Annotated in this window: 109 protein-coding genes, 1 tRNA gene and 1 pseudogene (2 of these 111 only partly in view); 73 read left to right on the top strand and 38 right to left on the bottom strand. The window is 63.7% G+C overall.

The features are described 5' to 3' along the window. The 4 genes from C7441_RS07975 to C7441_RS07960 form a co-directional block, all read left to right on the top strand. A protein-coding gene (locus C7441_RS07975; RefSeq protein WP_170125043.1) for a glycosyltransferase family 2 protein crosses the window boundary here: on the top strand, positions 1-748 show its 3' portion. The gene continues 242 nt to the left of window position 1, outside the view; the window shows 748 of its 990 coding nt (coding positions 243-990); its start codon lies off the left edge, out of view; the stop codon is at positions 746-748. Then, positions 741-1967, top strand: a complete 1227-nt coding sequence (locus C7441_RS07970) for an ATP-grasp domain-containing protein (RefSeq protein ID WP_109612385.1) — start codon at positions 741-743, stop codon at positions 1965-1967. The genes C7441_RS07975 and C7441_RS07970 overlap by 8 nt, the downstream gene beginning before the upstream one ends. 205 nt (positions 1968-2172) lie before the next feature. Beyond that, positions 2173-2445 carry an usg protein gene (locus C7441_RS07965; RefSeq protein WP_019172824.1) on the top strand — a complete coding sequence of 91 codons (273 nt, stop codon included), beginning with the start codon at positions 2173-2175 and terminating at the stop codon, positions 2443-2445. A 303-nt stretch (positions 2446-2748) separates the two neighbouring features. Then, positions 2749-3816, top strand: a complete 1068-nt coding sequence (locus C7441_RS07960) for a branched-chain amino acid ABC transporter substrate-binding protein (protein WP_051131396.1) — start codon at positions 2749-2751, stop codon at positions 3814-3816. A 150-nt stretch (positions 3817-3966) separates the two neighbouring features. Here the strand turns inward: C7441_RS07960 and C7441_RS07955 are convergent, their stop codons facing one another. Further along, the gene (locus C7441_RS07955; RefSeq protein WP_019172822.1) at positions 3967-4629 is read right to left on the bottom strand and encodes a YggS family pyridoxal phosphate-dependent enzyme; all 663 of its coding nucleotides are present in this window, start codon (positions 4627-4629) and stop codon (positions 3967-3969) included. A 143-nt stretch (positions 4630-4772) separates the two neighbouring features. Between C7441_RS07955 and leuS the strand changes: the two genes are divergently transcribed. Genes leuS through C7441_RS07940 form a run of 3 tightly spaced genes read left to right on the top strand, consistent with a single transcriptional unit; the run spans position 4773 to position 9105 of the window. Next, positions 4773-7394: a leucine--tRNA ligase gene (gene leuS, locus C7441_RS07950; protein WP_109612384.1), complete on the top strand. Its 2622-nt coding sequence runs from the start codon at positions 4773-4775 to the stop codon at positions 7392-7394. After that, positions 7381-7953 (top strand): LPS assembly lipoprotein LptE, encoded by a 573-nt coding sequence (locus C7441_RS07945; RefSeq protein ID WP_109612383.1) that lies wholly within the window; start codon positions 7381-7383, stop codon positions 7951-7953. Before leuS ends, C7441_RS07945 begins: the two co-directional genes overlap by 14 nt. 30 nt (positions 7954-7983) lie before the next feature. Next, complete coding sequence (locus C7441_RS07940) at positions 7984-9105, top strand: AAA family ATPase (protein WP_109612382.1); 1122 nt, start codon at positions 7984-7986, stop codon at positions 9103-9105. A 27-nt stretch (positions 9106-9132) separates the two neighbouring features. On the opposite strand, the gene fsa is transcribed toward C7441_RS07940, so the two are convergent. After that, entirely contained in the window at positions 9133-9786 is a 654-nt protein-coding gene (gene fsa / locus C7441_RS07935; protein ID WP_109612381.1) for a fructose-6-phosphate aldolase, read from the bottom strand. A 91-nt stretch (positions 9787-9877) separates the two neighbouring features. On the opposite strand from fsa, the gene C7441_RS07930 reads away from it, so the two are divergent. The 7 genes from C7441_RS07930 to C7441_RS07900 all read left to right on the top strand — a co-directional run bounded on the left by C7441_RS07930 (position 9878) and on the right by C7441_RS07900 (position 17916). Continuing rightward, positions 9878-12082 carry a primosomal protein N' gene (locus tag C7441_RS07930; protein ID WP_109612380.1) on the top strand — a complete coding sequence of 735 codons (2205 nt, stop codon included), beginning with the start codon at positions 9878-9880 and terminating at the stop codon, positions 12080-12082. Between the two features lie 85 nt (positions 12083-12167). Next, the gene (locus C7441_RS07925; RefSeq protein WP_109612379.1) at positions 12168-12563 is read left to right on the top strand and encodes an AGROH133_08824 family phage infection protein; all 396 of its coding nucleotides are present in this window, start codon (positions 12168-12170) and stop codon (positions 12561-12563) included. 239 nt (positions 12564-12802) lie between these two features. Next, positions 12803-13363, top strand: coding sequence for a F0F1 ATP synthase subunit delta (locus C7441_RS07920; RefSeq protein WP_109612378.1), 561 nt, complete (start codon positions 12803-12805; stop codon positions 13361-13363). After that, positions 13363-14892 carry a F0F1 ATP synthase subunit alpha gene (gene atpA / locus C7441_RS07915; RefSeq protein ID WP_019172814.1) on the top strand — a complete coding sequence of 510 codons (1530 nt, stop codon included), beginning with the start codon at positions 13363-13365 and terminating at the stop codon, positions 14890-14892. The genes C7441_RS07920 and atpA overlap by 1 nt, the downstream gene beginning before the upstream one ends. Before the next feature lie 16 nt (positions 14893-14908). After that, positions 14909-15790 carry a F0F1 ATP synthase subunit gamma gene (locus tag C7441_RS07910; protein ID WP_109612377.1) on the top strand — a complete coding sequence of 294 codons (882 nt, stop codon included), beginning with the start codon at positions 14909-14911 and terminating at the stop codon, positions 15788-15790. Between the two features lie 69 nt (positions 15791-15859). Then, on the top strand, positions 15860-17404 hold the full coding sequence (gene atpD, locus C7441_RS07905; RefSeq protein WP_109612376.1) for a F0F1 ATP synthase subunit beta: 1545 nt from the start codon (positions 15860-15862) through the stop codon (positions 17402-17404). Positions 17405-17508: 104 nt separating this feature from the next. Next, positions 17509-17916: a F0F1 ATP synthase subunit epsilon gene (locus C7441_RS07900; protein WP_019172408.1), complete on the top strand. Its 408-nt coding sequence runs from the start codon at positions 17509-17511 to the stop codon at positions 17914-17916. 289 nt (positions 17917-18205) lie between these two features. Here the strand turns inward: C7441_RS07900 and C7441_RS07895 are convergent, their stop codons facing one another. Together C7441_RS07895 and C7441_RS07890 are read right to left on the bottom strand one after the other, a co-directional pair. Further along, complete coding sequence (locus tag C7441_RS07895) at positions 18206-18451, bottom strand: hypothetical protein (RefSeq protein WP_019172407.1); 246 nt, start codon at positions 18449-18451, stop codon at positions 18206-18208. A 93-nt stretch (positions 18452-18544) separates the two neighbouring features. Continuing rightward, positions 18545-18634, bottom strand: a tRNA-Ser gene (locus tag C7441_RS07890). A gap of 244 nt (positions 18635-18878) precedes the next feature. On the opposite strand from C7441_RS07890, the gene rplU reads away from it, so the two are divergent. The 16 genes from rplU to C7441_RS07810 all read left to right on the top strand — a co-directional run bounded on the left by rplU (position 18879) and on the right by C7441_RS07810 (position 34406). After that, positions 18879-19313 carry a 50S ribosomal protein L21 gene (gene rplU / locus C7441_RS07885; protein ID WP_109612375.1) on the top strand — a complete coding sequence of 145 codons (435 nt, stop codon included), beginning with the start codon at positions 18879-18881 and terminating at the stop codon, positions 19311-19313. 25 nt (positions 19314-19338) lie between these two features. Then, a complete protein-coding gene (gene rpmA / locus C7441_RS07880; RefSeq protein ID WP_019172405.1) occupies positions 19339-19608 on the top strand; it encodes a 50S ribosomal protein L27 in 270 nt (89 codons plus the stop codon). 120 nt (positions 19609-19728) lie between these two features. Then, the gene (locus C7441_RS07875) at positions 19729-20319 is read left to right on the top strand and encodes a GNAT family N-acetyltransferase (RefSeq protein WP_019172404.1); all 591 of its coding nucleotides are present in this window, start codon (positions 19729-19731) and stop codon (positions 20317-20319) included. A gap of 286 nt (positions 20320-20605) precedes the next feature. Then, on the top strand, positions 20606-21640 hold the full coding sequence (obgE, locus tag C7441_RS07870) for a GTPase ObgE (protein ID WP_109612374.1): 1035 nt from the start codon (positions 20606-20608) through the stop codon (positions 21638-21640). A 90-nt stretch (positions 21641-21730) separates the two neighbouring features. Next, a complete protein-coding gene (gene proB / locus C7441_RS07865) occupies positions 21731-22867 on the top strand; it encodes a glutamate 5-kinase (protein ID WP_109612461.1) in 1137 nt (378 codons plus the stop codon). A 3-nt stretch (positions 22868-22870) separates the two neighbouring features. Next, positions 22871-24157: a glutamate-5-semialdehyde dehydrogenase gene (locus C7441_RS07860; protein ID WP_109612373.1), complete on the top strand. Its 1287-nt coding sequence runs from the start codon at positions 22871-22873 to the stop codon at positions 24155-24157. Between the two features lie 196 nt (positions 24158-24353). Next, positions 24354-24944 carry a nicotinate-nucleotide adenylyltransferase gene (locus tag C7441_RS07855; protein WP_109612460.1) on the top strand — a complete coding sequence of 197 codons (591 nt, stop codon included), beginning with the start codon at positions 24354-24356 and terminating at the stop codon, positions 24942-24944. Positions 24945-25157: 213 nt separating this feature from the next. Continuing rightward, positions 25158-25535 carry a ribosome silencing factor gene (gene rsfS, locus C7441_RS07850; RefSeq protein ID WP_019172399.1) on the top strand — a complete coding sequence of 126 codons (378 nt, stop codon included), beginning with the start codon at positions 25158-25160 and terminating at the stop codon, positions 25533-25535. Positions 25536-25665: 130 nt separating this feature from the next. Further along, on the top strand, positions 25666-26148 hold the full coding sequence (gene rlmH, locus C7441_RS07845; protein ID WP_109612372.1) for a 23S rRNA (pseudouridine(1915)-N(3))-methyltransferase RlmH: 483 nt from the start codon (positions 25666-25668) through the stop codon (positions 26146-26148). Between the two features lie 133 nt (positions 26149-26281). After that, positions 26282-27625, top strand: a complete 1344-nt coding sequence (locus C7441_RS07840; protein ID WP_109612371.1) for a murein hydrolase activator EnvC family protein — start codon at positions 26282-26284, stop codon at positions 27623-27625. Continuing rightward, a complete protein-coding gene (locus C7441_RS07835) occupies positions 27615-28946 on the top strand; it encodes a S41 family peptidase (protein WP_109612370.1) in 1332 nt (443 codons plus the stop codon). The genes C7441_RS07840 and C7441_RS07835 overlap by 11 nt, the downstream gene beginning before the upstream one ends. A 124-nt stretch (positions 28947-29070) precedes the next feature. Next, the gene (locus C7441_RS07830) at positions 29071-30246 is read left to right on the top strand and encodes a divergent polysaccharide deacetylase family protein (RefSeq protein ID WP_109612369.1); all 1176 of its coding nucleotides are present in this window, start codon (positions 29071-29073) and stop codon (positions 30244-30246) included. A gap of 8 nt (positions 30247-30254) precedes the next feature. Beyond that, the gene (locus C7441_RS07825; RefSeq protein ID WP_019172394.1) at positions 30255-30770 is read left to right on the top strand and encodes an RNA pyrophosphohydrolase; all 516 of its coding nucleotides are present in this window, start codon (positions 30255-30257) and stop codon (positions 30768-30770) included. Next, positions 30730-31716 carry an alpha/beta hydrolase gene (locus C7441_RS07820; protein WP_109612368.1) on the top strand — a complete coding sequence of 329 codons (987 nt, stop codon included), beginning with the start codon at positions 30730-30732 and terminating at the stop codon, positions 31714-31716. Before C7441_RS07825 ends, C7441_RS07820 begins: the two co-directional genes overlap by 41 nt. 257 nt (positions 31717-31973) lie before the next feature. Then, positions 31974-33107, top strand: a complete 1134-nt coding sequence (gene alr / locus C7441_RS07815; protein ID WP_146201437.1) for an alanine racemase — start codon at positions 31974-31976, stop codon at positions 33105-33107. Between the two features lie 45 nt (positions 33108-33152). Beyond that, positions 33153-34406 (top strand): D-amino acid dehydrogenase, encoded by a 1254-nt coding sequence (locus tag C7441_RS07810; protein ID WP_109612367.1) that lies wholly within the window; start codon positions 33153-33155, stop codon positions 34404-34406. A 70-nt stretch (positions 34407-34476) separates the two neighbouring features. On the opposite strand, the gene C7441_RS07805 is transcribed toward C7441_RS07810, so the two are convergent. Beyond that, positions 34477-35358 carry a LysR family transcriptional regulator gene (locus C7441_RS07805; protein ID WP_109612366.1) on the bottom strand — a complete coding sequence of 294 codons (882 nt, stop codon included), beginning with the start codon at positions 35356-35358 and terminating at the stop codon, positions 34477-34479. Between the two features lie 207 nt (positions 35359-35565). On the opposite strand from C7441_RS07805, the gene C7441_RS07800 reads away from it, so the two are divergent. Next, positions 35566-37062: a CoA-acylating methylmalonate-semialdehyde dehydrogenase gene (locus C7441_RS07800; protein ID WP_109612365.1), complete on the top strand. Its 1497-nt coding sequence runs from the start codon at positions 35566-35568 to the stop codon at positions 37060-37062. Between the two features lie 585 nt (positions 37063-37647). Here C7441_RS07800 and C7441_RS07795 read toward each other — a convergent pair. After that, positions 37648-38313, bottom strand: coding sequence for a GntR family transcriptional regulator (locus C7441_RS07795; RefSeq protein ID WP_019172387.1), 666 nt, complete (start codon positions 38311-38313; stop codon positions 37648-37650). A gap of 105 nt (positions 38314-38418) precedes the next feature. Between C7441_RS07795 and C7441_RS07790 the strand changes: the two genes are divergently transcribed. The 11 genes and pseudogenes from C7441_RS07790 (at position 38419) to C7441_RS07740 (ending at position 53264) form a co-directional block, all read left to right on the top strand. Continuing rightward, a complete protein-coding gene (locus C7441_RS07790) occupies positions 38419-39312 on the top strand; it encodes a dihydrodipicolinate synthase family protein (RefSeq protein ID WP_109612364.1) in 894 nt (297 codons plus the stop codon). 117 nt (positions 39313-39429) lie between these two features. Continuing rightward, a complete protein-coding gene (locus C7441_RS07785; protein WP_109612363.1) occupies positions 39430-40677 on the top strand; it encodes an NAD(P)/FAD-dependent oxidoreductase in 1248 nt (415 codons plus the stop codon). Between the two features lie 14 nt (positions 40678-40691). Continuing rightward, positions 40692-41693 (top strand): 4-hydroxyproline epimerase, encoded by a 1002-nt coding sequence (locus C7441_RS07780; RefSeq protein ID WP_109612362.1) that lies wholly within the window; start codon positions 40692-40694, stop codon positions 41691-41693. 326 nt (positions 41694-42019) lie between these two features. Further along, on the top strand, positions 42020-42922 hold the full coding sequence (locus C7441_RS07775) for a branched-chain amino acid ABC transporter permease (RefSeq protein ID WP_019172382.1): 903 nt from the start codon (positions 42020-42022) through the stop codon (positions 42920-42922). 4 nt (positions 42923-42926) lie between these two features. Beyond that, on the top strand, positions 42927-44321 hold the full coding sequence (gene livM, locus C7441_RS07770) for a high-affinity branched-chain amino acid ABC transporter permease LivM (protein WP_170125040.1): 1395 nt from the start codon (positions 42927-42929) through the stop codon (positions 44319-44321). After that, on the top strand, positions 44321-45787 hold the full coding sequence (locus tag C7441_RS07765; RefSeq protein ID WP_109612361.1) for an ATP-binding cassette domain-containing protein: 1467 nt from the start codon (positions 44321-44323) through the stop codon (positions 45785-45787). The genes livM and C7441_RS07765 overlap by 1 nt, the downstream gene beginning before the upstream one ends. Before the next feature lie 2 nt (positions 45788-45789). After that, entirely contained in the window at positions 45790-46515 is a 726-nt protein-coding gene (locus tag C7441_RS07760; RefSeq protein WP_210205615.1) for an ABC transporter ATP-binding protein, read from the top strand. 85 nt (positions 46516-46600) lie between these two features. Continuing rightward, the gene (locus C7441_RS07755) at positions 46601-46948 is read left to right on the top strand and encodes a DUF6867 family protein (protein WP_109612359.1); all 348 of its coding nucleotides are present in this window, start codon (positions 46601-46603) and stop codon (positions 46946-46948) included. A 138-nt stretch (positions 46949-47086) separates the two neighbouring features. Next, positions 47087-48205 carry a branched-chain amino acid ABC transporter substrate-binding protein gene (locus C7441_RS07750; protein WP_109612358.1) on the top strand — a complete coding sequence of 373 codons (1119 nt, stop codon included), beginning with the start codon at positions 47087-47089 and terminating at the stop codon, positions 48203-48205. A gap of 184 nt (positions 48206-48389) precedes the next feature. Beyond that, positions 48390-51848: pseudogene (pyc, locus tag C7441_RS07745) on the top strand (pyruvate carboxylase). 234 nt (positions 51849-52082) lie between these two features. Beyond that, complete coding sequence (locus C7441_RS07740) at positions 52083-53264, top strand: MFS transporter (protein ID WP_109612357.1); 1182 nt, start codon at positions 52083-52085, stop codon at positions 53262-53264. Here the strand turns inward: C7441_RS07740 and C7441_RS07735 are convergent. Continuing rightward, entirely contained in the window at positions 53249-54136 is an 888-nt protein-coding gene (locus C7441_RS07735; protein WP_109612356.1) for a LysR family transcriptional regulator, read from the bottom strand. The genes C7441_RS07740 and C7441_RS07735 overlap by 16 nt on opposite strands. Positions 54137-54233: 97 nt before the next feature. On the opposite strand from C7441_RS07735, the gene C7441_RS07730 reads away from it, so the two are divergent. Beyond that, the gene (locus tag C7441_RS07730) at positions 54234-55190 is read left to right on the top strand and encodes an NAD-dependent epimerase/dehydratase family protein (protein WP_109612455.1); all 957 of its coding nucleotides are present in this window, start codon (positions 54234-54236) and stop codon (positions 55188-55190) included. Positions 55191-55255: 65 nt separating this feature from the next. Here C7441_RS07730 and C7441_RS07725 read toward each other — a convergent pair whose 3' ends face one another. The 3 genes from C7441_RS07725 to C7441_RS07715 all read right to left on the bottom strand — a co-directional run bounded on the left by C7441_RS07725 (position 55256) and on the right by C7441_RS07715 (position 59873). Then, positions 55256-55414 carry a DUF3309 family protein gene (locus tag C7441_RS07725; RefSeq protein ID WP_109612456.1) on the bottom strand — a complete coding sequence of 53 codons (159 nt, stop codon included), beginning with the start codon at positions 55412-55414 and terminating at the stop codon, positions 55256-55258. 127 nt (positions 55415-55541) lie between these two features. Further along, the gene (locus tag C7441_RS07720; RefSeq protein WP_109612355.1) at positions 55542-58697 is read right to left on the bottom strand and encodes an efflux RND transporter permease subunit; all 3156 of its coding nucleotides are present in this window, start codon (positions 58695-58697) and stop codon (positions 55542-55544) included. A gap of 60 nt (positions 58698-58757) precedes the next feature. Further along, positions 58758-59873: an efflux RND transporter periplasmic adaptor subunit gene (locus C7441_RS07715; RefSeq protein WP_109612454.1), complete on the bottom strand. Its 1116-nt coding sequence runs from the start codon at positions 59871-59873 to the stop codon at positions 58758-58760. Between the two features lie 505 nt (positions 59874-60378). Here C7441_RS07715 and C7441_RS07710 point away from each other — a divergent pair. After that, entirely contained in the window at positions 60379-61212 is an 834-nt protein-coding gene (locus C7441_RS07710) for an AAA family ATPase (protein ID WP_109612453.1), read from the top strand. Positions 61213-61274: 62 nt separating this feature from the next. Here C7441_RS07710 and C7441_RS07705 read toward each other — a convergent pair whose 3' ends face one another. Then, complete coding sequence (locus C7441_RS07705) at positions 61275-61685, bottom strand: SRPBCC family protein (protein ID WP_109612354.1); 411 nt, start codon at positions 61683-61685, stop codon at positions 61275-61277. Further along, on the bottom strand, positions 61682-62014 hold the full coding sequence (locus C7441_RS07700) for an ArsR/SmtB family transcription factor (RefSeq protein ID WP_019172369.1): 333 nt from the start codon (positions 62012-62014) through the stop codon (positions 61682-61684). The genes C7441_RS07705 and C7441_RS07700 overlap by 4 nt, the downstream gene beginning before the upstream one ends. A gap of 184 nt (positions 62015-62198) precedes the next feature. Between C7441_RS07700 and C7441_RS07695 the strand changes: the two genes are divergently transcribed. Continuing rightward, on the top strand, positions 62199-62645 hold the full coding sequence (locus C7441_RS07695) for a GNAT family N-acetyltransferase (protein ID WP_109612353.1): 447 nt from the start codon (positions 62199-62201) through the stop codon (positions 62643-62645). 60 nt (positions 62646-62705) lie between these two features. Here the strand turns inward: C7441_RS07695 and C7441_RS07690 are convergent, their stop codons facing one another. Beyond that, positions 62706-63728 (bottom strand): glycoside hydrolase family 25 protein, encoded by a 1023-nt coding sequence (locus C7441_RS07690; protein ID WP_109612352.1) that lies wholly within the window; start codon positions 63726-63728, stop codon positions 62706-62708. 178 nt (positions 63729-63906) lie between these two features. On the opposite strand from C7441_RS07690, the gene C7441_RS07685 reads away from it, so the two are divergent. The 3 genes from C7441_RS07685 (at position 63907) to C7441_RS07675 (ending at position 66095) form a co-directional block, all read left to right on the top strand. Next, a complete protein-coding gene (locus C7441_RS07685; protein ID WP_109612351.1) occupies positions 63907-65097 on the top strand; it encodes a vWA domain-containing protein in 1191 nt (396 codons plus the stop codon). An 84-nt stretch (positions 65098-65181) separates the two neighbouring features. Beyond that, the gene (gene msrB / locus C7441_RS07680; protein ID WP_019172366.1) at positions 65182-65583 is read left to right on the top strand and encodes a peptide-methionine (R)-S-oxide reductase MsrB; all 402 of its coding nucleotides are present in this window, start codon (positions 65182-65184) and stop codon (positions 65581-65583) included. Positions 65584-65729: 146 nt separating this feature from the next. Then, positions 65730-66095 (top strand): DUF488 domain-containing protein, encoded by a 366-nt coding sequence (locus tag C7441_RS07675; protein ID WP_109612452.1) that lies wholly within the window; start codon positions 65730-65732, stop codon positions 66093-66095. 89 nt (positions 66096-66184) lie between these two features. Here the strand turns inward: C7441_RS07675 and C7441_RS07670 are convergent, their stop codons facing one another. The 3 genes from C7441_RS07670 to C7441_RS07660 all read right to left on the bottom strand — a co-directional run bounded on the left by C7441_RS07670 (position 66185) and on the right by C7441_RS07660 (position 67757). After that, positions 66185-66445, bottom strand: coding sequence for a DUF2312 domain-containing protein (locus tag C7441_RS07670; protein WP_019172364.1), 261 nt, complete (start codon positions 66443-66445; stop codon positions 66185-66187). A 194-nt stretch (positions 66446-66639) separates the two neighbouring features. Further along, complete coding sequence (locus C7441_RS07665; RefSeq protein ID WP_026060435.1) at positions 66640-66948, bottom strand: DUF1244 domain-containing protein; 309 nt, start codon at positions 66946-66948, stop codon at positions 66640-66642. An 11-nt stretch (positions 66949-66959) separates the two neighbouring features. Beyond that, on the bottom strand, positions 66960-67757 hold the full coding sequence (locus C7441_RS07660; RefSeq protein ID WP_019172362.1) for an N-formylglutamate amidohydrolase: 798 nt from the start codon (positions 67755-67757) through the stop codon (positions 66960-66962). Positions 67758-68001: 244 nt separating this feature from the next. Between C7441_RS07660 and C7441_RS07655 the strand changes: the two genes are divergently transcribed. Then, complete coding sequence (locus C7441_RS07655; protein ID WP_019172361.1) at positions 68002-68487, top strand: DUF1036 domain-containing protein; 486 nt, start codon at positions 68002-68004, stop codon at positions 68485-68487. Next, positions 68484-69920 (top strand): pyruvate kinase, encoded by a 1437-nt coding sequence (pyk, locus tag C7441_RS07650; RefSeq protein ID WP_109612350.1) that lies wholly within the window; start codon positions 68484-68486, stop codon positions 69918-69920. Before C7441_RS07655 ends, pyk begins: the two co-directional genes overlap by 4 nt. Before the next feature lie 97 nt (positions 69921-70017). On the opposite strand, the gene C7441_RS07645 is transcribed toward pyk, so the two are convergent. Together C7441_RS07645 and ykgO are read right to left on the bottom strand one after the other, a co-directional pair. After that, positions 70018-70662 carry a tetratricopeptide repeat protein gene (locus C7441_RS07645; RefSeq protein ID WP_026060433.1) on the bottom strand — a complete coding sequence of 215 codons (645 nt, stop codon included), beginning with the start codon at positions 70660-70662 and terminating at the stop codon, positions 70018-70020. 94 nt (positions 70663-70756) lie between these two features. Next, positions 70757-70882 (bottom strand): type B 50S ribosomal protein L36, encoded by a 126-nt coding sequence (gene ykgO, locus C7441_RS07640; RefSeq protein ID WP_019172358.1) that lies wholly within the window; start codon positions 70880-70882, stop codon positions 70757-70759. A gap of 198 nt (positions 70883-71080) precedes the next feature. Here ykgO and C7441_RS07635 point away from each other — a divergent pair, with 198 nt between their 5' ends. After that, positions 71081-71497, top strand: a complete 417-nt coding sequence (locus C7441_RS07635; RefSeq protein WP_109612349.1) for a lysozyme inhibitor LprI family protein — start codon at positions 71081-71083, stop codon at positions 71495-71497. A gap of 22 nt (positions 71498-71519) precedes the next feature. Here the strand turns inward: C7441_RS07635 and C7441_RS07630 are convergent, their stop codons facing one another. From C7441_RS07630 to C7441_RS07620, 3 genes are all read right to left on the bottom strand, one after another. Beyond that, complete coding sequence (locus tag C7441_RS07630) at positions 71520-72596, bottom strand: 5-(carboxyamino)imidazole ribonucleotide synthase (RefSeq protein WP_109612348.1); 1077 nt, start codon at positions 72594-72596, stop codon at positions 71520-71522. Continuing rightward, a complete protein-coding gene (gene purE / locus C7441_RS07625; protein ID WP_210205613.1) occupies positions 72593-73123 on the bottom strand; it encodes a 5-(carboxyamino)imidazole ribonucleotide mutase in 531 nt (176 codons plus the stop codon). The genes C7441_RS07630 and purE overlap by 4 nt, the downstream gene beginning before the upstream one ends. A 102-nt stretch (positions 73124-73225) precedes the next feature. After that, positions 73226-73537, bottom strand: a complete 312-nt coding sequence (locus tag C7441_RS07620) for a hypothetical protein (RefSeq protein ID WP_244916082.1) — start codon at positions 73535-73537, stop codon at positions 73226-73228. Positions 73538-73703: 166 nt separating this feature from the next. Here C7441_RS07620 and C7441_RS07615 point away from each other — a divergent pair, with 166 nt between their 5' ends. After that, positions 73704-74084, top strand: a complete 381-nt coding sequence (locus C7441_RS07615) for a hypothetical protein (RefSeq protein WP_109612346.1) — start codon at positions 73704-73706, stop codon at positions 74082-74084. Positions 74085-74655: 571 nt separating this feature from the next. Here C7441_RS07615 and C7441_RS24005 read toward each other — a convergent pair. The 9 genes from C7441_RS24005 to C7441_RS07570 form a co-directional block, all read right to left on the bottom strand. Then, the gene (locus tag C7441_RS24005; RefSeq protein WP_157173701.1) at positions 74656-74799 is read right to left on the bottom strand and encodes a hypothetical protein; all 144 of its coding nucleotides are present in this window, start codon (positions 74797-74799) and stop codon (positions 74656-74658) included. Between the two features lie 324 nt (positions 74800-75123). Further along, the gene (locus C7441_RS07605; protein ID WP_109612450.1) at positions 75124-76635 is read right to left on the bottom strand and encodes a helicase HerA domain-containing protein; all 1512 of its coding nucleotides are present in this window, start codon (positions 76633-76635) and stop codon (positions 75124-75126) included. 181 nt (positions 76636-76816) lie between these two features. After that, a complete protein-coding gene (locus tag C7441_RS07600; protein ID WP_109612449.1) occupies positions 76817-77566 on the bottom strand; it encodes an ABC transporter ATP-binding protein in 750 nt (249 codons plus the stop codon). Next, complete coding sequence (locus C7441_RS07595) at positions 77563-78396, bottom strand: ABC transporter ATP-binding protein (RefSeq protein ID WP_109612345.1); 834 nt, start codon at positions 78394-78396, stop codon at positions 77563-77565. Before C7441_RS07595 ends, C7441_RS07600 begins: the two co-directional genes overlap by 4 nt. Beyond that, a complete protein-coding gene (gene nikC / locus C7441_RS07590; RefSeq protein ID WP_109612344.1) occupies positions 78393-79310 on the bottom strand; it encodes a nickel transporter permease in 918 nt (305 codons plus the stop codon). The genes C7441_RS07595 and nikC overlap by 4 nt, the downstream gene beginning before the upstream one ends. Next, positions 79307-80353: an ABC transporter permease gene (locus tag C7441_RS07585; protein WP_109612448.1), complete on the bottom strand. Its 1047-nt coding sequence runs from the start codon at positions 80351-80353 to the stop codon at positions 79307-79309. Before C7441_RS07585 ends, nikC begins: the two co-directional genes overlap by 4 nt. Positions 80354-80392: 39 nt before the next feature. Continuing rightward, the gene (locus C7441_RS07580) at positions 80393-82042 is read right to left on the bottom strand and encodes an ABC transporter substrate-binding protein (RefSeq protein ID WP_170125039.1); all 1650 of its coding nucleotides are present in this window, start codon (positions 82040-82042) and stop codon (positions 80393-80395) included. Positions 82043-82190: 148 nt separating this feature from the next. After that, a complete protein-coding gene (locus tag C7441_RS07575; RefSeq protein WP_109612343.1) occupies positions 82191-83252 on the bottom strand; it encodes a dipeptidase in 1062 nt (353 codons plus the stop codon). 201 nt (positions 83253-83453) lie between these two features. Further along, a complete protein-coding gene (locus tag C7441_RS07570) occupies positions 83454-84266 on the bottom strand; it encodes a phytanoyl-CoA dioxygenase family protein (RefSeq protein ID WP_109612342.1) in 813 nt (270 codons plus the stop codon). A gap of 90 nt (positions 84267-84356) precedes the next feature. Here C7441_RS07570 and C7441_RS07565 point away from each other — a divergent pair, with 90 nt between their 5' ends. Continuing rightward, positions 84357-85283, top strand: coding sequence for a LysR family transcriptional regulator (locus C7441_RS07565; protein ID WP_109612341.1), 927 nt, complete (start codon positions 84357-84359; stop codon positions 85281-85283). A 7-nt stretch (positions 85284-85290) separates the two neighbouring features. Here the strand turns inward: C7441_RS07565 and C7441_RS07560 are convergent, their stop codons facing one another. Continuing rightward, a complete protein-coding gene (locus C7441_RS07560; RefSeq protein WP_019172343.1) occupies positions 85291-85539 on the bottom strand; it encodes a hypothetical protein in 249 nt (82 codons plus the stop codon). Positions 85540-85713: 174 nt separating this feature from the next. On the opposite strand from C7441_RS07560, the gene C7441_RS07555 reads away from it, so the two are divergent. The 7 genes from C7441_RS07555 (at position 85714) to phoB (ending at position 95425) form a co-directional block, all read left to right on the top strand. Continuing rightward, entirely contained in the window at positions 85714-88971 is a 3258-nt protein-coding gene (locus tag C7441_RS07555) for a PAS domain-containing hybrid sensor histidine kinase/response regulator (protein ID WP_109612340.1), read from the top strand. 283 nt (positions 88972-89254) lie between these two features. Then, the gene (locus C7441_RS07550; RefSeq protein WP_109612339.1) at positions 89255-90292 is read left to right on the top strand and encodes a PstS family phosphate ABC transporter substrate-binding protein; all 1038 of its coding nucleotides are present in this window, start codon (positions 89255-89257) and stop codon (positions 90290-90292) included. A gap of 66 nt (positions 90293-90358) precedes the next feature. After that, positions 90359-91825, top strand: a complete 1467-nt coding sequence (gene pstC / locus C7441_RS07545) for a phosphate ABC transporter permease subunit PstC (RefSeq protein ID WP_109612338.1) — start codon at positions 90359-90361, stop codon at positions 91823-91825. Then, entirely contained in the window at positions 91822-93138 is a 1317-nt protein-coding gene (gene pstA / locus C7441_RS07540) for a phosphate ABC transporter permease PstA (protein ID WP_019172339.1), read from the top strand. The genes pstC and pstA overlap by 4 nt, the downstream gene beginning before the upstream one ends. A gap of 16 nt (positions 93139-93154) precedes the next feature. Next, positions 93155-93979: a phosphate ABC transporter ATP-binding protein PstB gene (gene pstB, locus C7441_RS07535; RefSeq protein WP_109612337.1), complete on the top strand. Its 825-nt coding sequence runs from the start codon at positions 93155-93157 to the stop codon at positions 93977-93979. A gap of 35 nt (positions 93980-94014) precedes the next feature. Beyond that, complete coding sequence (gene phoU / locus C7441_RS07530) at positions 94015-94722, top strand: phosphate signaling complex protein PhoU (protein WP_019172337.1); 708 nt, start codon at positions 94015-94017, stop codon at positions 94720-94722. A 13-nt stretch (positions 94723-94735) separates the two neighbouring features. Then, complete coding sequence (gene phoB, locus C7441_RS07525) at positions 94736-95425, top strand: phosphate regulon transcriptional regulator PhoB (RefSeq protein ID WP_019172336.1); 690 nt, start codon at positions 94736-94738, stop codon at positions 95423-95425. Here phoB and C7441_RS07520 read toward each other — a convergent pair. Beyond that, positions 95404-96681: an ROK family protein gene (locus C7441_RS07520; RefSeq protein ID WP_109612336.1), complete on the bottom strand. Its 1278-nt coding sequence runs from the start codon at positions 96679-96681 to the stop codon at positions 95404-95406. The two genes, phoB and C7441_RS07520, sit on opposite strands and share 22 nt — an antisense overlap. A gap of 229 nt (positions 96682-96910) precedes the next feature. On the opposite strand from C7441_RS07520, the gene xylF reads away from it, so the two are divergent. From xylF to C7441_RS07500, 4 genes are all read left to right on the top strand, one after another. Then, on the top strand, positions 96911-97954 hold the full coding sequence (gene xylF / locus C7441_RS07515; RefSeq protein ID WP_109612335.1) for a D-xylose ABC transporter substrate-binding protein: 1044 nt from the start codon (positions 96911-96913) through the stop codon (positions 97952-97954). 213 nt (positions 97955-98167) lie between these two features. Beyond that, entirely contained in the window at positions 98168-99511 is a 1344-nt protein-coding gene (locus C7441_RS07510; RefSeq protein ID WP_109612446.1) for a sugar ABC transporter permease, read from the top strand. A gap of 11 nt (positions 99512-99522) precedes the next feature. Beyond that, positions 99523-100308, top strand: a complete 786-nt coding sequence (locus C7441_RS07505; RefSeq protein ID WP_109612334.1) for an ATP-binding cassette domain-containing protein — start codon at positions 99523-99525, stop codon at positions 100306-100308. 158 nt (positions 100309-100466) lie between these two features. Continuing rightward, the gene (locus tag C7441_RS07500; RefSeq protein ID WP_109612333.1) at positions 100467-102119 is read left to right on the top strand and encodes a CHASE domain-containing protein; all 1653 of its coding nucleotides are present in this window, start codon (positions 100467-100469) and stop codon (positions 102117-102119) included. Positions 102120-102135: 16 nt separating this feature from the next. Here the strand turns inward: C7441_RS07500 and C7441_RS07495 are convergent, their stop codons facing one another. The 4 genes from C7441_RS07495 to C7441_RS07480 form a co-directional block, all read right to left on the bottom strand. After that, positions 102136-102456 (bottom strand): hypothetical protein, encoded by a 321-nt coding sequence (locus tag C7441_RS07495; RefSeq protein WP_019172330.1) that lies wholly within the window; start codon positions 102454-102456, stop codon positions 102136-102138. 59 nt (positions 102457-102515) lie between these two features. After that, a complete protein-coding gene (locus C7441_RS07490; RefSeq protein WP_109612332.1) occupies positions 102516-103550 on the bottom strand; it encodes a sensor histidine kinase in 1035 nt (344 codons plus the stop codon). Positions 103551-103724: 174 nt separating this feature from the next. Then, a complete protein-coding gene (locus C7441_RS07485) occupies positions 103725-103889 on the bottom strand; it encodes a DUF1328 domain-containing protein (RefSeq protein ID WP_020693894.1) in 165 nt (54 codons plus the stop codon). A 127-nt stretch (positions 103890-104016) separates the two neighbouring features. Beyond that, positions 104017-104811, bottom strand: a complete 795-nt coding sequence (locus tag C7441_RS07480; protein WP_026060426.1) for a response regulator — start codon at positions 104809-104811, stop codon at positions 104017-104019. A gap of 214 nt (positions 104812-105025) precedes the next feature. Between C7441_RS07480 and C7441_RS07475 the strand changes: the two genes are divergently transcribed. Continuing rightward, entirely contained in the window at positions 105026-105223 is a 198-nt protein-coding gene (locus C7441_RS07475) for a NepR family anti-sigma factor (RefSeq protein WP_019172327.1), read from the top strand. Positions 105224-105228: 5 nt separating this feature from the next. Next, positions 105229-105777: an RNA polymerase sigma factor gene (locus tag C7441_RS07470; RefSeq protein WP_026060425.1), complete on the top strand. Its 549-nt coding sequence runs from the start codon at positions 105229-105231 to the stop codon at positions 105775-105777. On the opposite strand, the gene C7441_RS07465 is transcribed toward C7441_RS07470, so the two are convergent. Continuing rightward, positions 105763-106152, bottom strand: a complete 390-nt coding sequence (locus C7441_RS07465) for a response regulator (protein WP_342353265.1) — start codon at positions 106150-106152, stop codon at positions 105763-105765. The genes C7441_RS07470 and C7441_RS07465 overlap by 15 nt on opposite strands. Positions 106153-106294: 142 nt before the next feature. Here C7441_RS07465 and C7441_RS07460 point away from each other — a divergent pair, with 142 nt between their 5' ends. The 3 genes from C7441_RS07460 to C7441_RS07450 all read left to right on the top strand — a co-directional run bounded on the left by C7441_RS07460 (position 106295) and on the right by C7441_RS07450 (position 107957). Further along, a complete protein-coding gene (locus C7441_RS07460) occupies positions 106295-107050 on the top strand; it encodes a Crp/Fnr family transcriptional regulator (RefSeq protein WP_109612330.1) in 756 nt (251 codons plus the stop codon). A gap of 96 nt (positions 107051-107146) precedes the next feature. Beyond that, positions 107147-107488 (top strand): ElaB/YgaM/YqjD family protein, encoded by a 342-nt coding sequence (locus tag C7441_RS07455; RefSeq protein ID WP_109612329.1) that lies wholly within the window; start codon positions 107147-107149, stop codon positions 107486-107488. A gap of 19 nt (positions 107489-107507) precedes the next feature. Continuing rightward, a complete protein-coding gene (locus tag C7441_RS07450; protein ID WP_109612445.1) occupies positions 107508-107957 on the top strand; it encodes a hypothetical protein in 450 nt (149 codons plus the stop codon). A 46-nt stretch (positions 107958-108003) separates the two neighbouring features. Here C7441_RS07450 and C7441_RS07445 read toward each other — a convergent pair whose 3' ends face one another. Further along, a complete protein-coding gene (locus C7441_RS07445; RefSeq protein ID WP_026060423.1) occupies positions 108004-109536 on the bottom strand; it encodes a sensor histidine kinase in 1533 nt (510 codons plus the stop codon). A gap of 142 nt (positions 109537-109678) precedes the next feature. Between C7441_RS07445 and C7441_RS24000 the strand changes: the two genes are divergently transcribed. The 4 genes from C7441_RS24000 to C7441_RS07430 form a co-directional block, all read left to right on the top strand. Then, the gene (locus C7441_RS24000) at positions 109679-109855 is read left to right on the top strand and encodes a hypothetical protein (RefSeq protein WP_019172320.1); all 177 of its coding nucleotides are present in this window, start codon (positions 109679-109681) and stop codon (positions 109853-109855) included. A gap of 469 nt (positions 109856-110324) precedes the next feature. Further along, complete coding sequence (locus C7441_RS07440; protein ID WP_109612327.1) at positions 110325-111263, top strand: PRC-barrel domain-containing protein; 939 nt, start codon at positions 110325-110327, stop codon at positions 111261-111263. A gap of 253 nt (positions 111264-111516) precedes the next feature. Further along, complete coding sequence (locus C7441_RS07435; RefSeq protein WP_109612326.1) at positions 111517-112449, top strand: VOC family protein; 933 nt, start codon at positions 111517-111519, stop codon at positions 112447-112449. A 57-nt stretch (positions 112450-112506) separates the two neighbouring features. Next, positions 112507-113134, top strand: the 5' portion of a protein-coding gene (locus C7441_RS07430) for an alpha/beta hydrolase (protein ID WP_109612325.1). The gene runs 5 nt beyond the window's last position; the window shows 628 of its 633 coding nt (coding positions 1-628); its start codon is at positions 112507-112509; the stop codon falls past the right edge of the window.

Below are 113134 nucleotides of genomic sequence, written 5' to 3'. Positions count from 1 at the left end.
CGCGCAGGTCAAGATCGTTCGCCTGCTGAAGAACGCAGGCCAACACAACGCCATTTTGTGCGGGCTCGGTTTCGCGACGGGCGATGTGATCGTCACCATGGACGACGACCTGCAGCATCCGCCCGAAGAGCTTCCCAAGCTGCTGCGAAAGCTCGACGAGGGCTATGATCTGGTCATCGGAGCCTATGACGAGAAGCGGCATGCCGGCTATCGCAATCGTGGAGGAGAGCTGGTCGACGCAATCATCCGGCGCATATACCGCCTGCCCGCGACCACGAAGCTGACCAGCTTCCGCGCCATGACGAAGAGCCTCGTCGAGGTGGCCAGGAAATCGCAGAACCCGTATCCCTACGTGACGTGCATCCTGCTCGATCAGGCCTCGCGCGTCGCCAATGTCGAGGTGCGGCATGCCGAGCGCGAGCATGGCTCATCGAGCTATTCGCTGATGCGCAGCGTGGTTCTGGCGACGAACCTGCTGTTCAGCTATTCCTCGCTGCCGCTTTATCTTACCGCCGGTTTCTGCCTGCTGGCATCGGTGCTCGCGTTGATGATGATGACCTGGGTGTTCATCACCATTTTCCTTCATGGCGTCAGCGTTCCCGGCTGGGCCAGCGCGGTGACTGCCCTGACATTGTTCTCCACCTTCATGCTGGCCAGCATGTTCGTGATGGGCGTTTATATCGCGCGGATTCATCATCAATTGTCTGGCCGGCGGGTGCCTTTCACGGTCGATCGCTATCATGAGTGATCGGTCCCCCGAGGCGGGACGCTGCCCCCGGCTCCTCGTGCTGGGCGCCGGCTCCTATCAGATTCCGGCTTTGCAGGCCGCCCGAAACCTCGGCATGCATGTCATTGCGCTGGATCGCAATGACAAGGTTCCAGGGGCAGCACTTGCCGACGCGTTTCATTCCATCGACACGACCGACCGTGAGGCGGTGGCGCGACTTGCCCTGGCGGAGAATGTCGACGGCGTCATCGCGCCGTGCACCGATGTCGCCGTGCCGACGCAGGCTTATGTGGCCGGTGTGATCGGCTCTCCTGGCCCCGGCGTGGAAGCCGCGGAGACGCTGACCGACAAGGCGCGCTTCCGCGCCTATCAGGCCCGGCGGGGCCTGCCGCATCCGCGCGCGGTCGAAGCGGACCCGGATTGCTTCGATGCCGCTTCCCTGACGGAGCACGCCTACGTGCTCAAGCCGGCCCGTTCGTCCGGGAGCAAGGGCATCTTTGTGGTTGCACCAGACGAAATCGGGGAGCGTCTGCCGCAGACCCTTGCCTACAGCCCGGATCGCCGTTTTGTGGTGGAAACGTTCATCGCCGGCGCGCAGGGAACCGTCGAGGGGCTCTGGATCGGTGGCGAGATCGCACTTGCGGTCGTGACCGACAGGCTGACAGCACCCGCGCCTTTGGTCGCGACGCTGGGGCATCTGTGGCCGGGCCGTTTCGATGAGGACTTCCGGCGGCGCCTTTTGGATGCGATCGCCGACATTCTCGCCGATCTCGGGGTGCCCGATTCGCCCTTCGACTGCGATTTCGTCGCCAGCCCCGATGGTCCGGTCATTCTGGAACTGACGCCGCGCCTGGGCGGCAATTCACTGAGCAAGCTGGTGCGTGCCGCAACCGGTACAGACCTGCCCGCGCAGGCCGTGCGGCTTGCCTTGCCCCGCAGCTTGCGTCCGCAAATCCTGCCCCCGGAGACGCCGATGGGGCCGGCTGCCGGCGTGATCGTGCTGGGGAGCCCGGCAACTGGACGGCTGGCTTTCGATGAGGTCGGCGAAGCCTCGCTCAAGGCAGAGCCGTGGCTTGCCGGGATTGCCTGGGACATGCCTGCCGGTGCTGCCGTGCGTCGCTTCGCGAACGGACAGGACCGTGTGGGAGAGGCACTGTTCCTGGCGCCCGACCGGACCGTGCTTGACGCGCGGCACGCGGAGATTTTGCAACGACTGAAGGTGAGTGCCAGGTCCTGTTGAGGCCGGCCCGTGCCGGCCACAGGCCGCCACCATGCGCGCAGCCCGCACCGGAAAATCTGGCACTCAGTCATCCGGATTGCTGACAAGCTCTTGTTTTCGTGAATGAAACGCTGCCCGCGTGCGGTGATTTGTTCATGTCCGGTTAAGCATCCGCGCGCATGATTCACTATATCAAGGTGAGGACGACAGAAAGCGGGTGAAGGCCATGCGCGACGTTTCCGAACTGGACCTGATGCTGAAAGGGTATGGGCTGACCACGGCGCAGTTTCTCTACCATATGCCCGACCATCCGCATCTTTTGCAGAGTTTCATCTGGCAGGACTACGATCTGGCGCCGGAATTTCCCGAATTGTTCGGGTTTATCCGGTTCTGGGAGACGAAACTCGACGGTCCGCTGCACTCCGTGCGCTACACGCATCGGCGGCTGGTCGCCCCCAATGAGTGGCGCAACGTGAACGGCGAGTTCATCCTGCATTGAGTGACGCTTCAGGTCGGTCTGCCGGTGGCTTCAATGCGCTGGCGGCCACTTGATGGGATGTCGTCCCGGCGTGTTCGCACCGCATTTTCCTTGATGCGGCCACGGACACAATTCATGCTATATTTGCCGCCAAGCCTGTCGGATCGGGAAGTCTGGCCGATTGCCAAAATGACGCCGAATAGGTATGCGCGGTTAGACTTTCGCCCGAACCCGAAGGTTCACTTGGGGTTTCCAGAGGTTCGCTTGAGGAGGAATGACGTGAATACTAAGAAACTGCTTGCCGGCGTTGCATTTGCTGCGTCCATGTTCGTGGCCGCTTCCGCCGCGCGCGCCGACATCGTGATCGGCCTCGTGGCTCCGCTCACCGGCCCGGTCGCCGCCTATGGCGATCAGGTCAAGAACGGCGCGGAAGCCGCCGTCGATACGATCAACAAGAATGGCGGCATTCTCGGCGAGAAGATCGTGCTGAAGCTTGCCGACGATGCCGGCGATCCCAAGCAGGGCGTCTCGGCCGCCAACAATCTCGTCGGTGATGGCGTTCATTATGTCGTCGGCCCGGTGACGTCGGGCGTGGCCATGGCGGCCTCGGACGTCTTCGCCGAGAACGGCGTGCTGATGGTGACCCCGACGGCGACCGCGCCCGACATCACCAATCGCGGCCTGACCAACGTCATGCGCACCTGCGGCCGTGACGACCAGCAGGCCGAAGTCGCCGCCAAATATGTCCTCGACCATCTGAAGGACAAGAAGGTCGCGATCATCCATGACAAGGGCACCTACGGCATGGGTCTGGCCGACTCGTTCAAGGCTGCGCTCAATGCGGGTGGCGTCAACGAGGTGATGTATGAAGGCCTGACCGCCGGCGAGAAGGACTATTCCGCCATTGTCGGCCGTCTGAAGAAGGACGGCGCCGAGGTCATCTATTTCGGCGGCTATCACCCCGAGGGCGGCCTGCTTGCCCGTCAGCTCGCTGACGCTGGCGTGAAGGCGCAGATCATCGGCGGCGAAGGCCTCTCCAACACCGAATACTGGGCCATCGGCAACCAGGCGGCTGCCGGCACGCTCTTCACCAACGCCACCGACGCGCTGAAGAACCCGGATTCGGCCGAGGCCGTGAAGGTGCTGAACGAGAAGGGCATTCCGCCGGAAGCCTTCACGCTTAACGCCTATGCCGCCGTCGAGGTGCTGAAGGCCGGCATCGAGAAGGCCGGCAAGGCCGACGACACCGCTGCTGTCGCAGCGGCGATCAAGTCGGGCGAGCCGATCCAGACGGCCATCGGCAAGCTGACCTATGCCGAGAACGGCGACCTGTCCTCGCCGAGCTTCTCGCTGTTCAAGTGGGAAGACGGCAAGATTGTCGCTGCAGAGTAATCAGGCAAGACCGGAGCGGTTCCTCGGAACCGCTCTGTCTGTCTGCTCTACGTATTTCCGGACGCACTCTTGCCGGAAATGCTCTGGTGGAAATGCGAAGGCCGGGCGAAACCCCGGCCTTTGTCGTTTCGGAAAGGGATGGCTGCGCTTTCAGCGGCTGCCGAAGATCGCCGAGCCGACGCGCACGCTGGTCGCGCCGAATGCGATCGCCGTCTCGTAGTCGCCCGACATGCCCATGGACAGCTTTTCAACACCCGCTTCCCGCGCCAGCTTTTCCAGAAGCGCAAAGTGCGGGCCGGGGTTTTCGTCAAACGGCGGAATGCACATCAGGCCTTCGATGGTAAGGCCGTGCACCTCGCGGCAGCGCGTGACGAAGGCAACTGCGTCGCGTGGCTCGATGCCGGCCTTCTGCGGTTCGGAGCCGGTGTTGACCTGCACATAGAGTTTCGGCGCGCGGCCCTGTTTGGCAATCTCCCTGGCCAGTTCGGTGGCGATTTTCTGGCGGTCTACCGTTTCAATGACGTCGAACAGCGCCACCGCTTCCCTGGCCTTGTTGGATTGCAGCGGGCCGATGAGATGCAGTTCGGTGTCCGGGTATTCGGCCCTGAGCGCCGGCCATTTGGCCTGCGCCTCCTGCACCCGGTTTTCGCCGAACACGCGCTGGCCGGCTTCGAGCACTGGACGGATGGCATCGGCCTCGAAGGTTTTCGACACGGCTACAAGCGTTGCGGCGCCCTCCGGGCGCTCCGCCTCGCGCTCGGCGGCGACAATCCTGCGCCTGACTTCAAGAAGCTGTTCGACCGACTTTTCCATGCCCTCGCCCTGCTGCTTTTTGCCCGTCCTTGCCCCACTGGAGTTGACGGGTTGGGGAATCCATGATGAACACCCACGACGATTTCCTGAACCGGAGGATTTTCGCCCCGGTTCCTCGCACGCTTTTAAGTGAAAAACACCCGATGGCAACCGAACGATACAATCCACGCGCGTCAGAGCCCAAATGGCAGAAGGCATGGGATGCCAGGAAGCTCTTCGAAACGAAGAACGACGACCCGCGCCCGAAATACTACGTGCTGGAGATGTTCCCCTATCCGTCGGGGCGCATCCATATCGGCCATACCCGCAACTACACGATGGGCGACGTGGTGGCCCGCTACAAGCGCGCCAAGGGCTTCAACGTGCTGCATCCGATGGGCTGGGATGCCTTCGGCATGCCGGCCGAGAACGCGGCCATGCAGAACAAGGTCCACCCCAAGGACTGGACCTATGACAACATCGCCACCATGCGCGCGCAGCTGAAGGTGATGGGCCTGTCGATCGACTGGTCGCGTGAATTCGCCACCTGCGACGTCGATTACTACCACCGCCAGCAGATGCTGTTCCTCGACATGGTCGAGAAGGGGCTGGTCACGCGCAAGTCGTCCAAGGTCAACTGGGATCCGGTCGACATGACGGTGCTCGCCAACGAGCAGGTCATCGACGGGCGTGGCTGGCGCTCCGGCGCGCTGGTCGAACAGCGCGAACTGACGCAGTGGTTCTTCAAGATCACCGATTACGCGCAGGACCTCTCCGACGCGCTGGACGGGCTGGATGAGTGGCCCGAAAAGGTCAAGCTGATGCAGCGCAACTGGATCGGCCGCTCGGAGGGCATGCTGGTGCGCTGGGCGATCGCCGAGGGCACCGCGCCGAATGGCGAGACCGAGCTGGAAGTCTACACCACGCGCCCCGACACGATCTTCGGCGCCTCCTTCATGGCGGTCGCGGCCGACCATCCGCTGGCCAGGAAGGCTGCCGAGAAGAACCCCGAGCTGGCCGCCTTCATCGAGGACGTCCACCATATGGGCACTTCGGTGGCGGTGCTCGAAACCGCCGAGAAGAAGGGCTTCGACACCGGTATCCGCGTCGTCCATCCCTTCGACGAGAGCTGGACGCTGCCGGTCTATGTCGCCAATTTCGTGCTGATGGACTATGGCACGGGCGCGATCTTCGGCTGCCCTTCGGGCGACCAGCGCGACCTCGACTTCGCCAACAAATACGGTTTGCCGGTGGTGCCCGTGGTGATGCCGGAGGGGGCGGACGCCGCGACCTTCCAGATCACCGAAGAGGCCTATACCGACGACGGCGTGATGATCAATTCGCGCTTCCTGGACGGCATGAGCCCCAGGCAGGCCTTCGAGGAAGTCGCCAACCGTCTTGGCGAGAGGACGATCGGCAATCGCGCGATGGGCGAGCGCAAGGTGAACTTCCGCCTGCGCGACTGGGGCATTTCGCGCCAGCGTTACTGGGGCTGCCCGATCCCGATGATCCACTGCGACGACTGCGGCACGGTGCCGGTGCCGCGCGCCGATCTGCCGGTGAAGCTGCCCGACGACATCGATTTCGAGAAGCCCGGCAATCCGCTCGACCGTCACGCAGGCTGGCGTCATGTGAAGTGCCCGACCTGCGGCAAGGATGCGCGCCGCGAGACCGACACGATGGACACCTTCGTCGATTCGTCGTGGTATTTCGCGCGCTTCACCGCGCCGTGGGAAAACGAGCCGACCGACCCGAAGGCGGCCAATGACTGGCTGCCGGTGGACCAGTATATCGGCGGCATCGAACACGCGATCCTGCATCTGCTCTATTCGCGCTTCTTCACCCGCGCCATGCGCGAGACCGGCCACCTCGGCATTGCCGAGCCGTTCAAGGGCCTGTTCACGCAGGGCATGGTGGTGCACGAGACCTACAGGGCCGAGGACGGCCGCTGGCTGGCGCCGACCGAGGTGCGGCTGGAGAGCGAGGGCGCCGAGCGGCATGCCGTCGAGATCGCCACCGGCAAGCCGGCGACGATCGGCACGCTGGAGAAGATGTCGAAGTCCAAGAAGAACACGGTGAGCCCTGAAGAGATCACCGACGGCTACGGCGCCGACACCGCGCGCTGGTTCATGCTGTCGGACTCGCCGCCCGAGCGCGACGTCGAATGGACCGACGATGGCGCCGCCGGTGCGCATCGCTTCGTGCAGCGCGTCTGGCGCATCATCGCGACCGCTGCCGAGCAGCTTGCCGGGGTTAAGCCTGCAGCATCGGCGGAGGGCGCTGCGGGAGCCGTCTCCAAATCCGCCCACAAGGTGCTGAAGGCTGTTGGCGAAGACATCGAGAAGCTCGCCTTCAACCGGGCGATTGCCCGCATCTATGAGCTTGCCAACACGCTCTCCGGCCCGGTCGGCGAAATCGCCGAGGGCAAAGGCGACGAGGCGCTGAAGGCGGCGGCGCGCGAGGCGGCCGAGATTCTCGTCCACCTCATTGCACCCTTCATGCCGCATCTGGCCGAGGAGTGCTGGGCAACGCTCGGCGGCGCCGATCTGGTGGCCGAGCGGCCGTGGCCGGCATTCGACCCGAAACTGGTGATGGATAACGAGATCACCTATCCGGTGCAGGTCAATGGCAAGAAGCGTGGGGATTTGACAATCGCCCGCGACGCAGATCAAGGTGCGGTCGAAAAGGCGGCACTGGCGCTGGAGTCCGTCCAGAAGGCTCTGGACGGAAAGGCGCCGCGCAAGGTGATCGTCGTGCCGCAAAGGATCGTCAATGTCGTTGCCTGACCAGACGCCGAACCCCCATTTTCGCCGCGCGCGCGGCCTCGTGCTCGCGGGCCTGCTGCTTTCGGCGGCCGCTGTTTCGGCCTGCACGGTGCGGCCGCTTTATTCCGACCCGGGAACGGGCATTGGCGCGCAGGCCGGCCATGCGGAAGGGCTGAACGCGATTGCCATCAAGCCGGTGAAGACGCGTTATGCGCAGCAAGTGCGCAACAATCTGATCTTCGGCCTCAACGGCGGTGCCGGTCAGCCGGCGGATTCGCTTTATTCGCTGTCGCTGAGCGTAAGGTCGCGGGTCACCAAAGCCGCGATCATCCAGCGTGTCACCGAGGACGAGCCGACGGCGGGCACGCTGACGCTGACGTCCTACTACACGCTGACCGACAACAAGACCGGCAAGATCGTTGCCACCGGAAAGCGTGAAGTGTCGTCTTCGTTCGATTATTCGCGCCAGGAATATGCGTCGCTGCGCGCCATTCGCGACGCCGAGGACAGGGCCGCGCGGGAACTGGCCGAAATGCTGCGGCTGGCGCTTGCCAGCGACCTTGTGAAGCATGGATCGTAACGACGCCGCGCAGGCGCGTTGGCATCGGGCATGCGCCTTTCCACGCTGACGGCGGCCGGCTACCGCTCACTGAAGTCGATACGGCTCGACCTCGGCCCGGTCGGCTTGTTCGTTGGCGAGAACGGCGTCGGAAAGTCGAATCTTTACCGGGCCCTGCAACTCATCAAGGCATCCGCCGAAGGCACCCTCGCACGTGAGATCGCGCGCGAGGGTGGCATGCAATCGGCGCTCTGGTCGGGACCCCGACGCGCCGGCCAGCCCGTGCGCGTGGTACTGCAAGCCGGCTTCGAGAACGACCGCACGGCGGTGAAATCCTCCTACCGGGTCGAGATCGGCCTGCCGCCCCCGGTGTCGGCGGGCTTTGCGTTCGAACCGCACATCAAGGAAGAGGTGCTGACGGTCGAGGCTGGCCGCCGGCCGGTCGGGATGATGGAGCGGCGCGGCCCGGCGGTGTCTGCCCGCGACAATGACGGCCGGCGCGTGGAGCATCCCGTCCGCCTGATGAATTCGGAAACCGCGTTGGCGGCGCTGGGCGTGTCGGGGCGCTACCCGGAAGCCGGGGAACTGCGCGAACTCCTGCTTGGCTGGCGCTTTTATCACGGATTCCGCACGGACAGCGATTCGCCGGTGCGCAAACCGGCGCTGGCGGTCACGTCGCCGCTGCTGGACGAAGATGGGGCCAATCTCGCGGCGGTATTCGCCACGCTCGTACATATCCGGCAGGATACGGTGGAACTCGACCGTTCGGTCGCGGATGCGCTTGGCGGTGCGAGGCTTGAAGTGCCGGTGCCGGGCGAGGCGGCAAGCTTCGGGTTGAGAATGCCGGAATTTCCGCAACGGGTCTTTCGTCCCGAGGAGCTTTCGGACGGGCAAATCCGCTTTCTGGCGCTGGCCGGTGCGCTGATGTCCTATCGGCTGCCGGCGCTGGTCGCGCTCAACGAGCCCGAGGCAAGCCTGCATCCGCAGATGTTGCCGGCGTTGGCGGACATGATCGCAAATGCGGTGGAGCGAACGCAGGTCTGGATCGTGACGCATTCGCGCGACCTGGCCGAACTGGTGAGGCAGCGCAGCGGCGCGCGCATCCGGACGGTCGTGCGTGTCGATGGCGCGACCGCCATCGAGGGAGAGGGACCGGCGGGGCCCAGGTCATGACCCAGACCCCTCCGGCGAAGTCGGCGATCAGGCGATCTTCTGGCCGGTCTTGGCCCAGTCGGCCAGGAACATTTCCAGGCCCTTGTCGGTCAGCGGATGCTTGACCAGTGCCTTCAGCGTTGCCGGCGGGATGGTGGCGACATCGGCGCCGATGAGTGCCGCGCGCTTGACGTGATCGACCGTGCGGATCGAGGCGGCGAGGATTTCGGTGTCGAAGCCGTAGTTGTCATAGATCTGCCGGATCTCGGCGATGATCTCCATGCCGTCGAAGCCCATGTCGTCGAGGCGGCCGATGAAGGGCGAGATGAAGGTCGCGCCGGCCTTGGCGGCCAACAGTGCCTGGTTGGCGGAGAAGCACAGCGTGACATTGACCATGCGGCCATCGGAGGTCAGCGCCTTGCAGGCCTTGAGGCCGTCGAGCGTCAGCGGCACCTTGATGGCGATGTTGTCGGCGATCTTGGAAAGGACCTCGGCTTCCTTCATTATCTCGGCATATTCGGTCGCGGTGACTTCGGCCGAGACGGGACCTTCCACGATGTCGCAGATCTGCTTGGTCACTTCCTTGATGTTCCCGCCGGACTTGAGGATCAGCGAGGGGTTTGTGGTGACGCCGTCGAGAAGACCGAGATCGTTGAGCTCTCGGATTTCCTTGACGTCGGCGGTATCGACGAAGAATTTCATGGGGTGTCTCCTTGGCAAATTTCGCGTCTTGGGAGGGCGCTTTTGTGTTCGGCCTTTGCTCTAACGTAAAGTCCGGGCAAGGTCACGCGCGATGAAGCAAGATTCGCCCGAAAGCATGGCGGGGCTGAAGCCCGCCAAGATCGTGCCGGTGCTGGTGCCGATGCCGGCCGAGCGCCCCTACAGTTACGCGGTACCGGAAGACATGAAGGTGGTGCCGGGTTCCATCGTGCGCGTGCCGCTGGGGCCGCGCGAGGTGGCAGGCATCGTCTGGGACGGGCCGGGCGAGGCGGTGGATGCGCGCAAGCTCAGGGCAATCTCGCATGTCTTCGATTGCCCGCCGGTCGATGAGGCGATGCGCCGCTTCGTGGACTGGATCGCCTCCTACACGCTGTCGCCGCCCGGCATGGTGGCGCGCATGATCCTGCGCGCGCCGGAAGCCTTCGATCCCGAGCCCTGGGTGGAGGGCCTGCAACTGACCGGCGCCGAGCCCGACCGTATGACCGATGCGCGCCGCCGCACGCTGGAGATGGCGTCCGACGGCATGGCCTGGACACGCTCGGGGCTGGCGCATGCGGCCGGCGTGTCCTCCACCGTCATTGACGGGCTGAAGGCGCAGGGCGTGTTCGAGACGGTGATGATCCCGCCGCGCCCGGTGGTCGCGCCGCCGGACCCGGAATATGGACGGGCTGACCTGGTCGGGGACCAGCAGGCGGCTGCCGGGACGCTGCGCGAAAAGGTGGAGGCGGACGCTTTCAGCGTCACGCTGCTCGACGGCGTCACCGGCTCGGGCAAGACGGAAGTTTATTTCGAGGCGGTGGCCGCCGCGCTCGAAAAAGGCAAGCAGGTGCTGATCCTGCTGCCGGAAATCGCGCTGACGCAGGCATTTTTGGAGCGCTTTCAGGACCGGTTCGGCGCCAAGCCGGGCGAATGGCATTCCGATCTTGCGCCGCGCAAGCGCGAACGCGTGTGGCGGCAGGTGGCCGAAGGCGGCGTGCGCGTGGTGGCGGGGGCGCGCTCGGCGCTGTTCCTGCCGTTCAACGATCTCGGCCTGATCGTCGTCGACGAGGAGCACGACCCCGCCTACAAGCAGGAAGACCGCGTTTTCTACAATGCCCGCGACATGGCGGTGGTGCGTGGCCATATCGGCAGCTTTCCGGTGGTGCTGGCCTCGGCCACGCCCTCGGTGGAAAGCCGGGTCAATTCCGAGCAGGGGCGTTATGCGCGCTCGGTGCTGGCGACGCGATTCGCGGAAGCGGCGCTTCCCGACATCAAGGCCATCGACATGCGCCGCGCCCCGCCCGCGCGTGGCGGCTTCTTGTCGCCATCGCTGATCGGGCAGATGCAGAAGACGCTGGAGCGGGGCGAGCAATCGCTGCTGTTCCTCAACCGGCGCGGCTATGCGCCGCTGACGCTCTGCCGGGTGTGCGGCCATCGCTTCCAATGCCCGTCCTGCTCGGCGTGGCTTGTGGAGCATCGCTTTCGCGGCCAACTGGTTTGTCACCACTGCGGCCACAACGAGAAGCGGCCGGAAGCCTGCCCCGAATGCGGCACGCTCGACCATCTCGCCGCCTGCGGGCCGGGTGTGGAGCGCATAGCCGAAGAGGTCGTCGGACATTTTCCCGATGCGCGCACCATCGTGCTGTCGTCTGATATGCTGGGCGGGGTCAAACGGCTGAGGCTGGAGCTGGAAGCCATAGCCAAGGGCGAGGCCGATATCGTCATCGGCACGCAGCTCGTGGCCAAGGGTCACAATTTCCCCAACATGACGCTGGTGGGCGTGGTGGATGCCGATCTCGGCCTCGCCAATGGCGACCCGCGCGCCGCCGAACGGACATTCCAGTTGCTCAGCCAGGTCACTGGCCGCGCCGGCCGTACCGGCAAGAAAAGCCTTGGTCTCTTGCAGACCTACCAGCCGGGGCATCCGGTGATGCAGGCGATCGTCTCTGGCGATGCCGAAGCCTTTTACGACCGCGAGATCGTGGAGCGCGAGCGCGGCGGCCTGCCACCCTTCGGCAGGCTGGCCGGCATCATCGTCAGCGCCGATACGCGGCCCGAGGCCGAGGGTCATGCAAGGCAGCTTCGCCGCGCGGCACCCGACGCCACGGATATCCATGTGCTCGGCCCCGCCGAAGCACCGCTGGCGCTGGTGGCCGGGCGCCACCGCTTCCGCCTGCTGGTGCAGGGCGAGCGGCGCAGCGACATGCAAAGCTTCATCCGCGCGATGCTGGCGGCAGGGCCGAAAGTGCGGGGCTCGATCCGGGTCCAGGTGGACATCGATCCGCAGAGCTTTTTGTGAGGTTCGCGGCCGCTTTCCATCTGGCGTGATGGACGCCTGCGGATAATATGCGCGCGACGAAACGCTGCGATTCTGGAGAAGCGTGATGGAACTCGCATTTCCCTGGCCGATGACACAGGGCGAATGGCTGGCCTGGACCTCGGCGGCGGTCACGGTGCTGTTCGGGCTGCTGCTCCTGTTTGCGCCGCGGATTTCCCTGCGCGTGCTGCGGTTGCAGCCGATCGAGGCCAAGCCCGAGGCTGTCGCCGAGGCGCGCGCTACGATGTCGGGCTTCTATCTGGGGCTTGGCCTGTGCTGCATTTTGCTGGCGCAGCCCATGCTTTACATGGCGCTTGGCTTTTCCTGGCTTTTCACAGCTTTTGGCCGCGTCATTTCGATGCTTTCCGATCAGGGAAACAAACCCTACAATTGGCTGTGGTTGCTTGTGGCGCTGGTGCTTTCAGCGTTGCCTCTGGCCTTTGTCTTCGGCTTTGCCGCCTGAACCGGCTTCGCGGTTTCGGCATTGGCGGGCAGGGATGCGACAAATCTGCCTGAAAGCAGCATCTTCAACGTGTTGCGACTCTGGAAGGCCTGTGCTAGACGGCAATCGACTTTCGATCGGGGGATGCGGCAGTTTGTGTCCCCGCGATCGCTAAACCGCAGCAAGGTCAAAGATTTAGCCAGAGTTACCGACTCGCGCCATGAATCTTCCGGCCTGTCAGACAAGAGAAAAGACGGACCGTGGCACAGTCTAGCTCGCCGATCTCCGCAGTTGCCGAACGTTACGCGGCTTCGCTGTATGAACTGGCGGCCGAAGCCAAGCAGGTCGCCAAGGTCGAAGCCGATCTTGGTCGCTTCGAAGCCCTGCTGGACGGCAGCGAGGATCTTTCCCGCATGATCAAGAGCCCGGTCTTCTCCGCCGAAGAGCAGGAGAAGGCCATCGACGCCATTCTCAGGAAGGCCAGGCTCGACGGTCTCGTCGGCAACTTCCTGCGGGTCGTGGCGCAGAATCGCCGCCTGTTCGCGGTTCAGGGCATGATCAAGGCATTCCGCACCATCGCCGCCGAGCAGCGCGGCGAGGTTTCGGCGGAGGTTTCGTCGGCGCATGCGCTGACGGCTGCTCAGCAAAACGAACTGAAGGCGGCGCTGAAGGGCGTTGCCGGCAAGGATGTCTCGATCACGGTCACGGTCGATCCGTCGCTTCTGGGCGGCCTCGTCGTGAAGCTGGGTTCGCGCCAGATCGACACATCGCTCAAAACCAAACTCAATTCGCTCAAGCTTGCACTGAAAGAGGTCGGCTGATGGACATCCGCGCCGCGGAAATATCCGCAATCCTAAAAGACCAGATCAAGAATTTCGGCAAGGAGGCTGAGGTCTCCGAGGTCGGTCAGGTTCTGTCCGTCGGCGACGGCATCGCCCGCGTCTACGGTCTCGACAACGTCCAGGCGGGCGAGATGGTCGAGTTCCCGGGCGGCATCCGCGGCATGGCGCTGAACCTCGAAAACGACAATGTCGGCGTCGTCATCTTCGGTAATGACCGCGACATCAAGGAAGGCGACACCGTCAAGCGCACCGGCGCCATCGTGGACGTTCCGGTCGGCCCGGGCCTGCTTGGCCGCGTCGTCGACGCGCTCGGCAATCCGATCGACGGCAAGGGTCCGATCAAGGCCGCCGAGCGTCGCCGCGTCGACGTGAAGGCGCCTGGCATCATCCCCCGCAAGTCGGTGCATGAGCCGATGTCGACCGGCCTCAAGGCCATCGACGCGCTGATCCCGATCGGCCGCGGCCAGCGCGAGCTCGTCATCGGCGACCGCCAGACCGGCAAGACCGCCATCATCCTCGACACCATTCTCAACCAGAAGGCCATCCACGACAGCGGCCCGGATTCGGAGAAGCTGTTCTGCGTCTACGTCGCCGTCGGCCAGAAGCGCTCGACCGTCGCGCAGTTCGTGAAGGTGCTCGAAGAGCGCGGTGCGCTCGAATACTCGATCATCATCGCCGCGACCGCTTCGGACCCGGCCCCGATGCAGTTCCTGGCTCCGTTCGCCGGCTGTGCCATCGGTGAATATTTCCGCGACAACGGCCAGCACGCGCTGATCGGTTACGACGACCTGTCCAAGCAGGCCGTGGCCTACCGCCAGATGTCGCTGCTTCTGCGCCGTCCGCCCGGCCGCGAAGCCTATCCGGGCGACGTCTTCTACCTGCACTCGCGTCTGCTCGAGCGCGCCGCCAAGCTCAACGACGAGAATGGCAATGGCTCGCTCACGGCCCTGCCGGTCATCGAGACCCAGGCGAACGACGTGTCGGCCTATATTCCGACCAACGTGATCTCGATCACCGACGGTCAGATCTTCCTCGAGACGAACCTGTTCTTCCAGGGTATCCGCCCGGCCGTGAACGTGGGCCTGTCGGTGTCGCGCGTCGGCTCCGCCGCCCAGATCAAGGCGATGAAGCAGGTTGCCGGCTCGATCAAGGGCGAGCTTGCGCAGTACCGCGAAATGGCGGCCTTCGCGCAGTTCGGTTCGGACCTCGATGCTTCCACGCAGCGCCTGCTGAACCGTGGCGCGCGCCTGACCGAGCTTCTGAAGCAGCCGCAGTTCTCGCCGCTGAAGACGGAAGAGCAGGTCGCGGTCATCTTCGCCGGTGTGAACGGCTATCTCGACAAGCTCAGCCTCAACGAGGTCGGCAAGTTCGAGCAGGGCCTGCTTTCCTACCTGCGCGCCGAGGGCAAGGACGTGCTCGACGGCATCCGCAAGGAGAAGGCGCTGAGCGACGACCTCAAGGCCAAGCTCAAGGATCACATCGACGCTTTTGCGAAGAACTTCGCCTGAGGCTGACGGATAAGGCATGGCTTCTCTAAAGGATCTCCGAAACCGTATCGCCTCGGTCAAGGCGACGCAGAAGATCACCAAGGCGATGCAGATGGTCGCCGCGGCGAAGCTGCGCCGCGCCCAGGAGGCGGCGGAAGCAGCCAGGCCGTATTCGCAGCGCATGGGTGCGGTTCTGGCCAACATCACCCAGGCCGTCGGCAGCAATGGCGACGGCCCGGCCCTGATGACCGGAACCGGCAAGGACGACGTGCACCTGCTCGTCGTCTGCACGGCCGAACGCGGCCTGTGCGGGGGCTTCAACAGCCAGATCTCGCGTCTGGCTCGCGACCACGCCCGCAAGCTGCAGGCCGAAGGCAAGACGGTGAAGATCATCACCGTCGGCAAGAAGGGTTATGACATCCTTCGCCGCGACTTCAGCGCGCTGATCGTCGATCGTATCGAACTGCGCGATGTCAAGACGATCGGCTTTGCCAATGCCGACGCGATCGCCCGCAAGGTCATCACCCTGTTCAACCAGGGCGGCTTTGACGTCTGCACGCTGTTCTATTCCGAGTTCAAGTCGGTGATCAGCCAGATCCCGACCGCGCAGCAGATCATCCCGGCAGCGGCTCCGGCCGAGGCCGAAGGGGAAGGCGCGGGCGGCGCCGTCTACGAATATGAGCCGGAGCCGGGTGAAATCCTCAGCGATCTCATTCCGCGCAACATCTCGGTGCAGATCTTCCGGGCGCTGCTCGAGAATGCTGCCGGCGAGATGGGTGCCAAGATGAGCGCGATGGACAATGCGACGCGCAACGCGGGTGACATGATCAACAGGTTGACCATCACCTACAACCGTCAGCGCCAGGCGCAGATCACCAAGGAACTCATCGAAATCATTTCGGGCGCGGAAGCGCTCTAGCGCGTGAGTCGGGGAAGCTGGCTTTCCCGGGGCTCGCGTCGAAGCAGAAACGGACCAAGAGGTTACAGCATGGCTAAAGCAGCTACACCGAAAGCGGCTCCGGCGGCGAAGGCCCCCGCAGCAAAGAAGGCGGCGCCTGCCAAGGCGACCGCAGCGAAGACGACAGCCGCAGTGGCTGCCAAGAGCGCGGCTGGCCGCGTCTCTCAGGTCATCGGCGCCGTCGTCGACGTTCACTTTGAGGGTGAACTGCCGCCGATCCTGAACGCGCTCGAGACCGACAACGGCGGTCATCGCCTCATTCTCGAAGTGGCGCAGCATCTCGGCGAAAACACCGTGCGCTGCATCGCCATGGACACCTCCGAAGGTCTGGTGCGCGGCCAGGCGGTTGCCGACACCGGCGGCCCGATCAGCGTTCCGGTCGGCGACGAGACGCTCGGCCGCATCATGAACGTCATCGGTGAGCCGGTGGACGAAGCCGGCCCGGTCAAGACCAAGAGCCGCCGCGCCATCCATCAGCCGGCCCCGGAATATGTCGATCAGTCGACGGAAGCCCAGATTCTCGTCACCGGCATCAAGGTCGTCGATCTGCTGGCACCTTACGCTCGCGGCGGCAAGATCGGTCTGTTCGGCGGCGCCGGCGTCGGCAAGACCGTTCTGATCCAGGAACTGATCAACAACGTCGCCAAGGCGCACGGTGGTTACTCGGTGTTCGCCGGTGTGGGCGAGCGCACCCGCGAGGGCAACGACCTCTACCACGAAATGATCGAATCGGGCGTGAACAAGGACCCGCACGAGAACAACGGCTCGACCGAAGGTTCCAAGTGCGCCCTGGTGTTCGGCCAGATGAACGAGCCGCCCGGTGCGCGTGCCCGCGTCGCCCTTTCGGGCCTGACCATCGCGGAACATTTCCGCGACCAGGGCCAGGATGTGCTGTTCTTCGTGGACAACATCTTCCGCTTCACGCAGGCAGGTTCGGAAGTGTCGGCTCTGCTCGGCCGTATTCCTTCGGCGGTGGGCTACCAGCCGACGCTGGCCACCGACATGGGTGCGATGCAGGAACGCATCACCACCACCAACAAGGGCTCGATCACCTCCGTGCAGGCCATTTACGTGCCGGCCGACGACTTGACCGACCCGGCGCCGGCGACCTCGTTCGCCCACCTGGATGCGACGACGGTGCTCAACCGCGCGATCTCGGAAAAGGGTATCTACCCGGCCGTGGATCCGCTCGACTCGACCTCGCGCATGCTCGATCCGCTGATCGTCGGCGAGGAGCACTACAACGTCGCTCGCCGCGTTCAGGAAATCCTCCAGCGCTACAAGTCGCTGCAGGACATCATCGCGATCCTGGGCATGGACGAGCTGTCGGAAGAGGACAAGCTGACGGTGGCCCGCGCCCGTAAGGTCGAGCGCTTCCTGTCGCAGCCCTTCTTCGTGGCCGAGGTGTTCACCGGTACGCCGGGCCAGCTCGTTCCGCTGGAAGACACGATCCGTTCGTTCAAGGGTCTGGTCGAAGGCGAATACGATCACCTGCCGGAAGCGGCTTTCTACATGGTCGGCTCGATCGATATGGCCATCGAGAAGGCCCAGCGTCTGGCTGCGGAAGCCGCATAAGACAGATTGCAAGCGGCGCGGGCGCCTCAAGCCCGCGCTTCCGTGGCATGGTTCGACCTTTCACGGGACCATGCCCACTACGGTTCTGAACTTTGTGAGACATCATGGCTGAAGCTTTCAAATTCGAACTGGTCTCGCCCGAGCGTCTGCTCGTCTCGGAAGAGGTCCAGTCCGTCGTCATTCCGGGTGCGGAAGGCGAGATGACGGTTCTGGCCAAGCATGCGCCGGTGATGACCACGATCAAGCCGGGCGTCGTCACGGTGAAGTCCGCCAGCGGCCAGGAAGAGCGTTATGTGGTGTTCGGCGGATTTGCCGACATCCTGCCCTCCGGCTGCACGCTGCTGGCCGAATCGGCGACTTCCGTGAAGGATATCGACCGGGCCGAGCTGACCCGTCGCATCCAGGAAGCGCGCGAAGACGTCGCCGATGCCAAGGACGACGAGGCCAAGACCCGCGCCGAGGCGTTCCTGGCCCAGCTCACGACGCTGGAAGGCGCGCTGCTGCCGGCCTGACAAGGCATATAATGTTTTTGGAAAAGGCGGGTGGCGACACCCGCCTTTTTCGTTTGCGCGCTTTTGCCTGGCCGCGGCCCTCCGCCTTCGTGGATAGGCAGATGCGGCCAAAGGTGCGGGCATCCGTTCGGACAAGAGGCTGCTTCGCCGCTGGAAACGACCGCACAGGGAGCGGGACGGGATCAAAGCAGTTGAATTCGGCAAGCCACCTTATCGAAGCGGCTCAGGCGCCACACGCGGCTTCCCGGTGCGCAGGGCGGGCATGCTCACTGGATGGGCGGTGAATGGCTCAGGTGACGATTGCCGTGATGGAGGCGGCGATAAGCAGCCCCGCGAGAATGAGGAGCGCGCCATAGACCGGCGGCTTGCCGAACAGGACGGCAAATGCCGATGCCCAGACCACAATTGCGGCGGCCAGCGCGTAAAGGAAGGCAGGCTTGTCGTTCCAGGCTATGCCGACAGCCATCAGTCCGCCGACGATCAGCGCACCGAACAGCAACATTATCGACAGCGCGAATTTCTCGACCGAATCCATAATTCGTCCCCTTGCGTTGCAACAGAATGTGCCGGAACATGACGGCTTGAGCAATGGCCGTCTAACCCAGCTATGCAGACTTTCAGGAGGGGATGGCGGAGAAGGAGGGATTCGAACCCCCGATAGGCTTGCACCTATGCCGCATTTCGAGTGCGGTGCATTCAACCACTCTGCCACTTCTCCGCATAGATGGTTGGGTCGTTGCCGACGCGGCTCGCTAGATAACGAGTCGCGGGCCGATGCACAAGGCCCCCGGGCGACTTATTTGTGCGTCACCTTGACTTGCGGCAAGCATTCGGTTACACGCGCACAGTTCCGGCATGGGGGTTTCCCCGCGCCGGTCTTATTTTGAACCCCGACTGACAAAAAGACGGCCCGGACGCACCCGCGTTCTTTAGAGGCCGGACCGAACAGCGAAAGGCAAAAAATGTTCGCAGTCATCAAGACCGGTGGCAAGCAGTATCGCGTTGCCGCCAACGACGTCATCACCGTCGGCAAGGTCGCCGGCAATGCTGGCGACGTGATTGAAATCACCGAGGTCCTCGCGGTTGGCGAGGGTGCGGACGTCGCGCTCGGCGTGCCCTTCGTGGAAGGCGCCACCGTGACGGCGGAAGTGGTCGAACAGGGCCGCGCCGCGACCGTCATCGCGTTCAAGAAGCGTCGTCGCCAGAACTCGCGCCGCAAGCGTGGCCATCGCCAGCACGAAACCGTCATCCGGATCTCCGAGATTCTGACGGGCGGTGCCAAGCCGGCGAAGAAGGCTGCTGCCAAGAAGGAAGCGGCTGTCGAGGGCGAAGCTGCCGAAAAGCCTGCCAAGAAGGCCGCGCCGAAGAAGGCTGCAGCCGCGGCGGAAAACGAGTAAGTTCGAGGACTGAAGGAGTAAACCAATGGCACATAAGAAAGCTGGCGGTTCGTCGCGCAACGGTCGCGATTCGGAATCCAAGCGCCTCGGCGTGAAGAAGTTCGGCGGCGAAGCAGTCGTTCCGGGCAACATCATCATTCGCCAACGCGGCACCAAGTGGCACCCCGGCACGAACGTCGGCATGGGCACTGACCATACCCTTTTTGCGCTCGAAGCCGGTGCGGTTGCTTTCCGTAAGAAAGCCAACGGCCGAACCTACGTATCGGTTAACCCGATTACCGAAGCCGCGGAGTAGCCGGATCCGCACCACAACACCGGCGCCCCATCTCGGGACCGGTGTCTGGTAGAATCCAGAAAAAGGATCAGGGGAGATGGGTCGCCAGCTCCCCTTTTTCTTTGCCTGGAGGATACTTGAATGGTTGCCGAATCGGAGGACTACGAAGACGAAAGTCTGATCATAGATTGCCCGGTGCTCGTTACCGAGCGGCTGCTGCTGCGCGTCCCGCACGAAGAGGACATCGCCGAGCTGGTGTCGCTCGCCAACAATCCGCGGATCGCCGAGATGCTGTCGCGCATGCCCCATCCCTATGGTGAGACCGAAGCCCGCTCGTTTCTCTCGATGGCCTCGCTGTCGCGTCACGGCGGCAGCGCCTACGCGGTGACGCTTGCCGAAACGGGTGCGTTCGTGGGATGCGCGGGGCTCAACGCCACCGAACGCGGCCTCGAGCTGGGCTACTGGGTGGGCGAGCCCTACTGGCGGCGCGGTTACGCCACGGAAGCGGCCCACGCCCTCGTCGATCTCGCCTTCCGGGCGACCAACATCAATGTGCTGCACGCCTCCTGCCGGGTCATCAATCCGGCCTCGCGGCGGGTCATTCACAAGTGCGGCTTCCAGTATGCCGGGCAGGGCATGCTGAACTCGCTTGTTGCCGGCAAGGTGCCGGTCGAACGCTACCGCCTCGACCGCAAGACCTGGGTAAGCCTCAGAACATGGGCGCGCCTTTGACGAATGGATGAGGAGACCGGCCGGCCGGCTGCCTCCTCATTCCAGTTCAAGGGGGCGCTGACGGAGGAAGGTCGGCCCGGCATGCGAAGATTCCACCGCGCACTCGCGCTCGGGCGCTCTTTGCGCTAGACCATGATGCCGAAAAGTGTGAAGCGGTTTTCGGACGACGTCATGGTCTATCCAATTGATTTCGCCGCATGTGTGCGACGCCAAGTGTTTCCACCTGGCTGCAACATGCTCTAGTGCAGTGCGCGACAGACAAGACAGCAACGAAAAGCCAGTTCCGATGAAATTCCTCGACCAGGCCAAAGTCTATATCCGCTCCGGCGACGGGGGCGCCGGCAGCGTCTCGTTCCGCCGCGAAAAATTCATCGAGTTCGGCGGGCCGGACGGCGGCGATGGCGGCCGTGGCGGCGATGTCTGGATCGAGGCGGTCGAGGGGCTCAACACGCTGATCGACTATCGCTACCAGCAGCATTTCAGGGCCAAGACCGGCGTCCATGGCATGGGCCGCAACCGCACCGGCGCCAAGGGTGCGGATGTGGTGCTGAAGGTGCCGGTGGGCACGCAGGCCTATGAAGAGGACAACGAGACGCTGATCTGCGACCTCACCGAAGTGGGGCAGCGCTTCCGGCTGGCCGCCGGCGGCAATGGCGGCTTCGGCAACCAGCATTTCAAGACCTCGACCAACCAGGCGCCGCGCCGCGCCAATCCGGGCCTGCCGGGCGAGGAGCGCGCCATATGGCTGCGGCTCAAGCTGATCGCCGATGCGGGGCTGGTGGGGCTGCCCAACGCCGGCAAGTCCACCTTCCTCGCGGCCGTCACCGCCGCCAAGCCGAAGATCGCCGATTATCCTTTCACCACGCTCTATCCGGGGCTTGGCGTGGCGCGGGTCGATGCGCGCGAGTTCGTCATCGCCGACATTCCGGGCCTGATCGAAGGGGCGCATGAGGGCGTGGGCATCGGCGACCGCTTCCTCGGCCATGTCGAGCGCACGCGCGTGCTGTTGCATCTGGTTTCGGCGCAGGAGGAAAATCCGGGCAAGGCCTACAAGACCGTGCGCGGCGAACTGGAGGCCTATGGCAACGGGCTGGCCGAGAAGCCGGAGATCGTGGCGTTGAGCCAGGCCGACACGCTGGATGCCGAAGCGCGCAAGAAGAAGCTCGCCTCGCTGAAGCGTGCCGCGGGTACCACGCCGTTCCTGCTTTCCGCCGTCAGCGGCGAGGGCGTGGAAGCGGTTCTGCGCGCGTTGATCGACGAGGTTCAGGCCGCGCGGGAAGAAGAAACTCCGAATGTGCCCGACGAGCGTTGGGTCAGGTAATTCCGGATCGCATGTGATGCTTGAGTGTCGCCATACCCGCCCCTGTAGAACGCTGACTTTCCTTGCCAATGCGGAGGCCCGCTCATGAGCCTGCAGCCGCTGAAGAAATACAAGCGCATCACCGTCAAGATCGGCTCGGCCCTGCTGGTCGATCGCTCGGCCGGGCTGAAGCGCGACTGGCTCGCCTCCATCGCCGACGACATTGCCGCTCTGGCTGAAGCAGGTTGCGAGGTGCTGGTGGTGTCCTCGGGCGCCATTGCGCTCGGCCGCACCGTGTTGGGCCTTGGCAAGCGCGCGCTGAAGCTGGAGGAAAGCCAGGCTTGCGCCGCCGTCGGCCAGATCGCCCTTGCCGGAGCCTGGTCGGAAGAGCTTGGCCGCAACGGCCTGAAGTCCGGGCAGGTGCTGGTGACGCTCGGCGACACCGAGGAGCGCCGCCGTTACCTCAATGCGCGCGCGACCATTTCCACCTTGCTCAAGATGAAGGCCGTGCCGGTCATCAACGAGAATGACACGGTGGCCACCAGCGAAATCCGCTATGGGGACAATGACCGCCTTGCCGCGCGCGTCGCCACCATGATGGGCGCGGATCTTCTGGTCCTGCTTTCCGACATAGACGGGCTTTATACCGCGCCGCCGGCCTTCGATCCGGCGGCGAAATTCATTCCGCAGGTCGAGCGTATCACGCCCGACATCGAGGCGATGGCCGGGGCCGCTGCATCGGAACTGTCGCGCGGCGGCATGAGGACGAAACTCGATGCCGGCAAGATCGCAACCGCTGCCGGGACGGCCATGATCATCACCGCCGGTACGCGGCCCAATCCGCTTGGCGCCATCGACCGTGGCGAGCGGGCCACCTTCTTCAAGCCGAGCGCCAATCCGGTGAAGGGCTACAAGACCTGGATCGCCGGCCAGCTTGAGCCGGCCGGGCGGCTGGCAGTGGATGCCGGTGCTGTGGGGGCGCTGCTGTCGGGCAAGTCGCTGCTTCCGGCGGGCGTCAAAAGGGTCGAGGGCAATTTCTCGCGCGGCGATACGGTCGCCATTCTCAGTCCCGAGGGCCGCGAGATCGCGCGCGGGCTGGTTGCGTATGACGCGGCCGATGCCGTAAGGATCGCGGGGCTGAAGACCAACGAAATCGCCGATGTGCTTGGCTATGAGGCGCGCTCGGCTATGATCCATCGCGACGATCTGGTGGTGAGCCACATCGAAGCGGCGCAGGCGGAAGGATGAGCCATGCTGATGGCGAGTGACAAGTCCGGGCAGGATACTGTGGCGCTGATGGCAGCGCTCGGCCGCAAGGCGCGCGCCGCCGCCCGGCCACTTGCCGTCGCCAGCGCGGACCGCAAGCGCGAGGCGCTGCTCGCCATGGCCGATGCCATCGTTGCGGCCGAGGAGAAAATTCTCGCCGCCAACGCCATCGACGTGAAGAACGGCGAGCAATCGGGCCTGAGCGGTTCCTTCATGGACCGGCTGAAGCTCGATCCCAAACGCATCCGCGACATGGCCGACGGCGTGCGCGCCATTGCCGATCTTCGTGATCCCGTGGGTGAGGTCGTGGCCGAATGGGACCGCCCCAACGGCCTGCATATCGAGCGCGTGCGCACGCCGCTCGGCGTCATCGGCGTCATCTATGAAAGCCGCCCGAACGTGACGGCAGATGCCGGCGCGCTGTGTCTTAAGGCCGGCAATCCGGTGATCCTGCGCGGCGGGTCGGATTCGCTGAATTCCTCGGCCGCCATTCACGCCTGTCTGGTCGCGGGGCTGCGTGCCGCCGGTCTGCCGGAAGACGCCATTCAACTCGTGCCCACCACCGACCGCGCCGCCGTCGGCGAGATGCTGAAGGGCCTGTCGGGCAATCTCGACGTGATCGTGCCGCGCGGCGGCCGCAGCCTCGTCGAGCGCGTGCAGAACGAGGCGCGGGTGCCGGTGTTCGCGCATCTGGAAGGCATCTGCCATCTTTATATCGACAAGTCGGCCGATCTCGACATGGCGGTAAAAATCGCCGTCAACGCCAAGATGCGCCGCACCGGCATATGCGGCGCGGCCGAGACGCTGCTGATCGACCGGGCAGCCGCGGCCACGCATCTGGCGCCGGTGCTGGAGGCGCTGCGCCAGGCCGGCTGCGAAATCCACGCCGACGAAGACGTGTTGAAGGCCTTTGCGGATGCCAAGCCCGCGGTGGACGCCGACTGGGTGACGGAATATCTGGACGCCATCATCTCGGCGAAGCTGGTGGACGGCGTCGCCGGCGCCATCGAGCACATCGAGACTTTTTCCTCGCATCACACCGAGGCCATCGTTGCCGAGGATGGAGAGGCCGTGGAGCGCTTCTTCAACGAGATCGATTCGGCAATCCTGCTGCACAACGCCTCGACCCAGTTCGCCGATGGCGGCGAGTTCGGCATGGGCGCCGAGATCGGCATCGCCACGGGCAAGATGCATGCGCGCGGGCCGGTCGGCGTCGAACAGCTCACCTCTTTCAAATACCGTGTGCGCGGGTCGGGGCAGGTGCGGCCGTGATTGTGGGGCCGTTTTACCCTCCCCCTTATGGGGAGGGTCGGCAAACGAATGTCGCGAAGCGTCATTCGGAAGCCGGGGCGGGGGTGGAAATCAATTGCCGACCTCCGACCTGATCCAGCCGACACCCCGCTCCGCTTCGCGGATCGACCCTCCCCGCAAGGAGGAGGGTATCAGCGTCGCGCCGAGCTTTCTGCGCATGCCGCATGTCGAAAAGGGCATGCAAGTGGGGCTGTTCGGCGGTTCGTTCAATCCGCCGCATGGGGGCCATGCGCTGGTGGCCGAGATCGCGATGCGCAGGCTGCGGCTCGATCAGTTCTGGTGGATGGTCACGCCCGGAAGCCCGCTGAAGGATACGCGCGAGCTTGCCCCGCTCGCCGAGCGCATCCGCCTTTCCAGGGCGATCGCGCGCGATCCGCGCATGAAGGTGACTGCCTTCGAGGCGAGCTATCATGTGCGCTACACCGCCGACACGCTGGCGCTCATCAAGGCGCGCAATCCGGGCGTCGATTTCGTCTGGGTCATGGGAGCGGACAATCTGCGCGATTTCCACCACTGGCAGCGCTGGCGCCAGATCGCGATGACCTTCCCCATCGCCGTCATCGACCGGCCGGGCTCGACCCTGTCGTTCCTGTCCTCGGTGGTGGCCAAGACATTCGCCTATGCGCGGGTCGATGAATCGGATGCGCCCCGGCTGGCGCGCATGCGCGCTCCGGCCTGGACCTTCATCCATGGCCGTCGCTCCTGGCTTTCCTCCACCGCCATCCGCAACGGCACGAAGCGCCCGTGAGAGAGCCGTGAACGTAAAAGTTTGTCCGGAAGGGTTGAAAGCGCAATAGCCGCGTCCCAACTGGTGGGTTTCCCGGCGGAGCCGGGCCGTCTTGAAAGTGTCGCGCGACTCTGCCTATTTATAAGGTGTCCGGCATTTCAAGCCGGATGCTCGCTTGTTCTTGTTTCGAAAGGAAAGACACTGAGAACAGCACTACCCAAGAAGGCAAACATCATGCCTTCGCTGGCCGGGATGAACGGAATTGATGCCGTGTCCCGCGCCCTCGAAACAGTCCTTGCCAGTCTGGAAGACTCCAAGGCCGAAAACATCGTCCCCATCAATCTCACCGGTAAGTCGAGCCTCGCCGACCATATGGTCGTCGCCTCGGGCCGCTCGCATCGTCATGTTGCGGCGGTCGCCGACAATCTGCTCAAGGCGCTGAAGGATGCCGGTCTCGGCTCCGCCCGCGTCGAAGGGCTGGAATCGGCCGACTGGGTGCTGATCGATTCGGGCGACATCATCGTCCATGTCTTCCGGCCGGAGGTTCGCGACTTCTACAATCTCGAGAAGATGTGGCTGGCGCCGGACCTCGAGGAAGAAACGGTCCACTAGAGCAGCGGACGTTCTGACGTACGCACCTCCGCCGCTCCAGTTCTGTTTCCTCCGCCGCATTTGTGCGACGTCAGACGATTCCGTCTGACTGCAAAATGCTCCAGGCCTCCGTTTCACCGGGCAGGACAGGATGAAGATTGCCGTACATGCCGTGGGCCGGATGAAGGCCGGCCCCGAGAAGGAATTGGTCGAACGCTATTTCGATCGTTTCGGCAAAAGCGGCCCGGCAATCGGCCTGGAATTCGCCGGCGTCGTCGAGGCGCCGGAAAGCCGTGCGCAAAGCGCGGTTGAGCGCAAGCGCGAGGAAGCGCAGAAATTGCAGGCGCAACTTGGCGCCGGCGCGGCGCTGATCCTGCTCGACGAGCGGGGCAAGAACATCTCTTCGCAAGATTTCGCAAACCGGCTCGCCGCTCTGCGCGATGGTGGCCAGCGCAATCTGGTCGTCGCCATCGGCGGGCCGGATGGCCACGACCCGTCCTTGCGGGAAAGTGCTGCGCTGACGCTGTCTTTCGGCGCGCTGACCTGGCCGCACCAGATCGTGCGCATCATGCTGGCCGAACAGCTTTATCGCGCCGCGACGATCCTTTCGGGGCATCCCTATCACCGTGCCTGACGGGAACGGTCCGATTTCCGACGCATTTCGTGACTTTTTTCAGTGAGCGAACCCGTCGCAACATGGTTGATGGTTCGTTAAGAAGCGGCCGCTAAGGTCGATGCGAAACATGCGGCGCATCGGAATGTCGGGAATGAAGGTCAGCAAGGCAGGGATCGGACGATCATGCATCGGCATGCTCGCGGCCGCTTTGCTTGTCGCCTGCTTTCCGATGACCGCGCAGGCCGAAGAAGCTACCGGCGAAAACAAGGACCCGGCCGCGGCTCTCGTCGCCACCAGGTCCGAGCGGCAGGCCGAATATGACCAGGTTTCGAAGGAAATCACTGTTTCCGCGGAGCGCATGGAAACGCTGAAGGCCGATGTCGCCAAGGTGAAGAAGGATTTTGCCAGCATCACCGCAGCATTGATCCAGTCGGCCAAGACGGAAAAGAAGCTCAGCCAGGATATCGACGACATCACCGCCCGGCTGGAAGGGCTGAAGGAACAGAAGGAAGGCATCCACAATTCGCTCATGGCGCGGCGCGGTGTGCTGGCGGAAGTTCTGGGCGCGCTGCAGCGCATGGGGCTCAATCCGCCGCCGGCGATTCTGGTGAAGCCGGAAGATGCGCTGTCTTCCGTACGCAGCGCCATCCTGCTGGGCGCGGTAGTGCCGGAGCTGCGCGAGCAGACCGAAGTGCTGATGGCCGACTTGAAGGAAATGTCGCGCGTCACCACCTCCATCGAGGCCGAGCGCCAGAAGCTGGTGGCCTCGGTCGGCGAGCAGCTTGCCGAGAAGGAACGGCTCACTTTGCTTCAGCAGGAAAAAGAGCGCCTGCAAGCCGAGGCCGAATCGGCTCTGGCGGAAGAAAAAATGAACGCGGAGGACCTGGCCGCGCGCGCCAAAAACCTCAAGGACCTGATCGCGGCGCTGGAAAAGCAGGCCGAAAAGACCCGCAGCGAGGCTTCCAGGCGGGCCGAGGAGCAAAGGCGCGCCCGCGAGGCGGAACTGGCAGCGCTGCCCGAGGCGAACCGGCTGATGGCGGCAGCACCCTTTTCGGCTCTGCGCGGGCAGATCGCGCTGCCGGTTACGGGGCGTATCAGCAAGCGTTTCGGGCAGAAAGATGCCAGTGGCGGTGTGATGCTGGGCGACATGGTTGCGACACAATCGGGCGCCATCGTAACCGCGCCGGCCGATGGCAATGTCTTGTATGCGGGGCCGTTCCGGTCATATGGACAACTCTTGATCCTGAACGCAGGCGACGGTTATCATGTCGTTCTGGCGGGCATGAGCAGAATCAGCGTCTCGCTGGGTCAGTCCGTCCTTGCAGGCGAACCGATCGGCGCGATGGGGGAAGCCAGGGTGGCGAGCACCTCTGCGGCTCCGAATGGAAACAGTGGTCCGGAACTCTATATTGAGTTCCGCAAGGATGGAAAACCCGTCGATCCGACCCCGTGGTGGGCGGAACGGCTTTCTGGAAGGACAGAAAATGGTACGTAAGTTGTCGCTTCTGCTAGCCGGTGCGCTGATGGGCGCATCCGCCATGACGCTGGTCTATGGCGTGCCCGGCTCCACGGCGAATGCGGCGAGCTCCGAGACCTACCGGCAACTGGCGATCTTCGGCGACATCTTCGAGCGCGTGCGCGCGCAATATGTGACGCCGCCAGATGAGAAATCTCTGGTCGAAAGCGCCATCAATGGCATGCTCACTTCGCTCGATCCGCACTCCTCCTACATGAACGCGGAAGCCGCCAAGGACATGCGCGTTCAGACCAAGGGCGAATTCGGCGGCCTTGGTATCGAAGTCACGATGGAAAACGACCTCGTCAAGGTGATCACGCCGATCGACGACACGCCCGCCGCCAAAGCCGGCGTGCTGGCCGGCGACTACATCTCCAAGATCGATGGCGAGGAAGTGCGCGGCATGACGCTGAACGACGCCGTCGACAAGATGCGCGGCCTCGTCAACACGCCGATCAAGCTCACCATTCTGCGCCAGGGCGCCGACAAGCCGATCGAGCTTTCGATCAAGCGCGACATCATCAAGGTCAAGGCGGTGAAGTTCCGTGTCGAGAAAGACGACATCGGCTATATGAAGATCACCTCGTTCACCGAGAAGACCTTCGACGACCTGCAGAATGCCATCGAGCAGATCAGGAAGCAGGTGCCGGACGACAAGCTCAAGGGCTATGTCCTCGACCTGCGGCTCAATCCGGGCGGCCTGCTCGACCAGGCGGTCAGCGTGTCCGACAGCTTCCTCGACAAGGGCGAGATCGTCTCGACACGTGGCCGCGATCCGAAGGATGTGACCCGCTTCGATGCCCGCCCCGGCGACATGGTCGATGGCAAGCCGCTGATCGTACTGATCAATGGCGGCTCGGCCAGCGCCTCGGAGATCGTTGCCGGTGCCTTGCAGGATCATCGCCGCGCCACGGTGCTCGGCACGCAGTCCTTCGGCAAGGGCTCGGTGCAGACGATCATCCCGCTCGCTGAAAACGGCGCGCTGCGGCTTACCACGGCGCTCTATTACACGCCGTCGGGCAAGTCGATCCAGGGCAAGGGCATCACGCCCGACATCAAGGTCGAGCAGCCGCTGCCGGACGAGTTGAAGGGCCGTGACGTGTCGCGCGGCGAGTCCGATCTCAAGGGCCACATCAAGGGCGTCGAGGAGAGCGATCAGGGCTCGGGTTCGTCGGCCTATGTGCCGCCCGAGGCGAAGGACGACATCCAGCTCAACTATGCGCTGGACCTGCTGCAGGGCACCAAGACGGATCCGGCCTTTCCGCCCAATCCGGAGCGGGCGGTGCTGAACCAGCAGTAAGAACGGGTGGCAGGTAGCCGCGGGGACTGCCTGCATCGTTCGATTTGAGAGACGCGTTTCCGCCGGGTTCACCGGCGGAATTCGTCTGCGGAAGCCTGTTCCCGCCGATATCGAGGAATACGGCTTGTCGCCTTTCGATAAGGACATCGATCGCCCGTTAGGTCAGCCAGGCCCAGCCTCGCGCGGCGCGGGCCGGCGTGTCCCGCTCACGGGCCGTTCGCTGGTTTTCGGCCTTGCGGTCGTGGCCGTTGCCGCAGCTTCCAGCGCAATCGCGTTTCGCGAACGGCCCTTCCGCAATCCGGCGACCGTCGTTCTTTCGACGCCGGAGGTGATTGAGCCGGTGAAGGTGGAGACGGCGGCGGGGTCGGCTGGCACGCCGGCGCCTGCCAGCCAGGCAAATCCCGGACCGTCCATCATCCATGTCAATCCGCCGGCAGATGGCGCGGGGCAGAATGTTGTGGTCATTCGCGACCCTTCCGCTGTCGGCCAGAACCTGCGGGTTGCGCATTTGCCCGACAAGGCGCTGATCGAGCAAGGCGCGGAGGGGCCATTACCGGTACGCGCCGCCGATGGTAGGCGGCCGGTCGATGTCTATGCGCGGCCGTGGTCGGGCGCGCGCGGCGCGCGCGTGGCGATCGTCATCGGCGGGCTCGGCCTGTCGCAGACCGGAACCCAGGAGGCCATCGCCAAGCTGCCGCCGGAGGTGACGCTGGCCTTCGCCTCGGACGGCAACAGCATCGGCCGCTGGATGCAGGAAAGCCGCCGGCAGGGCCATGAGATCATCATGCAGGTGCCGCTTGAGCCGTTCGATTTCCCGAACGTCAATCCCGGCCGCAACACGCTGACGGTGGCGGCAAAGCCGGCGGAAAACCTGAAGAATCTGCGCTGGGCGCTGTCGCGCACCACCAACTACACCGGCGTGATGAACTATATGGGCGCGCGCTTCGTGGCCGACAGGGCGGCGATGGAGCCGGTGCTGGCGGAACTGGGCAAGCGCGGCCTGCTTTATCTCGACGATGGCTCCTCGACCCGCAGCGTGGCGCCCGAACTGGCATTGCAGGACCGCGTGCCCTATGCCGTCGCCGATGCCGCGATCGATGCCGAGCGCAGCCGCGACGCCATCCTGAAGAAACTCGACCAACTTGAGGCGACGGCGCGCGCCAAGGGTTCTGCCATCGGCACCGGCTCGGCCTTCGATGTGACGGTCGATGCCGTCGCGCAATGGGTTGCGGAAGCGCGGCGGCGTGGCATAGAGATCGTGCCGATCTCGGCACTGGCCACCGACCCCGAACAAGGCTGAATGCTCACATGACGAAGAAGATCGATCCGCAGGCGCTGCCCTATCGACCCTGTGTCGGTATCATGGTGCTGAATCGCCAGGGGCTGGTCTGGTCGGGACACCGTATAGCCGAGCCCGACAGCGAAATGGCCGGCACCGACAAGCTCTGGCAGATGCCGCAGGGCGGCATCGACAAGGGCGAGGAGCCGCTGCCGGCAGCGCTGCGCGAACTCTATGAGGAAACCGGGATGCGCAGCGTCTCGCTGCTGGCCGAGGTGCCGGGCTGGATCAATTACGATCTGCCGGCCGACAAGCTGGGCATCGCCTTCAAGGGCAAATATCGCGGGCAGACGCAGAAATGGTTCGCCTTCCGCTTCGAGGGCGACGAAAACGAAATCGCCATCAACCCGCCGCCGGGCGGCCACACGGCCGAATTCGACCGTTGGGACTGGAAGCCGATGATCGACCTGCCGGACCTTATCGTGCCTTTCAAGCGGCAGGTCTATGAGCAGGTGGTTGCCGCATTCCGCTATCTGGCGCCATGATATGCGCCGGCTGGGCGCGCTCTGCATCGCGGTGGCGGTGATGACAGGCCCTGCCCGTGCCGGGGAACCGTTGCGCGAAAACATGTCGGCAGCCGGGTTTCCCGCTACGCTCACAATTCCTGTGGGCGAGGGTGCTGCGCCGACCGTGCTGGTGATCGCGGGGTCCGGGCCCACCGACCGCGATGGCAACAGTATCCTCGGTATCAAGGCCGGCTATCTGGCTCTACTGGCCGACGACCTCGCCGCTGGAGGCGTTGCCACCCTGCGCTACGACAAGCGTGGCGTGGCCGGCAGCAAATCGGCCGAGCGGGAAGACGAATTCACCATCGACAGCTTCGTCGATGACGCGGCGGATGTGTTCGACTGGCTGGCGGCGCGGCCGGACATAGGCCCGGTCATGGTGCTGGGGCATAGCGAAGGCGGCATGATTGCGCTGGAACTTGCCAAACGGCGACCGTCGATTGCGGGGCTCGTTCTGGTCGCGACGCCCAGGCGGCTGGCCGACACGTTGCGCGACCAGCTTGCGGCCACGTCCGGGCCGCTGCGTGCAACCGCGCTGGAGATACTGGCGCGGCTTGAGGCCGGTGATGACGTGGCCGATGTGCCGGTACCGCTGCTTGCCCTGTTCCGCCCGTCGATCCAGCCCTATCTCCGTTCGCTTTTCGCACTCGCCCCGGCAAGCGCGCTGGCCGAACTGCCGCTGCCGGTGCTGGTGATCGGCGGCGGTGCGGACCTGCAGGTTTCCCGCGCCGATTTCGACGCACTTTCCACGGCTCGCGAGAATGTCGAAAGCCGCTGGTTCGCGCGCATGAACCATGTTCTGGTCGATGCCGGGCCGGATTTTGCCGGCAACGTCGCCACCTACGCCGAACCGGCACGGGCGCTCCCGAATGAGCTTGCGGATGTGATTTCAGGGTTCGTCCTGAGGGCAGCGAACCGGCCCTGAACCGGTCTTTCTGCGCCGTTTCCCGCGCTTTTCCTGAAATTGCGTCGTTTTGCTCTTGCTGGCCCAATGGTTTGCGCCAACTGTTTTGCGCGAGGGATATTGCAGTGCAACGTTTCCCGAATTATTGATGCTTTGAAAGCACGATCCCCGAATGTTCCCGCAGTTTTGGACAAGGATTGTGCTTCTGGCAGGATAAATACGCAACTTATCTCTAATTCCGACATGATTTTGTGTCGAGATCGGGGTTTTTCGGCGAAATGGACCAGTCTTTTGCAAATAATCGCGATTCACGGCAGGCAGAGGCAGCTCGGGCGGGTGCCGTGCTGCATATCGATCTCGGCGCTGTCCGCGAGAATTACCGCCGGCTGAAGGAGCGCCTGGGCGCGACGCGCTGTGCCGGCGTGGTCAAGGCGGATGCCTACGGGTTGGGCGCGGTTCAGGTGGCGAAGGCGCTGGCGCGGGAAGGCTGCGACACTTTCTTCGTCGCTCATGCCGGCGAAGGATTGGCGCTGCGTGCGGTGCTGGGCCGGGAGCCGGCGATCTATGTGCTGAACGGCACTGCGCCCGGCGCGGAAGCCGAGGCCGCTGCGGCCGGCCTGACCACCGTCGCCAACAGCCTCGAACAGCTTGCTGCATGGCGCGCGGCTGCCCGCAAGCTGGACCGAAAGCTGCCGGCGGCGTTGCAGGTCGACAGCGGCATGTCGCGGCTTGGCATGATGCCGTCAGAGGTCGAGACGCTGGCGGCCGATGCCGGCTTGCTCGACGGCCTCGACGTCAAGCTGGTGATGAGCCATCTGGCCTGCGCCGACGAGCCCGAACATCCGGCCAATGCCCTGCAGAAGAAAAATTTCGACCGCCTGCGCGCCATGCTGCCGGCCGCACCTGTCTCGCTGGCAAACTCGTCCGGCATCTTCCTTGGCACGGACTATCACTACGATCTCGCCAGGCCGGGTGCCGCGCTCTATGGCATCAACCCGACGCCGGGCCATGCCAACCCGATGCGCGAGGTGGTCCGGCTCGAAGCCAAGGTCATCCAGATCCGCACGCTCGAGGGTGATATCGGCGTGGGCTACGGCCACACCTATCGCACCGCCGGGCCGCTGCGGGCCGCCACCATTTCACTCGGCTATGCCGATGGCTGGCACCGCCGCGCGGCGGCCGGCGCTTATTTCAACGGCGTCAGGCTGCCTTTCATCGGCCGCGTGTCGATGGACAGCATCATCATCGACATTTCTGCGCTGCCGGAAGAGGCGCTGAAGGCCGGCGATCTGGTCGAGCTGATCGGCAGCCACCAGGCCGTGGACGATGTCGCCGGCCATGCCGGCACCATCGGCTACGAGGTGCTCACCGGCCTCGGCCACCGTTTCCATCGCATTTACGAAGGCGGCTGAGCGCTTCGCCGCCGCACGCATATTCTCAGGGGAGACTTTGCACACATGAAAGTTCTGGTGTTGGGGAGCGGGGTGGTCGGTGTCACCTCGGCCCACTATCTGGCCGAGGCCGGGCACGAGGTCGAGGTGGTTGACCGGCAGAGCGGGCCGGCGCTGGAAACCAGCTTCGGCAATGCCGGCGAGGTGTCGCCCGGCTATGCTTCGCCATGGGCCGGTCCCGGCATTCCCACCAAGGCCATCAAGTGGCTCTTGATGAAGCACGGCCCGCTGGTCGTGCGCCCGAAGCTCGATCCCTACATGTGGTCGTGGCTGTTCAAGATGCTCGGCAACTGCACCTCCGCGCGCTATGCCGTCAACAAGGCGCGCATGGTGCCGGTGGCCGAGTACGCCCGCGACTTGCTGAAGGAGATGCGCCAGACCATAGGCATCACCTATGACGATCGCGCGCAGGGCACGCTGCAGCTTTTCCGCGAGCAGAAATATCTCGACGGCGTCGGTGGCGACATCGAGGTGCTGAAGCAGTTCGGCGTGCCTTACGAGGTTCTGGACCGTCAGGGCTGCATCAGCGTCGAGCCGGGCCTTGCGACCGCCGATGGCAGCTTCGCGGGCGGCCTGCGCCTGCCCAATGACGAAACCGGCGACTGCAAGATCTTCACCGACAAGCTGGCGGCCCATGTCACCGAGCGTGGCGTGAAATTCCGCTTCGACACCAGGATCGACAAGATTCTGGTCGAAGGTGGGCGCATTGCGGGTGTGGCGACCAGCGCGGGTGTACTCAAGGCGGATGCCTATGTGGTGGCGCTGGGCAGCTATTCGCCCTTCCTGCTGCGCCCCATCGGCATCTCCGCGCCGGTTTATCCGGTCAAGGGCTACTCGATCACGGTGCCGATCACCAATGCGGACGTCGCGCCGGTTTCGACTGTCATGGACGACAGCTACAAGGTGGCCATCACGCGCCTCGGCGACCGCATCCGCGTCGGGGGCACGGCCGAGATTTCCGGCTTCGACCTGCGCCTGCACCAGAGCCGCCGCGACACGCTGGAATATTCGGTTTCCAACCTGTTCCCGAAGGCGGGCGCGGTGAAGGACGCCACCTTCTGGTGCGGCCTGCGCCCGATGACGCCGGATGGCCCGCCCATCATCGGCAAGGCGCGCTACGAAAATCTCTACCTGAACACCGGGCACGGCACGCTGGGCTGGACCATGTCGTGCGGCTCCGGCCGTGTGCTGGCCGACCTTATCTCGGGCCGCAAGTCGGAGATCGATGTCGCGCCGCTCAACATCAGCCGCTACGGCTGAAGCGCATGGCAGGCAGTGTTTTGAGAGGCCGCATCCATCGGGTGCGGCCTTTTCTTCTGGGTAAGGAAGTTCAGATGAACAGCGCCTTTTCCCGCTCCACCGCGCGGGTGATGTAGCCGGCGACCGTCTGGATGCGGCGCAGCGGGCGCATGGATTCGTGATAGACCAGCCAATAGGCGCGGCGGATCGGCTTTATCGCAGGCACGGGCACCAGTTCGGAGCGCGAACGGGCGATGAAGGTGTGCAATATGCCGATGCCGGCGCCCGCGCACACCGCTTCCACCTGCCCGAGGCTCGACGAGATCGCAAAACTGGCGTTCCAGTTGGGGCTGAACTCCGCCGCATAGTCGAGCGAGGGGCTGACCACCAGATCGGGCACATAGCCGACGAGGCGATGATCGGAAAGCTCGCCGGGCGTCTTCGGCAGGCCGTGTTGCTCGGCATAGCCGCGTGAAGCGAACAGGCCCAGCGTGTAATCCACCAGCTTGCCCGCCACCAGCCGGCCTTCGGTCGGCCGTTCGACGGTGATGGCGATGTCCGCCTCGCGCCGCGACAGCGAAAACGAGCGTGGCACCGGCACGAGCTGAATTTTCAGTTCCTTGTGCTGGGCAGTGAGCGCACCGAGCCGTGGCGCGAGGAAGGCGACGCCGATGCCGTCGGGCGCGCCGATCCGCACCGTGCCGGAAACCTCGTCGCCCTCGCCGGCGATTTCGGCGCGCGCGGCGATCATGTCGGCTTCCATGCGCTCGGCGACGTCCAGGAAGCGCTCGCCTGCCGGCGTCAGCTCGCTGCCCGTGGTGAGCCGCCGGAACAGCTTCGTTTTCAGCGCCTCTTCGAGCGCTGCGATGCGGCGCGAGACCGTGGCGTGGTTGAGCTCCAGCCGGCGTGCCGCGCCCAGAATCTGGCCGGCGCGGGCGACCGCCAGGAAGATGCGAACGTCATCCCAGTTCATGGGAGGGTCCGATCGATGATGTGGCGAGGGGCTGGCGAGAGAGGGGCGCGGGAGAATGAAACCATAACTCACTCTACTATGCGCAAAACCGCAATCAATCCGCATCTGGACATTATTCTATGCACAACGGATGGTCTTCAACTCGCGTTGCAAAGCCGTCGCCAAAGCGTGACAATGGCATGACTGAAAATTCCAGGGAGAGCCATTATGGTCGATTACGGTCATTTCATCGGCGGCAAGCGCGTCGCCGGAACAAGCGGGCGCAAGCAGGACGTAATGCAGCCGATGGACGGCTCGGTGCGTGGCACGGTGGCGCTCGCCTCGGCACAGGAACTGCGCGCGGCGGTGGAAAATGCCAGGGCCGCGCAGCCGGCATGGGCCGCGACCAATCCGCAGCGCCGCGTGCGCGTGCTGATGAAGTTCCTGGAACTGGTGAACAAGGAATATGACGAGCTTGCCGACATCCTGGCGCGCGAGCACGGCAAGACCATCGCCGACGCCAAGGGCGACATCCAGCGCGGCCTGGAAGTGGTCGAGGTCTGCATCGGCGCCCCGCACATGATGAAGGGCGAGTTCACCGACGCAGCGGGCCCCGGCATCGATACCTATTCGATGCGCCAGCCGTTGGGCGTGGTCGCCGGCATCACTCCGTTCAACTTCCCGGCCATGATCCCACTGTGGAAGATCGCGCCTGCCATCGCCGCCGGCAACGCCTTCATCCTGAAGCCGTCCGAGCGCGATCCGGGCGTGCCGTTGCGCATCGCCGAACTGTTCCTCGAAGCCGGCCTTCCGGCAGGCATCCTCAATGTCGTCAATGGCGACAAGGAAGTGGTGGACGCCATTCTCGACGATCCGGACATCAAGGCGGTGGGCTTTGTCGGCTCCACGCCGATCGCGCAGTACATCTATGCGCGCGGCTGCGCCAACGGCAAGCGGGTGCAGTGTTTCGGCGGCGCGAAGAACCATATGGTCATCATGCCCGACGCCGACATGGACCAGACCGTGGATGCGCTGATCGGCGCCGGCTACGGCTCGGCCGGCGAGCGCTGCATGGCGATTTCGGTCGCGGTGCCGGTCGGTCACGACACGGCCGACCGTCTCATGGAAAAGCTCATCCCGCGCGTGGAAAGCCTCAAGGTCGGCCCCTCGACCGATTCCTCGGCCGATTTCGGCCCGGTCGTCACGCGTGAGGCGCTGGAGCGCATCAAGAACTATGTCGACATCGGTGTGAAGGAAGGCGCTAAGCTCGTGGTCGATGGCCGTGGCTTCAGGATGCAGGGCTACGAGGACGGCTTCTATATGGGCGGCTGCCTGTTCGACAACGTCACCGCCGACATGCGCATCTACAAGGAAGAAATCTTCGGCCCCGTTCTGTCGGTGGTGCGTGCGCCGACCTATGAGAACGCGCTGAGCCTGGTCAACGACCACGAGATGGGCAACGGCACGGCGATCTTCACCCGCGATGGCGACGCCGCGCGCGATTTCGCAAGCCGCGTGCAGGCCGGCATGGTCGGCGTGAACGTGCCGATCCCGGTGCCGATCGCCTACTACACCTTCGGCGGCTGGAAGGCATCGGCCTTCGGCGACCTCAACCAGCATGGTCCGGACGCGTTCCGCTTCTACACCAAGACCAAGACGGTCACCTCGCGCTGGCCGTCGGGCATCAAGGACGGCGCGGAGTTCAGCATCCCGACGATGAACTGAGCCCGCCGGGCTTTCGGGTTGCACGTCCTCGCCGCTGCGCGTCTGCGGGCGCGCGGCGGGGCATCAAGGACGGCGCGGAGTTCAGCATCCCGATGATGAACTGAGCCCGCCGGGTTTTCGGTTTGCACGTCCTCGCCGCTGCGCGGCTGTGGGCGCGCGGCGGGGCATCAGGGATGGCGCGGAGTTCAGCATCCCGACGATGAACTGAGCGTCATCGTCACAACTGACTACCGAGAGCGCGGCATGTTCCGCGCTCTTTTCGGTTGAGGCAGGCGCATCCTTGCGCGGCCACTCCCCTCTCTCCGGTTTGCTTCGCAAATCACTTTCCTGCAAGCGGGGCAAGGAACCGCAGCCTTGGCGTTTCGCTTCCCCTTTCGCCGGAGCTTGACAAGGGGGACGCTGGCGATTGGCGCTTCCCCGCCTCTACGAAGTGGGGAAGAGGTGTCGAGGGCGAAGCCCGAGGGGAGAGGGGCTTTTCGCAAAATCTCGGTGGCGGTCCGACCAAGCACATGCAGCCGCCCGTCCGGGCGCGTTCCGCGTCCACCCGCCCCGCGAACCATCGTTCAAAGGAGAGGGCAAAAAACGTCACCGCATTGCGGCGGCCTGTGCGTGCAGGCGCAGGAGCGCCATCAGCCGGTCGGCTTCGGTGCCGGCGGCGTCCTCGTCGCGCGCGAGGATGGCGCGGATGAGGGCGACGTGGTTGCCGGCGGCTTCGGCCAGCCCCGTGCCGCTCTGGAAGCGGAACCAGAAGCGGCGGCTGTGTGTCTGCAGTGGCGCTACCAACCGGGCGGCGAACTGGTTATCGGCGGCAAGCGCCATCACCTCGTCGAGCAGTTTGTCGGCTTCCAGATAGCCCAGCACATCGTTTGTCAGCACCGCGTCGTGGATCGCCAGAGCGGTCGCCTGGAAGCGCGCCGCCAGATCGGCCGTGGCGAAGCGCGCGGCCGAGCGCGCCAGAATGACCTCCACCCCGCGCCGCGCATCGAGCACGCGCAGCCAGTCGGAGGCATGCAGCGGTGCAATCTCCAGACCGGCGCGCGGCCGCACTGAGATCAGTCCTTCCCATGCCAGCCGCTGGATCGCCTCGCGCACGGGTGTGCGGCCAAGCCCGAGTTTCTCGATCAGCACGCGCTCGGTGGTGACGCTGCCGGGGGGCAGTTCCAGCGTGACGATCATTTTTTCAAGGGCGTGATACGCCTTCGCGCTGACCGGCTCGACCACCTCCGCGCGTTCCGTTTCGACAGTGTTCACCGCATTCTCATTCCGATTCACTTTTTTGATATATCAGGACGCAAAGCCAATTGACAGAAGGAATTCCGGCAAGATATACCGGTGATATATCAGTGGAGGATAACCATGTGGACCGGAGTTTTTCCCGCAGTCACCACCAAATTCACGGAAGATGACGCGCTCGACCATGCCGAGATGGAGCGTTGTTTCGCGCTGCAGATGGAGGCTGGCTGCGACGGCATCATCGTTGCCGGCTCGCTGGGCGAAGGTCCGATGCTCTCGGGCGACGAGAAGATTGCCGTGCTGAAGACGGCGCGGGGCGCGGCCGGCGGCAAGCCGGTACTGGTCACCATCAACGAGGCGGGAACGCGCGAGGGCGCGGCCATGGCGAAGAAGGCTGCCGCTGCCGGCGCCGATGGCCTGATGATCGTGCCGAGCCCGATCTACCACACCAATCCGCGCGAGACGGTGGACACGCTGAAAGCGATGGCGACCGCCGGCGGCCTGCCGGTGATGATCTATTCCAACCGCGTCGCCTACCGCGTCGACGTCACGGTCGATGTGATGGAGGAGCTGGCGAGCGATCCGCTGTTCGTGGCGGTCAAGGAATCGTCCGACGATATCCGCCGCTCGACCGAGATCATCAACCGCTTCGGTGATCGCTTCGACCTTTTCACCGGTGTGGACAATCTGGCCTTCGAGGCGCTGAGCGTCGGCGCCGTCGGCTGGGTGGCCGGGTTGGTCACGGCCTTCCCGCGCGAGACGGTGGCGATCTATCGGCTCATGAAACAGGGTCGCCGCGAAGAGGCGCTGGCGATCTACCGCTGGTTCCGCCCGCTGCTCGATCTCGATGTCTCGACCTATCTCGTCCAAAACATCAAGCTGGCGGAGGTTCATGCCATCGGCACCAACGACCGCGTGCGCATGCCGCGCCAGCCGCTCACGGGCGAGCGGCGCAAAGCTGCTGAGAAGGTCATCGAGGATGCGCTGGCCGTGCGGCCGACCCTGCCGCAGTTCTGAGGCTTCTTTGAAGGGCAATCATGCCCTTCAATCGGCTCCCATGGGCAGGGGTCGAGCCTGACGAAGGTCCGATAAGGGGGCATATGCTGGACTTCTACGTGGGAGGCGTGGTCGAGCATGGAGAATGACGCTGCAGACGTCGCCATCATCGGTGCCGGTATCGTCGGCATCGCAACCGCGGCGCATCTTGCCGAAGCGGGGTTCAGGGTCGTGGTCTTCGACCGCAGTGGCGTGTGCGAGGAAACCAGTTCCGGCAATGCCGCCGCCTTCGCCTTTTCCGACGTGCTGCCGCTGGCGCACAAGGGCATGATCGCGCAGGTGCCCAAATGGCTGGCCGATCCGCTCGGGCCGCTCAGCATTCCGCCCGCCTATTTCCCAAAGCTGCTGCCGTGGCTTTATCGCTTCTGGCGTGCGGGCGCGGCCGACAAATATGAAGGCGCGTTGACGGCCCAGGCAGGGTTGATGAAACTTGCCGAAGCCGCATGGGCGGGGCTGATGGCTCGTTCCGGCACCGGCGATATGCTGCGCGAGGATGGCGCGCTGGAGCTTTATGAAAGCGAAGCCGAGTTTCAGGCGGCGTTGCCCGGATGGGCGGCGCGTGACCGCTTCGGCATCGACTACACGCATCTCGGCAGACATGAGCTGCCGGATTTCCAGCCGGGCCTGTCGGAGCGCTTCGTGCATGGCACCTTCGTCCCCGGCTGGAAAACGGTGGCCGACCCCAGGCTGCTGGGCAAGGCGGTGTGGCGCTATGCCGAGGGGCTGGGCGCGCTTTTTATCCAGGGCAACGCTGTGCGAGTGGAGGCCAATGATACGGGGGCTGTCGTCCATCTTTCCGATGGCTCGGTTCACCGCGCAGGCAAGATCATCATTGCCGCCGGCGCCTGGTCGCATCTCCTGGCAAGGTGTTTTGGCGACCGCATCCCGCTCGAAACCGAGCGCGGCTACAACACCACCTTGCCCGTTGGCGCTTTCGACGTGAAGCGCCAGCTCATCTTTCCCGGCCATGGTTTCGTCATCACGCCCTTGTCAACGGGCCTGCGCGTCGGTGGTGCGGTCGAACTCGGCGGGCTTAGACGTTCGCCTAATTTTGCCCGTTCCAGGGCGATGCTAGAAAAAGCGCGACAGTTTCTTCCGGGGCTGGATGCGGCTGGCGGACGCGAATGGATGGGGTACCGCCCGTCGCTGCCGGACTCGCTGCCGGTGATCGGCCGGGCGAAAGGGCGGCGCAATGTTTTCTATGCTTTCGGGCATGGCCATCTCGGGCTCACTCAGTCGGCGGCAACCGGTGCGCTGGTGCGGGACCTGCTGCTCGGGCAGGTTCCGGCGATAGACCTGTCGCCTTTTTCCGCACAACGCTTCTGAGGATCAAAGACATCATGGCGCGGCATATCTTCACCTGCATCGACGGTCACACCTGCGGCAATCCCGTCCGTCTCGTGGCCGGGGGCGGGCCGTTGCTGAACGGCGCGACCATGATGGAACGCCGGGCGCATTTCCTTGCCGAATATGACTGGATCCGCACCGGGTTGATGTTCGAGCCGCGCGGTCATGACGTGATGTCCGGCTCTATCCTCTACCCGCCGACGCGCGAGGATTGCGACGTCGCCATCCTGTTCATCGAGACCTCGGGCTGCCTGCCCATGTGCGGTCACGGCACCATCGGCACCGTCACCATGGCGATCGAGAACGGTCTGGTGAAGCCGAAAACGCCGGGCGTGCTTCGCCTCGACACGCCGGCCGGGCTGGTTGTGGCCGAGTACAAGCAGGCGGGCGAGTATGTTGAGGAGGTGCGCATCACCAATGTGCCCTCTTTCCTCTATGCCGAAGGGCTGACGGTCGAGTGCCCGACGCTCGGCGAGATCAGGGTCGATGTTGCCTATGGCGGCAATTTCTACGCCATCGTCGAGCCTCAGGAGAACTATCGCGACATGGCCGATTATTCAGCCGGCGACCTGATTGCCTGGAGCCCGGTCGTGCGTCAGCGTCTCAACGAGAAATACGCCTTCGTCCATCCCGCCAATCCGGGCATCAACCGGCTATCGCATATGTTGTGGACCGGTGCGCCCAGGCATGGCGAGGCGCATGCCCGCAATGCCGTGTTCTACGGCGACAAGGCAATCGACCGCAGCCCCTGCGGCACCGGTACGTCGGCGCGCATGGCCCAGCTTCATGCCAAGGGCCGGCTGAAGGTGGGCGACGACTTCGTTCACGAATCCGTCATCGGTTCGCTGTTCAGGGCGCGAGTGGAGGCCGAAGCGGAAGTCGCCGGCAAACCGGCCATCATTCCCTCGGTCGGCGGCTGGGCGCGCATGACCGGGTTGAACACCATATTCATTGATGATCGCGACCCGTTCGCGCATGGTTTCACGGTCGTTTGAAGATGCGCGGGGGAGGTACTTCAGGGAGTAATCATGCTACAGTGCTTTATGCAAAAAATCATCGTGTCGAACCTGTACGATGCATGATTATGCGATAGAATGCTGAGCAAGGCCGCCAATTCAACAAGGACATTGCGTTGGGCCAATGCTAGCTTTCGCGGTAGTCCAGAAGGCCAACAAAAAAAACAGGCAGCACGGGCACGAGTTCGCACCCTTCCATCCGATCACGCAAATCGACTTTGCAGTCGGGATGCAGGGGTTGCGGCCAGGGGAAAAACGAGAAGGAATGCGCAGGTGAAGCGACATTCCAGGGGAGCCGTTTCCACATGCAATATTTCATCCAGCAGCTTATCAACGGGCTGACGCTGGGATCAATCTATGGCCTGATCGCGATCGGCTATACGATGGTCTACGGCATTATCGGCATGATCAACTTCGCCCATGGCGATATCTTCATGATCGGTGCCTTCACGGCTCTCATCGTCTTCCTCATTCTTGTCAGCATCTTCGCCACGATGAATGTGGCGCTGTTCCTGCTGGTCATGATGATCGTGGCGATGCTGCTCACAGGCCTCTACAACTGGGTGATCGAGAAGGTGGCCTATCGGCCGTTGCGCGGTTCGTTCCGGCTGGCCCCGCTCATCACCGCCATCGGCATGTCGATCGCGCTCTCCAACTTCGTGCAGGTCACGCAGGGGCCGCGCAACAAGCCGATCCCGCCGATGGTCAGCCAGGTCTACAATGTCGGCGGCGTCAGCATCTCGCTGAAGCAGATTATCATCGCGGTCATCACGGCCGCGCTGCTGGCGATCTTCTGGTACGTGGTCAACAAGACCTCGCTCGGCCGCGCCCAGCGCGCCTGCGAACAGGACCGCAAGATGGCGGCGCTGCTCGGCATTGACGTCGACCGCACCATATCCATCACCTTCATCATGGGCGCGGCGCTGGCCGCGGTCGCCGGCACCATGTTCCTGATGTATTACGGCGTGGTGGTGTTCTCCGACGGCTTCGTGCCGGGCGTCAAAGCCTTCACGGCAGCGGTTCTCGGCGGCATCGGATCCATCCCCGGCGCGGTCATCGGCGGACTGCTGATCGGCTTCATCGAGTCGATGTGGTCGGCCTATTTCTCCATCGACTACAAGGACGTTGCCGCCTTCTCCATTCTGGCGATCGTGCTGATCTTCCTGCCGTCGGGCATCCTTGGCCGGCCGGAAGTGGAAAAGGTCTGAGATCATGGCTGAAGCAGTATCCACGCCGAGCCGGGCCGAAGTGGCGAACCCCTTCGCCAATGCCTTCCGCCAGGCCATCTATGCCGGCCTTGTCTCCTTTGGCCTGTTCGTCCTGTTCATCGGACTGAAGACCGACCAGAACATCCGCAACGAACTGGTTGTGGTCCAGCGCTGGGGCTTGCTTGCCCTTGTGGTCGCCGTCACCATGGTCGGGCGGTTCATCTTCGTCGCCTTCGTGCAGCCGGCGCTTGAGCGGCGCAAGGCTGCAAAGGTCGTGACCACGACGCAGGTTGCCGCGCCCGGCTTCATCCGCCGCAATTTCAATCCCATCGCGATCACGCTGCTGTTTATCTATCCGGTGGCGATGGTGCTGTTGTTCGGCTTTCAGGGTTCGCTGAAATGGGTCGACAATTTCGGCATACAGATCCTCATCTATGTGATGCTGGCTTGGGGCCTGAACATCGTGGTCGGCCTGGCCGGCCTGCTCGACCTGGGGTATGTCGCCTTCTATGCGGTCGGCGCCTATGCCTATGCGCTGCTCGGCACGCATTTCGGCTGGTCGTTCTGGATCCTGCTGCCGGCGGCGGGCATCATGGCCGCCTTCTGGGGTGTCATCCTCGGCTTTCCGGTACTGCGCCTGCGCGGTGACTATCTGGCGATCGTCACGCTGGCCTTTGGTGAGATCATCCGTCTGGTGCTCATCAACTGGCGCGAGGTGACCAATGGTTCGGCAGGCATTTCGGGCATTCCCAAGGTCAGCTTCTTCGGCCTGATGTCCTTCAACGTGAGCGACCCGACCTATATCTCCAAGGTGTTGGGGATTGCCCAGTCGGGTGCCTACTACAAGATCTTCCTCTACTATCTCATCCTGCTTCTGGCGCTGCTCACCGCGTTCGTCACCATCCGTCTGCGCCGCATGCCGGTCGGCCGGGCATGGGAAGCACTGCGCGAGGACGAGATCGCCTGCCGTTCGCTCGGCATCAACACCACCACAACCAAGCTCACCGCCTTCGCGACGGGGGCGATGTTCGGCGGTTTCGCCGGCTCCTTCTTCGCCGCGCGCCAGGGCTTCGTCAGCCCGGAATCTTTCGTGTTCCTGGAATCGGCGATGGTTCTGGCCATCGTGGTGCTGGGCGGCATGGGCTCGCTCACCGGCATCGCCGTGGCGGCGGTGGTGATGATCGGCGGCACCGAGGCGCTGCGCGAGATGCAATTCCTGAAATACATCTTCGGCCCGGACTTCACGCCGGAACTCTACCGCATGCTGCTGTTCGGCTGCGCGATGGTGCTGGTGATGGTGTGGAAGCCGCGCGGCTTCGTGGGCAGCCGGGAACCGACAGCGTTCCTGCATGAACGAAAAGCCATATCCGCTTCCTTTACGAAGGAGGGGCACGGCTGATGGATACGGTATCCGATATGAACAAGCCGATCCTTTCGGTAGAACACCTTTCGATGAAATTCGGCGGCCTCGTTGCCATCGGTGACCTGTCCTTTCAGGCCCGGCGCGGCGAGATCACGGCGCTGATCGGCCCCAATGGCGCCGGCAAGACCACGGTGTTCAACTGCATCACCGGCTTCTACAAGCCGTCGGAAGGCATGATCCGCATGACCGGTCGCAGCGGCGACGAGTTCCTGCTCGAACGCATGCCGGACTTCCGCATCACGGCGCACGCCAAGGTGGCGCGCACCTTCCAGAACATTCGCCTGTTCTCCGGCATGACGCTTCTGGAGAACCTGCTGGTGGCGCAGCACAACACGCTGATGCGGGCCTCCGGCTACACCATACTGGGCCTGCTCGGCATTGGCGGCTACCGCAAGGCTTCGGCCGAATCGGTGGAAAAGGCCGAGTTCTGGCTGGAAAAGACCGAGCTCATCGATCGCGCCGACGATCCGGCCGGCGACCTGCCCTATGGCGCGCAGCGCAGGCTGGAGATCGCGCGCGCGATGTGCACCGAGCCCGAACTGCTCTGCCTCGACGAGCCGGCGGCCGGCCTCAACCCGCGTGAATCGCTGGCGCTCAACACCCTGCTCAACGACATCAAGGAAAACACCGGCACCTCGATCCTGCTCATCGAGCACGACATGTCGGTGGTCATGCAGATTTCCGACCATGTCGTGGTGCTTGAATATGGCCGCAAGATCTCCGACGGTCATCCGGAAGTGGTGAAGCAGGATCCTCGCGTCATCGCGGCCTATCTCGGCGTCGATGACGAGGAGGTGGTGGAGGTCCTGACGGCGGTTGGCGACGACCATGTCATCGAGGAGCTCGATGTCGAGCCCGATCCCGACCAGGGGCCGGCGGCATCGTCATCGATGATGGCCGGGCCGATCAGCGAAACGATCGGCCATAGCGGCGAGAACGAAGGCGAGATCGTCAAGGTGTCGCCGCAAGCCTCCAAGGCGCTCGAATATGACGAGCTGCAGGCCGTCCGCCAAAAGAAGGCAAAGGCTGCTTCCGCCGGAACGAAGGCAACGGCCCGTGCCAAGGCGAGTCCGAAGCCGGCCGCCAAAGCGAAGACTGCCAAACCGGCTGAGAAACCGGCCCCGACCGGGCCCGCCAAGGCCCCGGCCGGAAAGGCGGCCGCGGAGCCGAAGAAACTGTCGAACACGCTTGCCGCGCCGCGAGGCGGCACACCGGACAAGCTCATACTCATCAAGGGCATCGGGCCGGTGAACGAACGCAAGCTCAACGAACACGGCATCTATCATTTCGACCAGATCGCCGCATGGAAGAAGGCCGACATCCAGGCCGCCGAAGCCTATCTGGCCTTTGACGGGCGCATCGCCCGCGAAGACTGGATCGGCCAGGCCAAGGCCCTGGCGAAGGCGGCCAAACCGGCAGCCAAGGGCGGGAGGCGCAAATGACGATGGCCAAGCCGCTGCTTCAGGTCGAAGGCGTCGAGACCTATTACGGCAATATCCGCGCGCTCAACGGCGTCAATGTCAGCGTCAATGAAGGCGAGATCGTCGCGCTGATCGGCGCCAACGGCGCCGGCAAGTCCACGCTGATGATGACCGTGTTCGGCAATCCGCGCGCCCGCACCGGCAAGATCACCTTTGCCGGAACGGACATCACGCAAATGCCCACCCACCAGATCGCGCGGCTGCGCATTGCGCAATCGCCCGAAGGGCGGCGCATTTTCCCGCGCATGACGGTGCTGGAAAACCTGCAAATGGGCGCGAGCCTCGACAATCTGCAGTATTTCAACGAGGACGTTGAAAAGGTCTTCGAGCTTTTCCCGCGCCTCAAGGAGCGCGTTGCGCAGCGCGGGGGAACGCTGTCGGGCGGCGAGCAGCAGATGCTTTCCATTGCGCGTGCGCTGATGGCGCGGCCCAAGCTGCTTCTGCTCGACGAGCCGTCGCTGGGGCTTGCGCCACTTATCGTCAAGCAGATCTTCGATGCCATCCGCGTGCTCAACAAGACACAGGGGCTGACCGTCTTCCTGGTCGAGCAGAACGCGTTCGGCGCGCTGCGTCTGGCCGACCGCGGCTATGTGATGGTGAACGGCCATGTGACCATGAGCGGCTCGGGCAAGGAACTGCTCGCCGATCCGGAAGTGCGCGCCGCTTATCTCGAAGGTGGCCGCCACTAGGCGTCGACACGGGATCGCGGGCCGGGTTGCCGGCCCGCCAAGGGAACGAGAACAGGGCCGGGAAAGGCCCGTCGGAGGACCTGAAATGCAGGGCATTCTTTATGAGGAAGCCTCGATCTGGCAGTTCTTTTTCGTGACCTGCCTGCTTGGCGGCTGGGCAGCCTGGATGACCGGGCGCGCCTGCGCGCAGACCTGGCGGGGCTATCCCATGCTGCTGTTGTATCTGGTGTTGCTCGGCGTTGCGGTGCGCTTCATCCATCACGCCCTTTTCGACGGCACGATGTTCTCGTTGCAGTATTACATCGTCGATACCGTCGTGCTGATGATCCTGGGCTCGCTGGGCTTCCGCTATACCCGTACCAACCAGATGGTGACGCAGTATCACTGGCTCTATGAAAGAGCATCCTTGCTGAGCTGGAAGTCAAAGGGCTGAGCCAACATGAATAGCGTCGCTTCACCTTCGAAACGGCGTGACAAGAGCCGGAAAATCGGCAAACTGATCTTTCTGCGATAGGGGTGGGCATCGCATGAAGGGAACATTCAGGCCCGCCTGTCCAATGGGAGTGTTTCAATGAAAAAATCACTGTTGTCCGCGGTTGCGTTAACCGCGCTGGTGGCATTCGGTGGCAATGCCTGGGCGGATGTCCTGCTGGGCATCGGTGCACCGATCACCGGTCCGAATGCAGCCTTCGGCGCACAGATTCAGAAGGGTACGGAGCAAGCGGTCGCTGACATCAACGCCGCCGGCGGCATCAATGGCGAACAGATCAAGGTTTCGGTCGGCGACGACGTGTCCGACCCGAAGCAGGGCATCTCGGTCGCCAACAAGTTCGTCGCGGATGGCGTCAAATTCGTGGTCGGCCACTTCAACTCGGGCGTGTCGATCCCGGCCTCGGAAGTCTATGCCGAAAACGGCATTCTGGAAGTGACCCCGGCAGCCACCAATCCGCAGTTCACCGATGCCGGGCTGTGGAACACGATCCGCGTCTGCGGCCGTGACGACCAGCAGGGCGACGTTGCCGGCGCCTATATCGCCGAGCACTTCAAGGACGCCAAGGTCGCCGTCATCCATGACAAGACCCCCTATGGCCAGGGCCTTGCCGATGCCACCAAGAAGGCGCTGAACGACCACAACGTCAAGGAAGTCATGTATGAAGGCGTCAACGCCGGCGACAAGGACTTCTCCGCGCTCATCGCCAAGATGAAGGAGGCCGGCGTCGACCTGATCTACTGGGGCGGCCTGCACACCGAAGCCGGTCTGATCATCCGTCAGGCGGCGGACCAGGGCCTGAAGGCGCCGCTGTTCTCGGGCGACGGCATCGTGTCGAACGAACTCGCCTCGATCGCGGGCGACGCGGTTGCCGGCACCTACAACACCTTCGGCCCGGACCCGCGCAACAATCCGGCCGCGAAGGAAGTGGTCGAGAAGTTCCGTGCGGCCGGCTTCGAGCCTGAGGCCTATACGCTCTACGCCTATGCCTCCACGCAGATCATCGCGCAGGCCGCCGCCGCTGCCGGCTCGAACGATCCGGAAGCCGTTGCCAAGGCGATCAAGGAAAAGGGTCCGTTCAAGACCGTTCTGGGCGAGCTGTCCTTCAACGAGAAGGGCGACCGTACCGACGCCGACTATGTCGTCTACCAGTGGAAGAAGGGCGACGACGGCAAGTACAACTACTTCCAGCTCGACTAAGCTCCTTCTTCGAGCCGAACCGAAATGCCCGGCGTTTTGCGCCGGGCATTTTTTATGCGCCGCGAAAAAACGGTCTGCTTGACGTTACGGAATTTAAATCGGTTAAAAATTGCGGGTTTTGGTTGCACTGCAGCATTTAACCGCTAATCATTCGCCGCCATTGAAGTTCTGGAGGAGAATTTACGTGCCGATCAGCAAGATACTTGTCGCCAACCGTTCTGAAATCGCTATCCGCGTGTTTCGCGCCGCCAACGAACTGGGGCTCAAAACCGTGGCGATCTGGGCGGAAGAGGACAAATATTCGCTGCATCGGTTCAAAGCGGACGAGTCCTATCAGGTCGGCCGCGGGCCGCATCTGACCCGTGATCTCGGTCCGATCGAAAGCTATCTGTCGATCGAGGAAGTGTTGCGCGTGGCGAAGCTGTCGGGGGCGGACGCGATCCATCCGGGCTACGGGCTGTTGGCGGAAAGCCCGGAGTTTGCCGAGGCCTGCGCCGAAGCCGGCATCACCTTCATCGGTCCCAGGCCCGACACGATGCGCCGGCTGGGCAACAAGGTGGCCGCGCGCAATCTCGCCGTCGAGGTCGGCGTGCCGGTCATTCCGGCGACCGATCCGCTGCCCGACGATGTCGAGGCGGTGAAGAAGCTGGCTGCCGATGTCGGCTATCCGCTGATGCTCAAGGCATCGTGGGGTGGTGGTGGACGCGGCATGCGCGTCATCCGCTCGGAAGCCGATCTTGCCCGCGAAGTGATGGAAGGCAAGCGAGAGGCCAAGGCCGCTTTCGGCAAGGACGAGGTCTATCTCGAAAAGCTGATCGAGCGCGCGCGCCATGTCGAGGTACAGGTGCTGGGCGACACGCATGGCAATGCCGTGCATCTGTTCGAGCGCGATTGCTCGATCCAGCGCCGCAACCAGAAGGTCGTGGAGCGCGCTCCCGCTCCCTATCTAGATGCCGTCCAGCGTGGCGAACTGTGTGACCATGCGCTGAAGATCGCGCGCGCGACCGACTATGTCGGCGCCGGCACCGTCGAGTTCCTGATGGATGCCGACAGCGGCAAATTCTACTTCATCGAGGTCAATCCGCGCATTCAGGTGGAGCACACGGTCACCGAGGAGGTGACAGGCATCGACATCGTCAAGGCGCAGATCCACATTCTCAACGGACTGGCGATCGGCAAACCCGAAACCGGCGTGCCGAACCAGTCGGAAATCCGGCTGAACGGCCATGCCCTGCAATGCCGGATCACCACCGAAGACCCGGAGCACAATTTCATTCCCGACTATGGCCGCATCACCGCCTATCGCGGCGCGACCGGCTTCGGCATCCGGCTCGACGGCGGCACCGCCTATTCGGGCGCGGTGATCACGCGCTACTACGATCCGCTGCTGGAGAAGGTGACGGCCTGGGCGCCGACACCGTCCGAGGCGATTGCGCGCATGCACCGGGCCTTGCGCGAGTTTCGCATTCGCGGCGTGTCGACCAACCTGACATTTTTGGAAGCCATCATCACCCATCCGAGCTTCCAGTCGAACAGCTACACGACGAAGTTCATCGACTCGACGCCGGAGCTGTTTGCGCAGGTGAAGCGGCAGGACCGCGCCACCAAGCTGCTCAACTATCTGGCAGACGTGACCGTCAACGGGCATCCCGAGACGCGCGGGCGCGCCCTGCCGGACCCGGAAGCGGCCGCGCCGGTCATTCCGTGGTTCACCGGGTCGATACCGGACGGCACCAAGCAGCGCTTCGACGCGCTGGGACCACAGAAATTCGCGGCCTGGATGCGCGAACAGAAGCAGGTCCTGTTCACCGACACGACTATGCGCGACGCGCATCAGTCGCTGCTGGCGACGCGCGTGCGCACCTACGACATCGCGCGTATCGCGGGCACCTATGCGCGCGCCCTGCCGCAGCTTCTGTCGCTCGAATGCTGGGGCGGCGCGACCTTCGACGTCGCCATGCGCTTCCTGACCGAAGACCCGTGGGAGCGCCTCTCCAAAGTGCGCGAGGCGGCCCCCAATATCCTGCTGCAGATGCTGCTGCGCGGCGCCAACGGCGTCGGCTATACCAACTACCCCGACAATGTGGTGCAGCATTTCGTCAAGCAGGCCGCAGCCGGGGGCATCGACCTGTTCCGCGTCTTCGACTGCCTGAACTGGGTCGAGAGCATGCGGGTCGCCATGGATGCCGTGCTCGCCGAAGGCAAGCTGTGTGAAGCGGCGATCTGCTACACGGGCGACATGCTTGATCCCAACCGGTCGAAATACGACCTGAAATACTATGTCGGGCTCACCAGGGAACTGGAAGCGGCCGGCGCGCATATCATTTCGCTGAAGGATATGGGCGGGCTGCTGAAGCCGGCGGCAGCGCGCGTGCTGTTCAAGGCGTTGCGCGAGGCGACCGATCTGCCGATCCACTTCCACACGCATGACACGTCCGGTCTTGGGGCCGCCACCGTGCTTGCAGCGGCGGAAGCGGGCGTGGATGCCGTGGATGCGGCGATGGACGCCTTTTCCGGCAACACGTCTCAGCCCTGCCTCGGCTCCATCGTCCAGGCGCTCAGGGGGGATCCGCGCGACCCCGGCCTCGATCCTGAATGGATACGCCGCATCTCCTTCTACTGGGAGGCAGTGCGCAACCAGTATGCGGCCTTCGAAAGCGACCTCAAGGGGCCGGCGTCGGAAGTCTATCTGCACGAAATGCCGGGCGGCCAGTTCACCAATCTCAAGGAGCAGGCGCGCTCGCTGGGGCTGGAAACCCGCTGGCACGAGGTGGCGCAGGCCTATCACGACGTCAACCTGATGTTCGGCGACATCGTCAAGGTCACGCCGTCGTCCAAGGTGGTGGGTGACATGGCGCTGATGATGGTGAGCCAGGACCTGACGGTCACCGATGTCGAGAACCCGGACAAGGACATCGCCTTCCCGGAATCTGTCGTCGCCATGCTGCGCGGGGATCTGGGTCAGGCGCCCGGCGGCTGGCCCGCCGCCCTGCAGAAAAAGGCGCTGAAGGGCGAAAAGCCGATCACCGTGCGGCCGGGTTCGCTGCTCAAGCCGGCCGATCTCGCCGCATCCCGCAAGGGGCTCGAGGAGAAGCTCGGCCGCAAGGTGAGCGAGTTCGAATTCGCCTCCTGGCTGATGTATCCGAAGGTGTTTTCCGACTTTGCCGCAACGCAGGAGACCTATGGTCCCGTCAGCGTGCTGCCGACGCCGGTCTATTTCTAAGGCATGAAGCCGGAGGACGAGATTTTCGTCGACATCGAAAAGGGCAAGACGCTGGTGATCCGCTGTCTGGCCATTGGCGAGACCGACGACAAGGGCATGATGACGGTCTTCTTCGAGCTCAACGGCCAGCCGCGCCGCGTGAAGGTGCCAGACCGCATTCATGGCGCATCTGCTTCCCGCGCGCGCCGCAAGGCCGAGCCGGGCAACGACGCGCATGTCGGCGCGCCGATGCCGGGCGTGGTTTCCACGCTTGCCGTCGCGGTCGGGCAGACGGTCAAGCAAGGCGACGTGCTCCTGTCCATCGAGGCGATGAAGATGGAGACGGCGCTGCATGCCGAGCGCGGCGGCATCATCTCGGAGGTGCTGGTCAAGGCCGGCGACCAGATCGACGCCAAGGACCTTCTGGTCGTATTCGAGTAACACCGACGCGGTATCGACGTCCGGGCCGATCCATCTTCTGTCGGGCATGATGCCGAAAGTGGTTTCCACTTTCTGGTATCATGCCCTATAGGAGTGGCCGGCGCTCGCAAGGGAGCCCGGACCGGCATTTCCAACGACCCCGCTGGCCCAACAATTTGCCGCCATTATCGGGTTGACGATACGTTAAACCGATTTAAATACCGGTTCTACCAATTCTTGATGCGGAAAGCGGCGATGGACGCCACCAATATGATCGAAACCGCGAAGCGCGGCCGCTGGGCCGTGGCGACCGCCTTTTTCGTCAACGGCTTCATCACCGGAAGCTGGGCGCCGCAAATCCCGGTTTTCCTCACGCGCCTCGACATGAGCGAAACCATGCTGGGCCTGCTGCTTCTGCTTTTCGGAGCCGGCGCTATCGTGTTCATGTCGTGGTGCGGCTATCTGATCGCGCGGCACGGCTCGCGCAATGTGGTGCGTTGGTTCGGTCCGGCAGCCGCACTCGGTCTGCCGATCGTTGCGCTGGCGCCCAGCCTGCCGCTGGCGGCGCTGGCCATGATCCTGTTTGGCGGGGTCATCGGTGGCATGGATGTTGCGATGAACGCCAATGCGGTCGCCGTGGAAAGACGCCTGTCGCGGGCCATCATGTCGTCCTCGCACGGCTTCTGGAGCCTTGGCGGCTTTGCGGGAGGGGGTATCGGCGGCATCATCATCCAGAGTTACGGGCATGTCGTCCATGCCGTGCTGGTCGCGGTCGTGGCGGCCATCCTGCTTGCTGCCTCGCTGCGCCATCTCATCGCCGAGGAAAGGCACATCGCCACCGGGCACAGGAAATTCTCGCTGCCGAAAAATCCCGTGATCTATCTCATCGGCATCATGGCGCTGTTTTCCATGGTGCCCGAAGGCTCCGTGCTCGATTGGGCGGCGCTCTACCTCAAGCAGGAGCTTGGCGCCGATATTGCGACGGCCGGCTTCGCCTTCGCGTGCTTTGCCGGCACGATGGCTGCGGTGCGCTTCATGGGCGATGCCGTGCGCAACCGTTTCGGGGCCGTGACGACCCTTAGAGTCTCGGCACTGATCGCGGCCAGCGGCATGCTGGTGGCTGGCTTTGCGCCGACGCCGTGGGTGGCGATCGCGGCCTTTGCTTTCTGCGGCCTGGGCATCGCCAATATGGTGCCGATCGCCTTTTCGGCCGCCGGCAACCAGCCGGGAATGTCGGCTGGCGCGGGCATGAGCGTGGTCACCACCATGGGTTATTCGGGCATTCTGGTTGCGCCATCGGCCATTGGCTTCATCGGCCAGCATGTCGGCTTCAGCCCGGTCTTCATTTCGGTGTCGGCGCTTCTTATCGTCGTCTTCCTGATGTCGGGCCTGGCGCGCCATGCCGACTTCGCACCGAAAGCTCAGCTAGCCGAATAGCGCTTCAGTTCGTCGTGGAGAAAATCCGCCACGCGGCGGATGCGCAGGCTGGCGCGCACGTCGCGATGCAGCGCGAGCCATACGGGCAGCACCGGAAGCGGCAGGTCGGGTAGCAGTTCCTCCATGCGCGTATCGCGACGGATAAGGGGCTTCTGCCCGATGCCGATGCCGTTTCCTGCCTGAACGGCGTGCCAGAACACGATCTGATTGTCGGTGCGCAGGCGGAAGGCGTGGCGCGTGAGGTCTGGCAGGTATGGCTCCAGCCCGCGAATGATGTCGTCGCCGCGGTCGAAGCCGACCAGGTCATGCTCGCGCAAATCCTCAGGTCGTTGCGGCCTGCCGCGTCGGTCGAGATAGGTCCGCGCGGCGCAGAGGCGCAGCGGAATGTCGGTGACCTTGCGGGCAACCAGTTCGTTCTGCGCCGGCCGCACCATGCGAATGGCGATGTCGGCATCGCGGCGCAACAGGTTTTCGATCCGGTTGGAGGCAACGATCTCGACCTCGATGCCAAGCTCCTCGACGCCAAGGCGGGCAAACATTTCGGGCAGCACACAGGCTGCGACCACCTCGCTCGCGGCGATGCGGACCGTGCCTTCTATGGCTTCGACCGATCCGAGCGCCAGCCGTGAAAAAGCGGACGCCTGTTCGCTGACGGCGCGACCGCGCTCGAACAGCAGGCTACCCGCCTCAGTCAGCACGTAGCCCTGGCGCCCACGCCGGAAGAGGGTGACGTCGAGTGCCTTCTCCAGTTCGGCGATGTGGCGCCCGAGCGTGGGCTGGCTGGCGGACAGCTGGCGCGCCGCGGCCGAAAGGCTGCCCGCCTCCGCCACTGCCACGAAACTTCTGATGAGATTCCAGTCGATCTCCTGCATATTCAAAATTGAATAACAAAACTTCATTTCCTGTCAATTTCAATTCGATAATGCATGGATCATATCAAGGTCATTCATGCAAACGGGAGTGACCGACATGACCAAGATCGCAGTTCTGGGAGCCCGCGGCCGGCTCGGCCGGGCAGTTGCAAAGGCCTTCCTCGACGCCGGATACGACGTGCGGGCTGTGACCCGCGACGGCAAGCTGCCGGCCGAATTGTCCGGGGTGGAGGCCGTCATTGGCGATGCACTGGACGAGGCCTCGCTGATCCGCGCCACGCAAGGCGTGGATATCGTCTTCAACGGGCTGAGCCCGGTCTATTCCGATTGGAGCACCTGCCTGCCGATGGCGGAAAACGTGATGGCGGCGTGTCACGCCAACCATGCGCTGCATCTCTTCCCCGGAACGGTCTACAATTATGGATCACCGATCCCGGCAGTCATTGCCGAAGACACGCCGCAACGCCCGACCACCGAGAAGGGCCGTATCCGCGTGGCGATGGAGGACCTGTTCCGCCGGGAGGCCGAGGCGGGGCGCGTGCGCACGACGCTCCTGCGCGCCGGCGATTTCTTCGGCGGCAAGGGTACCGGGTCGTGGTTCGATCTGGTCGTGACCTCCAAGCTCGAAAAAGGCGTCTACACCGCACCGGGGCCGGTCGATCTGGCGCATGAATGGACCTATCTGCCCGACCTTGCCGCGGCCTTCGTGGCGCTTGCGCAAAGGCGCGAGGCGCTTGGCGCTTATGAAAAGCTGAACCTGCCCGGACACGCGGTGACCGATCTGCAGATGAAGGCGGCCCTCGAGAAGGCCATGGGGCGCACGCTCAAGCTTGCTTCGATGCCCTGGTGGGTGTTGCGGGCCGCGAGCCCCTTCGTGCCGATGTGGAAGGCGATCGTCTCGATGTCCTATCTGCGGTTCGAGGAACATCGGCTGGTGTCGTCACGACTGGAGCGGATCATCGGCACGATCCCTCATACGCCGCTTAACGCTGCGGTGGAGCAGGCTTTGGCCGACCTCCATCTCCTCAGTGCCGCAGCCGCCAGGGCAGCGTGAAACTTGACCCGACGACAGGAAGCCCGAGCGACGGGTTCCGGGCTTTCTGTCGATGCGGCGAGGCTTCAGATACGACCCATCAGCACCAGGATCAACAGTACGATCAGGATGACGCCGACAATGCCGGATGGCCCGTAACCCCATCCCCGCGAATGCGGCCAGGCCGGAATGGCGCCGAGCAGGATGAGTATCAGGATGATTACAAGAAGCGTGCTCAGTGTCATGGCCATGTCCTCGTTGCTCAAGAGTATCAATGAGTTGAGAATGGCCGGGCGGCGAGGTGGTTCCCTGGAGGTGCAAGGCCCGGCAGCCTTGCACGGCGGTGAGACAGACCGGTGCGGGCGGTGGTCGTTATTCGGCCGCTTTGGGAAGAGCGTCTGCGGGCACGGGTTCGGGGGCTGGGCGTTCCGCTTCCGGGCGGGCCCTGCGCCACCGGAACAGGCGGCGCATGAAGCCGCTGACGCGACTATCCTTGCTGCGGGTGAACACCATCAGCATCGCCGGCGTCACGATCAGCGTCAGCACCGTGGCAAAGGACAGGCCGAAGACGATGGCGCTCGACAGCGAAATCCACCATTGCGTCGACGGCGCGTTGATCGTCGTCTCGTGATGGAAGATTTCCAGGCCAAGACCGAAGGCGATCGGCAGCACGCCGAAGATGGCCGACAGCGCGGTCAGCACGACCGGACGGGCGCGTTCGCGGCAGGTCTGCAGCACGGCGTCCACCTTGTCCCAGCCTTCGTGGCGCAGCCGGTCATAGGTGTCGATCAGCACGATGTTGTTGTTCACCACCACGCCGGCGAGCGCGATGACGCCGATGCCCGACATGACGATGCCGAAGGGCTGGCCGGTGATAAGCAGGCCCAGCAATACGCCGATGGTGGACATGACCACGCAGGACAGCACCATCATCACGCTGCTGAACTTGTTGAACTGCGCCAGCAGCACGATGAAAATCAGGAACAGCGCCGCACCGAAGGCCTTGCCGAGGAAGTCGCTCGCCGCCTTGCTTTCCTCGTCCTCGCCGGCGAGCTTCCACCGGATGCCGGTCATGTCCATCTTCTCAAGAGCCGCAGTCACCTGCGCCTGCGCGGCAGACGGCTGGACACCGCTGGCAACGTTGGCCTGCACGACGATGGTGCGCTGGCCGTCGATGCGGTTGAGGATGCCCACCTTGTGCTCCGGCTGGCGGGTGACGAAATTGGAGATCGGCACCGAGCCCTGCGCGGTTTCAATCCGAAGCTGGTCGAGCGTCGACAGCGTGCGGCTGTCCTCCGGCAGGCGCAGGCGGATATCGACCGCATCGTCGGCACCGGCCGGGCGATAGTCGGAAAGCTTGAGGCCGTTGGTAACGAGCTGCACGACGGAGCCCACCGCAAAGGGGCTGGCGCCATATTGCGCGGCCTTGCTGCGATCGATCTTCAGCGCCCAGTCGATGCCCGGCGGCGGCAGACCGTCGGAAATGTCGATGACGCCCGGAATGGTCTTCAGCATGGCCGCGACCTCGCGCGCCTTGTCGTTGAGGCCGGCCGGATCGGTGGCCGACAGCCGCACCTGAATGGCCTTGCCCGTGGGCGGTCCAGCTTCCGGCACCTGCACTTCGACATCCACGCCGGGAATGCCCGCCATCGCCTCGCGCAGATCGGTCAGCACCTCATGCGCGGGCTTGCGCGCGCGCCAGTCCACGAACTCGTACTGGATCACGCCGACGACATCCTCGTCGACATTGTTGCCGCCGCCGGTGGCCTTGCCGGCGCGGGTATAGACCGACTTCACGCCCGGCCAGCCGAGAATGCGCTTTTCGGCATGACTGACGGCGGCGTCCATCTCGGCCAGCGAGAGATTGCCGCGGGCATGGACATAGAGCAGGCCATATTCCGGCTCGACATTCGGGAAGAACTCGACGCCCTTGCCGTTATGCGCGTAAGTCCAGGGCACCGCGACCAGCAGCGCGACCGCCAGCAGCAGCGTCATCACGGGATGGCGCACGGCGAGCTTCACCGTGCTCATATAGAGCCCGTCCTTGTGTTCCGGCTCGGGATGCGCCTTGCCGAAGATGGCGCCGAGCGTGGGCGTGAAGACGAGCGCGTAGAGCATCGAGGCCGACAGCGTCACGATGAGCGTGATCGGCATGTATTTCATGAACTCGCCCACGATGCCCGGCCAGAACAGCAGCGGCGAGAAAGCGGCGACGCGCGTCATGGTGGCGGCGATGACGGGGCCGGCCATGCGCCGCGCCGCCAGCGCATAGGCCTCCTTCTTGTCCATGCCTTCGGTCATCCGCCGCTCAGCGAATTCGGTGACGATGATGGCATCGTCCACCAGCATGCCCACCGCGAGGATGAGGCTGAACAGCACCACGATATTGACCGTGAAGCCGCCCAGCGACAGCAGCAATATGCCGAGCAGGAACGAAGTCGGGATGGCAAGGCCGATCAGGATCGAGGCGCGGCCCGACAGCGAATAGAGCACGATGATGAAGACCAGGATGACGGCGATCATCACATGATTCTGCAGATCGCCCAGAAGCTGGCGGATCGAGGTCGATTTGTCCTGGCTGTAGGAGACGACGCTGCCCTCCGGCAGTCGCTTGGCGTATTCGTCGGCCACCGCCTTCACCGCATCGACGGTTTCGACCAGATTGGCGCCGGTGCGCTTCTTCACCTCGATGGCGATGGCGGGTTTGCCGTCGAGGCGGGTGATCGTCTCGGCGTCCTTGTAGGTGGAGCGTACGGTGGCGATTTCGCCCGCCCGCACGACGGCATTGGGGCCGGCGACGATCGGCAGATCGGCGACGTCTTCCGGTGTTTCGATCAGCGATGGCACCTTGATCGCGTAGCGGCCCTCGGAGCCTTCGATATTGCCGGCTGCGACGAGGCTGTTGGAGGTGCCTACGCCCTGGATGAGCTGGTCGAGGCGCAGGCCATAGGACGACAGCTTCACCGGGTCGATGATGACTTCCACGAGGTCGTCGCGCGCGCCCTGCAGGGCGGCTTCCAGGACGCCGGGCACTTCCTCGATGCGGTCGCGCAGTTCGCGCGCGGCGGCCGTTAGCGCCCGCTCCGGCACATTGCCGGCCAACGTCACCACCAGCACCGGGAACTCGGACAGATTGACCTCGTTGACCGTTGGCTCCTCCGCGCCTTGCGGCAGGTCGCGCTTGGCGTCCTGCACCTTGGCGCGCACGTCCTGCAGCGCGGTCGAAAGATCGGCGCCGGCATTGTATTCGACCAGTACGTAGCCGCCGCCCTGATAAGCGGCCGAGCGCATCTCCTTGACGTTGGAAAGGCTCTTCATGCGGGTTTCGACCGGGCGCAGCAGCAGGCGCTCGGAATCTTCCGGCGAAATGCCGTTATAGGCCAGGCTCACATAGATGATCGGAATCTGAACGTCCGGTTCCGCTTCCTTGGGGATCGCCCGATAGGCGAGCGCCCCGGCGATCAGGAAGAACATCATGATAGAGAGCGTGAGCCGCGCATTGCGGATTGCGTAGCCGACGATGCCCATATTGATAGCCTTTGTCGTGTGAAGCGGACGTCGCCCGCATGCGCTTTCGAAAAGCCGGCGCTACTTTGCCGCCAGCTTCCTGATCGTTTCGGCGTCGGCCTCGACCGGCTCCACCATGTCGCCTTCGCTGACCAGATCCTGGCCGGCCACGATGATGCGCGCATCGGCGGGAATGCCGCCGAGCACCAGCCCGTTGGGCGTGTCGTCGACGAGATCGATAGGGTGGAAGGTGACCTTGCTGTCCTTGTCGACCGCGCGGATGCCGAGGTCGCCGGTGGCGCTCAGCGTTACCACCGAGCGCGGCAGGACGACGGCATCGGTCGGCTGCGCCCGCACGACGATCTCGGCGGTCATGCCGGCGGGAATGGCCCGTTCGGCGTTCGGCACGGCAATCTCGATGCGGAAGGTGCGCGTGGCGGCGGAGGCATCGCGGCTGATGAAGCGCACCGTGCCCTGCACGACCTCGCCATTGACGAGCCGCACCTCGGCCTCGTCTCCGGTCTTCACATAGCGCAGATTGCGCTCGCTGATCTCGCCCTTGGCGATGATCGGATCGAGGCTGAGCAGGGTCGCCACCTCACCGCCGGCCATGATCGAGCTGCCGAGTTCAACCGGCACGCGGTCGATGACGCCGTCGAACGGTGCCTTGACCTCGTTGCGGGCGAGTTCCGCCTGTGCGGCTTCGAGCTGCGCCCTGGCCTGGGCGAGCGCGGAACGCACGATGTCGGCCTGCAGCTTCGGCGAATTACCGGTCTTGACCAGGCGCTCCTGCGCCTCCGCCTCGGCCTGCCGCTGGACCACGATCTGGCGTGCGGTTTCGACGGCGGCGCTCTTTTCCTCGGCATCGAGCATGAGCACCAGATCGCCGGCCTTCACGCGCTGGCCCTGCTTGACCGGCAGTTCGGCGATGACGCCTCCGACACGCGTGGCAAGCACGGCACGCTTGTCGGCCTCGGTCTGGCCGGACATGCGGATGGCGCGGGCGTGCTGCACGCGCGCCGGCGTGATGACAGCGACGGTGCGGGTCGGCGCCTTGGGTTGTTCGCTCGCCGCCGGATTCTTTTCGACTTCCGTGGCGGCGCTGCCGACGGAGGAAAATTCGCCTGTTCCCATCCAGACGGCGAAACCAATGAGCACGCCTATGGCGGCAAGCTTGTGAAACCTGACCTTGGCCATGATCATTTCCAAATTTCTGGGTCCCGCGAGACCACGGTCGTTATGAGGCGTGCCGTGCGATGTGGGTACGCCTACAGCGAGATTCAATCGTTTCGAATGCGCAAAACATCATCGTTTGCGGATTTCCGACAGGCCGCGCTTTCTATCTCAAAGTGCCAGCGCAAAACAGTCAGAAAAATTCATCGATCAAGCAATCCTGACAAAGTGTTGTCAGCAGATCGCTTGCTCACATCTGTGCGGCGCGGATGCTTTCATTGGGGGTCCCCTGCCTTTCGCAGCTCCTTTGCGACCGAGGCTGAGCCAGTGTGCGCGCCGCTACTATCGGCCAAAGATGGCAAATTTCCAGTTGCTGCCGCTGAAGTCCTTTGTATGGCTATGCGGCCATTCTATATTGCGGCGCGGCAATCTCGATCGGGCAAGGCGCGCCGCTCAAATGGGCCGAAGCGCCTTGCCGCGAGGGAACGAGGCACCTATCGTCGCGGCCGGCATGAAAGCGGAGTTTGGAATGCGTTTTGAAGGCACGTCGGCCTATGTCGCCGAAAATGATCTGATGGTGGCGGTCAATGCGGCGATCGCGCTGGAGCGGCCGCTGCTGGTGAAGGGCGAGCCGGGCACCGGCAAGACCGAGCTTGCCAAACAGGTGGCAGCGGCTTTGGGGCTCGACCTCATCGAATGGCACATCAAGTCCACCACCAAGGCGCAACAGGGACTTTACGAATATGACGCGGTGTCGCGCCTGCGCGACAGCCAGCTCGGCGACGACCGCTTCAACGACATCAAGAACTATATCCGCAAGGGCAAGCTGTGGGAGGCCTTCGCCGCCGACCGCAAGGTGGTCCTGCTGATCGACGAGATCGACAAGGCCGATATCGAGTTCCCCAACGACCTCTTGCAGGAACTCGATAAGATGGAATTCTTCGTCTACGAGACCGGCGAGACGATCCGCGCCAGGCAACGGCCAATCGTCATCATCACCTCCAACAACGAGAAGGAACTGCCCGACGCCTTCCTGCGACGTTGCTTCTTCCACTATATCCGCTTCCCCGATGCCGAGACGCTGGCGAAGATCGTGGAGGTTCACTATCCGGGCATCAAGCAGAGCCTTGTGCGTGCGGCGCTGGCTCAGTTCTATGAAGTGCGCGAGGTTCCGGGGTTGAAGAAGAAGCCTTCCACCTCGGAGGCGCTGGACTGGATCAGGCTGCTGGTGGCCGATGACGTGGACCCGGCCGATCTGCGCGCCGACCCCAGGAACGCGCTGCCCAAGCTGCATGGCGCGCTGCTCAAGAACGAGCAGGACGTGCATCTGTTCGAGCGGTTGGCATTCATGGCCAGGCGATAAGAGAAGACGCTTATCAGGCCTTGTCCGGGCATACCTCTTTGAAGGCAGGATGACCGGCACCATCAATCCATCCGTGCCAGAGCCTGTTCCAGCGACGCGAGGAAGCGCGGCCAGCCTGCCTTTGCACCCTGATAGAACTGCTCCTGATCGAGCTGGAAACCGGACTGTTCCATGCGCAAGCTCGTGCCCGCAGCCGAAGGGGCGAGCGTCCAGGTCACAATGCTTTCGAGGCCGTTGGCGTCCCAGCTGTAGACCAGGGTCCGGTACGGCTCGATTTCGAGGACCTTGCAGGAAACCGAGCCCCAATCCGCGCGCAACTCAAAGCGGTGGCCGACCTGTGGCTGAAAGTCGTTCTTCATCAGCCACTCTTCGATAAGCTGCGGCTGCGTCAGCGCGCGCCAGATTTTTTCCGGTGCATATGGGAGCTCCCTTTCCAATGTGACGGATCGGGTCTTGGTCGACGTGTCGGTCATTGGTCCATCCTCTTGAGTAGATCTTCAAGCTCGTCGAACCGGCTTTGCCAGAAGTCGGTCATCCTGCCAGTCCAGTCGTTCAGCGGGGCGAGGGCATCGGGGCGCGCGCGATAATGGGTCTCCCGGCCTTCTCGGCGGTCGATCACCAGCCCGGCCTTTTTCAGAACGCCGAGATGTTTTGAGACGGCAGGTTGTGAGACGCCTGCCTGCGCGGTCAGCGCATGAACTGTCTGCTCGCCTTCAACACACAGACGTTCGAAGAGGCCGCGCCTCGTCGGATCGGCGAGTGTCGCGAAGAGCAGGTCGTGGGCAGCGGGTGTCACATTCATAACTCTCCGGTGATTGGTTTTAATCAATAACTGACGAGCTATTGATTTGTCAACCACGGAACGACACCCCCCAAGGGACTTGTCATGGCGCGCGGCCAGAACATTTTGGAATCTGGCCCTTTGCCGGTATCGCGTAGGCTGGGCAGAGTGCCGTCGATCACGCAATGACAGAAAGCGATTGCCAATGAGCGAAATCACCATCCGCCCCTTCCTGCAGAGCGACCATGACGACTGGCGCCGGTTGTGGACGGCCTATCTCGAATTCTACAAGACGACAGTCCCCGAGGAGGTCTACAACACCACATGGGAACGGCTTTTCGCGCAGGGCGAATTCGAGCCGAAGGGGTTCATGGCCTTTCTCGACGGCAAGGCGGTGGGGCTGGTGCATTATCTCTACCACCGCTCCTGCTGGGCGATCGTCAACAACTGCTATTTGCAGGACCTGTTCACCGTGCCCGAAGCGCGCGGCAAGGGCGTCGGCGCGGGGCTGATCGAGGCGGTGCGGCAGGAGGCCGGCAAGATCGGCGTGACCAATGTCTACTGGATGACGCACGAGACCAATGCCACAGCGCGCAAGCTCTATGATCACGTCGCGCGGCGCACGGGCTTCATCGAATACGATCTGCTGTAAGGGTTTTGGTCTGCCGGGAGCGGAAATCCGCGGGGCGGTCCAAAACCGCCCCGTGACGTTTCAGCTCGAACGCGCGTCGGCCCAGTCGTGCCACTGGTCTTCGCTGCCGTGGAAGACGTTGAGGTCGATCTTGCCGTTGACACCCTGCGAAAGGCCCGAGCCCGAATATTGCCAGAATATCCACTTGCGGCCGGGATAGACTTTTGAAGGATGCGCGGCAACCGAGCGCAGCCAGAACGGGTAGTCCAGGAACGCGCCCTGCAGGTTGTCGCGATAGAAATCCGGTGCGGTGTAGATGATCGGACGCTGGCCGTAATGCCGCTCCAGCCTGTCCATGAAGACCTGCATCTTTTCACGAATCTTTTGCGGCGACAGGCGTCGCTTGCAGCTCGATTCGCCATTGTATTCGACGTCGATGACCGGCGGCAGCGCGCCGGGCACGCGCGGCACATTGCGGATGAACCAGTCCGCCTGCTCGCTGGCGACCCGGCACCAGTAGAAGAAGTGGTAAGCCCCGCGCTTCAGCCCTGCTTCATGCGCCGCGCGCCAGTTCTTTTTGAACATCGGATCCAGGTGATCGCCGCCATCGGTCGCCTTGATGTAGGCGAAGTTGGCACCTTGCGTGCGCAGTTTCGCCCAGTCGATCTCGCCTTGCCAGCGCGAGACGTCCACGCCATGCACGGCAAGCCTCTTGGGCGAGGCCTTGCCGAAATTGATCGGCTTGGCGTCGCGGAACTGGCGGCTGTAGATCTGCGCGCGCACCGGCGAGCGCGTACGCACGGTCGGCTTCGGCGGCGTCAGCATCGCCACGGGCTTTTCGGCGGGAACGGGCATGCCCGTCACGCGGGTCTGGGGCACGAGCGCTTCCGGCGTAGGTACGGGGCCCGCCCAGGCCAGAACTTCTTCCGCCTGCGCCTCGATCACCACGTCGGCGGTCGGCACGGGACTTGCCGGCCGCGCCACCGAACTCGTCGTTTCGAGCGACGGCTTCTGGGCGAGAATATCGTCGATGCCGGAACTCGACGTACAGCCCGCGACCGCGAGGCAGGCAAAAAGGATGGCTGGCACGCCTGAGAAACGCATAAGCACCCGCACGCAAACAATTGTGACGGCAGAATCGGAGCCGTCGGGATCCACTCAGGTGAATTGCTAACGGGAAATTACCAAGAAAGACTGAATCCCGATTTTTACCATGTGTGGTAGAAACCGGACAGGTCGGCCGGGCTTGCCTGCCAGCCTGTTGCAGCGCAAAGTGCGGCGCATGTTCATACCCTTCTTCCTCGAACTCAAGGCGGCCAAGGTTCCGGTTTCGCTACGGGAATATCTCGCTTTGCTGGAAGGCATGCAGGCCGGCCTCGTGACCTATGATGTCGAGGGGTTCTACTATCTGGCGCGCGCAGCGCTGGTGAAGGACGAGCGCCATATCGACCGTTTCGACCAGGTGTTCTCGCACGTCTTCAAGGGCGTGGAGGCGGTGGCGGGCGAGGGGACGGTCGATGTCGCCAACATCCCAGAGGAATGGCTGCGCAGGCTTGCCGAAAAGCACCTGAGCGAGGACGAAAAGAAGCTCGTTGAGGCGCTGGGCGGTTTCGAGAAGCTGATGGAGACGCTGAAACAGCGCCTGGAGGAACAGAAGGGACGCCATCAGGGCGGCTCGAAATGGATCGGCACGGCGGGCACGTCCCCCTTCGGCGCCTATGGCTACAATCCCGAAGGCGTGCGGATCGGCCAGCATGAAAGCCGCCATCGCCGCGCGGTGAAGGTGTGGGACAAGCGCGAGTTCAGGAATTTCGACGATGCGGTCGAGATCGGCACACGCAACATCAAGGTGGCGCTCAAGCGGCTCAGGCGCTGGGTGCGGGAGGGCGCGGAGGAGGAATTCGACCTGCCCGGCACCATCCACGCTACGGCCGAGCACGGCTATCTAGACGTGCGCACGCGTCCCGAAAGGCGCAATGCGGTGAAGCTTTTGATGTTCTTCGATGTCGGCGGCTCGATGGACGATCACATCAGGAGCGTGGAGGAATTGTTTTCGGCAGCGCGCGCCGAGTTCCGGCAACTGGAATATTTCTACTTCCACAACTGCCTCTATGAAGGCGTGTGGAAGGACAATCGCCGCCGCCATTCCGAAGTCATTCCTACGCTCGACGTGCTGCACAAATACGGCCACGACTACAAGGTAATCTTCGTCGGCGACGCCTCGATGAGCCCCTATGAGATCACCTATGCGGGAGGCTCGGTCGAGCACTGGAACCCCGAGCCCGGCGCGGTGTGGCTGCAGCGCGTGCTCCAGCAGTGGCCGAACGCGGTGTGGCTCAACCCGATGCGCGAAAAGCACTGGAGCTACACGCATTCCATCGGCATGATCCGCGAGATTTTCGTGAACCGCATGTATCCGATGACGCTGACGGGGCTCGAACAGGCGACGAAGGAACTGTCGCGGAAGCACTGATGCGCAGCCTGCGCCGGCTTTCAGCCGGCGGACGGCAACACTATATTGGGCGTAAAGCCAGCAAGACCTTCATGGAGACACGAGATGGACGAACATCGCTATCCGGTGACCCGCACCGATGCGGAATGGCGCGCGCTTCTGACGCCGGAGCAATATGCGGTCATGCGCGGGCATGGCACCGAGCGGCCGGGAAGCTGCGCGCTGCTGCATGAAAAGCGCGCCGGCACCTTCGCGTGCGCCGGTTGCGACCAGCCGCTGTTCGAATCCACCCTGAAGTTCGAAAGCGGCACCGGCTGGCCGAGCTTCAACGACCCCGTCGAGGGCTCGGTGGAAACCACCGTCGACCGCAGCTACGGCATGGTGCGCACGGAGGTGCATTGCGCGCGCTGCGGCAGCCATCTGGGCCATGTCTTCGAGGACGGTCCGCCGCCGACCGGCCTGCGTTATTGCATCAACGGCGTGGCGCTGAATTTTCGTCCGGCGTGAGCCGTTTGGCGGCGTAAGGATCATGCGTGAGGATGGTCGCGGTTCCAGTGGTCAGTTTGCCTGACTTGCCGGGCTGTTGAAATGCTCCATCTGCCATGGAGACAGGTTTTCCGGCGCCACGCCGCATGTCGAAAGGAGCAGGGGCCATGGATGCAACGATCGCCGCAGACAGGGTACGGCTCAAACGGGCCTATGAACCGCCTTCGGCCGGGGACGGTACGCGCATTCTCGTCGATCGCCTCTGGCCGCGGGGCGTCAGCAAGGCGGATGCCAGGCTGGACGACTGGATGAAGGATGTTGCGCCCAGCACCGAGCTGCGCAAATGGTTCGGCCACGATCCCGCCAAGTGGGAGGAGTTCCGCCGCCGCTATCGCGACGAACTCGCCAGCCACGCGGACGACATCGAGCGGCTGCGTGCGCTCGCGGCAAAGGGTGCTCTGACGTTGGTTTATTCGGCCCATGACGAGGCGCATAACGACGCTGTCGTGCTGCGCGAAGTGCTGCTGGGCTGAGCCACGCTTTCTTGCGAGGCCAAAAAGAAAAGGCTGCGGCATGGCGACCGCAGCCTTGATTCCCGGACAAGTCGTCGCTGGCGGGCAATTCACTCCATCCCGAGAGCGGCCTTGTAGAGGTCGAGGATCGCTTCCTCTTCCTGGCGTTCGGCCTGATCCTTCTTGCGCAGGCGGATGATGGTGCGCAGCGCCTTGGTGTCGAAGCCGGTGCCCTTTGCCTCGGCAAAGACGTCCTTGATGTCGTCGGCTATGGTCTGCTTCTCTTCCTCAAGACGCTCGATGCGCTCGATGAAGGCGCGCAGCTGGCCCGCGGCAACAGTCTGGCTGGTTTCGGTGATCTCGTCGGCCATTCTCTATGCTCCGGATGAAAAAGCCGCGACTCGGCGCGGCGGATGTGTGCCCGTTCGATGCCTTACCCGATCCGGAGGGTCAAGGGCGCAAAGGCAACACAGTTGTCCCGAAAAGCCTCTTTGCGGGCTTGCCGGGGCCTGTCCTGCCATGTTTGCGCATCTGTCGGGGAATGGCGCGAAGACGTCCGCGCTGTTCAGTGGTCCTTTGGGCGGCTTACCTCGAACTGCGCCTTCTGCGCGCCCGAAGCCTCCGTCTGGTACTTTGCCTGCCACTCGGCATAAGGCATGCCGTAGACGATCTCGCGTGACTCGTCCTTGCTCAGCGCAACTCCGGTGTCCTCGGCGGCTTCGCGATACCAGTTGGACAGGCAGTTGCGGCAGAAGCCGGCGAGGTTCATCAGGTCGATGTTCTGCACGTCGGTGCGGTTGCGCAAATGCTCGACCAGACGGCGGAAGGCGGCAGCCTCGAATTCACGCTGCTGTTCATTGCTCAACTCAACCATTGCGATCTCCTTCACAGCGGCCCGGTGCGCGAGCCGAATTGCCTGACCTCGTGTATATCGGGGCGCGCATTGATGGCGTCAACGATGGGGGCAAGGTAGTTCGCCCATTCGTCGGCGGTGGCCTCCTCGGCGATCTGGTCCTGCCGGATCTCGATCAGTGCATGGGCGTAGCCGTTGACGATGGCGTGGCGGAACATGGTGTCGCCGCGCAGCGCCCCGTCATAGGGCTCGTTGTCGCCGACGATCAACGTCTTGTCCTGCGCGAGCGCCTCGATCAGCGGGCGCACCGCGCGGTCGTCGCGGTCCCACAGGATGCCGACATGCCACGGGCGCTTGCGCCCCTGCATGACCGGCGTGAAGGAGTGCACCGAAAGCAGGAAGGGTGCCTTGCCGCTTTCTTGCGCCACGGAGGCGACCATGGCTGCGACGGCGTCGTGATAGGGCCGGTAAAAAGCCTCCAGCCGCTTCTGGCGCTCTTCTTGCGTGATCGGATAGTTTCCCGGCACGACGGTGCCGTCATAGAGCTGGCGAATCAGCGTCGGGTCGTCCTCGCCCCGGTTGGGGTCGATCAGCAGGCGGGAGAAATTGGCCATCACCGCCGGCGCGTCCAGAAGGGCCGCCAGGCGGCGGGTGACATGCTCCACGCCGATGTCATAGGCGATGTGGCGCTGAAATTCGCTTTCGGGCAGGCCGAGGCCGTCATATTCTTCCGGCAACTCGCGTCTGGCGTGGTCTCCCACAAGCACGATGCCTCGCTTGCGGTCGCCCTCGATGATTTCGAAGGGGGCAAAAACTGCGGATCGTGTCATAGGTTCTGCAAAGTTCCGTGTGCGGGTGTTGAAGGGGATAGAAACGTCATTCCATGAAGTTATGCTGGGTGCAATGCCGTTGTTTGGTCAATGTTGTGACAGAAACGGCTTCGAGGCTGCGTTTCACCCCGCATGGCTCAATCTAAATCGATTGGATTTGCATCCGCTGGCGCGTTGACATGCGTCCGCACTTTGCCGAAAAGGGACAACAAGAATGCCGAAACGAAGCAAAGGAGAGGCAAGGATGGGTTTCGCGGGGGCGCTGCGCATGCGTTCTGTGTGGTCCGCGCTGCTGACATTCCTTGCGCTTCCCGTTTTCCTGGCCGCCACCGGGGAGGCGCGCGCAGACTTCCGGGTTTGCAACGCGACCCAGAGCCTGGTGGGGGTTGGCATCGGCTATCGCGCGAAGGCGGGCTGGGTCACGGAGGGCTGGTGGCATATCGAGGCCTCGACCTGCAAGACCCTGATCGAAGGGCCTTTGTCATCGCGGTTTTATTACCTCTATGCTGAGGATTCCGAGCGCGGCGGGCGCTGGGACGGTCCAATCAACATGTGCGTCGCGGACAAGGAGTTCAAGATCGCCGGGGTGAACGATTGTGTCGCCCGAGGCTTCCAGCGCGCGGGGTTCAAGGAATATGACACGGGTGAGCAGGCAAGCTGGATGGTCCAGCTGACCGACGAGCCCGCAACCGACGGCGCAGCAGCCGTCACGGGAACGGGTTCTCCATGAGACGCAGTCGTAAGGTAAAGATTCTGGCAACGCTTGGTCCGGCCTCCTCCTCCCAGGAGATGATCCGGAAGCTGTTCGAGTCCGGGGCGGACGTCTTCCGCATCAATATGAGCCATGCCGACCATGCGCTGATGCGCGAACTCGTCGGCCGCATCCGCGCGGTGGAAGAGAGCGTCGGGCGCCCCATCGGCATTCTGGCGGACATGCAGGGACCGAAGCTGCGCGTCGGCAAATTCGCCAACGGCAAGGTGGCGCTTACGATCGGCCAGACCTTCACGCTGGACGACAACCCCGCAGAGGGCGACGCCACGCGGGTCTATCTGCCCCATCCCGAAATCCTGTCCTCGGTGAAGCCCGGCCACCGGCTGCTCATCGACGACGGCAAGCTGGAACTGACGGCGGTGACGTGCGACGGCAAGTCGATCGTCTGCACGGTCGTGGCTGGCAACGGCATCTCCGACCGCAAGGGCGTCAGCCTGCCCGACACTGAACTGCCGATGGGCGCGTTGACCGAGAAGGATCGCGCCGACCTCGATGCCGCGCTGGCGGCGGGCGTCGACTGGATCGGCCTGTCCTTCATCCAGCGGCCGGAGGACCTGGCCGAAGCGCGCAAGATCGCACGCGGCCGGGCGCTGCTGATGTCGAAGATCGAGAAGCCGCAGGCGGTGACGCGTCTGGCCGAGATCATCGAGCTTTCCGACGCCATCATGGTGGCGCGCGGCGATCTCGGCGTGGAAATGCCGCTTGAGGCGGTGCCCGGCATCCAGAAGCAGATCACCGGCGCCGCGCGCCGCGCCGGCAAGCCGGTGGTGATTGCAACCCAGATGCTGGAATCGATGATTTCCGCGCCGGTGCCGACCCGCGCCGAGGTGTCGGACGTGGCGACAGCCGTGTTCGAGGGCGCGGATGCGGTCATGCTCTCGGCCGAATCGGCAGCTGGCCAGTATCCGGCCGAGGCGGTGGCGACGATGAACCGCATCGCCCAGCGCGTCGAGCAGGACCCCACCTATACCAGCATCATCAACGCCCAGCGCCCGGAACCGGAAGCGACCGGCGCCGATGCCATCTCGCTGGCTTCGCGGCAGATCGCCGAAACGTTGAAGCTGTCGGCGATCGTCACCTACACATCGTCGGGCACGACCGGGCTGCGCGCCGCGCGCGAGCGCCCGCGGGTGCCCATCATCGCGCTGTCGCCGGTCGTGCAGACGGCGCGCCGCCTTTCCGTCGTATGGGGCACGCATTGCGTGGTGACGGAGGATGCCTCCGATCTCGACGACATGGTCGATCGCGCCTGCCGCATTGCCTATGAGGAGGGCTTCGGCCGTCCCGGCGACCGCGTGATCGTCACGGCGGGCGTGCCGCTGGGAACGCCGGGCGCAACCAACATGCTGCGCATCGCCTATGTCGGCGCGGAAGGACACGGGGGCGCGTAAAGCATCATCCCTAAACGCGGCCACCGGATTTCGGAAAGGTCATGCGTGAACAAGGCGGGTGCTCTCCGTGAGCGTTCCGCGCAGACAGGCCGGCGGTTCAGATGGATTCGCCGGCCAGTTCTTCCGACAGGGCGCTGACCCGGTCCTGCGCGCTGCGCATCATCGGATAGATGTCGAGAACCTTCTGCCAGGCTTCCAGCGCCAGTTCCTTGCGGCCGCGCATTTCCATGATCTGCGCCATGCCGGCCAGCGCGCCGAAATGACGAGGCTCCAGCCTCAGCGTATGTTCGATATCGGCCATCGACTTGCCGTAGCCGCGCATCATGAAATGCACGGTGGCGCGGCGGTTCCAGCCTTCCGCATAGTCGGGCGCGAGGGTGACGACCTGATCGAGGAAGTCGAGCGCGACATCGAATTTCTGCTCCTCCATCGCCTTCTGCGCCCATTGCATCATCAGGTCTATGGAGGCGCTTCCGGACCTGTTCCAGCGGTCCTGAATGCGCGCGGCGATGCGCTCGGCGGCTTTCTCGTTGCGCTCGCGCTTGAGGTCGACAAACAGCGTGTCGATGGTAATGGGAGCTTTCGGGGCCGCCTGCTCTTGCGCAGCGTCTGGGGCCTGCGGATCATCCGAAGGCAATGGCGCAAACGGCGTTTCCTGCCGGGATGGCCCGGACTGCGCGACGGCCGGCGCCGCGCCGGCAGCCAGGGACAATGTTATGCAAACAGCAAAAACGCTCCTCATGCCGAAGAAGCTAATCCACGGCATGGGAACGTCAAACTGAAAATCGCGTGAGAAGCGCGAAGCACCGACGCCGGAAGGGTTCCGGCGCAGGGGGTCAGCCCTGGCGCGCCTTGAAGCGCGGGGCGGTCTTGTTGATGAGGTAGACGCGGCCCTTGCGGCGGACCAGCTGGCAGTCACGATGGCGGGCCTTGAGGGCCTTGAGCGAATTCTTGATCTTCATTGTCTTGCCTGTCGAATGCGGCCCTGCGGGCGATCAAAAAGGCACGCCCGCAGACGCGCCCGAACTTGTGGCTGGCACTTAGACGAGAGTCCTTGCCGATGTCAACCTCCGCTCGATATTTGTCATGTGCCGGCGCGGCGGAATTGCGTTGTCCGCGATACAAATATTCTTAGTCGTGATCGATAGGGAGTTTCAGCCATGTCCTTTGTTCTTCGCAGCCTGCTTTTTACCGTTCCCCTGCTTATGACAAGTGCGGCCGTCGCGCAGATACAGCCGGGATGCTCGGAAGCTTCCGATCAGGCAAGTCTCAACCAATGCGCCGACAAGGCCTACAAGAAGACCGACGCGGCGCTGAACGCTACCTATAAGGAGATCATGGGTCGTCTGAAGGATGACAAGGACACGCGAAAGCGCCTGGTGACCGCGCAACAGGCCTGGATAACGTTTCGCGATGCTGAGTGTGATTTTGCGACTGGCAACAGCCTCGAGGGCAGCATCTATCCGATGCTGGTGCTGAATTGCCGCAACGCGCTGACCCATGACCGGCTGGAGCAGCTCAAGGGTTATCTCAAATGCGAGGAAGGCGACCCCAGCTGCCCGGTGCCGCCGAAGTGACACGGGCGGCAATCGCGCCGGGTCAGCGTTTCAGCCGGGTGAAATGCCCCATCTTGCGGCCGGGCCGGGCTTCGGCCTTGCCATAGAGGTGCAGCACCACGTCCGGCTCGCCGGCGAGTGCGGCGGCTCGTCCGATATCGTCGCCGATCAGGTTTTCCATCACGCAGTCGCAATGCCGCGCGGTGGCGCCGAGCGGCAGGCCGGCAACGGCGCGCACATGCTGCTCGAACTGGGAGACGATGCAGGCGGCTTCCGTCCAGTGGCCGGAATTGTGGACGCGCGGCGCGAACTCGTTGGCCACCAGCGAGCCATCGTGCAGCACGAAGAATTCCACGCCGATGACACCGACATAGCCGAGCGCCTCGAGAATCGCGCGGGCGGCGGCCTTGGCGTTCTGCGCAGTTTCCTCACCGATGGATGCCGGCACTGTGGACGTGTGGAGAATGCCGTTGCGATGCACGTTTTCGGGTGGATCGTAGGCATGCACCGTGCCGTTGCGATCGCGGGCTGCGATCACCGATATTTCGCGCTGGAAGCCGACGAAAGCCTCCAGGATCAGCGGCACCCCGCCCATCGCGGAGAACGTGGTGCCGGTTTCGCTCTCCGGCAGGTTGCGCAGAACCCGTTGTCCCTTGCCGTCATAGCCCATGCGCCGGGTCTTCAGCACGCCGACGCCATCGAAATCGCGCAGCGCGGCGTGAAGGGTTTGCGCATCGTCCACGGCGCGGAAGTCGGCGGTCGGGATGCCGATGCCGTTGAGGAAGGTCTTCTCGGTCAGCCTGTCCTGCGAAATGTCGAGCGCGCGCGCCGGCGGCAGCACTGAAACCGATTCGACGAGGACTTCGGCCGAGACGACCGGGACGTTCTCGAATTCATAGGTGACGACATCGCTGAGGCGGGCCAGTTCGCGCAGTGCGAAATGGTCGTCATAGGTCGCCACGATCTGATGGTTGGCAACCTGCGCGGCCGGGCAGTCGACCTGCGGCTCCAGCACGACGGTGCGATAGCCGAGCCGCGCCGCCGCCATGGCCAGCATCCGGCCGAGCTGGCCGCCGCCGATGATGCCGATGGTGGAGCCGGGGGCGAGCGGCGTGGTCATGATGCCTCCACGGGGCGGTCTGCGACCTTGGCCGTCTGTTCGGCGCGCCAGGCATCGAGCCGCGCGGCGAGTGCTTCGTCGCCCAGCGCCAGCACGGCGGCGGCGAGAAGCGCCGCATTGACGGCCCCGGATCTGCCGATCGCCAGCGTGCCGACGGGAATGCCGGCCGGCATCTGCACGATGGAGAGAAGCGAATCCTGCCCGGACAAGGCCCTTGATTCGACCGGCACGCCGAAGACGGGCAACGGCGTCATCGCCGCGGTCATGCCGGGAAGGTGCGCCGCGCCGCCCGCGCCTGCAATGATGACCTTGAAGCCCTCGGCCTTGGCGGTGCGGGCAAAATCATAGAGCCGCTCGGGCGTACGGTGCGCCGAAACGATCCGCGTGTCGTGGGAGATGCCGAGCGCCTGGAGCGCTTCGGCGGCGTGGCGCATGGTTTCCCAGTCGGACTGGCTGCCCATGATGATGGCGACGTCGGCGCGCTCTTTGCCCAATTTCAGGCCTCCGGTTTCAGCCGGCACGCTCATGGCCGGCGTTCCGTGGCATTAGCGAAATGCGCGCCGCCCCGCAAGCGATGCCACCGCAGAAACGAACACCATGCGGTGCGGTTCCCGCCCGTTGCGCTGCAATCAGCGGGGGATGGGATTTATGGATTTCAGCTGATTGTCCCGGTCCACGATCAGCTCATATTGCGCAAAATGTCGGCCATCGCTGCAGGTTACGAGCACAGTCTTGCGGATCTGCGTCGACTGGCGTTTGTCGAGCGTTATGTCGCGGACTTCATCGCACCAGTGCCCGGCGTTTCGGATCAATCGCGCCATGCGCCGCTCCCACATCGCTTCGGCGGCTCCGGACATATCCGGTGAAGCCGCCAGCGCTGAGGTTGTCGCCACCAGAGCGAGAGCAGGAGCCAATGCGGTACAACGGACGAACCGTTCCATGATTGCCAATTCCCCAGAAAATGCCGGCAGGGCGGCCGTGCCGGACACGCACAAATATGGCGCGGCCGCGCGGTGCGGGTAGGCGCAATCTTTTCAATTGTTGATCGGTTGCGGGATGAACCAAAGTCCGATCCGCACGTTTTTGCGTCAAACTGGAGATACGGCCATGTTCTCGTTCGTTCGTCGCTCAACCTTGTCGGCGCTGATCTGTCTCGGCGGTATCGCGACGACACCTCACATCGCCAGCGCCCAAATGCAGTTCGAACTCGATGAGCAGGGCGGACGCGTCATCATCGGCCCGGATTGCCGCCGCGAAAGCAATCGCTACGATCCGCGTTGCCGCGACGAATACCGGCGCGACTATCGCGGTGAACGTCGCGGATGTTCGCCTGAACAGGCGCTGGACAAGGCGGAACGCCTGGGATTGCGGCGTGTGCGCATCGAAGATGTCGGTCGCCGCTTCATCGAGGTCAGCGGCCGCTCCGAAGGACGGCGCGTGCTTGTGACCTTCGCGCGGGAGCGCGGATGCCCGGTCCTTCGTCGTTGACGGGCGGGTGTTGCCGCGTCTGCTGTTTCCGGCAGCGTGGCGGTGAAACAACAGGGACGAAATTTGTCATTCCAGGCCGGTGTCGGACCTGACGAACGCGCCGGGTTCTGGCAATGTCCGTACCGTTGCCGCCGCAGCCATTATGGCTGCCGGCGCGGCATGGAGAATGCGAGAATGAATGCTGTTCGGCCCGGCCTGACGATACTTGCTGTGGCTTGCCTGGGAGCGCTAACGACCGGTTGTACGCGCACGTCCGACGGTTCCATCGAATTTCACCGGCCAGTCTACGAAACACCAGGCTGGTTCAAGCGCCGCGCCTCAACCGCTCCGGCCGACGCAGTTTTTCCCGCGCCGCCTCCCGCACCGCAGCCGGTCGTTGCGGCGCGTTCCCAACCGGTCCGAAAAGCGCAGCCGCGTCCGCGCCGGACAGCGGTGCAGAAACCGGTCGCGCAGCCGCCCGTTTCCGCCGATCCTCCCGCGCCGGTAACCTGCCGCAACGTTACGCAGGCCGGCGGTCGCGTGAAATATGTCTGCCAGTAGGGTTTTTGCCCCGCATAGGACGTCGCCCCTATCAGGGGCGCAGGCATGCGGTCTGGCTGGAAAGGCGGCACAAGCCGTCGCGGTCGAACTTGCCTGTCATATGGACCACGCCGGCGAGCATGGCGGCGAAAATCGCTGAAATCAGAAGGACGACTCCCATACGGGCAAAGAGCATCTGCGTGGACTCCGAACTTTCGCACGCCTCCCCGCCCATCTTGAAAAGCCTGTTGCCGTATTCACTAAACCTTTAAACAAATTACCAAATGCCTAATGGTGGCAGGATAGTCGCCTTACCCGCAATCGGGCCATCCGGGCAAAAAGAAAGCCGCCTCGTGGCGAGGCGGCTGTTGAGTAAGGGCACGGCGGGCGTAGAGGGGGATGTCGCCCGGCGCATTGAGAAAACTCGCCAGGCTGGAAAAAGTTCCGGGCTGGGCTGCAAAAGCTGCGTTTTGCTTGAAATCGCGATCTATCTGCCGGGCAGTGCCCTCTGTTCCCAGCGTTATTCGGCTGCGAATTGCTCGTCGGCGAGGTCGTCGGGAAGGTTGGGATCGCCGGGTGCGGTCTCGCAGTTGAGATCGGGGAACGCGACCACGCGATTGCCGCGAAAATCGGTGCGCACCACCGCAAGGCCCAGTTCCTCGAAATAGGTGAGAAGGCGGCGTGCGCGGCGCGTCGAATGGGTGCCGTAGGAGCGTGCCAGCGCGGCATCCGAAGGGCAGGGCGCGCCAGTGACGGCAGCCTGTGCGACGACGAGGAACACGCCCTGCACGTCTTCCGGCACGCTGGCGGAAAGCTCCAGCGCCTGCTGCCAGGTGTCGCTGGACGCGGTGGCGTTGTCGACGCCGGAGCGCGCGACCGCGAGCTTGCGGCGGAAGGCCGGCAATTCCAGCGGTTCCCCCGGCACGCGGCGGATGCGGCAGCGGACGAGAAAATCCTGATAGAGAATGGCGTCCGAGCGGAAGGCGGCATCGGCGTCTTCCAGTATTTCGCGCAGCACCGTCTCGATGCGTGCGTCACGATCCGCCTCGTCGATGATCTCGAATACCGGCTCGGAGGGCGCTTCCGGCGCGGGCCTGGGCTGCGAAAGCTGGGCAAGAATGTCTGCCGTGGGCGTTGGCGGCGGCGGTGCGGGGCGCTTGATAACCGGGCGCCGCTCTTCCGGCCCCGGCGTGAAGATCAGGTCTTCGACGTCCTCAGGCGCGGTTTCCGGCAACGGCATCAATCTGGGGCTGGACGAGCGCGGCGCGGTCTCGACCGAGCCGATGACGACCTGCAGCGGGCGCCGTGCGACCGCCGGGCCGAGGGCGACGAAGTGGCCGCGCCCAAGGTCGCGGAACATTTCCGCTTGACGCTTTTCCATGCCGAGCAGGTCGGCGGCGCGCGCCATGTCGATGTCGAGGAAGGTGCGGCCCATGAGGAAGTTGGACGCTTCCGCCGCGACGTTCTTGGCAAGCTTGGCGAGGCGCTGGGTGGCGATGACGCCGGCCAGGCCGCGCTTGCGGCCGCGGCACATCAGGTTGGTCATGGCGGCAAGCGACAGGCGCCGGGCGTCGTCGGCGACCTCACCCGCGGCGGAAGGCGCGAAAAGCTGGGCCTCGTCCACCACCACCAGCACCGGATACCAGTGGTCGCGCTCGGCATCGAAGAGGCCGCCGAGGAAGGCGGCGGCGGCGCGCATCTGCTGGTCGACTTCAAGCCCTTCCAGATTGAAGATGACCGAAACGCGATGCTGGCGAATGCGCGAGGCGATGCGGGTCAGTTCGGCCTCGGTGCGCGCGGCATCGACCACGACATGGCCGAATTTGTCGGCGAGCGAGACGAAATCGCCCTCGGGGTCGATCACGCATTGCTGCACCCAGGGCGCGCTCTGTTCCAGCAGGCGACGCAGGAGATGCGACTTGCCGGAACCGGAATTGCCCTGCACCAGAAGGCGGGTTGCCAGCAACTCCTCAAGGTCGAGCATTGCAGAGGTGCCGTTGGTGCCCGAACCTATGTCAATGCCTACCTTCATTGCGCCTCCTCGACGCACCGGACGAGTTTCGTTGTTGCGATTGCCTGCCGACGGCATGTGCGGAACTGCGTGAGACTCAGTTGCGAGCCTCATGAACGCAGGCTTTTCTTTAACATCCCGGCAAGGTGGTTGCGCAAGCCCGAGGACGAAACCCACAGGTGAAAGGTCGCGGACAGCGTAGTCAGGCGCTGCGCCGGAACCCCTCACTGGCGGTGAGAAGGCTGCGCGTATAGTCCTGCGCCACATTGCGGGTGGCGAGGTCGGCGGAGGAAAGCAGCTCCACCTCCTGTCCATGCTGCATCACCATCAGCCGGTCGCACATATGGGTGACGACGGCGAGGTCATGGCTGACCATGATGAAGGTGAGCTTGCGGGCCGCGCGCACCTGCTCCAGCAGGTTCAGCACTTCCGCCTGCACCGAGGCGTCGAGCGCCGAGGTCGGCTCGTCGAGCAGAAGGATGGACGGTTCGAGGATCAGCGCGCGGGCGATGGCCACGCGCTGGCGCTGGCCGCCGGAAAGCTGGTGCGAATAGCGGAAGCGGAAGCTGGAGCCGAGCCCCACTTCGTCGAGCGCCCGTGCGATGCGCTTTTCGGTGTCGTCGAAGCCATGGATCGCCAGCGGCTCCAGCAGCAGGCGATCGACCGTCTGGCGCGGGTGCAGCGACCCGTAAGGGTCCTGGAACACCATCTGCACCTGGCGGTAGAACTCCTTGTCGCGTTTTTCGCCGAGCCGCTTGCCATTCACCTCGATGGAGCCGCCGGTTACGGGCGCGAGGCCGGCCACTGCGCGCAGCAGCGTGGACTTGCCGGAGCCGGATTCGCCCACCAGCCCGAAGGATTCGCCCGGCGCGACCGTCAGGCTGACATCCTTCAGCGCGACAAACTCGTCGAAAGTGACGCGAAGCCTGTCGATGGCGAGAGCCGGGGTCATAGCGCCCACTCCGGTTTGCGGTCGAGCACGGGCAGCGGATGCCGGTCGGCGCCGATCTTGGGCATGCAGTTGAGCAGGCCGCGCGTATAAGGATGCTCGGCCTGCGCAAGATTCGAGGCCGGCAGCTCCTCCACGATCTTGCCGGCATACATGACGATGACGCGGTCGCAGAAGGACGACACCAGCCGCAGGTCGTGCGAGATGAAGATGAGCCCCATGCCGCGCTCGGCCACCAGCCGGTTGAGGATGCCCAGCACGTCGAGCTGCACGGTGACGTCGAGCGCCGATGTCGGTTCGTCGGCGATCAGCAGTTCGGGGCCGGCCACCAACATCATGGCGATCATGGCGCGTTGGCCCATGCCGCCCGACACTTCGTGCGGGTAGAGGTCGAAGACGCGCTCCGGGTCGCGGATTTGCACGGCGGCCAGCATGTCGAGCGCGCGCCTGCGCGCCTCCCCCCGGCCGACCGGCTCGTGCGCGCGCAGCGTCTCGACGATCTGGCGGCCGATGGTCATGACCGGGTTGAGCGAATATTTCGGGTCCTGCAGGATCATGGCGATGCGGTTGCCGCGCAACGCGCGCCGCTCGGCCGTGGAGGCCTTGAGCAGGTCTATGCCGTTGAACTCCAGCTTGCTTGCCGTGATCCGGCCATGCTCGGGCGTCAGGCCCATGATGGCACGACCGGTTTGCGACTTGCCCGAACCGGACTCGCCGACGATGCCCAGCCGCTCGCGGCCGAGCGTGAAGGAAACGCCGCGCACTGCCTCCACCACGCCGGTGCGGGTGGGGAAGGAGACGCGCAGATCCTCGACTTCGAGAAGCGCGTTCATTGACCGCTGCCCCGCGGATCGAGCGCATCGCGCAAGCCGTCGCCCAGCAGGTTGAAGCCGAGGCTGACGACGAGGATGGCGAAGCCGGGCATGGCGGCCACCCACCATTGGTCGAGGATGAAGCGGCGTCCGGAGGCGATCATGGCGCCCCACTCGGGCAGCGGCGGCTGCGCGCCGAGGCCGAGGAAGCCGAGGCCGGCGGCGGTGAGGATGATGCCTGCCATGTCGAGCGTGACCCGCACGATGAGAGAGGAAATGCACAGCGGCATGATGTGGCGCAGCACGATGCGCCAGGGCGAGGCCCCCATCAGTCGCACGGCCGAGATGTAGTCGGAGTTGCGCACCGTCAGCGTCTCGGCGCGCGCTATGCGCGCATAGGGCGGCCAGGAGGTGATGGCAATCGCGATGATGGCGTTGCCGATGCCGGGCCCGAGGGCTGCGACGAAAGCCAGCGCCAGCACCAGCTTGGGGAAGGCGAGGAAGATGTCGGTGATGCGCATCAGGACCGCGTCGACCCAGCCGCCGGCATAGCCGGCAACCGTGCCGACGAGCAGGCCGATGGGGGCCGCGATGACGGCAACCAGGATCACCACCTGCAAGGTGAGCCGCGAGCCGTAGATCAGGCGCGAAAGAATGTCCCGGCCCTGATCGTCGGTGCCGAGCCAGTGCTCGGCGGTCGGCGGCAGCAGGCGGGATTTGGCCAGATCGCCGATATAGGGCGAATCGGGCGCCAGCAGCGGCGCGAAGATGGCGACGAAGATGAGCCCCAGGATGATGAGCATGCCGATGACGGCAAGCTTGTTGGCGGTGAAGCGCCGCCAGGTGAGATAGGCACGGCCGAGCCGGGCCTGCATGCGAGACTGCGGCCGGTCGGTCAGCAGCCATTCGCGACGGGTCATTGCGGCGTCGCTCATCGTGTCCTCGTCCTTGGATCGAGCATGCGGTAGAGCACGTCGGAAAGCAGGTTGATGGCGATGAAGACGGATCCGATGACGATGGTGCCGCCCAGCACCGCATTCATGTCGGCGTTCTGCAGCGAGTTGGTGATGTAGAGGCCAAGCCCCGGCCAGGCGAAGACGGTTTCGGTCAGCACGGAGCCTTCAAGCAGGCCGGCATAGGAGAGCGCGATAACCGTCACCAGCGGCACGGCCGCGTTGCGCAACGCATGGCCCCAGATGATGCGGGTTTCCGACAGGCCCTTGGCGCGCGCGGCGACGATATATTCCTGTTGCAGTTCGTTCAGCATGAAGGAGCGCGTCATGCGGCTGATATAGGCCATGGAGAAATAACCGAGCAGGGAGCCCGGCAGGATGATGTGCGAGAACACATCGCGGAATGCCGCCCAATCGCGATTGATGATCGCGTCGATCAGGTAGAAACCGGTGATGGGCGTAAAAGTGTATTCGAAGACCACATCCATGCGGCCGGGACCGGACGTCCAGCCGAGCCGCGCATAAAAGACCAGCAGCGCAAGCAGGCCAAGCCAGAAGATCGGCACCGAATAGCCGATGAGGCCGACGATACGCACCACCTGGTCGGCTATGCTGCCGCGCTTGACGGCCGCCAGAACGCCGAGCGGAATACCGAGTGCGGCGCCGATGACGGTGCCGACGGTGGCCAGTTCCATGGTTGCGGGGAAGACGCGGCGAATGTCGGTCATGACCGGGTTGGTGGTCAGCACCGACGTGCCGAAATCGCCCTGCAGCACGCCTTTCACATAAAGGATGAACTGCTGGTAGTAGGGCAGGTTGAAGCCCATCTCCTGCCGCACGCGCTCGACGACATGCGCCGGCGCACGGTCGCCGACAATCGCCAGCACCGGATCGATCGGCACGACGCGGCCGATGAAGAAGGTGACGGCGAGCAGGCCGAGATAGGTGGTGGCGACGATCACCAGGAAGCTGACGACCGATTTCAGGGTGGCATAGGCGCGCCGACTGGCGCGCCTTGCCGGCATCTGCGTTTCAGTGGTGCTCAAGGGACTGATCCTTCGGGATCATTCCTTGGTGACGGGGGCGAGGAAGTTCGAATCGAAGCTCGGCCCGAGCTTGTAATTCTTGACGTTGCCACGCACGCCGGCCACTTCGATCTGCTGGAAGAGCATGACGAAGGGGCTGGTATCCAGAGCCTCCTGCTGCAGCTTCTTGTACATGTCGGCGCGCTTGTCGGTGTCGCGCTCCAGAAGTGCGGCCTGCACCTGCTTGGTCAGCTCCGGAATGTCCCAGGCATTGCGCCATGCCAGCGACTTCACCGCCGCATCGTCGCTGTTGTCCGGATTTGAGGTGAAGGCGTCGGCGTTGGTGTTCGGGTCCCAGTAATCCATGCCCCACTGGCCGATATACATATCGTGGTTGCGAGCGCGATACTTGGTCAGCGTCTGCTTGCCGTCGCCGGGGATGATCTCGATCTTCACGCCCGCCTGGCCGGCGGTCTGCTGGAAGGACTCGGCGATGCCGGTGACCGGCTGGCCGTTGCGTACGTCGAAGGTGACGGAGAAGCCGTCCTTCAGGCCGGCCTTCTCCAGCAGTTCCTTGGCCTTGGCCACGTCGAACTTGTAAGGGTTGGAGTCGAGCGCGCCCAGAACGCCTTTCACCTGATAGGTCTGGTGGATTTCGCCAATGCCCTTGATGAGGGTGGCGCCGATCGCGTCATAATCGACGAGATATTTGAAGGCCTCGCGGACTTCCGGCTTGGCCAGGTTCTCGTTCTTCTGGTTGAGGCTGATGTAGTAGACGGTGCCCTTCGGTGCGTTGGTGGTGGTGAGGTCGGCGTTCTTCTCCACGGCCTCGAGATCGCCTGGTTCGAGATTGCGGGCGACATCGACGTCACCGGCTTCGAGCATCAGGCGCTGGGTCGCGCTTTCCTTGACGTGGCGGTAGATGACGCGGGCAAGAGCCGGCTTTTCGCCATAATAGTTGTCGTTGCGCTCCAGCACGACGATCTCGTTGGCGCGCCAGTCGCGGATCTTGAACGGACCCGAGCCGGCATAGTTGGTCTTCATCCACGCATAGCCGAAGTCGGTGTCGTATTTGTAGTCGTCGCTCGGCGTCGTGGCCTGGGCATGCTCCATGACCAGCTTCTTGTCGAGCACGGCGCCCACCGTCGCGGTGAGGCAATTGAGCACGAAGCTCGGCGCATAGGCCTTGTCGACAGTGAGGACGAAGGTGTTCTCGTCCGCGGCCTTGGCCTTTTCGGTGACGTTGTCGCCGGTTAGCCCGAACTGGGTGAGAATGAAGGCCGGGCTCTTGTCGAGCTTGACCACGCGCTCGAACGACCAGGCGACGTCCTCGGCGGTGATCGGATTGCCGGAGGCGAACTTGATGCCCGGCTTCAGCTTGAACGTATAGGTGAGGCCATCATCGGAAATGGTCCAGCTTTCGGCAACGCCGCCCTTCACCTTGGTGGTGTCGTCGATGTCGAGACGCACCAGCATGTCATAGCCGTTGCCGAGGAATTCCGCGGGGCTCAGCTCGAAGGATTCTGCCGGGTCGAGCGTGATGGTGTCGTCGATGGCCCAGGCCTGGACCAGCGTGTCGGCCGGCGTGGCGGCGAAAGCGGGCGCAATGCCCCCGGAAGCGAGCAGCAGCGAGAAGGCCGCGCCGGCAAGCAGCGGACGAAAGCGCGAGTTGATTTTTCCCATTTTCATTTCAATTCCCCCGTTTCTGACGAGTGTTTGTCTTCGGATTCCGATGAATAACGATGACAATCGCCAATGCACCGGAAGCCCTTGCTAAGGTTCAACCACGTTATTGCCGGCCAAGACAATCATTTTGTTTCCTCACGGCCGGGCAGGTTCAGTCCTCACCGTCCTCATGCCAGGCAGAGCGCAGCACGCGGAACCAGTTCTCGCGGCAAAGCTTTGCCAGTTCCGCGCCGCCATAGCCGGCACCCTGCAACGCCGCCACGAGGTTCTGCAACCCACCGGCGGTGCCGATCTCGCGCGGGATGAGCGCGCCGTCGAAATCCGAACCGATGGCGACGCCGTCGATACCGAGCTTATCGACCAGATAATCGATGTGGCGCACCATGTCGGACAGCGGCGTGTCGGCGTTTTCGCGTCCATCGGCGCGCAGCATCGTGACGGCGAAATTGAGACCCACAAGTCCCTTGCTGTCGCGAATCGCGTCAAGCTGCCGGTCGGTGAGGTTGCGCGCCACCGGAACCAGTGCGTGCGGGTTGGAATGGCTGGCCACCAGCGGCTGGTCGGAGAGCTTCGCGACGTCCCAGAAACCCTGTTCGGTGATGTGCGACAGGTCGATGAGGATGCCGAGGCGGTTGCACTCGCGCACCAGTTCGCGGCCCGCGTCGGTCAGGCCAGGGCCGGTGTCCGGGCTCATGGGGAAAGCGAAGGGAACGCCGTGGCCGAAAATGTTGTGGCGGCTCCAGACGGGGCCGAGCGAGCGCAGGCCGGCTGCATGGAAAACCTCCAGCGCGGCCAGATCGGCGCCTATCGCCTCGCAGCCTTCCATATGGAGCACGGCGGCGAATTCGTCGTCGGCCATCGCATTGTCGATGTCGGCCATGCTGCGGCAGAGCCGCCAGCTTCCGGCGCGCTCCAGCCGCAGCGCGATCGCGGCCATTTCCAGCGCGATGTCGAGCGAGGGTGCGCGCTCCAGCGGTGCGGAAAGCGGCGTTACATAGCTGCCGTCCGCGTCGGGTTGCGGCAGGACCAGGTCGCCTGAGGGGACGTAGATGGCGCACAAGCCGCCCGCCAGCCCGCCGGCCCTGGCGCGGGGCAGGTCGATATGACCCTTTTCCGTCCCGTTGGTGAATTCGGCGACGGCATCGCCACCCTTTTTCTCGTTCTGCCAAAGGCGCAGCAGAACGTCGTTATGGCCGTCGAATACAGCTTGCATCCAATACCCCAGCATGAGGACGCCGTGGGGGGCGCCTCACTTCTCCTCCAGATGCCTCCAGCGATCCGCGTTTGGGCGGATGCGGGCATCACGGTTCGCTTGGAGACCGATCAAGGCAGATGATATGGCCAAGATCAAGGGGGAAGAATCGCGCAGGACAGCTTGTCCTGCGCGAAAAATGCATGCCGCAAGGGAACCCTGTCAGGCTGCCGCGCGGCCATCCCAGATGACGGGGAACCAGTCTTCGCGCAGTTTCTGGCCGGGCTTCATGTCATGGCCCGGATAGGGCGGGGAGGTGCGGCCGGGACGTTGTACGTAGTGGGCGTCGTCGCCTACCCAGCGCAGCGACAGCACGCGGCGGCGGCTGGAGGCCATGTTGCCGCGCGCGCCATGGGTAGTGCGGAAGTCGAACAGCACCGCGTCGCCCGGCTCCATTTCCCATTCCAGCACCTTCATCTCCGGCTCGTTGTCCGGGTCCGGAACCGGGCGGTAGTCGCCTTCGCCGGCATAGAAGTTGCCGTCGTCCAGCCAGCGCACCGGCAGCACCAGCTTGTCCCATTTGTGCGATCCGGCGACGAGGCGCAGGGTCGCCTCCTTCACCGGGTCGATGGGAATCCAGAAGCTGACGGTCTGGCTGCCGTCGACGAAATAGTAGGGAATGTCCTGATGCCATGGCGTCGCCTTCTGCGTGCCGGGCTCCTTGACCAGCACATGGTCGTGGAAGAACTGCGCCGTTTGCGATTGCATCACCGAAGCGGCGATCGCGGCGGCGGGCGATTCGCGCACCACGCGGACGAATTCGGGAATGCGCTCCCAGTTGCAGTAATCGTCGAAGAAGCTGCCCTTGCCGCCCCCGATGTCGACGGCGGTGGCGCTTCTGTCGCGCATGTTGCGTTCGATGCCTTCGGCAATGACATCGACCCAGTCCTTGAACGCGCCGCGGACGCAGACGGCGCCGTCGCGCTGGTAGTCGGAAATGATGTCGGGGCTGAGGCTATACGGTGCGGGTTTCATGGCGCTCTCCACGTTGGACCTGACCGACTATCGCGCAACCCGATCATCGGATAAAATAATATGTACTGATAAGATATATAGGAATTCATAATGGCTTATTCGTTGGCTCAGCTTCGCTATGCGGTGGCGGCGGCACGCCATGAAAGCATCAGCGCAGCGGCACGCGAACTCAACGTTTCGCAGCCCTCGATTTCGGTGGCGATCAGCCAGATCGAGGAGCGGACAGGGCAGAGGCTGTTCGTGCGCCAGCGTGGCGCGGGCATCTCACTGACGCCTTTCGGGCACGCCTTCATGCTCAAGGCCAGGATCGTCCTTGACGATCTCGACGACCTCGCCGCACTGGCGCGCGGCAAGGCGGGGGTCGGAGGGGAGCTCGTGCTGGGATGCTTCCAGGACCTCGCCCCGCATTTCGCGCCAGCGCTCATCCGGCGCATGGGCGAATTCCATCCGGCTGTGCGCATCAGCGTCAGCGAAGAGCGCTTCGAAACGCTGGAGAAACGCCTTGGCGATGCCGCGGTGGATATTGCGTTGACCTATGATCTCGGCCTGCCCGCCAACGCGGCGCGCGTGCTCCTGAGCGAGCTTGCGCCGCATGCGCTGCTGGCGGCCAGCCATCCGCTGGCCGGGCAGGACCGGGTGAGCCTTGCCGACCTTGCCCGCGAACCGCTGATCCTCACCGACCAGCCCTATAGCTGGCAGCATATGCTGGACCTGTTTCGCGGCCACGGCCACTCGCCGGCGGTTGCTGCCCGGACACGCTCCTTCGAGATGCAGCGCAGCATGGTGGCAAACGGCTTCGGGGTTGCCGTGTCCTATACGCGACCTGCCGGCGACCGCAGCTATGACGGGCTCGGCCTCGCCTGCAGGCCGATCCGCGAGCCGGTTCCCCTGCAGCGCATCATCATCGCCTATGACGCGCGCCAGCGCCTGTCGAAAGCGGCAAGCGCGTTCATCGAGGTCGCGAAGGAGTGGTTCTCGCACCGGCCGGTGTTTTCCGCGCCGGCGGAACGGGAATGACCGACGCCTATTCGTCTTCCTCGTCGCTCGCCAGCGGCGCCCAGGAATGCGGCTGGATTTTCTTCTGGGTGCTGGAATCGACATAGGCCCACCAGCCGACATCGTTGGCGTCGCCTTCGCCGCCGAGCGCTTTCAGCATGTCCGCCGAACGGTATTGCGCGATGGATTCGTTTTCCTGCCCGTCGGCGTCGGTCCAGAAGACACGGACCTTGCTGCCGTTTTTCGGCGCGGTGGCAATCGGGCTGGTGTTCGGCATGGCTGTCTCCCTGTTGTCCTCTTCAAGGTAAGGCCGAATCCGGCCTTGGCAATGCGGGCGGCGCGCTGCCCCTGGCGACAAATTGTTAAGGTTAGCCGAACGTTAAGCATTGCCCGTCACAATCCGCGCGGACGGGCCGCCGCGTCGGCCGCATCGCGGAATGGGGGAGATGCGATGGACATGGCAGGCGTCGAGGGATCGCCGGCAGCCGCAGGTGCGCAAACCGATCTGGAACGGGTGCTGGACGCCATGCAGATGGGCGTCGTTCTGCTCGACGCCGATCTGCGGGCCGAGATCGTCAACAGGGAATTCTACCGGATATGGAACGTGTCGCCGCAGGCCGTCGGCGTGGGCGCGTCGTTCCAGGCATTGTTGGAGATCAGCCGCTACGATGGCGTCTACGATGTCTCCGATGGGGAGTGGGAGAATTATGTCGCCCACCGGCTGGCCGAAATCCAGGACGGCGATGTTCCCTCGCGCGAATTCAAATGCGCCGACGGGCGCGCGCTGATCTATTCGGTGACTGCGCTTTCAGGCGGCAAGCGGCTTGTCTCCTACTACGACGTCAGCGAGATGAAGGATCGCGAGCGGCGGCTTGGCGCGACACTGGAAAAGACACGGCTTGCCGAGGCAGTCATAAACGGCATCGAGGACCCCATCTTCGTCAAGGACAGCGCACTGCGCTTCGTCTTCGTCAACGAGGCGTTTTCGTCGCTGTTCCGTTGCCGCCCGCAGGAGATGCTGGGGAGAACCTACCGCGACTTCGTCAACACCACCGACGCCAAGCGGTTCGAGGCGACCGAGCGGGAGGTGCTGGCAACCGGCGAACTTTTCGAGGTCGAGCAGAATTTCGAACACAAGGGCAAAACCCGCACGCGCATCGTGCGCAAGACGCGCATCAGCCTCGACAGCGAGCGCCACTATGTAGCCGGCTTTCTCTTCGACGTGACCGAGATCAAGGCACGTGAGAACGAGGCGGAGGAGGCGCGGCAGCGATTGGCCAATGTGCTGGAATCGCTTCCGGCCGGCGTCATCATCTATGACCGCGACGACCGTTTCGTGCTTGCCAACCACAAGATCCAGACCAGCCTGCCGGCCATGGCCGAGGGATGGAAGCCCGGCCGTCCGTTGCGCGAGGCGATCGAATATGCCCATGCCGCCGGCTATTTCCGCGATACCGGGGATGCGGAGCTGGATGCGCTCTACGACACGAACCCCGAGGGATGGGTGACGCGCTATATCGAGCGCTATGCGGCCCGGCATGCGGTGTCCGAGCGGCTCAACCCCGATGGGCGCTGGGTGAAGGCTTTCGACACCCGCTCCGACGATGGCACCTATGTCGGTGTGCGCGTGGACATAACCGAGCTGAAGGAGCGTGAGAAGGCGCTGCGCGACAGCATGCGCCAGATCGAGCTTTACCGGCATGTGCTCGACGAGTTGCCGGTCTCGACCTACGTCAAGAATTCCGATCTCGCCTTCGAATTCGTCAACAAGATGTGGTGCGGCATCGGTGGCATCTCCAAGGAAGAGGCGCTCGGCCGCACCGACCGCGATTTCTTCGGCGCGGAGGGCGAGGGTTTTGCCGCGCGTGACATGGACGTGCTGCGCACCGGAGAACTCAGCGAGGTCGAGGAGACGCTGACGCATTCCGACGGCACCATGCGCCATCTCATCGCCAAGAAAAGCCGGCTGGTCTCGCGCGACGGAAGCGTGCACCTGATCGGCTCCAGCACCGACATAACCGAGCTCAAGCAGCGCGAGACGGAGCTTCAGGAGGCGCAGCGGCGCGCCGTGCTGGCAGATCGCGCCAAGTCGGAATTCCTGGCCAATATGAGCCACGAAATCCGCACGCCGATGAACGGCGTGCTGGGCATGGCCGAACTGCTTGCCAAGTCCGATCTCGACGCAAAGCAGCGCACCTTCACCGACATCATCGTGAAGTCGGGCAATGCGCTGCTCACCATCATCAACGACATCCTGGATTTCTCCAAGATCGACGCCGGCCAGCTTGTGCTCGATCCGGCGCCGTTCAATCTTGCCGAGGCCGTCGAGGACGTCGCCACGCTGGTGTCCACGCGCGCCAAGGAAAAGGACCTCGAACTGATCGTGCGCGTGGCGCCCCACCTGCGCGACCTGTTCATCGGCGATGTCGGACGTATTCGCCAGATCATCACCAACCTCGTCGGCAATGCGGTGAAATTCACCGATGCCGGGCATGTGCTGATCGATGTCACCGGCGAGACGGCAAACGGCTCCGCCAATCTGCGCATCGCCGTCACTGATACTGGCATCGGCATTCCGGCAGACAAGCTCAACCTGATATTCGACAAGTTCAGCCAGGTGGACGCCTCCTCCACACGCCGGCATGAGGGCACGGGCCTCGGCCTCGCCATCACCTCGCGGCTGGTCCACCTGATGGGCGGCGAGATCGGTGTGGAAAGCATGGAAGGCAAGGGCTCGACCTTCTGGTTTACGCTTGCGCTTCCCACGGCGGGCCGGTCGGAAGGGCGCCGGGTGACGCCCGTCGATGTCACCGGCGCACGCATCCTCATCGTGGACGACAATGCGGTGAACCGCGCCATCCTGCTGGAGCAGATGGCATCGTGGAACTTCGATGCCTGTGCGGCGCAAAGCGGCCCGGAAGGGCTGAAGGTTCTGCAGGCGGCGGCCTCGCTCGGTGTCGGCGTCGATTGCATCGTGCTCGATTACCAGATGCCGGGCATGACCGGCGCGGAAATGGCGCGCGTCGTGCGCAACACACCGCAGCTCGCGGCCACGCCGATCGTCATGCTCACCTCGGTCGACCAGTCGCTGGCGCAGGCCAGCTATCGCGACCTCGTCATAGATGCCCAGCTCATCAAGCCGGCGCGGTCGTCCACATTGCTTGAGGCGCTCGTCACCACCATCCAGCGTCGCCGCATGGAGGGTACGCCGGCGCCGGCGTTGCCGATTGCAGAGGCGCCACCGGCCGTCGAACAGGTGGCGTCGCCTGCCGCTGTTGCCCGTCCCCGCCGACCAGGCCGCGCGCCGGGCCATCGCGTCGATATTCTGGTTGCCGAGGACAATGAGGTGAACCAGCTCGTCTTCACGCAGATGCTGGGCGAGACGGCGCACACTTTCGAGATCGTCAGCAACGGCAGGAAGGCCGTGGACGCCTTCCGTGAAATGAACCCGCGCATGATCCTGATGGATGTTTCCATGCCGGAGATGAACGGGCTGGAGGCGACGGCCACGATCCGCGAGATGGAGGGGACATCGGGCGGCCATGTGCCGATCGTCGGCGTCACCGCCCATGCGCTGAAAGGCGATCGCGAGCGTTGCCTGGAAGCCGGCATGGACGATTATCTGTCGAAGCCGATCAGCCCCAAGGCGCTGCTGGAAAAGCTGGAGCGCTGGCTCGGCGGGAGCGAGGCGGTTTCCGCCGCGGTGTGATGTATCCGGGCGGTCCTTGCTTTTATCTTTCTCGGATGATTGCCCGCAAATGCCATGAATGTCGCGAAACGCGCATCGGAAAAATCAAATTTCCCGGTGCTGGAAGGCCCCATGCCGCCGGCTAACTGATTGATTCTTCCGCGTGAGTCCGCTGGCGTGGGAACGGCTGCCATGCACCGTTACCGAGCCGACACGAAACTGTCATGCGACTGTTACAAAGCGGCGCTAAGCCCTCTCCCGACGCGAAAAGCGTTGCAAGACCATTCCGACAGGAGCGAGGCTCATGACCAGATATTTCCTCACGGCATCGGCCGCTGCGATCGCGCTTGCCGCGTCCGCCGGCTACGCCGCTGCCCGCGATCAGATCCAGATCGCCGGCTCGTCGACCGTGCTGCCCTATGCCAAGATCGTTGCCGAGAATTTCGGCGAGACCTACACCAACTTCAAGACTCCCGTCGTGGAGTCCGGCGGTTCGGGCGCCGGCATCAAGGAATTCTGCAAGGGCGTGGGCGAGAACACCATCGACATCGCCAACTCCTCGCGCAAGATCAAGGAAGACGAGATCAAGTCCTGCGCCGACGCCGGCGTCAAGGACGTCCAGGAAGTGAAGATCGGCTATGACGGCATCGTCTTCGCAACCGACATCAACGGCCCCGACTGGGCGCTGACGCCTGCCGACATCTACACCGCGATGGCCGCCCAGATCGTCGTCGACGGCAAGCTGGTGGCCAATCCCAACACCAAGTGGAACCAGGTCAATCCGAACCTGCCGGATTGGGACATCGCCGCCTACATTCCGGGCGAGAAGCACGGCACCCGCGAAGTCTTCGAAGAAAAGCTGATGACCGAAGGCTGCAAGTCGACCGGCGCGCTCGACGCCATCAAGGCCGCCGGCCAGGATGACAAGGTTGCGGGCAAAACCTGCGTGGCCGTGCGCAAGGACGGCAAGGCCATCGATATCGATGGCGACTACACCGAGACGCTTGCCCGCATCGCCTCCAACAAGACCGGCGTCGGCGTGTTCGGCCTCTCCTTCTACGAGAACAATGCCGACAAGCTGAAGGTCGCCACCGTCGAAGGCATCGTGCCTTCCACCGAGACCATCGCCAAGGGCGAATATCCAGTGTCGCGTCCGCTCTACTTCTATGTCAAGAAGGCACATCTGGGCGTCGTTCCGGGCCTGAAGGAATATGTCGACTTCTTCCTCGACGACCAGATGGTCGGGCCGGAAAGCCCGCTGGCCGAATATGGCCTGGTTGCCGCTCCGGATGCCGAACGCCAGCAGCAGCGTGACGACTTCGACGCCGGCAAGACCATGTAATAGTAACGTTTCGGGGCGCGCCGATGCGGCGCGCCCCGGAATTCGACTGCCACCCTGGAGCAGCCCATGTCCCTGATGACGGTTTTCGTAGCCGTGCTTGCCATTGGCGCCGTCGCCTTCTTTCTCGGCCGGCAGCGTGCGCTTGCGCAGGATGACGGCGGGATCAAGCCGCATTCGCGCGCTCACTACCATGGCTGGTGGGCGTTTCTGCTTGCGACCATGCCGGCTTTGCTGTTGCTGGTCGTCTGGGGCGTCGGCTCCAATGTCTATCTCGAAAGCCATGTCAGGTCGCAGCTTCCGCAGCAGTCGGCTGAAAGCGCGCTCGCCAATCCCGCGCTGGCGGCGAGCCTGACCAAGAGCCTCGCCAACGGGTTGCGGCGGCTGGATGCGCAGACGGCGACCAATCCACCCGCGACATTCTCCGAGTTGCAGCCGCTGCTTGCCACGCGCGGCGTGGCGCTGGCGCCCGACACGCAGGACTACATGATCCCGGTCGCGGTGGACGCCAACCGCACGCAGGACTGGCTGAGCGTGATCGGGGCCGTGCTGATCCTCATCGTTTCGGCCGGCGGCGCCGTGCTCGGCCTGTCGCAGATCCAGGTGCGCGCCCGCGCGCGCAACAATGTCGAGAAACTGATGCTGTGGGGGCTTCTGGCGGCATCCACGATCGCCATCCTCACCACCATCGGCATCATCCTGTCGATGCTGTTCCAGACCATCCATTTCTTCGAGAGCGTATCGTTCACCAACTTCTTCTTCGGAACGGTCTGGGACCCGCGTTTCGCGGCCGCCGGTTCGGATAGTTCGGAAGGCCAGTTCGGGCTCATCCCGCTGCTTGCCGGCACGCTCTACATCGCCCTGGTCGCCATGCTGGTGGCGGTTCCGATCGGCCTGATGTCGGCTGTCTACATGTCGGAATATGCTTCGCCGAAGGTGCGCGCGGTGGTAAAGCCGGCGCTCGAACTGCTCGCCGGCATCCCCACGATCGTCTATGGCATTTTTGCCCTCGTGGCGCTTGGGCCGTTCCTGCGTGACCTCAGCGCGGCCCTTGCCGGCGGCACCTCCTTCATCCAGGCGCAAAGCGTGTTGACCGCCGGCCTGGTGATGGGCGTGATGTTGATCCCGGTGGTTTCGTCGCTTTCCGACGACATCATCACCGCCGTGCCGCGCGCCATGCGCGACGGCTCTCTCGGGCTCGGCGCGACGCGCTCGGAAACCATCAAGCGGGTCATCCTGCCAGCGGCCCTGCCGGGCATCGTCGGCGCCATCCTGCTCACTGCCTCGCGCGCGATCGGCGAAACCATGATCGTGGTGCTCGCTGCAGGCGTGGCCGCCAAGCTGACGCTCAATCCGTTCGAAGCGATGACCACCATCACGGTGAAGATCGTCAATCAGCTTACTGGCGATCTCGAGTTCAATTCGCCGCAAACGCTGGTCGCCTTCGCGCTCGGCATCACGCTGTTTGCGCTGACGCTGGTGATGAACATCTTCGCGCTCTACATCGTGCGCAAGTACCGGGAACAGTACGAATGACCGACATTTCCATGGACGGCATCGCCGGCACCTCCGCGCGAGCGCGCCGCGACATCGGACTGAAACGCCGCTACGCAGCCGAACGCCGCTTCCGCCTCTATGGCGTGCTGGCGATTTCGGTCGGCCTGGTGTTCCTCGCCATCATGCTCGTCTCGATCGTTTCCAAGGGTTACACCGCCTTCTGGCAGACCACCGTGACGCTGCCGATCACCTTCGACGCGAAGGTCATCGACCCGAGCGGCAAGCGCGCTACCGATCCCAATGTGCTGATCAGGGCCAACTATCCGAAGCTGGCTGAAAATGCGCTGATCGCGAAGCTCGGCATCGACCCCGGCGACAAGGCGACCGTGCGCAAGCTCAAGGGTTTCCTGTCGGATGGCGCGCGCGCGCAGCTTCGTACGCTGGTGATGGCCGATCCGTCGATCATCGGCACCACGCGCAATGTCGACATTCTCGCGGCCGCCAACATCGATTCCGCCTTCAAGGGCCAGATCGACCTGTCGGTGGATGAAAGCCGGCGCAAGGTGTCCGACCAACAGGTGGCCTGGATGAAGCAGCTCGCGGCCGACGGTTCGCTGGCCGAGCACTTCAACAAGGGCCTGTTCACCTTCGGCGCTTCCAGCCGCCCGGAAACCTCCGGCATGGGCGTGGCCATCATCGGCTCGCTCTACATGATGGGCATCGTGCTGCTTCTGGCGCTGCCGATCGGCGTCGCGGCTTCCATCTATCTGGAGGAATTCGCCAGGAAGAGCCGCTTCACCGACCTCATCGAGGTCAATATCAACAATCTCGCCGCTGTGCCGTCGATCGTCTTCGGCCTGCTCGGCCTGTCGGTGTTCATCAACTTCCTCGGCCTGCCGCGCTCGGCCTCGCTGGTTGGTGGCTTGGTGCTGACGCTGATGACGCTGCCCACCATCATCATCGCCACGCGCGCGGCCCTTGCCGCCGTGCCGCCCTCGATCCGCTCGGCAGCGCTGGGCCTCGGCGCGTCGAAGATGCAGATGGTGTTCCAGCACATCCTGCCGCTGGCCGCGCCCGGCATCCTCACCGGCACCATCATCGGCCTGGCGCGCGCCCTGGGCGAGACGGCGCCGCTGCTGCTGATCGGCATGGTCGCCTTCGTTGCCGACTATCCTTCGACGCCGCTGCAGCCGGCGACCGCGCTGCCCGTGCAGATCTATATGTGGGCCAACGAGGCCGAGCGCGCCTTCGTCGAGCGCATGTCGGGCGCCATCATCATCCTGCTCGTCTTCCTGATGGCGATGAACATCACGGCCATCGTGCTGAGACGACGTTTCGAACGGCGCTGGTAAGAGGAGTTCCCCAATCATGAACATAATGACCGAAACGGCACTCGAAAGCGCGGTGAGCGACAAGATGAACGGAACGCCCAACGAAACCATCAAGATGCGTGGACAAAAGGTCTGCGTGTTCTACGGCGAGAAGCAGGCGCTGTTCGACGTCAATCTCGACGTGCGCGAAAACCAGGTGACGGCGCTGATCGGCCCTTCGGGGTGCGGCAAATCCACCTTCCTGCGCTGCCTCAACCGCATGAACGACACCATCGATGCGGCACGTGTGGCGGGCGAGATCACGCTCGACGGCGAGGACATCTACGACCCCAGGATCGACGTTGTCGAACTGCGCGCCCGCGTCGGCATGGTGTTCCAGAAGCCGAATCCGTTTCCCAAGTCGATCTACGAGAATGTCGCCTATGGCCCGCGCATCCACGGGCTGGCGCGCAATAAACCCGAGCTCGACGCCATCGTGGAAAGCAGCCTGCAGAGGGCGGGGCTGTTCAACGAGGTGAAGGACCGCCTGCATGAACCCGGCACCGGGCTTTCCGGCGGCCAGCAGCAGCGCCTGTGCATTGCGCGCGCCATCGCCGTGTCGCCGGAAGTGATCCTGATGGACGAGCCCTGCTCGGCGCTCGACCCGATCGCCACCGCCCGCGTGGAGGAGCTGATCGACGAACTGCGCCAGAACTACACGATCGTCATCGTCACCCACTCGATGCAGCAGGCCGCGCGCGTGTCGCAGCGAACCGCCATGTTCCATCTCGGCTATCTGGTCGAGGAAGGCGAGACCGACAAGATGTTCACCAACCCCGACGACAAGCGCACGCAGGACTACATCACCGGCCGCTTCGGCTGAGCCCGGACGACAGACGCCGATTGCGAGGACACATCATGGGCAAACATACCGTTACCTCTTTCGACGATGAGCTTGGGCATATCGATCGTCTCATTCGGGACATGGGCGATCTTGCCGCGTCGATGGTGGAAGCCGCGATCCGGGCGCTGGTCAATTCCGACGTGGCGCTCGGCCAGCGCGTCATTTCCGACGATGCGGTGATGGATGCCCGCCAGCGCGAGCTGGACGACCGCGCCATCACGCTGATCGCCAAGCGCCAGCCCATGGCGCAAGACCTGCGCGCGGTGGTGGGCGCCATCCGCATGGCCGGCGATCTCGAGCGTATCGGCGATCTTGCCAAGAACATCGCCAAGCGCGTCGGCGCCGTGGGCCAGAACGCCATGCCGCGCGCCCTTGCGCATTCCATCGAGACGATGGCCGCGATGGTGCTGGCCCAGATCACGGCGGTGGTGGACAAATATGTCTCGCGCCAGCCGGAGGACCTGCAGGCATTGCGGCTGGCCGACGAGCAGATCGACGTGAAATACACCGCCGTGTTTCGCGAGCTTTTGACCTATATGATGGAAGATCCGCGCAACATCACGGCATGCACGCATCTGCTGTTCTGCGCCAAGAATCTGGAGCGCATCGGCGACCACGTTACCAATATCGCCGAAAATGCCTATTACGTGATGACGGGTCAGCAGCTTCCGCCGAACCGGCCGAAGCTCGATGAGACGTCGCTGACGACGCCGGCGGCCTGAGGGCATATATGTGATGATCGCACCGAAAATCATGGTGGTGGAGGATGAAGAGCCGCTGGGCGTCCTGCTCCGCTACAATCTGGAATCGGAAGGCTATCAGGTCGAAGTCGTCATGCGCGGCGATGAAGCCGAACTGCGGCTGCAGGAGAACGTTCCCGACCTTCTGGTGCTTGACTGGATGTTGCCGGCGCTGTCAGGCATCGAGCTGTGCCGCCGTCTCAGGATGCGCCCCGAGACCGAGCGCCTCCCCATCATCATGCTGACGGCGCGCGGCGAGGAAAGCGACCGCGTGCGCGGCCTTTCCACCGGCGCTGACGACTATCTCGTCAAGCCGTTCTCGACGCCCGAATTCATGGCGCGGGTGAAGGCGCTGCTGCGCCGCGCCAAGCCGGAGGTGCTCTCCAGCGTGCTCAAGGTGGGCGACATCGTGCTCGACCGCGAGGCGCACCGCGTCTATCGCAAGAAGAACGAGATCAAGCTGGGGCCGACCGAGTTCCGCCTGCTGGAGTTCATGATGCGCCATCCCGGCCGCGTGTTCTCGCGCAGCCAGCTGCTCGACAATGTCTGGGGCGAGACGATCTATATCGACGAGCGCACGGTGGACGTGCATGTCGGGCGCCTGCGCAAGGCGGTCAACAGCGGCCGCATGCCGGACGTCATCCGCACCATTCGCGGCTCGGGCTACGCGATCCGCGAGGACTGAGCCGGTTCGGGCAGCGTTCCGCCTTTGCCGGTCATGCCGGGTTGAGCGGGCCCGGCGGCGAAAATCTCCCGATCGACAAAGGCCAGCGCCTGCATGGTGCAGCCTTCGCGGATCAGCGGCAGTTCGTCGCCTTCCATGTCGAATGAGATCGCCTTGTTGTGGCGGCCCCCGGCCGTACGATCGATGGCCGCGTGCAATTGCGGTTCGATGAGGTCGAAAGCGGCCGCGCCGATGCCGACAACCGCCACCGGCGCGGGGTCGATCAGCGCAAACAGGCTGCCGAGGCCAAAGCCCAGCGCCTCGCCCGCAACGCGAAACGCCTCGCGCTCGGGCCCCTCGCTGGCGCGCGCCCTCTCGGCCAGGGCATGCATCTCGGCGGCCGAGATGTCGGCCAGCGGCGCTTCGTCCTCGCTCCTGCTGTGCGCATTGCGCCAGATCGCATAGTTGCCGGCATAGGCCTCCACGCAGCCGCGCCGGCCGCAGCGGCACAGCGCGCCGTCCGGCCGGTGGATCATGTGGCCGAACTCGCCGCCCGAGGATTGCGTGCCGGTGAAAAGCTGGCCTTTGAGCATGATGCCCATCCCAATGCCGTGCGACAGCAGCACGGCGATGAAATCGTCACGGTAGCGTTCCGGCTTGCGCCATTTCAGCGCCACCGCGATCATGTTGCAGTCGTTCTCGACGGTGACGGGAACGCCGGTCGCCGCCTCCAGCCTGTCGGCAAGCTCGATATGGGTATGCGGTGTGATCGGCGACCACAGCATCATGCGCGAGGCCGCGTCGGTGATGCCCTGCACCGCCATGCCGACGCGCAGCACCCGACTGCCCGCCGCGCGCCGACGCATGACCTGCCGTGACACCATCTCCACGCAATGGTCGATAAGCTCTTCGCGGGCCATGCTCGCCGTATCGAGTTTTCGTTCCTCTTCCGAAACGATCCTTCCGGCATAATCGACCACGCCGACCGCGAGGAAATTCAGCAGCAGCACGACGGTAATGATCTCGGCGGCTTGCGGGTCGAGGCCGAGCGCCACCTGTGGGCGGCCGCGCTTCGATGCGGTCGCCTCCGCCCCCTTGGTTTCGGCCAGGATGCCTTCCGTGATCAGGTCGGCTGAAATCGCCGAGATGGTCGAATGGCTCAGGCCGGTTGCGGCCGCGATCTCGGTGCGCGATGGCTGGTCGGCACCGCGTATCGCGGCAATCACCATGGCGCGGTTGCGCTTCCTGAGATCGTCGTGACGGATCGCGACGGACATATCGCACATTCCTCCCCGCGCGGCCGTTTCCGCGACGGCGGCGCTGCTCTTCCGTCTGGGCCGGTGATATCTGCAATTCCAGTTCGAAGTCGCCGCGTCAACGGCCCTGAAAGAATATTGACAGAACTCCGGGCATGCGTCATTCTTTTTTTCGAGGCTCGAAAAAAAGAGCTTCAGGGAGGCTCAGGCCATCGTCAAAGCGCTCCTGAGGGGGTGCAGGGAGGAAATCATGAAGAAGTTTGCAACCGCCATGCTGGCGGGCGTTGCGCTTTCCGTTTCGCTCGCGTCCATCGCCGAAGCGAAGGACAAGGTCGTCGGCGTATCTTGGTCGAACTTCCAGGAAGAACGCTGGAAAACCGACGAGGCAGCGATCAAGGCCGCACTCGAAGCCGCGGGTGACAAGTATATTTCGGCCGACGCCCAGTCCTCGGCCGCCAAGCAGCTGACCGATGTGGAAAGCCTGATCGCGCAGGGCGCGAACGCGCTGATCATCCTGGCGCAGGATTCCAGCGCCATCGGGCCGGCTGTCGAAAAGGCCGTTGCCGAGGGCATTCCAGTCGTCGGCTATGACCGTCTGATCGAGAACAAGGACGCCTTCTACCTGACCTTCGACAACAAGGAAGTCGGCCGCATGCAGGCCAAGGCCGTGTTCGACGTAATGCCGGAAGGCAACTACGTCTTCATCAAGGGCAACGGCGCTGACCCGAATGCCGACTTCCTGTTCTCGGGCCAGATGGAAGTGCTGAAAGAGGCCATCGATGCCGGCAAGATCAAGAATGTCGGCGAGGCCTACACCGACGGCTGGCTGCCGGCCAATGCGCAGAAGAACATGGAGCAGTTCCTGACCGCCAACGACAACAAGGTCGATGCGGTGGTGGCCTCCAATGACGGCACCGCCGGCGGCGCGATCGCGGCGCTCGATGCGCAGGGCCTTGCCGGTTCCGTACCGGTCTCCGGCCAGGACGCCGACCATGCCGCGCTGAACCGCATCGCGCTCGGCACGCAGACGGTTTCGGTCTGGAAGGACTCGCGTGAGCTTGGCAAGGCGGCAGCCGAAATCGCCTCGCAGCTCGCTGACGGCAAGAAGATGGAGGACATTCCGAATGCCGTGAAATGGTCGGACGGCCCCAACAAGGTCGAGATGACCTCGGTCTTCCTCAAGCCGGTTCCCATCACCAAGGATAACCTCAACCTCGTCATCGACGCCGGCTGGGTGTCCAAGGATGTGGTCTGCCAGGGCGTGAAGGCAGGCTCCGCCGCCGCCTGCGACTGATCGCGGCTGCGTTCGCGTGCCGAAACGGGATGACGCCGCGGTTTGACGAAAACCGCGGCGCTTCACTGGATCGCGATGACGCTCGGTTGGGTCGTCATCCCGATCCATCCCGTTGTTGGAGGATGATCCCGAAAACCGGTTCCCACATTTCGGGATGATGCTTTAGGGTTGAATGCCGGACGGTCCGTCGCAGGCCGCCGGCGGGAGGATGTCATGACACAAGTGACAACAGGCAAGCCCGTGGCTCAGGAGGCACAGGAATTCGTGGATCGCGCGCGGGCTTCCGAGACAGGCCCTGTCGGCCGTTTCCTGCAAGCGACGGAACTCGACACGCGAATGCTGGGGATGATCGGCGCGCTGCTGGTGATCTGGATCGGCTTCGACCTCCTGTCGGGCGGTCTCTTCCTCACGCCGCGCAACCTGTGGAACCTGTCGGTGCAGTCCTCGTCGGTCGCCGTGATGGCGACGGGCATGGTGCTGGTCATCGTCACCCGCAATATCGATTTGTCGGTAGGCTCCGTACTTGGCGTCTGCGGCATGATCATGGGTGTCACGCAGGCGATCCTGCTGCCGCGCTATGCCGGCTGGTCGCTCGGCGATCCGTCGATCTGGGTCATCGCGCTGGCCGCCGGCCTGCTGGTCGGGCTGGCCATCGGCGCGCTGCAGGGCTTCCTCATCGCCTATCTCGGCATTCCCGCTTTCATCGTCACGCTGGGCGGCTTGCTCGTCTGGCGTGGTGCCGCGTGGTGGGTCACCAGCGGCCAGACGGTTGCGCCGATGGACGCCACCTTCCGCCTGATGGGCGGCGGCCCGGAAGGATCGATCGGCGCGACCTGGAGCTGGGTCGTCGGCATCGTCGCCTGCGTGGCCGTGGTGCTGATGCTGGTCAACGGCCGTAACCAGCGCAAGCGCTTCCGCTTCCCGTTGCGCCCGGTCTGGGCAGAGACGCTGGTGGGCGCAGTGGCCTGCATCCTCATCCTTGCCGCTGTCTGGGTCGCCAATTCCTATCCCTGGCCGGCCGGAACTGTCAGGAAATATGCCGAGGCCAACAACATCATCCTCCCCGATGGCGGGCTGTTCATCGCGCATGGGATCGCTGTGCCGGTGCTGATGGCGATCGCCGCCGGCATCATCATGACCTTCATCACCACCCGCACGCGTTTCGGCCGCTATGTCTTCGCCATCGGCGGCAATCCGGAGGCGGCGGAACTGGCGGGCATCAACACGCGCTGGGTGACGATGAAGATCTTCATGGTCATGGGCTTTCTGGCCGCCATCAGCGCGGCGATCTCGACGGCGCGCCTCAACGCCTCGACCAATGCGCAGGGCACGCTGGACGAATTGCTGGTCATCGCGGCCGCCGTCATCGGCGGCACGTCGCTGTCGGGCGGCGTGGGCACCGTGGCGGGCGCCATGCTGGGCGCGATGCTGATGCAATCGCTGCAATCGGGCATGGTGCTTCTGGGCGTGGATACCCCGTTGCAGAACATCGTCGTCGGCATCGTGCTGGTCCTGGCCGTGTGGCTGGACACGCTCTACCGCCGCCGCATGCAGTGAGGGAAACGACGATGGACCAGATGCACACGCCGCTCGTCGAGCTGAAAAACATCTCCATCGCCTTCGGCGGTATTCGCGCTGTGGACGACGCTTCGATCGACCTGCATTCCGGCGAGGTGGTGGCCTTGCTCGGACACAATGGCGCCGGCAAATCGACGTTGATCAAGATCCTGTCGGGCGCCTATAAGCGCGACGCCGGCACCATCCTGGTCAATGGCGAGGAGGTGCCAATCGCCAATCCGCGCGACGCCAAGAAATACGGCATCGAGACGATCTACCAGACGCTGGCTCTGGCCGACAATGTCGATGCGGCCGCCAATCTGTTCCTTGGCCGCGAACTGCGCACCGCCTGGGGCACGTTGGACGACGTTGCCATGGAAGCCGAGGCGCGCAAGGTGATGGGGCGGCTCAACCCGCGCTTCCAGCGCTTCAAGGAACCGGTCAGCAAGCTGTCGGGCGGCCAGCGCCAGTCCGTGGCCATCGCGCGCGCCATATTGTTCAATGCCCGTATCCTGATCATGGACGAGCCGACCGCCGCACTCGGGCCGCAGGAGACGGCGCAGGTGGGCGAACTGGTCAAGCAGCTCAAGGCCGACGGCATCGGCATCTTCCTGATCAGCCACGACATCCATGACGTCTTCGATCTCGCCGACCGCGTCTGCGTGATGAAGAACGGCCAGGTCGTGGGCACGGCCCGCACGCAGGATGTCACCAAGGACGAAGTGCTCGGCATGATCATTCTGGGCAAATGCCCGCCAGGAGCCATAGTCGGACCGGGTGCGATGAACCTGTCGTAAGTCGCGGCCCGCAGGCGTCGAACATATTTATTCCGCCTGCGGGCTGCACAGCCGCTCGACAGAACGTCCGGTTGTTGGCTATGAGATTGGACGATGTCGAGGCAACTGCAAGTTCTGTCGATCGGACCAGTCGCGCCGCCGCTTGTTAAGGGCGAGGCATGAGCGACGGCAACGCCCATCCCCTCAAGAAGTTCTTCTCGGTCGCAGCGTTTCTCGCTGTCGCGCTTGCCAGCCTGGCCATGGCCGGGTTCGCCTATGTCGCCTCGCAGGAAGCGGCGCGGTTCAAGTTCGAGGCAACGGTCGACGATGCGATGAACAGGATCGAGGGCCGCCTCGATCTCCAGCTCTCATTGCTGCGGTCGACACAGGCGCTGTTCGAGGCACGCGACGGACAGATTTCCCGTAGCGAATTCAACGCGTTTTTCGATGCGCTCGAGATCAAGGACAATTTCAAGGGCCTGCGCGGTATGGGCTTCGTGGGCTTTGCCCGCCGCGGCGAGGAAGCCGAACTGGAAAAGCGGATAACCCAGCTTCACGGGGTTTCCCGGCCGATCCTGCCCCCTTCGGAGGAGGACTGGCGCGCTCCGGTTTTACTCTACGAGCCGATGGACAAGGCCAATCTCGATATTATCGGCTTCGATATGTTCACGGATCCGGCGCGACGGCCAGCCATCGACATGGCGGTACGCACCGGCCAGCCTCATGCCACGGGCAGGGTGATCCTCAATCAGGGCGAAGATAAATCCATACCCGGCTTCCTGGTCTTCGACAGCATTGGAAAACGGGCGGGCGCGCCGACAGCCAGCGAAGCACGACAGGGCAGTTCGGGCCTCGTCTTCATTGCCTTCCGCACGGGCGACCTCTTCCAGGCCGCGTTGGGCACGGCCCCGCAACTGCCGGTAAACGCCGCGATCTATGACGGCAAGATCAGCGACGACACCCTTTTCTACCGCTCTCCGCAGCAGCCATCCGCCGCCTATGGCAATAAATTCCAGGTCCAGCGCACGATCGTGCTGGGGGGGCAGCCCTGGAAGCTCATATTTCGTCCGACCGCCGCATTTTCCGAGCCGTCGTCGCCGACGATCCCGGTGATGCTTGGCTTGTTCGGCCTGTTGCTGGCCGGTGCCGTGGCCATGGTGGCGCGCTATCAGGAACGCGCTTATGACGCCGTTTCACAGTTGCACGAGGCGACCGAGAAGAGCCTGCTGGACAAGGACCTGATGCTTCAGGAAATGAAGCATCGCATCAAGAACTCGATCACCCGCGTGCTGGCCATGGCGCGCCAGACGGCAGCGCATGCCACCGATCTGAACGAATTCTCGCAATCCTTCGCCGCCCGCCTTCAGGCCATGGCCGCGTCGCAGGACATGCTCACGCGCTCGCGCTGGCAGAAGGCCGACCTGCGCGAGCTGCTTGGCATCGAGTTGCGTCAGGTGTTCGGCAAGGAATTGCCGGATGAAATGTTGACCGGCCCGATGGTGCTTCTCGACGAAACGATGACGCAGGCGCTCGGCCTGACGTTCCATGAACTGGCGACCAATGCGCTGAAATATGGCGATGTCGGCGAGTCGATGGAGGCGCTGAAGGTTCGCTGGACGGTCACAGGGCAGGGCAAGGACCGTCGCCTCCAGCTTTCATGGGAAGAAAGCGGCAGCAAGAACATTTCGGCGCCAAGCAAGGTCGGCTTCGGCACCAAACTCATCAACATGAACATCGAGCGCGAGCTTTATGGCACCATCGCACGCGACTATGCCGAACGCGGCCTCATCGTGCGCATAGAAATTCCGCTGGCGGCGGCGGCAAGGAAATAGCGCGGATTTCCGGCGCTCACTTGCGAATGACGGGCTGCTCAGGGCTCGCCTTCACCATGACCTTTGGGGGCACTGCCTCGACGGAAGCGATGAGATGGCCCTGTGGCGTCACGTCCCATAGCAACTCCGCGTCTTCCTCTTCCATCGCCGGATCGACCGGTACGCAAGTGGCGAAGACACGCGGGCGCTTGGTCTGGAATGCGTGCAGCGATTGCGGAAGAATGTCCTGGCATTCCTCCGCCGTCTCGAAAACGGTTACAGGAGAAGGAAGCTCGGCGCATTGCTTGAGGTCTGCGGAGCATCCGATGATCAACAAAAGCGCGGCGATGTGTTCCATCGTGGGTTCCCTTCGCAGAGGGAAACGATCTGCCGCCGCGACGGTTCCCGCAGATCGCGCTAATCAACCTCGAAACTGGCGCCGGGAACGACCAGTTCATAGCGCAAGGTGTCGTCGGTAATGGTCAGGCTCGCCGAACCGTCCAGGGATGTCGGCACCACCCGTTCGAGTGCCACGCTCCCGAAGCGCTTGGCGTCGGCGGTGCGGTGCCGGTCGTGCTGGATGTTCTCCATCCAGGTGAGTGACAAGGCCGGCTGGCCCTGCGCGTCATGGATGAGGTTCGCGCTGACGGTGACGCTGCCGTCTGCCCGCATCAGCGCGCCGTAACTCATCGAGTTGACGGCCAGTTCATGCAGCGCCAGTCCGATATGAAGCGCGGCGTTGGGGTTGAGGTAGCGGGTCGTGCCCTCGAACACCACCATGTGCTTGGCATCGGCGCTGTAGCGCCCGACCTGGCTCATCACCAGTTCGCGCAGGTCAGCGCCGCGCCAGTTCGAGGAGGTGACGAGGTCCTGCGAGGAGGCAAGCGACTGGAGGCGTCCGCGAAAGCGCGCAAGGAAAGTCTCGATCGACCCCGAATAGCGGCCGGTCTGGGTCGCGATGCTCTGGATGATGGCGAGCAGGTTTTTGGAGCGGTGGCTGAGTTCGCGCAGCAGCGCCTTCAGCGTCTGTTCGCGGCGCTTCTGCTCGGTTATGTCGACCGCGGTGGTGACGACCCCCAGCGCGTGGCCGTCGCCGTTCTTGTCGGCGTCCATCCACACTTCGAACCAGCGCGCGCCGCCGGTTTGCGGCACGCTGATCTCAAGGCTTTCCGGTTCTCCGGTATCGATGACGGCGCGCTTGGCGGTGCGCAGATGCTCGGCCAGCGACGGTGGCAGGAAATCCGCATCCGTTTTGCCGGTGACATTGGCGGTGGTCCAGGCTTCGGGAAGATTTTGCGCCCACAGGATGCGCAGGTCGCGATCCTGATAGAGTACGGCGATGCCCGTATTGCGCAAGGCATGAAGCAGGCTGCGGCCTATATCCCGAACCTGGGCAGGCGGGACTTCCGCATTCTTCCTGTCATGCTGATGACCGTCGGCCGCCTTCGTCATCGTACAACCGTCCCCACGCCGGGGCTGAACGATTCAGCGTGCAATGGGTTCCCGCTAGACACCCTTGCTGTTCCTTATGGTATTGATGCCGCTATTGGAAATCCGCCGGACCAGGCTGGCCCGATCCGCCGGATTTATCGAACGCCCTGTTCACGTCCCCTTGGACATTGGGGGTCAAACTCTGCGGATCAGGCCCGCAATCAGCGAAATGACCAGGAACGCCAGGAAAATGAAGAACAGAATCTGGGCGATGCCGGCCGATGTACCGGCTATGCCGCCGAAGCCGAGCGCGCCGGCGATGATGGCGACGACAAGAAATACGAGTGCCCAATACAGCATGGTTTTCTCCCCTGTTGTGATGGTAGAAAAACGTTGAGTTGAATATTTTGTTCCAGAATGACCGGCGGCCAAAGAAAAAGGCCGCCCCGCAGGGCGACCGTTATTGGTTCATCTGCCGGCCCTGAGCCTAGGCCGCGGCCTTGGCCTGACGATCGAAGAACAATGCCTGGCTGATGAGAGCCTTCACCATTTCCGGATTGAAGGGCTTGGTCACCAGGAAGGCGGGCTCCGGACGCTCGCCCGTGAGCAGCCGTTCGGGGAAGGCGGTGATGAAGATCACCGGCACGGGTGCGTTTCTCAGGATCTCGTTGACGGCGTCGATGCCGGAACTGCCATCGGCAAGCTGAATGTCGGCAAGCACCATCTTCGGATGGGTCTTGCCGAACATGGTGATCGCCTCGGTATGCGTGCGCGCCGTGCCGACGACGCGGTGGCCGAGACTTTCGACCATCTGCTCGATGTCCATCGCGATTAGCGGCTCGTCCTCGATGATGAGGACGTCGGTTGCCACCTGTCGCGAAATCTCGTTGCTGGCCTGCGACAGCAGGTCGATGAACTCGCTTTCGGTCACGCCGAGGATCTCGGCGGCTTCGTCATTGCTGAAGCCTTCCACCGTCACCAGCAGGAACGCCTGGCGCGGCAGCGGCGACAGGGCGGTGAGATTTGCCGCGGCGCGCTGCTCCCATGGCGAATCGGACTCCTCCTGCGGCACGCGGATGGCGACTGACGTGAAAAGCCTGGCGAAGACCTTATAGAGCGCGATGCGCTCACTGGAGGCTTCGGGGAAAATGCTCACATCGGCGATGATCGCCTCGAGCACCGCCGCCACCAGGGCATCGCCGCTCTGTTGCGATCCTGAAACAGCGCGTGAAAAACGCCGCAGGTAGGGCAGGTGGGGGGCGATGATCGCGGATAAACTCATGATATGCTGCTTCCCTCGGATGGTGTGTGAGAATTGATAATTTGAAACACCGACCCCTACAACGATGCAGGCGCATAAAAGTTCCCTTGCAAGGAACCTTTGTGCCGGTTGTGCGTTGTGACGAAAAATTGGGCAGCCGGGGGGAGCAGTCTCGTTCGCCCGAAAGCGAACCAGTTTGCCACCGATCGGAAAAAGAACAGGACGATTTTTCAGGATGACAAAACAGCAATCCGGTGCGGAACAGACCGCTTTGCGCCGGCAAGGGTCGAATGACTTGCTTGGCGCAAATTCGGAGATTGGCCGCAAATTGAAGCAGTATTATGATGAGTTGTTATCCGACGAGGTACCGGAACGTTTCAGTCAGTTGCTTGCCCAGCTTGAGCAGGCCGAACCTCTTCAGAAGAAGGGTTGATCGGCATGGCAGTTTCCTCCGCATTCAAGAATGATCTGCTGGCGGCGATCCCCAATCTGCGCGCATTCGCCGTGTCGCTGACACAGAATGCCGACAAGGCGGACGATCTCGTGCAGGAGACGCTGGTGAAGGCGTGGGACAAGCATGAGAGCTTCCAGATGGGAACCAATCTCAAGGCCTGGCTCTTCACCATCCTGCGCAACGAGTTCTATTCGCAGATGCGCAAGCGCGGGCGCGAGGTGCAGGACACCGACGGCATCATGACCGAGCGCCTTGCGGTTCATCCGAGCCAGCACGGACTGCTCGACCTGGAGGATTTCCGTGGGGCTTTGGAGCAATTGCCGCAGGACCAGCGTGAAGCGATCATCCTCATCGGCGCGTCCGGCTTCTCCTACGAGGAGGCTGCGGAAATCTGCGGCTGCGCGGTGGGTACGATCAAGAGCCGGGTCAGCCGCGCCCGCAACCGCCTGCAGGAGATACTCAAGATTTCCGGCGAGGAGGAATATGGGCCGGATGCGATTTCCGCGCAGGTGACCGGGTCAAACGCTGCCTGAGGCGGGCAGCCGGCCTGCCGCGGCGGCCAGCGCCTCGACGAGGTCGTCCCCCGCATAGGGCTTGCTGACGACCGTGATGTTCGGAAACGCCTCGAAGATTTCGTCGAGATCGGTGTAGCCGGACGCAAAGATGAAGGGGATTTCACGCTGCATCAGCTTGTGGGCAAAGGATAGGGTGGAGGCGCCGCCGAGCATCACGTCGAGGATGGCGGCGTCGGTGCCGGCGAGTGAGGTGTGCCGTTCAAGTTCCTCGAGATCGCGGAGCGTCACGACATTTGCCGCGCCATGGTCGCGGCACAATTGCTCCACGTCCATGGCGATCAGGAATTCGTCTTCCAGAAGCAGGATGCGCATGCCGGCAAGTAGATTGCTCACGTGAAATAAACTCCTCGAAGGCCCGCTGAATCGCGACGATTCATGACGGCAAATCAAGGGGCTGTCATTTAAAAAAGACACATGAAACGGTTACACGAGTTTCGATCCTGTCCGTCATGGTTGTAAGGTGGGAGGGCCGGCATTGGCGAAACGGCAATCCGAAAAGGCCAAGCAGCGTTTCCCTTGCGAGAAATGTCCGTTGCGGCCGCTGCCGATCTTTCGAGAATTGCGCGCGGAGGAACTGGCCTTCGTCAGCCGCTTCAAGCGGGGCGAACTGGCCGTCGAGAAGGGCGCGACGGTTCTTCTGGAGGGCAGCCATAGCGCACATCTCTACACCGTCCTGTCCGGCTGGGCATTCCGCTACAAGCTGATGACGGACGGTCGCCGCCAGATCCTGAATTATCTGGTGCCGGGCGATCTGGTGGGGCTGCAGGGCAGCCTGATGGGCGAGATGCAGCATTCGGTCGAGGCCCTGTCGCCGATGCTGCTGTGCGTTTTCGAACGTGGCCAACTGGAAGAACTGTACCGGCGCCATCCCGGCCTTGGCTACGACATCACCTGGATCGCCTCGCGCGAAGAACAGATGCTGGATGAAAACCTGCTCAGCATCGGCCGCCGCACCGCGCTGGAGCGCGCCGCCTATCTGCTCGCCTTCGTTGCCAGCCGGGGGCAGGCGGTGGGATTGCTGTCGTCGGATGTGCGGGAAATACCGATCACGCAGCAGCATGTCGCCGACACGCTCGGGCTCTCGCTGGTTCATACCAACAAGACCATCCGCAAGCTTGCCCAGCGCAAGCTGGTGGAGTGGCGCGATGGTTGCCGCATCCTCGACCTGGAGGGATTGATGGAATTGGCGGGCTGGGAAGGGCTTCCGACAACTCCGCGTCCGCTTCTGTGATCCTGTGGGCGGGGTGAACGGGGAGTGCTGTCCCGAAATGGAACCTTATCTGGCCGCAAGACGTTGTAGCGCCGTTACAAATCAAGGAGTGAAGCCATGGCCGCAGCAGGCAGCAAGTCCACCCGAACCGACAACGAGGCCGGCGCGCGTCTCAATCCTGATCTCGATGCCGACATTCGCCAGTTGCGGGCTGACATAGCCAAGCTGACGGAACAACTGAACACGACCAGGGAACACTCCTACAATACTGCGCGCCGCGTGGCCAAGGAGGGGGTCGAACAGTTGAAGGTCCATGGCGAGGCGGCCGTGGAAGGCCTGCGGAGCAATGCACGTGACCTTGAGGCGCAATTGCTTGAAACGGTTCGTGAAAAGCCGGTGACCTCGCTGGCGATCGCCGCCGGGGTCGGTTTTCTGTTTGCCATGATGTCGCGTCGCTGAAGACGTGGCCAGGGCCAATATGCTCGCATCGCTGATCGCGAGTTTCGCTTCGGGCGAAACGGGACTTGCCGTGCGCCGTTTGCGGCGCGCGGCAATTGCCTATCTGTTTGCCGCCGCCGCCGGCCTGTGCGGGGTGGGCTTCCTGATCGGAGCCGGTTACATCGCGGCGGCACGGCGGTACGGCACGCTGGAAACGTCGCTGGCTTTCGGTATTGGTTTTCTGGTGCTTGCCGGGATCATCCTGATCATCCACAGGCTGGCGGCCGGCAGCCGCCGTCGGCGGGAGGTGCGCCGGCGCAATCAGGACATGGCCGCGATGGCCGTCGCCTCGGGGCTGGCCTTGTTGCCGTCCCTGCTGCGCAAGCCCGCCGGGCTGGGGGCTCTCGCCGCGCCGGCGATCGCTGCCGTCGCCTATGCCATCTATCGCGAGAACAGGCCGAAAGAGGGCTCCGCGGACGACGAGGCCTGACAAACGTCAAAGCGCTTCATGGCCGGGTTGCCCGGTTGCCCGGTCGTCAGTTCGGAAATTCTTCCAGCGGCATGGAAATTTCCGCCCGTACGCCATCGGGCTGGAATTCGTGCCTGACCTCGCTGGCCAAGACCTTGGACAGGCTGCGGCGGATGAGGATGGACCCGAAGCCGTATCGGCTGGGTGGTTCTACTGCCGGTCCGCCGCGCTCCGTCCAGCTCAGCACCAGCCTGCGCGCCCGGCGGACGCCTTCCACTTTCCATTCCAGTTCGACCACGCCCGAAGGCGAGGACAGCGAGCCGTGCTTGAGCGCATTGCTGGCCAGCTCATGCAGGATGAGCCCGAGCCCAAGGGCCTGGTCGGGCGACAGCAGCACATGCTCTCCCGAAATGTCGATGCGCGGATTGTCGGCTTCGTCGTAAGGCAGGACTTCGAGCCGCACCAGTTCCGACAGGGCAATGCCGCGCCATTCGTGATCGGAAAGCAGACTGTGGGCTGCACCGAGGGCGCGCAGCCGGCCGCTGAAGGCATCGAGGAATTCCACCGGCTCCCGTGCGTGGCGCACGGTTTGGGTGGCAAGCGCCTGAACGGTGGCGAGCGTGTTCTTGACGCGATGGTTCAGTTCGCGCAGCAGCAGCCTTTGCCGTTCCTCGCCTGATTTGCGCTCGCTGACGTCAAAATTCACGCCGATGACGAGAAGCGGGTTGCCGTCTTCGTCGCGCTCGATCACGCGGCCACGGGCGGCGAGCCAGCGCGTCGGACAGGAGCCCGCTACGCGATACTCGCCGATATAATCCTCATCGCCCGCCAATGCGGCGCGGAAATCCATCTCGGCGCGCTTGGCGTCGCGGCGGTCGATGGCGCGGAAGATACGACGGGCGCTCAGCTGCGACGTTGCGGGCAGATCGAGCAGTTCGGCAAACAGCGCGTCGCATTCGATCGTGTCCGTGCGAACGTCCCAGGCCCAGCTTGCCAGCGAGGCGGCCTCCACGGCAACGACGCGGCGCTTTTCCTCACGCTCCAGCGCAACGCGCGCCAGCATGCCGGCACGCTGCCCTTCCTTCAGCGCAAACAGGCTGGAAGCCAGCGAGGCGAGCGCGCGAAGCTGGTCCAGCCTGGCGGCGTCGGGGCGTGGCGCCGGCTTGGTGTCGATGACGCACAGCGTTCCTATCGGCACGCCCGAGACGATGATCGGAACACCCACATAGAAACGCACCCGATGGCCGCTGGTGACCATCGGGTCCTCGGCGAAGCGCGGGTCGGCCACGGCGTCGGGCACGACCATGATGTCATCTGCCTCGGCAATGGCATGGGCGCAGAAGGACAGATAGATCGGGGCTTCGCTGCTTTCGGCTCCGAACCAGGACCTGAACCACTGGCGCTCAGTGTCGACCAGGCTGATGAAGGCGAAGGGTGCGTTCAGGAGCGTTGCGGCAAGCGACGTCAGATGATCGAAATCGGGATCTGCGGTGGTGTCGTGCACATTCAGGCCGCGCAGCACCGCCGTGCGCCGGTCGTCATTCACCGCCAGCAAGACCTCGGCCGGCAGCTTGGGTGCGTTTTTCAGCTTGCTCTGCACGTCAACCTCAACAGGTTCCTCCCCACGGTTGCGAAGCTGCATCACAATCGTTGAAAAGCCGTTCCGGGAAGGGAACATCGATCGGATAAAAACATTGACCCAGGGAAAGGGGCAATTCCGTCCCCCAATATGGAGACTGGCATTGACCAAAACAATTCCCGCCGAAAAGGCCCGTCAGGGCCGCCGGGGGCGTCAGGTTCTGCTGGTGCTGGTATGCGGCTTGATCCTCGCCGCCGTGGCATGGGTGGCCGTCGAATATTATGGCCGGGCAATCGAAACGCCCGCGACCCAGAACCAGGGCATCAGCGAACAGCAGTGATCTGAAGACGCCCGAAAACGGAGCGGCCGGCGACCGGTCGGCCGTCCGGGGAGGGCGGAAGGTCTCAAGCCGGGAGTGCACCGCCGTTTTCATCGTGCAGGGCACGGCCTGCGAATGCCAAACCTGTCAACGTTCGTGCGTGTCAGCCATCTGCCGATGCGGCTCGGCAACGCTGCGATGGAGTGCATTGCTCGTCTCCCACTTTCCGGAAGGTACAATCCGCCCGGGTACCTTCCAAAATTTTCAGTACCGCGCCCGCAAACGTGTCAGCCGGCAAAAGGTTCCCAAACAAATTGTACGTTCAATCAATTCGTCTTTCGAGCAGGAATGAGAGCCGGGAAGGGGAGAAAAATGGGGAACTGGAGGGGAAACGTGACGTTGTAGACATGTAGGCGCCGCGCCTCGGCCTTCCCTGCGACGGCAAGTCGAAGCACGGCGGTGCATAACCAACGCACAAGGAGAGACTATCATGTTCCGCAACCTTTTGGCTACGACCGCCATCGCAACCCTGCTGACGACCGCCGCCTATGCGCAGGACACGACTGCTCCGGCACCCGCCAGCCCCGCTGCCCCGATGGGTGAGGAAAGCGCTCCCTCCGGTGCTGTAGTGCGGGCCGAAGGTTTTCTTGCCACCAATTTCATCGGCGAGCAGGTTTATAACGGCACCGGCGACGATGCCCAGAATATCGGCAAGGTCAACGATCTCGTAATCGCGCCGGACGGCAAGGTCGAATCCCTTGTCGTCGGGGTCGGCGGCTTCCTCGGCATCGGCGAGAAGAACGTCGCCATCGACTATGGCGACGCCAGTCAGGCCGAAAAGAACGGCGACCGCTGGCTGGTGGTGAACGCCAGCAAGGAGCAGCTCCAGACGCTGCCTGATTTCGACCGTAGGGCCTATGACGCGGCGCCGGCTACGGCCACCGACACGACAGCACCTTCCGGCAACGGCATGGCGCAGGCGCCCGAGAGCGGCGGCGGCACCATGGCGCCGGCCGCGCCCACCAACGACAACACCGCACAGGCGCCCGCCGAAACTGACAGCGGCACCACCGGGGCTATCGACAAATCGCAGTTGACGCCCATGCCCATGGGTGAGGTCCGCGCCGAAGACCTGACCGGCACGACCGTCTACGGCACCGAGGACGCGAATGTCGGCAAGATCGGCGATGTCGTGCTTTCCGGTGACGGCAAGGTCGATGCGGTGATCATCGATGTCGGCGGGTTCCTCGGCATCGGCTCGAAGGAAGTTGCCGTCGGCATGGACAACCTTGCCTTCATGACCGACAAGGACGGCAACAAATATCTCTACACCAACTTCACCAAGGATCAGCTCAAGGCTCAGCCGGCCTATGACAAGAGCACCTATAGCGAGAAGCGCGACGAACAGCGCATGATCATGCAGCAGTAAAGCGTTCGCTGCGCTCCTTCAACAAGACCCGCGCCTCCATCCGGCGCGGGTCTTTTGCGTCAGGCGGTGTGCTCGACCGGAGAAGCGACTGGCCGCGCTGAATCTTTCCGCCCATTGTGCACCCGATAGCTTGTGAATTGTTCGATGGATGGAGACAGTCCATAGTGTGGCCGGCCTCTTTCCCTTTACGCTCGCTGACCGACATATGGGGCGAGACAGGCAGCCCCGGCTGCGAACGAAAGGGAGTATCGATATGCTGGACCAGATCAAGGGTCTGCATCACGTCACTTCGATGGCCAGCGATGCACGCCAGAACAATGACTTCTTCACCCGCAAGCTCGGCCTGCGCCGGGTCAAGAAGACGGTGAATTTCGACGCGCCGGATGTCTACCACCTCTATTATGCCGACGAGGTGGGCACGCCGGGCACGGTGATGACCTATTTTCCCTTTCCGAATATCGGCAAGGGCAATCCCGGCACCGGCGAGGTCGGCAGGACGGTGTTTTCGGTGCCCGCAGGCACGCTCGGCTATTGGGAAAAGCACTTTGCCGAACAGGGCGTGACCGGCCTGAAGCGCGAGACGCTGTTCGGTGAAAACCGCATCGACTTCGACGGTCCGGACGGCGACAGTTTCGCGCTGGTGGAGGTGAAGGACGACAAGCGCCTGCCCTGGCTGAAGGGTGGCATCCCCGGCGAAGACGCCATTCACGGCTTCCATTCGGTGTCGCTGCGCCTGGAGGACGCCGGCGCCACCGAGGAGTTGCTGAAATTCATGGGCTATGAGGTGATCGACACGGCTGGCAATGTGAAGCGCATGGCGGTGAAGGACGGCAACGGGGCCGACTTCGTCGACATCGAAACCCTGCCGGGCGTTTCCTATGCCAATCTCGGCGCGGGCTCGGTGCACCATGTGGCCTTCGCGGTGGAGAACCGGGCAAAGCAGCTCGAGGTGCGCAAGGCGCTGATGGACACGGGCTATCAGGTCACGCCGGTGATCGACCGCGATTATTTCTGGGCGATCTATTTCCGCACCCCCGGCGGCGTCTTGTTCGAGGTGGCGACCAACGAGCCCGGCTTCGACCGCGACGAGGACACCGCCCATCTTGGCGAGGCGTTGAAGCTGCCGGCCCAGCATGCGCATCTGCGGCCGTGGCTGGAGAAGAATCTGCAGCCGCTCGGCGACTGACCGGTTGGCGGCGGCTTGTCCGTCGCCGCCCTCAACTGTGAAGGCAAGGAGGCCTCAATGTCGAAGGACAGCTATATTTTCACGCCGCTGCCCGGCAAGCCGAACGGGCCGCTGCTCTTCCTCTTCCACGGCACCGGCGGCAACGAGAACCAGATGCTCGGGCTGGCGTTGGACCTGCTGCCGGGGGTTGCGGCGATCTCGCCGCGCGGCGACGTTTCCGAATATGGCGCTGCGCGCTTCTTTCGCCGCACGGCAGAGGGCGTCTACGACATGGACGACCTTGCCCGGCGCACGGCGAAGATGGCGGATTTCATCAAGGCGCATGTCGGGGCGGCCAAACCGTCCTCGGTGATCGGCATCGGCTTCTCCAACGGGGCCAACATCCTGGCATCCGTCCTGTTTGCCGAGCCCGACCTGTTCGATGCGACGATCCTGATGCATCCGCTGATCCCGTTCGAGCCGAAAGTGAATGGCAGCCTTGAGGACAAGCGGGTGCTCATCACCGCAGGGCGTCGCGATCCGATCTGCCCGCCGGAACTGACGACGCGGCTGGACAGCTATTTGCGTGCGGACGGCGCGGATGTCACACTGGAATGGCACGAGGGTGGCCACGAGATGCGGCAGAACGAGCTTGTCGCAGCCCGGACCTTTCTTGCGCCTTATCGTCTGCAACAGGAGACCGGGA

Source organism: Pseudaminobacter salicylatoxidans, assembly GCF_003148475.1.
Lineage (GTDB): Bacteria > Pseudomonadota > Alphaproteobacteria > Rhizobiales > Rhizobiaceae > Pseudaminobacter > Pseudaminobacter salicylatoxidans.
Note: the sequence above shows the minus strand (reverse complement) of the source record. Positions and strands in the feature narration are given on the sequence as shown.

Coding starts and splice junctions, on each gene's coding strand:
- C7441_RS07660 (WP_019172362.1), bottom strand. CDS start 67,757: ATGACACGATCCGCAGTTTTTGCCCCCTTCGAAATCATCGAGGGCGAC.
- C7441_RS07575 (WP_109612343.1), bottom strand. CDS start 83,252: ATGCAAGCTGTATTCGACGGCCATAACGACGTTCTGCTGCGCCTTTGG.
- C7441_RS07930 (WP_109612380.1), top strand. CDS start 9,878: ATGAAGCAAGATTCGCCCGAAAGCATGGCGGGGCTGAAGCCCGCCAAG.
- C7441_RS07895 (WP_019172407.1), bottom strand. CDS start 18,451: ATGGATTCGGTCGAGAAATTCGCGCTGTCGATAATGTTGCTGTTCGGT.
- rlmH (WP_109612372.1), top strand. CDS start 25,666: ATGAAGATTGCCGTACATGCCGTGGGCCGGATGAAGGCCGGCCCCGAG.
- livM (WP_170125040.1), top strand. CDS start 42,927: ATGGCTGAAGCAGTATCCACGCCGAGCCGGGCCGAAGTGGCGAACCCC.
- C7441_RS07825 (WP_019172394.1), top strand. CDS start 30,255: ATGACGAAGAAGATCGATCCGCAGGCGCTGCCCTATCGACCCTGTGTC.
- C7441_RS07700 (WP_019172369.1), bottom strand. CDS start 62,014: ATGAATGTGACACCCGCTGCCCACGACCTGCTCTTCGCGACACTCGCC.
- obgE (WP_109612374.1), top strand. CDS start 20,606: ATGAAATTCCTCGACCAGGCCAAAGTCTATATCCGCTCCGGCGACGGG.
- C7441_RS07550 (WP_109612339.1), top strand. CDS start 89,255: ATGACCAGATATTTCCTCACGGCATCGGCCGCTGCGATCGCGCTTGCC.
- C7441_RS07725 (WP_109612456.1), bottom strand. CDS start 55,414: ATGACACTGAGCACGCTTCTTGTAATCATCCTGATACTCATCCTGCTC.
- C7441_RS07555 (WP_109612340.1), top strand. CDS start 85,714: ATGGACATGGCAGGCGTCGAGGGATCGCCGGCAGCCGCAGGTGCGCAA.
- C7441_RS07730 (WP_109612455.1), top strand. CDS start 54,234: ATGACCAAGATCGCAGTTCTGGGAGCCCGCGGCCGGCTCGGCCGGGCA.
- C7441_RS07635 (WP_109612349.1), top strand. CDS start 71,081: ATGTCCTTTGTTCTTCGCAGCCTGCTTTTTACCGTTCCCCTGCTTATG.
- C7441_RS07675 (WP_109612452.1), top strand. CDS start 65,730: ATGGATGCAACGATCGCCGCAGACAGGGTACGGCTCAAACGGGCCTAT.
- C7441_RS07480 (WP_026060426.1), bottom strand. CDS start 104,811: ATGAGTTTATCCGCGATCATCGCCCCCCACCTGCCCTACCTGCGGCGT.
- C7441_RS07750 (WP_109612358.1), top strand. CDS start 47,087: ATGAAAAAATCACTGTTGTCCGCGGTTGCGTTAACCGCGCTGGTGGCA.
- C7441_RS07840 (WP_109612371.1), top strand. CDS start 26,282: ATGAAGGTCAGCAAGGCAGGGATCGGACGATCATGCATCGGCATGCTC.
- C7441_RS07570 (WP_109612342.1), bottom strand. CDS start 84,266: ATGAAACCCGCACCGTATAGCCTCAGCCCCGACATCATTTCCGACTAC.
- C7441_RS07485 (WP_020693894.1), bottom strand. CDS start 103,889: ATGCTGTATTGGGCACTCGTATTTCTTGTCGTCGCCATCATCGCCGGC.
- C7441_RS07810 (WP_109612367.1), top strand. CDS start 33,153: ATGAAAGTTCTGGTGTTGGGGAGCGGGGTGGTCGGTGTCACCTCGGCC.
- ykgO (WP_019172358.1), bottom strand. CDS start 70,882: ATGAAGATCAAGAATTCGCTCAAGGCCCTCAAGGCCCGCCATCGTGAC.
- C7441_RS07970 (WP_109612385.1), top strand. CDS start 741: ATGAGTGATCGGTCCCCCGAGGCGGGACGCTGCCCCCGGCTCCTCGTG.
- C7441_RS07470 (WP_026060425.1), top strand. CDS start 105,229: ATGGCAGTTTCCTCCGCATTCAAGAATGATCTGCTGGCGGCGATCCCC.
- leuS (WP_109612384.1), top strand. CDS start 4,773: ATGGCAACCGAACGATACAATCCACGCGCGTCAGAGCCCAAATGGCAG.
- pyk (WP_109612350.1), top strand. CDS start 68,484: ATGAGACGCAGTCGTAAGGTAAAGATTCTGGCAACGCTTGGTCCGGCC.
- C7441_RS07605 (WP_109612450.1), bottom strand. CDS start 76,635: ATGAAGGTAGGCATTGACATAGGTTCGGGCACCAACGGCACCTCTGCA.
- C7441_RS07630 (WP_109612348.1), bottom strand. CDS start 72,596: ATGACCACGCCGCTCGCCCCCGGCTCCACCATCGGCATCATCGGCGGC.
- C7441_RS07780 (WP_109612362.1), top strand. CDS start 40,692: ATGGCGCGGCATATCTTCACCTGCATCGACGGTCACACCTGCGGCAAT.
- C7441_RS07690 (WP_109612352.1), bottom strand. CDS start 63,728: ATGCGTTTCTCAGGCGTGCCAGCCATCCTTTTTGCCTGCCTCGCGGTC.
- C7441_RS07835 (WP_109612370.1), top strand. CDS start 27,615: ATGGTACGTAAGTTGTCGCTTCTGCTAGCCGGTGCGCTGATGGGCGCA.
- C7441_RS07805 (WP_109612366.1), bottom strand. CDS start 35,358: ATGAACTGGGATGACGTTCGCATCTTCCTGGCGGTCGCCCGCGCCGGC.
- xylF (WP_109612335.1), top strand. CDS start 96,911: ATGAAGAAGTTTGCAACCGCCATGCTGGCGGGCGTTGCGCTTTCCGTT.
- C7441_RS07500 (WP_109612333.1), top strand. CDS start 100,467: ATGAGCGACGGCAACGCCCATCCCCTCAAGAAGTTCTTCTCGGTCGCA.
- C7441_RS07440 (WP_109612327.1), top strand. CDS start 110,325: ATGTTCCGCAACCTTTTGGCTACGACCGCCATCGCAACCCTGCTGACG.
- pstB (WP_109612337.1), top strand. CDS start 93,155: ATGAACATAATGACCGAAACGGCACTCGAAAGCGCGGTGAGCGACAAG.
- atpD (WP_109612376.1), top strand. CDS start 15,860: ATGGCTAAAGCAGCTACACCGAAAGCGGCTCCGGCGGCGAAGGCCCCC.
- C7441_RS07510 (WP_109612446.1), top strand. CDS start 98,168: ATGACACAAGTGACAACAGGCAAGCCCGTGGCTCAGGAGGCACAGGAA.
- rpmA (WP_019172405.1), top strand. CDS start 19,339: ATGGCACATAAGAAAGCTGGCGGTTCGTCGCGCAACGGTCGCGATTCG.
- C7441_RS07585 (WP_109612448.1), bottom strand. CDS start 80,353: ATGCCGGCAAGGCGCGCCAGTCGGCGCGCCTATGCCACCCTGAAATCG.
- nikC (WP_109612344.1), bottom strand. CDS start 79,310: ATGAGCGACGCCGCAATGACCCGTCGCGAATGGCTGCTGACCGACCGG.
- C7441_RS07580 (WP_170125039.1), bottom strand. CDS start 82,042: ATGAAAATGGGAAAAATCAACTCGCGCTTTCGTCCGCTGCTTGCCGGC.
- rplU (WP_109612375.1), top strand. CDS start 18,879: ATGTTCGCAGTCATCAAGACCGGTGGCAAGCAGTATCGCGTTGCCGCC.
- C7441_RS07735 (WP_109612356.1), bottom strand. CDS start 54,136: ATGCAGGAGATCGACTGGAATCTCATCAGAAGTTTCGTGGCAGTGGCG.
- C7441_RS07505 (WP_109612334.1), top strand. CDS start 99,523: ATGGACCAGATGCACACGCCGCTCGTCGAGCTGAAAAACATCTCCATC.
- C7441_RS07655 (WP_019172361.1), top strand. CDS start 68,002: ATGGGTTTCGCGGGGGCGCTGCGCATGCGTTCTGTGTGGTCCGCGCTG.
- atpA (WP_019172814.1), top strand. CDS start 13,363: ATGGACATCCGCGCCGCGGAAATATCCGCAATCCTAAAAGACCAGATC.
- phoB (WP_019172336.1), top strand. CDS start 94,736: ATGATCGCACCGAAAATCATGGTGGTGGAGGATGAAGAGCCGCTGGGC.
- C7441_RS07715 (WP_109612454.1), bottom strand. CDS start 59,873: ATGGCCAAGGTCAGGTTTCACAAGCTTGCCGCCATAGGCGTGCTCATT.
- C7441_RS07490 (WP_109612332.1), bottom strand. CDS start 103,550: ATGACGAAGGCGGCCGACGGTCATCAGCATGACAGGAAGAATGCGGAA.
- C7441_RS07685 (WP_109612351.1), top strand. CDS start 63,907: ATGTTCATACCCTTCTTCCTCGAACTCAAGGCGGCCAAGGTTCCGGTT.
- C7441_RS07760 (WP_210205615.1), top strand. CDS start 45,790: ATGGCCAAGCCGCTGCTTCAGGTCGAAGGCGTCGAGACCTATTACGGC.
- phoU (WP_019172337.1), top strand. CDS start 94,015: ATGGGCAAACATACCGTTACCTCTTTCGACGATGAGCTTGGGCATATC.
- C7441_RS07790 (WP_109612364.1), top strand. CDS start 38,419: ATGTGGACCGGAGTTTTTCCCGCAGTCACCACCAAATTCACGGAAGAT.
- C7441_RS07560 (WP_019172343.1), bottom strand. CDS start 85,539: ATGCCGAACACCAGCCCGATTGCCACCGCGCCGAAAAACGGCAGCAAG.
- C7441_RS07820 (WP_109612368.1), top strand. CDS start 30,730: ATGAGCAGGTGGTTGCCGCATTCCGCTATCTGGCGCCATGATATGCGC.
- C7441_RS07665 (WP_026060435.1), bottom strand. CDS start 66,948: ATGGTTGAGTTGAGCAATGAACAGCAGCGTGAATTCGAGGCTGCCGCC.
- C7441_RS07900 (WP_019172408.1), top strand. CDS start 17,509: ATGGCTGAAGCTTTCAAATTCGAACTGGTCTCGCCCGAGCGTCTGCTC.
- purE (WP_210205613.1), bottom strand. CDS start 73,123: ATGAGCGTGCCGGCTGAAACCGGAGGCCTGAAATTGGGCAAAGAGCGC.
- C7441_RS07785 (WP_109612363.1), top strand. CDS start 39,430: ATGGAGAATGACGCTGCAGACGTCGCCATCATCGGTGCCGGTATCGTC.
- C7441_RS07645 (WP_026060433.1), bottom strand. CDS start 70,662: ATGAGGAGCGTTTTTGCTGTTTGCATAACATTGTCCCTGGCTGCCGGC.
- C7441_RS07740 (WP_109612357.1), top strand. CDS start 52,083: ATGGACGCCACCAATATGATCGAAACCGCGAAGCGCGGCCGCTGGGCC.
- C7441_RS07955 (WP_019172822.1), bottom strand. CDS start 4,629: ATGGAAAAGTCGGTCGAACAGCTTCTTGAAGTCAGGCGCAGGATTGTC.
- C7441_RS07720 (WP_109612355.1), bottom strand. CDS start 58,697: ATGGGCATCGTCGGCTACGCAATCCGCAATGCGCGGCTCACGCTCTCT.
- C7441_RS07855 (WP_109612460.1), top strand. CDS start 24,354: ATGCCGCATGTCGAAAAGGGCATGCAAGTGGGGCTGTTCGGCGGTTCG.
- C7441_RS07875 (WP_019172404.1), top strand. CDS start 19,729: ATGGTTGCCGAATCGGAGGACTACGAAGACGAAAGTCTGATCATAGAT.
- C7441_RS07455 (WP_109612329.1), top strand. CDS start 107,147: ATGGCCGCAGCAGGCAGCAAGTCCACCCGAACCGACAACGAGGCCGGC.
- C7441_RS07960 (WP_051131396.1), top strand. CDS start 2,749: ATGTTCGTGGCCGCTTCCGCCGCGCGCGCCGACATCGTGATCGGCCTC.
- C7441_RS07520 (WP_109612336.1), bottom strand. CDS start 96,681: ATGTCCGTCGCGATCCGTCACGACGATCTCAGGAAGCGCAACCGCGCC.
- fsa (WP_109612381.1), bottom strand. CDS start 9,786: ATGAAATTCTTCGTCGATACCGCCGACGTCAAGGAAATCCGAGAGCTC.
- C7441_RS07620 (WP_244916082.1), bottom strand. CDS start 73,537: ATGGAACGGTTCGTCCGTTGTACCGCATTGGCTCCTGCTCTCGCTCTG.
- C7441_RS07860 (WP_109612373.1), top strand. CDS start 22,871: ATGCTGATGGCGAGTGACAAGTCCGGGCAGGATACTGTGGCGCTGATG.
- C7441_RS07755 (WP_109612359.1), top strand. CDS start 46,601: ATGCAGGGCATTCTTTATGAGGAAGCCTCGATCTGGCAGTTCTTTTTC.
- C7441_RS07775 (WP_019172382.1), top strand. CDS start 42,020: ATGCAATATTTCATCCAGCAGCTTATCAACGGGCTGACGCTGGGATCA.
- alr (WP_146201437.1), top strand. CDS start 31,974: ATGGACCAGTCTTTTGCAAATAATCGCGATTCACGGCAGGCAGAGGCA.
- C7441_RS07565 (WP_109612341.1), top strand. CDS start 84,357: ATGGCTTATTCGTTGGCTCAGCTTCGCTATGCGGTGGCGGCGGCACGC.
- C7441_RS07765 (WP_109612361.1), top strand. CDS start 44,321: ATGGATACGGTATCCGATATGAACAAGCCGATCCTTTCGGTAGAACAC.
- C7441_RS07595 (WP_109612345.1), bottom strand. CDS start 78,396: ATGAACGCGCTTCTCGAAGTCGAGGATCTGCGCGTCTCCTTCCCCACC.
- C7441_RS07495 (WP_019172330.1), bottom strand. CDS start 102,456: ATGGAACACATCGCCGCGCTTTTGTTGATCATCGGATGCTCCGCAGAC.
- pstA (WP_019172339.1), top strand. CDS start 91,822: ATGACCGACATTTCCATGGACGGCATCGCCGGCACCTCCGCGCGAGCG.
- C7441_RS07615 (WP_109612346.1), top strand. CDS start 73,704: ATGTTCTCGTTCGTTCGTCGCTCAACCTTGTCGGCGCTGATCTGTCTC.
- C7441_RS24005 (WP_157173701.1), bottom strand. CDS start 74,799: ATGCTCTTTGCCCGTATGGGAGTCGTCCTTCTGATTTCAGCGATTTTC.
- C7441_RS07945 (WP_109612383.1), top strand. CDS start 7,381: ATGTCGTTGCCTGACCAGACGCCGAACCCCCATTTTCGCCGCGCGCGC.
- rsfS (WP_019172399.1), top strand. CDS start 25,158: ATGCCTTCGCTGGCCGGGATGAACGGAATTGATGCCGTGTCCCGCGCC.
- C7441_RS07695 (WP_109612353.1), top strand. CDS start 62,199: ATGAGCGAAATCACCATCCGCCCCTTCCTGCAGAGCGACCATGACGAC.
- C7441_RS07435 (WP_109612326.1), top strand. CDS start 111,517: ATGCTGGACCAGATCAAGGGTCTGCATCACGTCACTTCGATGGCCAGC.
- msrB (WP_019172366.1), top strand. CDS start 65,182: ATGGACGAACATCGCTATCCGGTGACCCGCACCGATGCGGAATGGCGC.
- pstC (WP_109612338.1), top strand. CDS start 90,359: ATGTCCCTGATGACGGTTTTCGTAGCCGTGCTTGCCATTGGCGCCGTC.
- C7441_RS07600 (WP_109612449.1), bottom strand. CDS start 77,566: ATGACCCCGGCTCTCGCCATCGACAGGCTTCGCGTCACTTTCGACGAG.
- C7441_RS07940 (WP_109612382.1), top strand. CDS start 7,984: ATGCGCCTTTCCACGCTGACGGCGGCCGGCTACCGCTCACTGAAGTCG.
- C7441_RS07800 (WP_109612365.1), top strand. CDS start 35,566: ATGGTCGATTACGGTCATTTCATCGGCGGCAAGCGCGTCGCCGGAACA.
- C7441_RS07450 (WP_109612445.1), top strand. CDS start 107,508: ATGCTCGCATCGCTGATCGCGAGTTTCGCTTCGGGCGAAACGGGACTT.
- C7441_RS07965 (WP_019172824.1), top strand. CDS start 2,173: ATGCGCGACGTTTCCGAACTGGACCTGATGCTGAAAGGGTATGGGCTG.
- C7441_RS07705 (WP_109612354.1), bottom strand. CDS start 61,685: ATGACCGACACGTCGACCAAGACCCGATCCGTCACATTGGAAAGGGAG.
- C7441_RS07670 (WP_019172364.1), bottom strand. CDS start 66,445: ATGGCCGACGAGATCACCGAAACCAGCCAGACTGTTGCCGCGGGCCAG.
- C7441_RS07910 (WP_109612377.1), top strand. CDS start 14,909: ATGGCTTCTCTAAAGGATCTCCGAAACCGTATCGCCTCGGTCAAGGCG.
- C7441_RS07475 (WP_019172327.1), top strand. CDS start 105,026: ATGACAAAACAGCAATCCGGTGCGGAACAGACCGCTTTGCGCCGGCAA.
- C7441_RS07925 (WP_109612379.1), top strand. CDS start 12,168: ATGGAACTCGCATTTCCCTGGCCGATGACACAGGGCGAATGGCTGGCC.
- C7441_RS07710 (WP_109612453.1), top strand. CDS start 60,379: ATGCGTTTTGAAGGCACGTCGGCCTATGTCGCCGAAAATGATCTGATG.